The sequence below is a fragment of the Caulobacter sp. FV2ye17ST genome, from assembly GCF_058680955.1.
The window spans coordinates 2,180,431-2,292,738 of record NZ_CM178727.1 but is presented as its reverse complement, the minus strand read 5'-3'; the positions used below and the strand labels follow the sequence as shown (position 1 = coordinate 2,292,738).

Below are 112,308 nucleotides of genomic sequence, written 5' to 3'. Positions count from 1 at the left end.
CCGTGGATCGCCCGACCCCCAACGCCGTCGACAAGGCCGCGATGAGCGAGAAGGAATGTGCCGCGACCATGGCGTTCGGCATGGAGGCCCTGGCCAAGCAACCCGACCTGCTGGTCCCGGGCGTCATCGCCGCTGAAACCGACATGATCGCCTCTTGCATCGCCCTGGCCCTGTTCGGCGGCGAGGCGATCGACTGGACCGATGCGCCCGACCTGGTGGTGGCCGCCGTGGCGCGGGCCCGCGAGGAGGGCGGTCTCGACGATCCGCTGCAGGTGCTGCGTCAACTGGGTGGTCGCGAGACGGCGGCGGTCGCCGGCGCGATCCTGGCGGCGCGGGTGCAAAAGGTCCCGGTGCTGCTGGACGGCTATGCGGCCTGCGCCGCCGCCGCTGTGCTCCACAGGATCGATCCGGGCTTGCTGGATCACTGCATCGCCGCCCATGCCGGCGCCGCGAAGGGGCATGCGCGATTGCTGGAGGCTATCGACAAGCGCCCGCTTCTGGCGCTCGATATCGGCGACGAGGAGGGGGTGGGCGGCGCCAGCGCTCTCGCCATCGTCAAGCTGGCTTGCGAAGCGCGATAGGGTTGTAACTGAACGCGGATCATATTCGCTTCCGTTGACGCTAACGTCATCTTTCCAAACGCTCGTTCGACATCTATCGTGGCGCCCGACACAACAAATCGGCCCTCCTGAAAGAGGCCGGAACCGGGAGCCCGCCATGAATCTCGACTTCTCGCCCGAGGACGTCGCTTTCCGCGACGAAGTCCGCGCCTTCATCGCCGAGAACTACCCCGCCGGTCTTCGCGAGAAGCAGGAAGAGGGCGAGGAGATGGCCAAGGAAGACTTCCTGGCCTGGCACCGCACCCTGGCGAAAAAGGGCTGGGTTGCTCCGGCCTGGCCCGAGAAGTTCGGCGGCCCGGGCTGGACCTCGGTCCAGCGCTATATCTGGTCCGAAGAGACCGCCCGCGCCGACTGCGTGCCGATCCTGCCGTTCGGCATCAACATGGTCGGGCCGGTGATCTACACCTTCGCCACGCCCGAGCAGAAAGAGCGGTTCCTGCCGCAGACCCTGTCGGGCGACATCTGGTGGTGCCAGGGCTATTCCGAGCCGGGCGCGGGGTCCGACCTCGCCAGCCTGAAGACCAAGGCCGAACGCTTCACCGGCGATGACGGCAGGGAATATTACCTGGTCAATGGCCAGAAGACCTGGACCACACTTGCCCAGCACGCTGACTGGATCTTCTGCCTGGTCCGCACCGACCCGACCGCCAAGATCCAGGAAGGCATCTCGTTCCTGCTGATCGACATGAAGTCGCCGGGCGTCACCGTCCGCCCGATCATCACCCTGGGCGGCGAGCACGAAGTCAACGAAGTCTGGCTCGAGAACGTCAAGGTGCCGGTCGAGAACCGCATCTTCGACGAGAACAAGGGCTGGACCTGCGCCAAGTTCCTGCTGGCCCACGAGCGTTCCGGCATCGCCGGCGTCGCCCGCTCCAAGCGCGGCATCGAGCGCATCCGCGCCATCGCCTCGACCGAACTGTCGGATGACGGCGAGGCGCTGCTGCAGGACCCGGTGTTCAAGCGCAAGGTCGCCGAGCTTGAGATCGACCTGACGGCCCTGGAGTTCACCGAACTGCGCACCCTGGCCGGCGAAGCGTCCGGCAAGGGCCCGGGTCCGGAATCCAGCGTCCTGAAGATCAAGGGCACGGAAATCCAGCAGCGGATCACCGAGCTGGTTCTCGAGGCGGCCGGCCACTATGGCGCGCCTTATTTCCGCGGCTTCCCCAACGATGGCGACAACGCCCATCCGATCGGTCCGGACTTCAGCCATCGCGCGGCGCCGACCTATTTCAACGTCCGCAAGACGTCGATCTATGGCGGCTCGAACGAGATCCAGCGCAACATCATCGCCAAGATGGTGCTGGGGCTCTAGCCACCACGCCTGTCATCCCGGACGCGCCCGTGGCGCGATCCGGGACCGCCGCACATAGTGACCCATAAGATCCTGGCCCAAGGCCGGGACGACAGAAGAAACGGAAACCCTGGGATGGATTTCAACTTCACCGAAGAGCAGTCGATGGTCCGCGACACGGTCGCGAGCTTCCTGCAGGACAAGTACGACTTCGAGACCCGCCGCAAGATCGTCGCCTCTGACGCCGGCTGGCGCGCCGACTACTGGAAGGCCTTCGCCGAGGAGCTGGGCATCCTGGGCGCCTCGTTCAGCGAAGAGCTGGGCGGCCTGGGCGGCGGCGCCATCGACAACATGATCATCATGGAAGAGTTCGGCAAAGCGCTGGTCATCGAGCCCTATCTCGGCTCGGTGGTGATCGGCGGCGGCTTCATGAAGCACTCGGGCTACGGCCACGCAGCCTCGGTCATCGAGGGCATCGTCGGCGGCACGACCACCATCGCCTTCGCCTATGCCGAACCCCAGAGCCGCTACACCTGGCGTGACCTGAAGACGACCGCCAAGAAGGACGGCTCGGGCTATGTCCTGAACGGCCACAAGGCCGTCGTGGTCGGCGCGCCGTTCGCCAGCCACCTGATCGTCACGGCCCGCACGGGCGGCGCCCAGCGCGACGCCGGCGGCGTGTCGGTGTTCCTGGTCGACAAGAGCCTGCCGGGCATCGTCACCCGCGACTATCCCACCGTCGATGGCGGTCGCGCCTCGGAAGTCTATTTCGAGAACGTCTCGATCCCGGCCGACGCCCTGATCGGCGGCGAGGGCGAAGGCCTGCCGCTGGTCGACAAGGTGATCGATGAAGCCACGGCCGCCGTCGGCGCCGAGGCTGTCGGCGTGCTGCGCAAGCTGCACGAAAACACCCTGGACTACGCCAAGCAGCGCAAGCAGTTCGGCACCGCCATCGCCAACTTCCAGGTGCTGCAGCATCGCATGGTCGACATGTTCATCAATGTCGAACAGGCCGTCTCGATGACCTACATGGCCACCATCAAGATCGATGAAGACGCCGCGACCCGCGCCAAGGCCGTTTCGTCGATGAAGGTGCAGATCGGCCGGGCCTGCAAGTTCGTGGGCCAGAACGCCATCCAGATCCATGGCGGCATGGGCATGACCGACGAGCTGGCCATCGGCCACTATTTCAAGCGCGCCTCGATCATCGAAGGTCTGTTCGGCTCGGTGGATCACCACCTCAAGCGCTACGAATCCCTGTCGTTCGACGCCGCCGCCTAGCGCTTTGGGCGGTGACGCCCACGGAAGAACGACCTGAAACCCTGAAAGCCGCCTGCGTCACGCCGACGCGGGCGGCTTTTTTCTTGGTCCATCGCGGATACACCGCCCAAGCCCGCTCGGGCCCGCCGTTCAACCCTTCGACCACGCGATGGAGGCCAGCGGATGATGGGCGAGGACATGGGAAGCGAGCGGATCCTGACCGATGAAGCGGTCGCCTTGGTCGAGGCCAACGCCCGCCTGTTGATCGATCAGGTGCGCCAAGCCAAGCTGACCGCGTCGCAGCTTGAGGCGGCTCTCGCCCTGGTGGTGGGTGTCGTCGCCAACGATCCCGACCTGCAGGGAGGCGTTGTGCTGCAACGGATCGCGGGACAAGTGCGGCTTTGCGCCGACATGCCGGAATTGGCCGCCGAGACCATTGGATGCGACATCGAGCGGGTGAATCCGGCCATTCTGCGCGCCGCCGCCGGCGTACTCTGCGACGTTGAAGACGCCATCGAGGCTTTCGAAGCGCCGGGCGAACAGATCACTTTGCATTAGGTCTAAATGACAGTGTACGGAGTGAAATTCCACCGCGAGACGCGGGCCTGAAACAGCATCTTCCGTGCGCTGATATAGTCCTTATACGGAATAAAAATGTTTGCGAACCGCTAGGTTCGGCGCATGCTTTTCTTCGACGCGCTGACGACTAGGAGGGGACCGCCCCTGTAAGCCGCGCGCGTCTCCTGGTCCAACGGCCTGTCTGGGAGACGCCGCCATGAACGTATCGAAGATGAACCACGCGATGATGTCCTTCGCCCTGCTGGGCGGGATGCTGGTCGGTGGAAGGTCCAGTTCGACGCCCAAGCCGCCCAAGCCCGCCAAGGGCAAATAGGCTCAGGCGCAGCGTAGAGGGGGCGATCCGTACGCGCGGATCGCCCCTTCGCGCATCAGGGCTTGGCGGCCGTGTTGCAGTCGGTAATGCCGGCTTCGTCCAGCGCTTCGCCGCGATAGTTGAACGAGACGACCGCGCCCAGCTCGGCGACGACCTTGCGGCAGGTGCGGGCGATCGGCAGGGATTTCACTTGCGGCGCGGCGCAAACATCGCCGTTGCAGCGCCAGATGGCCCCGTCCTGGATCAGGCTGGGAACCTTGGCCGGAGCCTTGAGCTTCAGAACCGCACCTTCAGCGGCGAAAGCGCCGGTCGCAAGTGCGGACGCCGCGACAAGCGCGGAGAGAAAAATACGCATGATTGTTCCTTTATCCCCAAGGCCGACGGGGAGGTCGGCTTGTCTGAAAGTGCGTTGCGTTTTGAAACTAAGTCAAGAGCCGAACGCTTGTTTGAGGGCCGCTTTGATAGAATTCGGCGTCCCATGACAAGAGCGTCGGGGTCACATCCTGCGCCTTTTCGACCGAGCGCCATGTATCGGCCAGGGCGGGCGGGGTCAGGCCCTCGTCGATGGTGTGCTGCAGCAGGGCGAACAGCGGGTCCCAGAAGCCGCGCGGATTGTGGAAGACGATCGGCTTCTGATGCAGGTCCAGGCGACGCCAGGACAGCAACTCGATGATCTCTTCCAGCGTGCCGATGCCGCCGGGCAGGACGACGAAGGCGTCGGCCTGTTCGAACATCAGCATTTTCCGTTCGTGCATGTTGTTGACGACGATGGTCTCGACGTCGTCGAACGGCTGCTCGCGGCCGGTCAGGAACTTCGGGATGATCCCCAGCACGCGCCCGCCGGCGGCGTGGGCGCCGCGCGCCGTGGCGCCCATCAGGCCGACACCGCCCCCGCCATAGATCAGCTTCAGGCCCGCATCGGCGAAGCTGGCCCCGATCTGGCTGGCGGCCGCGATGAAGGCGGGATCGGCGTCATTGGAGGAACCGCAATAGACGCAGACGGAGTCCAGGCGCCTAGACTCATCGGGCATCGTCGTCCACTCCAGCAAAAGAAAGGGCGCGCCGCAGCGGCGCGCCACCTATGTAGAAGCCGGCGCGGTTCGTCGCGTCGACATGAGCCTTGCATGATCAGGATTCGCACCGCCCGTTTCAAGTCGATGCTCGCCCGAGGCGGCCTGATTGCGCTCCTCGCTGGTTCAGGCCTGGCGCTCGCGGCCTGCGATGGTGGTCGGCAGGACGAGTGGCGGCCCAAGGCCGCGCCAGCCTCCACCCAGGCCGACGCCTCCGAAGCCGGCTATGTCGCGCCGCCGCACGTCAAGCAGGCCGTGCGAGGATCCGCAGGTCTGGTGCTGAAGGGCCAGGGCGCGCCCGACGGCAGCGTTCGACTGGGCGCGCCGACCGGTGAAGTGTTACTGGGCCAGATCGACTCGCTGGGACAATGGAGCCTGACCGTCCCGCCCGGTGATCGCGTTCGCCTGTATGGCCTGTCGATGACCCGCGGGGGCCGCACGGTGCAGGCCGAGGGCTATGTCATGGTCGCGCCCGACGGCGAGGTCGCCCTGCTGAGAGCTGGTTCCGGCGCCTGGCGCCTGGCGCCCAGCGCGTCCTCACCCACCATCCTGGCCGTCGATGTTGATCCGGAGGGTGGGGCGGTGATCTCGGGCATGGCCACGCCGGGCGCGGGTCTTGGCGTGCGCGTCGACAGGACGCCGCGCGCCGTCGGCCAGGCCGCCGAGGACGGGCGCTTTTCTCTGTCCCTCAGCGAAACGCTCGGGATTGGCGCCCATGACATCCAGGTCAGCGGCGAGGGCGGCGAGCAAAGGATCAGGATCGTGGTCTCGCCCGCCGCGCCGCTTGTCGACGGACCTGTTCGCGCCCAGCGCGTCGACACCGGGTGGCGCATTGACTGGATGACGCCGGGCGGAGGCGTGCAGACCACCCTGATCATCCAGGCCTTGGGCTCATGAGAGGTTTCGGCTCGGCGCCGTCAGCACGCCAGGCGGTGACGGGCGCGATCGCGCCGCCCGCGGTCCGGGTTCGCTTCTGGAGCGCGATGGGCGATCTCTTCCGGCTGGTGCTGCGCTCGAACGCGCCGGGCCTGCGCTGGCGGGTGACCCTGGCCCTGGCCTTCACCCTGATAGGCAAGGCCCTGGGCGTGCTGGCGCCCCTGCTGCTGGGGGCAGCGGTCAATCGACTGGCGGCCGGGCAGGGCGTGGCGGCGACCGTCACCTGGACCTTCGCGGGCCTGGCGACCGGATGGGCCCTGGTGCGCTTCATCTCGGCGGCGGCGCCCCAGGCGCGGGACGCGGTGTTCACGCCGGTGGCCCAGGCGGCCCAGAATCGGGCGGCGGTCGAGACCTTCGCCCACGCCCTGTCGCTGTCGATCGACTTCCACCAGTCCAAGCGCACGGGGTCGCTCTCACGGGTCATAGACCGAGGCGCGCGGTCGATGGATTTCCTGCTGCGCAGCCTGGTCTTCAACCTGGGCCCGACCGCCATCGAGCTGCTGATGGCCGCTGCCGTGCTGGCCAAGGCCTATGACTGGCGTTTCGCCGCCATCGCCCTGCTGACCGTCGGCGTCTATGGCTACATCACCTTCGCCATCTCGGACTGGCGCATCGGCCATCGCCGCGCGCTGAACGAGGCCGACGCCGAGGCGGCGGGCCGGGCGGTGGACTCCCTGATCAACTACGAGACGGTCAAGTCCTTCGGCGGCGAGGACCGCGCGGTCGGCGGCTACAAGCGCGCGCTCGATGTCTATGGCGACGCCCAGGTCAGGGCGACCAACTCGCTGACCGTGCTCAACACCGTGCAGGCGGCGGTGATGAGCCTGGGTCTGGGCGCCATGGCCGTGCTGGCGGGCATGGAAGCCTCGGCGGGGCGCATGGGGCCGGGCGACGTCACGGCCGCCGTGCTGATCCTGATCAACCTCTATGCGCCGCTCAACATCCTGGGCTTTGCCTATCGCGAGATCCGCCAGTCCTTCATCGACATGGAGGCCATGCTCGATCTGCGCCGTCAGAGCCCCGACGTGGCCGATGCGCCCGACGCCATCGACCTGCCGCCCAGCGCCGATCATCGCGGCGGCGCCGTGGTGTTCGAGGCCGTATCGTTCCAGCATGGCGCGCGATCAGAGGGACTGAAGGACGTCAGCTTCTCGATCCCGCCGGGAACCACGGTGGCGATCGTCGGGCCGTCGGGCGCCGGCAAGACCACGCTGGTGCGTCTGGCGTTGCGGATGATTGATCCGCAGGCTGGACGGATCACCCTGGATGGCTGTGACCTGCGCGACCTGCGACAGGCCTCCCTGCGCCGCGCGATCGCCCTCGTGCCGCAAGATGTGGCCCTCTTCAACGACACGGTGCTCAGCAATATCGGCTTTGCGCGCCCGGAAGCGACCGAGGTCGAGATCTGGGCCGCCGCCGAGGCCGCCGAACTGGGCGAGTTCATCCGCAACCTGCCCGAGGGCATGGCCACCAAGGTCGGCGAGCGCGGTCTGAAGCTGTCCGGGGGCGAGCGCCAGCGGGTCGGCATCGCCCGGGCGCTGCTGGCCCAGCCGCGCGTGCTGATCCTGGACGAGGCCACCAGCGCCCTGGACAGCCGCACCGAGGCGGCCATCCAGGAGACCCTGCGCAAGGCCAGGGCGGGCCGCACCACGCTGGTGGTGGCCCATCGCCTCTCGACCATCGCCGACGCCGACGAGATCGTCGTCCTGCGCAGGGGCAGGATCGTCGAGCGCGGTCCTCATGCCGTTCTGCTGGAAGCCGGTGGCGAGTATGCCGCGCTCTGGCGACGTCAGACCCGGGAAAAGCCGGCGACCTGACCGCCCTTCGCGCGTTGGCGTCGAGGGGCTATATCCATCGCACACAGTTTGGGAGTTTCGCCTTGCGCTATCTGCACACCATGGTCCGCGTCCGCGATCTGGACGCTTCGCTGCGGTTCTATTGCGAAGGTCTGGGCCTGACCGAGATGTACCGGATGGAAAACGACAAGGGGCGTTTCACCCTGGTGTTTCTGGCCGCGCCGGACGATGTCGAACTGGCCAGGGAGCGCAACGCGCCGCTGGTCGAACTGACCTATAACTGGGATCCCGAAGACTATGACGGCGGCCGCAACTTCGGTCACCTGGCCTATCGGGTCGACGACATCTACGAGACCTGCCAGCGCCTGATGGACATGGGCGTGACCATCAACCGGCCGCCGCGCGACGGCCACATGGCGTTCGTGCGCTCGCCTGACAACATCTCTGTTGAATTGCTGCAGGATGGCAGCCTGCCGGCCGCCGAGCCCTGGGCGTCCATGCCCAATGTCGGCGCCTGGTAGGATCGATCAGGCGCGGGCCGAGGCCAGCTCTTCAAGCCGGCGGCGGGGGTGGTCGGCGATGGCCGCCCAGACCAGCTGTTCCAGGCGCAGGCGGTAGGCGGCGTCATAGCCTGCCGTGAAGGGCGACTGGCCGGCGCCAGGCGGATCGGCCGCGATGGCCCGCGCCAGCTGCTTTCGGGCCAGGACCGCTTCGCGATTGACGGGGATCTCCATGCGCTCTGCGGCGATCCGGTGATCCAGTTCGATCGTCGCCTTGACGGCGGTCTGGATCAGGGCGGGCAGGGAGTGGATGTCCTGGCGCACCTCGACCTGCATCGCCGGAACGATGGCCTTGGGATCGGCGACCTTGAAGTGAAGCGTGGCGACAACGCGTTGCAGGGTCGCGGGCCAATGGTCGTCGGCAGTGATCATGGTTAAGCCATAGCGCCGACGACGGCGTCGGAGAAGGGCCGCGTAGCGCTGTTCGCTCGGCCATGGAACCCGGCGGCGATCAAGCGTTCCGGCGGCGCCCTCAAAATGGGGAATTCGTCCGTCTGGACGCACACTGAGGCCTGCGCCAAACGCGCGAACCAAGGCTGAAGGGTCTGGAGAGAGAAAGCGCGACCTTCGCCGAAGCGAAGGTCGCAGCTCAAGCCGGAGGTGGCTCCGCGGGTAGGATTCGAACCTACGACCAGCCGGTTAACAGCCGGCTGCTCTACCACTGAGCTACCGCGGAACAGGTCGCCTCAGGAAGAGGCCGGGTGATAGCCGCCTCGTTGACTCGGCGCAAGCGCCTTCGAACAAAAAAACAGCCCGGCTTGTGGCCGGGCTGTGGAAAGTCAGTGATGGTGGGGTGTCTTCAATGAAGACAGCTGAAAACTGCGCTTTTATGGTTAATCGGATCTTAATTTCAGGGGCGGCCAAAAGGTCGCAACCCATCCTTCCGCGCCTTTGCAAGCGTTCGCATTGCCTTGAGGGGAGGGGCGGACCTATAAGCGGCTCGAACGCCAAGTCCGACCGAGGGATTCCATGAGCACCGATTTCGCCGCCGCGCGGCTGAACATGGTGGAAAGCCAGATCCGCACCGCCGACGTCACCGACCTGCCGCTGCAGGACGCGTTGCGCGTGGTGGCCCGCGAGGCCGTGGTCCCGGCCGGCAAGGCCTATCTGGCCTATGCCGACGCCGAGGTCGAATATGCGCCGGGCCGCTGGCTGCTGCGCCCCCGGGATGTGGGCAAGCTGCTGCAATATCTGAAGCCCCGCGCGGGCGAGAAGGCCCTGGCCATCGCAGCGCCCTATGCGGCGGCCGTGCTCGAGGCCATGGGCCTCTCGGTCACGCGCCTGGATGGCGACGATCTGAAAAGCCCGGACGGCTATGGGTATGACGTCATCATCTGCGAGGGCGCGGTTGGCGCGGCTCCCGCTGCCTGGACAAAGGCCCTGGCGATCGGCGGTCGCCTGGGCGTCGTCGAACGCGCGGGTCCCGTGGGCCAGGCGACGATCTATGTGCATGCCGAGGACGGCGTGGGCCGTCGGACGGTTTTCGACTCGACGCCGCCCGTGCTGGCGGGCTTCGCCGTCGAGCCTGGTTTCGCCTTCTAGGCCACCCGGACGAGGTCTTTTTCGTTGTGGAAACATGCGCGCAACGTGAGCGTGAAAAAAGCTTAACTGGCGGCCCGTGGCGCTCAGCCCTACACGCGATACTATATAAGTGCGGGCGCCAGCTTCGCGTGTCTTGGGGATAGAACTTGATGTCGAATAGCCGTCGGGCCGGATTGTTGGCCGCCGCTTGCAGCTTGGGCCTGATGGCCGGCTTCGTGTCCGCCGCCCAGGCCGAGACGCTGACCGACGCCATCGCCCTGGCGTACCAGACCAATCCCACGCTGCAGCAGCAGCGCGCCACCCAGCGCGCTACCGACGAAAGCGTCGTGCAGGCCAAGACCGCCTTCCGGCCGACGGCCAGCCTTTCTGCGGATGTGACCGAGTCACAGAGCGATCCGAACGGCGGCACGCGCGTCGAGACCTCGGGCAGCGGCGCGACCCTGTCGATCAGCCAGCCGCTCTATACCGGCGGCAAGGCCAGCGCCAACCTGACCGCCGCCGAGGCCGACGTGCTGGCGTCCCGCGAAGGTCTGCGCAATGTCGAGCAGAACGTCCTGATCAATGTGATCCAGGCCTATGTGGATGTTCGTCGGGACCAGGAGCGCCTGCGCATCTCGCAGGAGAACGTCGAGGTCCTGAACCGGCAGCTGGACGAATCCAACGCCCGCTTCGAAGTCGGCGAGATCACCCGCACGGACGTCGCTCAGTCACAGGCCCGCCGCGCCGCGGCCCAGGCCGCCCTGAGCTCGGCCCAGGCCCAGTTGTCCGTCAGCCGCGCCAGCTATGCCGCGATCGTGGGGCAGAACCCGACCGATCTGGTCGCCGAACCCTCGCTGGCCGCCCTGCTGCCGCCGACGGTGGAGCAGGCCTTCGACGCCGCCGAAAACAACAATCCGCAGGTCGCGGCCGCCCGTTTCAACGAACGCGCCGCGGCGGCTCGCGTGGCGTCGGCCCGCGCCTCGCGCCGTCCGACCGTGTCGGCCCGTGCGACGCTTGGCTATGACGCGTCCCAGGTCAATGGTCGTGGCGATCAGTTCGCCGACTATGACCGCCAGCTGACCGGCGCCGTCAGCGCCTCGATCCCGCTGTTCACGGGCGGTTTGGTCTCGTCCCAGGTCCGCGCCGCCGCCGAGCGCGAGAACGCGGCCCATATCGCCGTGGAAGGCGCCAAGCGCACCGCCCTGCAATCGGTCTCGAACGCCTGGAGCAATCTGCTGGCCTCGCGTTCGAACCTGGTTTCGAACGAGGAGCAGGTTCGCGCCGCCCGCATCGCCTTCGAAGGCGTGCGCCAGGAGCAGCAGGTCGGCCTGCGCACCACCCTGGACGTCCTCAACGCCCAGCAGGAACTGCGCTCCGCCGAACTGGCCCTGGTCTCGGCGCGACGCGACGAATACGTCGCCAGCGCCTCCGTGCTTCAGGCCATGGGCGCGCTCGACATCGCTTCGCTGGCCCCGGACGTCGCCCGCTACGACCCCAAGACCTCGTACAACCGCGTCAACCACGCTCTGGGCTGGGTGCCGTGGGAGCCGGTGGTGCAGGTGATCGACAAGGTCGGCGCGCCCTCCACAAAGCCGTCCTCGAAGTAAGTCTCACCGCGTCGATTTCGCCCACCTGCGATCCTTGCGCTTGCTTAAGCCGCGCAAGTCTGCACCATCCGGGGTAAGCGCCCCTTGGGTGCGCAAGGATTCGTACCTCTTTCCGACGGCCCCCGCACATGTCCGACCAGAGCTCTCAAGAACCGACAATGGAGGAGATCCTCGCCTCCATCCGGCGCATCATCTCCGAAGATGACGCACCGGCGGAGCCCGAGGCGGCCGCTGCGCCCGCTCCCGAGCCTGAGCCCGAGCCCGAGTATCAGGCCCCGGCGGAGGACCCGGCCGAGGACGACGTGCTGGAGCTCACCGATCCGATCGCGCCCGAGCCGGCCTATGAGCCCGAGCAGGAGCCGGTGGAGAGCGTCGGCGATCTCGACGTCTATTCACCGCCCGCGGCTGAGCCCGAGCCGGCCTACACGCCGCCGGCCTCATCGTTCAATCGCGACGAAGTGGCCGACAACCTGGTGGGCGATCACGCCGCCAGCCTGGCCGCCACCGCGTTTGGCAGCCTGAGCTCGGCCCTGCTGATGCCCAAGGACGGTCGCACGCTGGAAGACGTGGTGCGCGAGCTGCTGCGTCCGCTGCTCAAGGAATGGCTCGACCAGAACCTGCCGCGCATCGTCGAGGCCAAGGTCGAGGAAGAAGTCCACCGCATCGCCCGCGGCCGCGGCGTATAAGATCGGGTCTCGCCCTGGCCCCGGCCGGCGCGCGGACCTCGAAACCTGAAGAGGCGGTCGCTCAGGCGGCCGCCTTTTTCCGTTCAAATTCTTCCTGAATCCAGGTCGCCCGGTTTCGCGCGGCGGCCGCAGATGGCATACCCGCACCGCCATGCTTGACAAGACCTTCGATCCCAAAGCCGTCGAACCCCGCCTGTACGCCGCCTGGGAGGCCTCCGGGGCCTTCAAGCCGAGCGAGGATCCGAACGCCGAGCCGTTCGTGATCGTCATCCCGCCGCCGAACGTGACGGGCTCGCTGCACATCGGCCACGCGCTGAACAACACCCTGCAGGACGTGCTGACGCGCTTCCACCGCATGCGTGGCAAGGCCGCCCTGTGGCTGCCGGGCACCGACCATGCGGGCATCGCCACCCAGATGGTGGTCGAGCGTCAGCTGGCCGCCGCCGGCAATGTGGGTCGCCGCGACCTGGGCCGCGAGGCCTTCGTCGAGAAGATCTGGGAATGGAAGGCCGAGAGCGGCGGCACGATCGTCGAACAGCTGCGCCGCCTGGGCGCCAGCTGCGACTGGTCGCGCGAGCGCTTCACCCTGGACGAGGGCCTGTCGGCCGCTGTCCGCAAGGTGTTCGTCCAGCTCTACAAGCAGAACCTGCTCTATCGCGACAAGCGCCTGGTCAACTGGGACCCGCAGTTCCAGACCGCCATCTCCGACCTCGAGGTCGAGCAGAAGGAGGTCGACGGCGCCTATTGGCACTTCGCCTATCCGCTGGCCGACGGCGTCACCTACCAGCACCCGGTCGCCTTCGACGACGAGGGCAAGGCCACCGCGTTCGAGACCCGCGACTATATCGTCGTGGCCACCACGCGTCCGGAGACCATGCTGGGCGACACCGGCGTGGCCGTCCACCCGAAGGACGAGCGCTACAAGGATCTGGTCGGCAAGTTCGTCACCCTGCCGATCGTCGGCCGCCGCATCCCGATCGTCGCCGACGACTATGCCGACCCGACCAAGGGCTCGGGCGCGGTGAAGATCACCCCGGCCCATGATTTCAACGACTTCGGCGTCGGCAAGCGGGCAGGGCTGGAGGTCATCAATATCCTGACCGTCGAGGCCAAGCTCAATGACGCCGTCCCGGCCGACTATGTCGGCATGGACCGCTTCGCGGCGCGCAAGGCCATCGTCGCCCGCGCCGAGGAAGAGGGCTGGCTGAAGGAGATCGAGAAGACCCGGCACATGGTCCCGCACGGCGACCGCTCCGGCGTGGTCATCGAGCCCTTCCTGACCGACCAGTGGTACGTCGACGCCAAGACCCTGGCCCAGCCGGCCCTGAAGGCCGTCGAGAACGGCGACACCGTTTTCGAGCCCAGGCACTGGGAAAAGACCTACTTCGAATGGCTGCGGAATATCGAGCCCTGGTGCGTCTCGCGCCAGCTGTGGTGGGGTCACCGCATCCCGGCGTGGTTTGGCGAGGACGGCCACATCTTCGTTGAGGAGACGGAGGAGGAGGCCTATGCCGCCGCCATCCTGCACTATGGCGACGAAGCCCCGGTGCTGAAGCGCGACGAAGACGTCCTCGACACCTGGTTCAGCTCGGCCCTGTGGCCGTTCTCCACCCTGGGCTGGCCCGAAAAGACCGAGGATCTGGCCCGCTTCTACCCGACCAGCACCCTGGTCACCGGCTTTGACATCATCTTCTTCTGGGTCGCCCGGATGATGATGATGGGCATCCACTTCATGGGCGAAGTCCCGTTCAAGCAGGTGTTCATCAACGCCCTCGTCCGTGACGAGAAGGGCGCCAAGATGAGCAAGTCCAAGGGCAATGTCCTGGACCCGCTGGTCCTGATCGACGAGCTGGGCTGCGACGCGGTGCGCTTCACCATGACGGCGATGTCGGGTCAGGCGCGCGACATCAAGCTCTCCAAGCAACGCATCGAGGGCTATCGCAACTTCGGCACCAAGCTGTGGAACGCCTCGCGCTTCGCCCAGATGAACGAGTGCGTCCGCGTCGAGGGCTTCGATCCCGCGACCGTGCAGCAGCCGATCAACAAGTGGATCCGGGGCGAGACGGTCAAGACCGTCGCCGAGGTGACGCGCGCTCTGGAAGCGCCGTCGTTCGATGCCGCCGCCAGCGCGCTCTACAAGTTCATCTGGAACGTGTTCTGCGACTGGTATCTGGAACTGGCCAAGCCGATCCTCAACGGCGATGACGCCGCCGCCAAGGCCGAGACCCGCGCCACCGCCGCCTGGGCGCTGGATGTGATCCTGAAGCTGCTGCACCCGGTGATGCCGTTCATTACCGAGGAGCTGTGGGACAAGACCGCCGAGTTTGGTCCCAAGCGCGACGGCATGCTGATCTCGGCCCAGTGGCCGGAATTGCCGGAAAGCTGGATCGACGCCGACGCCGAGGCCGAGATCGGCTGGCTGGTCGACACCGTCAGCGAGATCCGCTCGGTCCGCGCCGAGATGAACGTGCCGCCGGGCGCCAAGCCACCGCTCACCCTGATCGGCGCCAGCGCCGAGACCAAGGCCCGTCTGGCTCGCCACCGCGACCTGCTGCTGACCCTGGCCCGCCTGGACAGCGCCCGCGAAGCCGATGCCCCGCCGACCGGCGCGGTGCCCTTCGTGCTCGGCGAGGCGACCGGCGCCCTGGCGATTGCCGAGTTCATCGATCTGGCGGCCGAAAAGGCCCGCCTGACCAAGGAGATCGCCGGCCACGCCGTCGACATCGACAAGGCCGCCAAGAAGCTGGGCAATCCAGACTTCCTGGCCCGCGCCAAGGAAGAGGCGATCACCGAAAACCGCGAGCGCCTGGCTGAAGCCGAAGCCGCCAAGGCCAAGCTGGAAGCGGCGCTCTCGCGCCTCGCGGCGGTGGGGTAGGGGTCTGTCAGACAGCCGCCCCGGTTCTATGGATTTGGGGCGGCTGTCAGGCCTCCGTGGGTGAACTCAGCCCGCCGGTCTGCGGTCGCCGGATAGCGGACGGTTACGACTTCCGAGAAGGGTGGTGAGCGGACGTCAGCTTTGGGGTACGCCGTCGTTCTGAGCCGCTAAATACCAGATGAAGCACATAGCTTTCTGGGGATCTCCGCCCCCAACCTCGTAAGTCTCAAGGTGTGTTCCGAAGGCTTTTCGCCCTTCAGCGATAAAGTCATATCGTTGCTTTAGCTCTTCGAACTGGTGACGTGCACTTGTTGCGGCGAATGCGACGCGGGCGTTCCAATCCAGCCCGGCGGGCTCGCCCTCTAGGGCTTCAACCGAGACCCAGTAACACTCGCATGTGCCCGCGGGGAGAAGGAACTGAAGCTGGCCGCCCAGGCTAATCAGATGCAGCTTCTCCGCTTCGTCGATCACTCGGGGAATTACGTGAAGAGGCCAGCCCCATTCGTTGCCGCTGCGCACAGCCAGGTCGCGTAGCTCGCTAGACAGACTGCCTTCTGGATCAAACGCCATAGCCGCAGTGTAGTTTGATCGCAAAGGTCGGCAATGGGTGGGACGCGGACCTAGGCGCTTGCTAGTTGCCGCAGCCAGAACTCGGCCTGCTTTGGCTCACCTGGGTCGTTCTGACCGGCTCTGCCGCGCGCGGCTTCGAACTCCTGATGGAGTTGGAATGGACCATCGCCGATCCGTTCGCGCAGCCGATCAATGGTTCGCGCCAGCGCCCGCAATTCATCAAGCTCTGGTGGCGGTGTCATTGAACCGGTGTGGTCGTTATGACCGAACAAGCCCCATCGCCCCGCTGCGCAGTCCGTGAGCGCCTTTCCAAGGCAAGAGCGATACTCGCACTCCAAACCCTCTAGTTGCTGCGCCAATCGTTCTGCTTTCGCCATGTGCAAATAGTATCGTGCTGCGGAAGGTCCGCAACGGGTGGAAAACAGCCGTTGAGCCCGCTTCTTTAGCTGGCCTATATGGACTGGCTTGTCGCTTCATCCTCGACCGAGGTCGTCCTGAATGATCGAAACCACATATAGCGTTATGCTGCGTTTCTGGTCTCCGCGACGATCTCCCGACGAAATATCGACGGCCTTGCAGATTGATCCTGAGCGGTGCTGGAACCAAGGGGCTTCTCGAAATACGCCGCAGGGGACGCCGCTGGCTGGTCGCCACAAAGAAAGTTATTGGATGGCGACACTTATTGAGCGCGCTCCGTATGAGCTAAGCTTGTCGAAAGCAGTCGAAAAGCAACTGAACTTGTTGGACGACAAACGGGACTTCCTCCGAGGCTTTGTAGAGGACGGGGGGCGATCTGAATTATACATCGGCTGGCACAACGAGCCCGGTGGTGGTGGTGGCGACGTTTTCGAATATGCGTTGCTTGCTAGAATAGCTGACCTTCGGCTCAATTTTGCCTTCGAGGTTTTCTCCCATCAGCGATTGTCTGACGCTCGCTAAGTCCGCTTAGGGTCGAGAGCGGTCCTTGGTTCATTGCCAACAAGCGGACGCCCCGCGTCCCGCTCATCCTTAAATCTCTTGGAGGCTGCAGCGTGCCGGTCTGTCCAGGTTGGTCAAGGACCGGTCTTCGACCGGCCGCTCCGCGGCGGCCCGCAGGGCCGTCCTTGAGCAACCTGGACAGACCGGCGATCGTCTCGCCGTGAGATTTAAGGATGGCTCCCTCTCGCGAGCGAGAAGACCTTCAAACTGCAATAATTCTTGTCATCCCGGCCGTAGCGCAGCGGAGCGCCGGGACCCAGGGGCAACCGCAGTGCGTCGGCCCCTGGGTCCCGGCTCGCGCCAAGGCGCGTCCGGGATGACAAGCGTTTTTGGGCGAGCATGGGGATAGACGGTGCTGTATCCCCATACTTTCCAGGGTAGAGCCCCACAAGATCAATCACTTGTAAAATAGTTGATCGCGCCAATCAGACGCGCCGAAACCTCCCGTATTCTTGGTGCTGTCCCCGTCGCAGGGGGAGGGCGCGTGGTACCGGCCCAAGGCGGCGATGGGGATGGAGCTGAGCGGGGCCGCGACGCCCTGGAAGGCGGGTCGAGGTGTGCGGGCTGTCTCAGAAGGACGGCGCAAACGCTGAGTGGCTTGTCGGCCGGGTGAACGCGGGTCGAAGAGGGCGAGGGATCGTAAACCCGCCTATCGCGCATCGTCGGCGTCGAGACGGTTAGCCGATCGACGGGATGCGCGCCCGTACGGGGGCTCTTGGGTATCAGAGCTGAAAGACGCTCGCTTGGCCCGATCCTCACGCAAGAACAGCTTCTGCGAAGCGGACAGGTCGAGCCGAAACGCACAAACAACATCACGGTCATCCGGGTTCGCCCCGGCCGCTTCGCGCCTCCCCACTAAACTCAGCGAGAAGTCGCGTGAGGCGCCGCCTCATGCCTGCCAAGGGGGCTTCAGGCGCCACGGACGCGGGCGCGTTCCCCAAGGGCAAGTCGCATAACTTATCAATGTTCCCCTAGGTTCGAACAGACGTTTGCATCGCGCTCTCGCCTGTGCTTTCTCGCAACCGAACGCGCTCATTGAATAAGGCGCGACCATACCGGGAGAGTAACGATGACCCAGGCCGCCCCAGCTTCCATTCCGTGGCCCGCCATGTCGGTGCAGCAGGCCTATGCCCTGATCACTCAGCCTGGGACGCCCGGCGAGATGGAAGAGGTCGAGATCCGCGGCGTGAAGACCCGGACGTGGAAGAACGCGCCGCCGACCCTGCGCGACACGCTGGTGATGGGCCGGGCTCATGGCGAAAAGACCTTCATGGTGCATGAGGACGAGCGGGTCAGCTTTGAAGCCTTCTATCGCGCGGTGACGGTGTTCGCCGCCGAGCTGACCGCCAAGGGCGTGCAGAAGGGCGACCGCGTCGCCATCGTCATGCGCAACCTGCCCGAATGGCCGGTGGCCTTCTACGGGGCCCTGTCGGTCGGCGCGATCGTCACGCCGCTGAACGCCTGGTGGACGGGCGCCGAGCTGGAATATGGCCTGCTGGATTCCGGCGCCAAGGTGCTGGTGGTCGATGTCGAGCGCTATGAGCGCCTGACCGAGCATCTGCACAACTGCCCCGAGCTGAAGACCGTCTATGTCAGCCGCTCGCCCGAGGAGATCAACCATCCCTATGTCACGCATCTTGAGGCGGTGACGGGCGCGCCGAACGACTGGGCGGGGTTGGCGGAGCAGCCGTTGTCGACCACGCCGATCGCGGCCGATGACGACGCGACGATCTTCTACACCTCGGGCACGACCGGGAAGCCCAAGGGCGCCATCGGCACCCATCGCAACATCAACAGCAACATCTTCGCCGCCGCCGCCGCCGGGGCCCGCAGCTTCCTGCGTCGCGGCGAGGCCCCGCCCGAGCCCGATCCCAGCCTGCCGCAGAAGGGCTCGCTGATCTCGGTGCCGTTCTTCCACGCCACGGGCTGTTTCGCGGTGCTGAACCCCTCGCTGTTTGGCGGCGCCAAGCTGGCCATGATCCGCAAGTGGGATCCCGACAAGGCCATGCAGCTGATCCAGGACGAGCGCCTGACCTCGATGGGCGGCGTGCCGACCATCGCCTGGCAGATCATCGAGCACCCCGGCCGCGAGAAGTATGACCTGTCCTCGATCGAGGCCGTGGCCTATGGCGGCGCGCCCTCGGCGCCCGAACTGGTGCGCAAGATCAAGGAAGTCTGGCCCAAGGCCTCGCCCGGCAACGGCTGGGGCATGACCGAGACCTCGGCCACCGCCACCAGCAATTCGGGCGAAGACTATGAGAACCGCCCCGACAGCTGCGGCCCCGCCGTGCCGGTCACCGACCTGAAGATCATGTCCGTCGAGGAGCCCCATCGCGAGCTGCCGATCGGCGAGGTGGGCGAGCTGTGGTGCCGCGGCCCGCAGGTCGTGCGCGGCTACTGGAACAAGCCGGAAGCCACCGCCCAGACCTTCATCGATGGCTGGGTCAAGACCGGCGACCTGGCGCGTCTCGACGCCGAGGGTTTCTGCTTCATCATCGACCGCGCCAAGGACATGCTGATCCGCGGCGGCGAGAACATCTACTGCATCGAGGTCGAGAACTGCCTCTACGACCACCCGGCGGTGATGGACGCGGCCCTGGTCGGCATCGAACACAAGACCCTGGGCGAAGAGCCGGCGGCCGTGGTCACCCTGAAGCCGGGCGCCCATGCCACCGAGGCCGAGCTGCGAGCCTTTGTCGCCGAACGCCTCGCGGCCTTCAAGGTGCCGGTCAAGGTGGTGTTCTGGCACGAGACCTTGCCCCGCAACGCTAATGGCAAGATCATGAAGAACGAACTCAAGAAGGTGTTCGTCGAGGGGTAGGGCCCTCTGCGGAGGCGACCATGGTCCAGTCGAAGGCGGCGAGCGTCGATGACTTCATGTCGGAGGTCGCGCCCGACCGCCGCCCGGCGCTGGACCGCCTTCGTTCGCTGTGTCGCGAGGCCTTCGGGGCCGACAGCGAGCTGATGGCGTTCGGCATGCCGGCCTATGGCGACGCCAAGGAGCCCTGGATCGCCTTCAACAGCCAGAAGCAGCATATCGCCCTCTATGCGGGGCAGGGGGCGATCGAGCGCTTCGGCGAACGCCTGGGCGCGGCCAGCTGCGGCAAGGGCTGCATTTGCTGGCGCCGGCCCGACAGGATGGACTTCGACGTCATCGCCGACATCCTGGCCGACGTGAAGGCCCGCAAGGCGAGCGGGGGCGCGTGACGGCCCCGCTCGCCCCCTCGACCTAGAGCGAGGTCGGCGGCTTGCGGTGGGCCCAGGGCTGGGCCGCTTCCAGCTGATAGGCCAGCTGGAACAGCATCTTCTCGGCGCCGATGCGCCCGGCGAACTGCACCCCGACCGGCAGGCCGTCGGCCGTCCAGTGCAGCGGAACGCTCATGGCCGGTGCGCCGGCGACGTTCTGCACCGGGGTGTAGCCGACATAGTCCAGCAGCCGCGCTTGCAGGGTTTCAAACGGCACCGCGCCGCTGACGAAGCCCAGTTCGACGGGCGGATGGCCCAGCACGGGCGACAGGATGACGTCGTACTGCGTCAGCCAGGCGTCATAGGCCCTGGACGCCGCCTGCAGACGACCGACGGCCGCCTCGATGTCGCCCGGCTTCAGGGCGCCGACCAGCTCGGCCATGCCCAGGCTGAACGGCTCCAGCACACTGGCGTCGGCCTTGCGGCCCAGCGCCTTGCTGACACCGGCCGCCAGCTCGGCCGCGCCGGTGGACCACAGGGCGGTGAAGTCGCGCCCAAACTGGGCGCCGTCCATCGGCCAGCCGGTCGGTTCGACGTGGTGGCCCAGGCTGGCCATCAGCTTTGCGGCCCCTTCGACGGCGGCGACCACCTCGGCGTCGGGCTTGCGGCCTGTGCCGGTCTCCAGCAGCAGGCCCACCTTCAGGCGCTTCTTCATGGGGGCGGTGACCACGCCGATGGCGGCGAAGGGCGAACCGGCGGCGGTGCGTTCGCTGGCGGCGAACAGGGCCGCCGAGTCGCGCACGCTGTGGCTGACGCAGTGGGCGACCGACAGGTCGATGCCCCGGCTGCTGGGCCGCCCCTCGATCATCCGTCCGCGCGAGGGCTTGAGGCCAAACAGCCCGCAGTTGGCGGCCGGGATGCGGATCGAGCCGCCGCCGTCGCTGGCGTGGGCGAAGGGCACGATACCCGAGGCGGTCGCGGCCGCCGCGCCACCGGACGAGCCGCCCGACGAATGCTTCAGGTTCCAGGGATTGCGCGTGGGCAAAAAGCCCATCGGCTCGGTCGTCGGCAGGAAACCATATTCCGGCGTCGTCGACTTGCCGATCACCACCAGGCCGGCGCGATCATAGGCGTCGATGAAGACCGTCTGGGCCTTTTCCGGCCGGGCGCCCAGGGTGGCGCGCGAGCCGTAGCGCGTCGGCAGGCCGGTATAGGGGTCCAGGTCCTTGATCAGGAACGGCACGCCGGCGAACGGGCCGGAAAGCTGGCCGCCCCTGGCCTTGTCCATCGCCCGGTCGAAATCGGAGGTGACCAGGGCCCCGACCTTTGGCTGCAGCGCCTCGGCCTTGCGGATGGCGTCCTCGACCACTTCGGCGACGCTGACCTCCTTGCGACGGATGCGGCCGGCGATCTCGGTGGCGTCGGGCGTCCAGGCGGGCTGGCCGGCGGCCTTCGGCTTGGCCTCGACGGAGGGCGCGGCGGCGATCGCGGCGGAGGCGGCCAGAAGGCCGCGGCGGCTGAAGTGCATGAAGATCCCTCCCAAGCGACCGGCGTCTTGGCGCGCCGGTGAACAGTGTTCAGTTGAACCTGAAGCGACCGAGACCGCAAGTCCGTGCTAGAGGCGGTCCATGACCCGTAGACGCGTAGATGTTCTGATGATGGAGCGCGGCCTGTTCGACAGCCGCGCCAAGGCCCGTGAGGCCATCGAGGCCGGGCTGGTGCGCGCCGATGGCGTGCTGGTGCTCAAGCCGTCGGAGATGGTGGAAGAGCACGTGTCGATTCGCGCGTCGCTGGCCCATCCCTGGGTTGGGCGTGGCGCGCTGAAGCTGGTTCACGCCCTGGACCTGTGGCCCATCGCGGTCGAGGGCAAGGTGGCCATCGACGTCGGCGCCTCGACCGGCGGCTTCACCGAGGTGCTGCTGTCGCGCGGCGCCGCCAAGGTCTACGCCGTCGATGTCGGGCGCGAGCAGTTGCATCACAGCCTGGTCAATGACGAACGGGTGGTCGACCTGTCCGGCACCGACGCCCGCATCCTCGACACCAGCTGGATCGAGGAAGATCCCGAACTGATCGTTAGCGATGTCAGCTTCATCTCGATGACCAAGGCGCTTCCGGCCGCCCTGGCGCTGGCGCCCTCGGGGACCGATCTCGTCACCCTGGTGAAGCCGCAGTTCGAGGCCGGGAAAGGCCATGTCGGCAAGAACGGACTGGTCAAGGATCCCCAGACGATCGCCCGGGTGCGCCGCGAGATCGTCGACTTCCTCGAAGAGGCGGGCTGGACCGTGATGGGCGAGGACGAAAGCCCGATCACCGGCGGCGACGGCCAGGTCGAGAGCCTGGTCTGGGCGCGCCGGCGATAGGAAACGGCCGCTCACGCGAGGCGAGCGGCCGTCTGATACGTAGTCAGTTCAAGAGCTGGCGAACCTAGTCGACAACCTGGAAGCGGCCCTGGGCGTCGGGGCAGACGCGCACGAAGCGTTTCTGGACGCGACCGTCGGGCAGGTAGATCGGGCTCTCGGCCAGGGTGCAGCCATTGATGTCGGCCGAGCGCTGATCGACCCGGTACGAATAGGAATCCCCACGATAGGCGTCGCGCTCGGCGTCCCGACGGGCGTTCTCGTAGCGGGAATCGTCATAGGGGCGGGCGTCGTAGCGGTCGTCATAGCTGTTATAGGCGGTCGGCGGGGGAGGCGGGGGCGGGGGCGCGCCCGGGCTGCAGGCCGCCGAGTTCCTGCCGATTTTGCTGCCGATCACCGCGCCCAGCAGGCCGCCCAGAACGGCGCCTTCGGTCTTGGCGCCATTGCCCGAGACGCTGCCGCCGATCGCCGCGCCGAGGCCTGCGCCGGCCAGACCGCCGCCGGTGCCGCGCTGCGTCGTGCTGCGGCGGCAGGGATCGTAATAGTAGCCATTGTTGTCATAGGCGCCGCCCCGATAGCTGGGTTGGCCATAGGCCTGGGCGCTGGCGAAGGTGGGGGCGAAAGCACCGGCGGAGACGGCCGCGATGGCGGCGCACAGAGCGATCTTCATGGTCGGCGTCCTGTTGGTCATGGCGACTCTCTCAAGCTCACTGATGGCATTTTTAGGTCAGCCGAAAGCACGCCTCGACCACCCGACGCTGCACCATGGTCGCGCGAACATGAACGGTCGTTGAGCGAAGTGTTCATCTTCGTCCATGCCAAGAGACCCTTTTGAGGGTATGGACACCCGCGAAGGGGCCATCAGGCCTCCGCGTCCGCGGCCGGCATGGCTCATGGACTTGAAAGGGCGGGACCCGTTGATGGTTCCCGCCGCGAGATTGGATACGGAATGCGTGAAGTGATCATCGACGCGGTCGGCGCCCAGGGCGACGGCATCGTCCGAGAAGGCCCGGTGTTTGTCCCCCTGACCCTGCCCGGCGAGCGGGTGCGGGTGAAGATGGACGGTTCGCGCGGCGAGCTGCTTGAGATCCTCGACGCCAGCCCCGACCGCGTGACGCCGCCGTGCAAACACTTCGGCGAATGCGGCGGCTGCACAAGTCAGCACTGGGCCCAGCAGCCCTATCTGGACTGGAAGTCCGAACTGGTTCGCGTCCAGCTCTCGCACGAGGGGCTGGAGACGGAGATCCTGCCGATCTTCGCGGCTCCGCCCGCGTCGCGTCGTCGCGTGGCGCTGCACGCCCGGGGCGGCAAGGGCGGCGTGCGCCTTGGGTTCAAGGAGCGGCGCTCCTGGAACCTGGTGAAGATCGAGGAATGCCCGGTCACCGACCCGCGTCTGGTCGCCGCCTTTCCGGCCCTGGCGCGCCTGGCCCAGCCGTTCCTGGAACATCCCAAGTCAGCGCCGACTCTGCACGTGACCCTGACGGCGACCGGCCTGGACATCGACATCACCGGCGTCGAGGCCAAGAGCGGCGGCCTGTCGGCTGACGCCCGGATGGTGGCCGCCATGGCGGCCAGCGAAGGTGACTTCGCGCGCGTCACCCTGGCCGGCGAGGTCGTCTACATGGCCCGCCAGCCGATGGTGAAGCTGGGTCCAGCTGTGGTGGCCCTGTCGCCTGGCAGCTTCCTGCAGGCCGTGCCGCAGGCCGAGAAGGCCATGGTCGCCTTCGCCCTCGAGGCCGCCCAGGGCGCGACCCGCATCGCCGACCTCTATTGCGGCGCCGGCACCTTCACGTTCCGCTTGGCCGAGATCGCCGCCGTCCACGCCGCCGATTCCGCCGCGCTGGCGGTTGCCGCCCTGAAGGCCGCGATCGGCGGCGCGCCGGGTCTCAAGCCGATCACCGCCGAGGCCCGTGACCTGGTTCGCCGCCCGGTGCTGACCATGGAGCTGGCCAAGACCGACGTGGTCGTGATCGACCCGCCGCGCGCCGGCGCCTACGAGCAGACCGTCGAGATCGCCAATTCCAAGGTGGCCAAGGTGGTCAGCGTTTCGTGCAATCCCGCGACCTTCGCCCGGGACGCCCGCATGCTGGTCGACGCCGGCTTCAAGCTGGAAAAGGTGCTGCCGGTGGACCAGTTCGTCTGGTCGCCCCATATTGAACTGGTCGGGGTCTTCTCGCGATGAGGCAGCCATGGACGATCAGGCCATCGAGCGACGTGAACGCAGCGCCTTCGCGCTAGACGCGGTCGGCCAGCGCGCCAAGGCCGCGGCCAAGGCCGCCTGGTGGGGCGCCGCCGGCGGACTGGCCCGCGCCATCACCCAGCCGACCCGGGGCGAGGCGGCGCGAAGCTTCCAGCCCGAAGGGCCACCGGTCTCGAAGGCGCGCCTGCGCCGGGTCTATCTCGAGGCGTTCGAGAAGGACGCCCGCGACGTCGCCGAGGGTCTCTACCCCGCCGTGGAAGACGCACCGAACCAGCCGGTGAAGGCGCTATTGCGCGCCCTGGACTTTCTGGTGGACGCCCGCGCTGTCGATCAGCGCCGTCGGCGTGGCGATGGCGTCGAGGTCAGATCAGAGGCTGAAACCGAAGCCTATCCAAACTATTATCGCCAGAACTTCCATTACCAGTCTGGCGGCTGGTTCACCGCCGAGAGCGCGCGGCGCTACGACGCTCAGGTCGAGGCGCTGTTTGCAGGAACGGCCGGAGCCATGCGTCGGCGCGGTCTGTCCCTGCTGGCCAAACACTGGCGTGGCCTGGATCATCGCGACCTGCGCATCGTTGATACGGCCTGCGGGGCCGGCGCCTTCCTGCGCGACCTCAAGGCGGCCTTTCCGCGCGCCGCCCTGGCGGGTCTGGATCTGTCATCGGCCTATCTGGCCCGGGCCCGGCGGCGCGCCGTCGTCGGCGTGGTGCAGGCCAATATCGAGACCCTGCCGTTCGCCGACGCGTCGCTGGATGCGGTCAGCTGCGTCTATCTGTTCCACGAACTGCCGCCGCGCGTGCGGCCGGTGGTGGCGGCGTCCATCGCCCGCGTGCTCAAGCCCGGCGGCGTTCTGGTCTTTGTCGACTCGGTGCAGCCGACCGACGAGCCCGACCTGGCGCGGCTGCTGGAGGCCTTTCCGGCTTATTTTCATGAGCCCTACTATTCGACCTACGCCCAGACCGATCTGGCGGCTCTGTTCAGCGGGGCCGGTCTTCGGCTGGTCAGCGAGGACCGGGCTTTCCTGACCAAGGCGATGTTGTTCGAGAAAGCCTGAGGCTGGACGGACGGCCCCGGGCGCGGCACTAAGCGGCCCTGTATCGGGGGCGAGCGCGTTGGGGCAATCGATCGACGGCGGGCGTCGCTATGAGGCCCTGGACGGCCTGCGCGGCGTCGCGGCGGTAGGGGTTCTGCTCTACCATCTGGGGGGCTGGACCTATCGCCCCTGGCTGATGGCGCATGGCTATCTGGCCGTGGACTTCTTCTTTTGCCTTAGCGGCTTTGTCCTGGCCCACGCCTATGGCGCGCGCGCCATGAGTTGGGGGGGCTTCATGCGGGCCCGACTGATCCGGGTCTGGCCGCTGATCGCGGTCTCGATGGTCGCCGGGGCGCTGGTGATGATCGGGCACCGCGACAACATCCTGATGTGCCTGCTGATGGGGCTTCTGGTTCTGCCCAGGATCTGGGTCGGCGACGAAGACAGCTTCTCACCGCTTTTCCCTTTGAATCCGCCGGCCTGGTCGCTGTTTCTGGAGTTGCTGGCCAGCGCGCTGTGGTTTCCCGCGCGCCGTCTGGCGACCTTGTGGCTGGTGCTGGTCATCGTTGTATCGGGGGCGGTGCTGATCGGCATCGCCTATGGCATGGGCGGGGTGCAGACGGGCTGGGATCGGGCCACCTACTGGATCGGCGTCATCCGCACCATCTTCCCGTTCGCCCTGGGCTGGGCCTGCTACCGGATCCAGGCCTATGTGCGGCTGTCGGCGCCGGCCTGGCTGCTGGCTCTGGTGCTGCTGGCGGTGCTGGCCGTGCCGCCGATGGACTATACCGCGACCTATGATCTCGTCTGCGTGGCCGTGGTCTTTCCGCTGATCGTGCTGCTGGGGGGGCGCGATCCCGAAGGTCGGGCCGGGACGATCTGCCGGTTCAGCGGCGAGGTCTCCTATCCGCTGTATGCGCTGCACTGGGTGCTTTGGGAGTTGCTGCTGCGCGCCTTCCGCGCGGCGGGCGGCAAGGGTTATCCCGGCGTCTTTCTGGCGGTCGCGGTCGTCTTGATCATCGCCGGCGCCTGGGGCGTTCTGAAAGTCTATGACCTTCCCGTGCGCCGCTGGCTGAAGGCCCGCTGGGCCAGGGCCTGAAATTTTTCACCCGCCCGGTGTCGGCGCGCGGCATGCTCGTCCGTCCTGGGATCAGACGAGGAAGCACCGTCCATGCTCTACGCCATCCTTTGCTATCACGACGAAGACACGGTTTGCGCTTGGTCGCAGGCGCACAATGACAAGGTCATGGCAGACCTCGGCGTCGTCGAGGAGAAGCTGGCCAGGGCCGGTCGCCTGGGTCCCGTGGCGCGCCTGATGCCGACCACGGCGGCCACCACCCTTCGCAAGGACCGCGAACCGCCGATCGTGCTGGACGGCCCGTTCGCCGAGACCAAGGAGCAGCTGCTGGGCTTTTTCGTCATCGAGTGCGCCGATCTGGACGAGGCCATCGAAACGGCCAAGGACCTGGGCCGCGCCAATCCCGGCGGGTCCTACGAAATCCGTCCGATGGCCCTGCTGCGCCCGGGCTCGCTGCCCGCATGACCGACCCGGCCTGGATCGACGCGACGCTGGCCGCCGCCCGCCCCCAGGCGACGGCCGCCCTGCTGCGCTATTTTCGCGACCTGGACGCCGCGCAGGAGGCCTTTCAGGACGCCTGCCTGCGCGCCCTGCAGAACTGGCCAAAGAACGGCCCGCCGCGCGATCCGACCGCCTGGCTGATCCTGGTCGGCCGCAACGCCGCCATCGACGCCAGTCGCAAGACCAGCCGCCAGCAGCCGCTGCCGCCGGAGGAGCTGCTGTCGGACCTGGAGGATGCCGAAGCGGCCCTGGTCGAGCGGCTGGACGGCTCGCACTATCGCGACGACGTTCTGCGCCTGCTGTTCATCTGCTGCCATCCGGACCTGCCCGCCACCCAGCAGATCGCCCTGGCCCTGCGGGTGATCTCAGGCCTGTCGGTCAAGCAGATCGCCAGGGCCTTCCTGGTCAGCGAGGCGGCCATGGAGCAGCGGATCACCCGCGCCAAGGCGCGCGTGGCCGGCGGCGACGCGCCGTTCGAGACGCCGGGACCGATCGAGCGCGCCGAGCGTCTCGCGGCCGTAGCGGCGATGATCTATCTCGTCTTCAACGAAGGCTATTCGGCCAGCGGCGCGGCGGTGGAGGCGAGGGGGCCGCTGTGCGACGAGGCGATCCGTCTGGCGCGCCTCCTGCTGCGCCTCTTCCCGTCCGAGCCGGAGATCATGGGCCTGACGGCGTTGATGTTACTGCAGCACGCACGCTCGGCGGCGCGGTTCGACGCCAGTGGCGCGGCCGTCCTGCTGGAGGATCAGGACCGCTCGCTCTGGCACAGGCGGATGATCGACGAGGGTCTGGCCCTGATCGACAAGGCCATGTGGCGGCGGCGGCCAGGGCCCTATCAGGTGCAGGCCGCCATAGCGGCCCTGCATGCCCGGGCCGCGCGGCCGGAAGACACGGACTGGGTCGAGATCGACCAGCTCTATGCGACGCTGGAGCGGCTGCAGCCGTCGCCCGTGGTGACGCTGAACCGCTCGGTCGCCGTGGCCAAGGTGCACGGCCCCGAGGCGGCGCTGGCGATGATCGAGCCGCTGGAGCCGCGGCTGGGCGGCTATTTCCACTTCCAAGGCGCGCGCGGAGCCTTCCTGCTGCAGGCCGGGCGGGCGGAGGAGGCGAGGACTGCCTTTGACCGCGCCATCGCCGTGGCCGGCACCGCCGCCGAGGCCGCGCATATCCGCCAGCATCTGGACCGCCTGACCCTGGACGCGAGATCGGCGATCTGAGTTGTTTTCTGCAACGTGCTGTAACTCATGGGCTTTGTGGCTAGGTTTTCGCTACTCGGAAGACGGGGCTTCGTCCGCCAGCAGCAGCTCGCCAAGCTGGTCCAAGCTTCGGCTCCAGCTTGAGCGGTGACCCGCGCTCCATTGCTCAAGCAGCGAGAATCCGGCCTCATCGATGGCGCAGGTTCGCACGCGTCCCACCTTTTGGGTGCGCACGAGCCGGCAGCGCTCCAGCACCTTCAAATGCTGCGCAACGGCGGTCAGGGTAATGCCCAGGGGCGCCGCCAGCCGGGATACCGACAGCGGGCCATGACGGAGCGCATCCAGCATCGCTCGCCGGGTAGGATCGCCGAGGGCCTGGAACAGGTCGTCGATGTCAGAGCTCATCATCCGCTAGAAGGCCACGGCGCCCGCCAGTTGCTCCAGCAGCACGCGCCAGCCTTCCTTGCGCATCGCCGGCCCGTCGGCGCCCTCGAAGAACGCGCCCTGGTGCGTGCAGATCAGGTCGGTCCCGGTCGCGGTGGGCAGGAGCTCGATCGTGACCAGGGAGGCTGAAAAGATTCGGCCATCCATGGCCATGGAATGGGCCAGCACGATGCAACGGTCGGGCGTGATCTCCAGATAGATCCCGTCGCTGCTCATGGAGACGCCTGGGAATGGGCTGTCAGGTTTGAAGCGGTAGCGCGCCTGCTCCGTCCCGCCGACGCGGAAATCCATCTCGAAGGACTCGACGTCATGACCGCTGCTCTCGGCGAACCAGAGTCGCTTTCGGGCTGTGTCAGCAAAGGCGGCGAATACGCGCTCGGGAGCGGTTGGATAGGCGCGTTCGAGAACGAAGGTGTCGTGGACGACGAGCTCAGGCATGGCTTGGCCTCATTAGTGAAGTGGTGGCTTCATTAATGAGGCGGTGGACTGAATAGTCAAGTCCAGAGTTCAGTATCTAGAAAAGGCTCAGCTGGTCGCCGGCCCTGGCCGGAACCCGAAACGCGCCGACGCCCATCCGCTGCACGGGCGTGTCGAGCCCGAACCGTCGCCGGGCGACATCAAAGCGCTGACTCATCACCTCGGCGACAGGCCCTTCGCCGGTCATGCGTGTTCCCCATTCCGAGGCATAGGCCGCGCCGCCGCGCATCTGGCGCACCAGAGACATCACCCGCTTGGCGCGGTCGGGATGGTCGGTCGCGAGCCACTGCTGGAATAGGTCGTTGATCTCCAGCGGCAGGCGCAAGGCGACATAGCCGGCCGATGTCGCCCCGGCCTCGGCGGCGCGCTGCAGGATCGCCTCCATTTCGTGGTCGTTCAGCGATGGGATCGAGGGGGCGAACATCACGGTCACCGGCACGCCGGCGGCGGCCAGCTGGCGAATGGCGTCGATCCGGCGCTCGGGCGTGGCGGCGCGCGGCTCCATGCTGCGGGCCAGTCTGCGATCCAGCGTGGTGACCGACACCGCCGCCCGCACAAGGCCCGCCTTGCCCATCGATCCCAGGATGTCGAGGTCGCGGGTGATCAGGGCCGACTTGGTGATGATCGTGAAGGGGTGGTTGAACCGCTGCAGGGTTTCGATCACCGCGCGGGTGACCCGCAGGGTCTTTTCCTGCGGCTGATAGGGGTCGGTGTCGCCGCCGATGTGGATGACCTGCGGCTTGTAGCTGGGTTTCGACAGCTCGCGCTCCAGCAGCCTGCCGGCCTCGGGCTTGAAGAACAGCTTGGATTCAAAGTCCAGGCCCGGCGACAGGCCCAGATAGGCGTGGGCCGGACGGGCATAGCAGTAGATGCAGCCGTGCTCGCAGCCCCGATAGGGATTGATCGAGCGGTTGAAGCTGATGTCGGGGCTGTCGTTCTTGGCGATGATGGTCTTGGACTTCATCGGCTGGATGGAGGTGGTCAGCGGCCGCGCCGCCTCGTCCTCCTCGGTCCAGCCATCCTCGAAGGCCTCGGAGCGAAAGCTCTCGAACCGGCTGGTCTCGTTCGACCGCGCGCCGCGGCCTCGAAGGGCGACGCGGTTCATGTGGGCTGGAGCGGGCATGGGCGAAGCGTAGCGCTGAATTGAGAACATAACAAGAACCAGACTTGACCGACGGCCCCGACGCCGTGAAGCAGGGGGCATGATCACCGTCGTCATCCCGACCCACGATAGCGCCCACCTGATCGGGCCGTGTCTCACCAGCCTTGTGACGGCGGCGGTGGACGGTCTGGTCCGCGAGGTGGTGCTGGCCGACGGCGGCTCGACCGACGGCACGCTCGACATCGCCGAGGACTGCGGCGCGCGGATCGCGGCCGTCGGCGACGATGTCGGGGCGCGTCTGGCGGCGGCCTGCGAGCGACCGCGCGGCGACTGGCTGATGCTGCTGGAGCCGGATGCGATCCTGCCAGAAGGCTGGCGCGCGGCGGCCGAAAAGCAGATCAATGCCGGCTGGGAGAGGGCGGTCAGCCTGCCGCGTCCGGGCCTGCCGTGGTTTCGCCGGCCGTTCGCGGCGCCGCAGGGGCTGCTGCTTTCGGTGCGGCGCTACGAAGCCACCGGCGGCTTTCGCGCCGGCGACAGGGATTTCGCCAGACTGATCGGTGCCGTCGGCGCCAAACGCCTGGTTTGGTGACCTACAGGTCCAGCCGGATGTCGATCTCGCGCGCGCCCAGGGCCACGGCGTCCAGGGTGCGGGTCTCCGCGCCCATCAGCCGGCGATAGGTCCAGTACGAGGCCACGACCTTCTCGACATAGTTGCGGGTCTCGACCGCCGGCAGGCTTTCGATCAGCAGCAGGCTGTCACAGTCGGTGCCCAACTGGGCCTGGGTCTTGAGCAGGGTGCCTGGGCCGCCGTTATAGGCCGCCACGGCGCGCAGCATGTCATTGCTCTGCAGGCCGCGATCCATCAGCCAGGTGAAATAGTCCTGGCCGACCCGCAGATTGAAGGCCGGATCGAACAGGGGGGTATTGTCCGCCAGCAGCTTGTCGTCGCCGGCGGCGCGGGCGGCGGCGATCGGCATCAGCTGCATCAGGCCCACCGCGCCAGCGCCTGAGACCGCCGTGGGGTCAAAACGGCTTTCCTGGCGCACCAGAGCGTAGACCATCGCCTTGTGGATCGTGAAGCCGCCCTTGGGCTCCAGCGGTGGCAGGGGGTATTCGTCCGAGCCGAGGCGGGCGACGGGGCGTCCGGCGTTCAGCGGCGCCTGGGCGTTCAGGGCCAGGGTCAGGCTTACCCAGTCGCCGCGCGCCTTGTCGGTCCCGGCCAGCGACAGGCCGGCGCGCAATTCCTGACCGGCCTCGGCCCAGCGGCCGATCTGAGCCAGGGCGGCGGCGCGGCGAGCGCGGTCGTCGGCGCTCAACAGGCGGTTCAGCGAGGTGATGTCCGGGCCGTCATAGCTGAAGCGGCTGATCAGGGCGGCGATCGGATCGTCGGGATCGTTGGGCAGGGCCACCCCGGCTAGGGTCAGCTGGCGGGCGGCGATCATGCCGTAGAAGGTGTTGGGCGAGCGGGCGGCCTCGATCAGCGCCTCGCGGGCGTCAACGCTGCGGCCGGCCGCGCTGGCGGCGCGAGCGGCCCAGAAGGCTCCAGCGGCGCGCAGCCAGTCATCCTGGCTTTCGTCGCGGGCCACCTCGTCGAAATAGTCCTGGGCCTGGGCGTGCTGGCCCAGGCGATAGGAAGCCAGACCCGCGATCCAGCGCTCGCCGCTGATCTGAGCCAGGGTCAGGGCCCTGGCGATGTCGCCGGAATAATAGGCCTCGCGGGCGCCACGCGCCTTGTCGGCGGGCGGCGGGCCCTTGTCGGAGGCGACGAACAGCGTCGGCGGGCGAGGGGCGGGGCCCTTGGCCGGCTTGCGCCTGAGCGCCAGGGTGTAGACCTTGTCGGCCCCCGCCTCGTCGCCATAGGCCTTCAGCCAGCTCGTCAGGTCTTCGTATTCGGCGGTATAGGCGCGTGGATGCATGACCTTGGCGTAGGCCAGGCGACCGGCCAGGCTCTTGTCGCGGGTATTGGCGAAAGCGGCTTCGGCGGCGTCGAAATCGCCGCGCTCGGAGGCCGAGAAGGCCGCGCGATAGTAGCGGACATCGTCCTTGGACAGCGGCTCGAGGCTGGAAGCGCGCGCGCCGACGGCGGCGCACAGACACAGGACAAGGGCCGAAAGCACGGCCAGAGGTCGAGCGATGAGCTGCAATGCGTATCGCGCTTCCCGAAGGCGGCGCGTCCCCGTTCCGACTGGTCGACGAGAGTCCTAGTGGGGTCGCTCCGGGCGATCAAGTCTTTCGGTCAGGATCAGCAGATCCTGCCAGGCCTTCTTCTTGGCCGCCGGCTGCCTGAGCAGGAAGGCCGGGTGCAGTGTCGGCAGGGCGGGCAGCTCCCTGGCGCCATCCGACGACGTCCACTCGAACCATCGCCCGCGCAGCGACAGAATGCCTTCCTCGCGCTTGAGCATGGCCTTGGCCGAGGCGCCGCCGATCAGCAGCAGCATTTTGGGGTTCACCAGGGCGATGGCGCGTTCCAGGAACGGCGCGCAGACCGCTTGTTCCTGCGGGGTGGGCGTACGGTTGCCTGGCGGCCGCCAGAAGACGGTGTTGGTGATGAAGGCGCGATCGGTCAGGCCCGCGGCCTTCAGCATGCGGTCGAGAAGCTGGCCGGCGCGGCCGACGAACGGCTGACCTTGTGCGTCCTCGTCAGGTCCGGGACCTTCGCCGATGATCATCAGCGGCGCATCGCCCGGACCGCGCGACACCACGGCCTGCCTGGCCCCCTGGGTCTTCAGCGGGCATCCGTCGAAGGCGGCGATGGCCGCGGCGAGGGCTTCCAGGTCCTGGCAGGCCGCGGCGGATGCGCGCGCCTGGGCGATGGCCGTCGAGACATCGGGCGATGCGTTGGAGACCAGTGTCGGCCGCGCTGCGGCCATGACGGCGGCCGGCTGGCTCTTGGCCCGCAGCAGGGCCGCGCCCTCGGCCAGACGGTCGATCGGCGCTTCGGCATAGGTCGCGTCGACGCCCGCATCCGCCCAGAAGGCGAGCAGGCTTTCGACGGCGCGCGGATCGACGGCGAGGCTCATCTGGTACCCTTAGCGCGATCTTCGCCGCCTCTCCACGCTGCGCCGCAACAAAAGTCAGCGCTTTATCCTTGACCGCCACTGCGTCACGTTCGGATAAGGTCAGATTCAAACAGTCATAAGACGGGCCCCATCCAAGCAAGCGATGGGCCCGGGGCGGGAGATCCCATGAGCGAAGTCCTCGAACGCGAGTCGATGGAATACGACGTCGTCATCGTTGGCGGCGGTCCCGCAGGCCTTTCGGCCGCCATTCGCCTCAAGCAGTTGGCCGCCAAGGCTGGAACCGAGATTTCGGTCGCCCTGCTGGAAAAGGGCTCGGAGGTCGGTGCGCACATCCTTTCCGGCGCCGTGATCGACCCCAAGGCCCTCAACGAGCTCTTCCCCAACTGGAAGGAAGAGGGCGCGCCGCTCGAAACGCCGGTCACCAAGGATCGCTTCCTGATCCTGGGTCCGCAGGGCGAGCTGTCGCTGCCGATGTTCGCCCTGCCGCCGTTCATGCACAACGAGGGCTGCTACATCGCCTCGCTGGGCAATCTGACGCGCTGGCTGGCGGGCAAGGCTGAGGAGCTGGGCGTCGAGATCTATCCGGGCTTCGCCGCCTCCGACATGGTCTGGAACGACGACGGCTCGCTGAAGGGCGTTGTGGTCGGCGTGGTGGGCATCGCCAAGGACGGCGAGCACAAGCCCGACTATCAGCCCGGCATGGAACTGCACGGCAAGTACGTGTTCATCGCCGAGGGCGTGCGCGGCTCGCTGGCCAAGCAGCTGATCGCCAAGTTCGACCTGCAGGCCGGCAAGTCGCCGCAGAAATACGGCATCGGCATCAAGGAACTGTGGCAGGTGCCGCCCGAGAAGCACCAGCCGGGCCTGGCCGAGCACACCACGGGCTGGCCGCTGGACGACAAGACCGGCGGCGGCAGCTTCATGTACCACTTCGGCGATAACTACGTGTCGATCGGCTATGTGGTGCACCTGAACTACAAGAACCCCTGGCTGTCGCCGTTCGACGAGTTCCAGCGCTTCAAGCACCACCCGACCGTCAAGCCGCACCTGGAAGGTGGTCGACGCATCTCCTACGGCGCGCGGGCCATCACCGAGGGCGGCTACCAGTCGATCCCCAAGCTGACCTTCCCAGGCGGCGCGCTGATCGGCTGTTCGGCCGGTTTCGTCAACGTGCCTCGCATCAAGGGCAGCCACAACGCCATGAAGACCGGCATGCTGGCCGCCGAGCAGGCCTTCAAGGCCCTTGGCGCCGGCCGCGCCAGCGACGAACTGGTCGAATACCAGGCCGCCTTCGAAAAGAGCTGGGTCGCCAAGGAACTCAAGGTCGTCCGCAACGCCAAGCCTCTGCTGGGCAAGCTGGGCACCTTCTTCGGCGGCGCCGCCGGCATGTTCGACATGTGGTGCACCCATCTGACGGGCGGCTTCTCGTTCTTCGGCACGATGAAGCACGACAAGACCGACGCCGCCTCGACCGGTCTGGCCAAGGACTACAAGCCCATCGTCTATCCCAAGCCAGACGGCGTGATCAGCTTCGACAAGCTGTCCTCGGTCTTCCTGTCGGCCACCAATCACGAGGAAGACCAGCCGGCGCACCTGAAGCTGAAGGATCCGTCGATCCCGATCTCGGTGAACCTGCCCAAGTACGGCGAACCGGCGCGGCTTTACTGCCCGGCCGGCGTCTATGAGGTGCTGTATAACGAGCAGGGGCAGGATCCGCGCTTCCAGATCAACGCCCAGAACTGCGTTCACTGCAAAACCTGCGACATCAAGGATCCGTCGCAGAACATCGTCTGGACCACGCCCGAAGGCGGCGGCGGGCCGAACTATCCGAACATGTGACGACAGGGCCTCCTGATCCAATCGATCGGGAGGCCTTTTTGTTGGCTTGCTCTGGGCCCACCAAGCGATTTTGCCGCGCGTCGCGGACTTGCGGCGCGCGTCGAAACCCAACAGGGTGCCAGCATGCGTTTCAAAGTCCTCCTCGCCGCCGCGTCCCTGCTCACCCTGTCAGCCTGCGCCTCGACTCCGGATGTCGCCCTGCGCGGTCCGGTATCGGCCGGTTATTCCCTGTTCGACGTGCGCAGTTCCTATGGCCAGTTTCTGGCCGGGCAGGCGGCGCTGCGCGATGGCCGCACGCGCGAGGCGGCTGACTATTTCGGCGTTGCGGGCGTACTGGCTGACGATCCCGGCGTGATCGGCGAGCGGACATTTACCGCCCTGCTGCTGTCGGGCGAGGTGACCCGCGCCGCCCAGATCGCCCCCCGGGGCGAGGACGCGGGCGAGGCGGTCAAGCGGCTGGCGACGCTCACCCGGATCGTGGAACTGCTGGCCTCGGGCAAGGGCAAGGACGCCCAGACCCTTCTGAAGGCCGAGCCCATCGCCTTCCCGCACCGCCCGGCAGCCGCCCTGCTGGGCCCGTGGGTGGCCGCCGCCGCGGGCGACGCCGAGGGCGCGACGGTCCAGCCCAGCCTGCAGAATGACCGGCTGGTGCAGTATTTCGGTCAGCTGGGTCAGGCGCGCCTGTTCGAACGGGCCCGTCGCTATGACGAGGCCGAGACCGACTACAAGGCGCTGACCTCGTCATCGAACACCGCCGGCATTTTCATGCTCGACTACGGCGCGTTCCTGGAACGTCGCAAGCGTCACGCCGACGCGATCGCGCTCTATGATCAGGCCCTGGCCGCCGATCCCTCGGACGCAGGACTGCTGAAGGCCCGCGCGCGCGCCGTGGCCAAGAGCGCGCCGCCGCCGATGCCGACGATCAGGCAGGGCGCGGCCCAGAACCTGGTGGCCTGCGCCGCCACCTTCGCCGGAGAGCGCCAGAGCCAGTTCGCCCTGGCCTATCTGCGGCTGGCGCTGCGACTGGATCCAGAGCGTGAGGAAGCCTGGCTCCTGGTTGGCGACCTGCTGAACCAGGCCGACGATCATCGCGGCGCCATCGACGCCTACGGCCACATTCCGCCAAGCTCGCCCCAGTACGCAACCGCCCAGGGCAAGCTGGCCTGGACCTATCAGCAGAGCGGCGACAAGCCCCGGGCGCTGGAAATCGCCCGCCAGTCGATGGACGCCGCGCCCGGCGACCGCGACGCCCAGATCGCCCTGGCCGACCTGTTGCGCGCCAACGAGCGCTGGGACGAGTCGGTCAAGGTTCTGGACCCCCTGATCGCCCGCGAGGCCGAACGGCCGGACTGGCGCGTGCTCTATCTGCGCGGCATCGCCCTGGAGCGCGCTGGCCGGTGGGCCGAGGCCGAGCGTGATCTTGGCGCGGCGCTGAAACTCAATCCGGACGAGCCGGAGCTGCTGAATTTCCTCGGCTATTCCTGGATTGACCGCAACGAGCGCCTGCCCGAAGCCCTGGCCATGGTCCAGAAGGCGGTCGACGCCCGTCCGCAGTCGGGCGCCATGCTCGACTCGCTGGGCTGGGCCCATTACCGGCTGGGCAACTACAAGGTCGCCGTCGAGAAGCTTGAGCAGGCCGTCGAGATGGAGCCGGGCGATCCGGACGTCAACGGCCATCTGGGCGACGCCTACTGGCGCGCGGGCCGGCTTATCGAGGCGCGGTTCCAGTGGAGCCGGGTGCTGAGCCTTGAGCCTGACGCCAAGCAGAAGGCCGAGGCCGAGGCCAAGCTGAAAGACGGTCTGGGCGCGGCCGGACCCGCGGCTTCATCGACCATCGCCCACAACTGAGTTATCGGACGGTCTTTCCTGTCCGCCCTGGGGGCTCGCCATGCGCCTTTCCGCCTTCGCCCCGGCCAAGGTCAACCTGTTCCTGCACGTCGGCGGACCCGACGCGGAGGGCTATCATCCGATCTCAAGCCTGATGGTCTTCGCCGACGTCGGCGACGAGGTTTCGGTGCAGGCCAGCGAGGCGCCCGGCTTCGAGACCACCGGGCCGTTCGGGGCCGGCATTCCTGCGGGCGACGACAATCTGGTCATGCGCGCGGCCCGGGCCTTCCATGCGGGCGCCGCCGCGCCCCTGCCGCCGTTCCGGCTGCTGCTCGACAAGCGCCTGCCGATCGCGGCGGGCCTGGGAGGCGGCTCCAGCGACGCTGGGGCGGCCCTGCGCCTGCTGCGCGACGCTTTGGCTCCGGGTCTCTCTGATGAGGCTCTGGAAGCCATGGCGTCCAGTCTGGGCGCCGATGGCGCGGCCTGCCTGTGGGGGCAGCCCGTGATGGCCGAGGGGCGGGGAGAGCGTCTGTCGCCGGCCCCTGGCCTGCCGCCGCTGAACGCCGTCCTGGTCAATCCGCTGGCGCCGTCGTCGACCGGGGCGGTCTATCGCGCCTATGACGCCGCCGTCGCGCCGGAAGGCGAGGCCAGGCCCTGGATGCCGGACGCCTTCGAAAGCGCCGAGGAAGTCGCCGCCTGGCTGGTCGCGGCCACCCGCAACGACCTGGAGGCGCCTGCTGTCGCGCTGGAGCCCCTGATCAGCGAGGTGCTGGACATCCTCCGCGACGAACCCGAGGCGCTGATGGCCCGGATGTCGGGCTCGGGCGCCACCTGCTTTGCGTTGTGCGCCAGCGACATCGAAGCCGAGGGCCTGGTCGAGCGGCTGGAGAGCATGCGACCCGACTGGTGGGTGCGGCGCTGCCGGCTGGACCGGGGGCTGGACTAGGCTTCGGCCGGCGGGGAGGAAGCTTCGCCGGAATTGCGCGACAGGCCTTCCAGAAGCGTCGCCCACTGCTCGGCGCGGCGATCCCAGTCGCAGGTGCTGCGGAACCACGCCATCTGCTGATCGATGAAATCCCGATAGGGCAAGGGATCGGCCCGCACGCGCTCGACTTCGCGAACCAGGGCGCGGGCATAGGCGCCGGACCAGCCGGCCCGGGTGTTGCCGCTGGCCAGCAGGCGCCCAAAGCGACCCGAGGTTTCGCGCAAGGCGCCGATCTCGGCGCCCACCAGCAGGCAGCCCGCCGCGCCGGCCTCCATCATGACGATGCAGGAGGTCTCGATAAAGGTGGTCGGATAGGCCCAGATGTCGGCCGCCAGCATTTCCTCGGTCAGTTTCGACTGGGACAGCCCGCCCACATAGTCGACGCCGGGCAGATTGCGGGCGACCTCGTAATAGACCGCGAAGTCGTCCTTTTCCGGCGGAACCTGGTACATCGCCTGATCGGAAAAGATCTTCAGGCGAGCATTGGGCAGCGCCTTGCGGATCGTCGGGAACGACATCAGCAGGAAGTCCAGCCCGCGCCCCGGGGCGCTGGCATAGATCAGCACGGGGTCCTCGTTGCGTTCGAGGAAGGTCGGCCGGGTTCTGAACGACCGCGCCATGGTCGGGTTGATGGCGTTGCCGATGACCGTGCCGGTCATGCCCCACTTGTTGGCGTAGCTGTCGCGCTGGTAGGCGCTGACGAACACCGTCGTCGTCCAGGCGGCGCGTTCGGTCTGTTCGGCGAAGGGGGCCGCGCCCTTGCTGTCCACGGCGTTGTGCTGCCAGTTGATCAGCGGGACCACCACGCCAGCCTGGCGTAGACGCGCGGCGACCGGTCGGGTCAGCACGACGACCGCATCCTGATCGTTCAGCCGCGCGGCGGCGGTTTCAAAGTCAAAGTCGGTGCAACGCACGCCCATGACCACTTCCTCGGTCGCGCCGGGCGACATGAGGCTGACGGCGTGCCCCTGGGCCGCGAGGGCGCTCGAGACGAAGCAGGCCGCCGACTGGGTGCCGCCGAGCGGCCGGGAGAATGGCGTTTCCGGCGTGTAGCGCAGGCCGGATGTATCAACGAATGCGATCTTCACGGCAGTCCCAATAGTCGTTCATCACACGGGTATCAGGTGCATGCGATATGGCTTTCCCGTTGGCAATCCACTTGCCAGCAAAAAGGAATGCTGCTCGGCTTCCTTGTCCCTGACCTACTGGAGCGCCCATGCATCGCCGCGATCTGCTCGCTGTCGCCCTGACCCTGGTCGCCGCGCCAGCCCTGGCCCAGACAGCCCCGACCCCGCTTCCAGCGCCTGCCGCGCTCAGGACCGTGCGGGTCAATGTCGAGACCGGGCAGGGGGTGATCGTCATCGAACTCTATGTCGACCAGGCGCCGATCACCACGGCCAACTTCCTGCGCTATGTCGACCAGAAGCGCTATGACGGCGCCACGTTCTTTCGCGCCTCGCGGTCGCCCGGACCGGTGGACTACGGCCTGATCCAGGGCGGGTTGCAGGGCGATCCGGCTAGGGTTCTGAAGCCCATCGCCCACGAGCCCACGACCCAGACAGGGATCAAGCACACCGACGGCGTGGTCTCGATCGCCCGCAACGCGCCGGGCACGGCGACCTCGGATTTCTTCATCTGCGTCGGTGACGCGCCCTATCTGGACGCGGACCCTGCAGCGCCGGGCGACAACGCCGGCTTCGCGGCCTTCGGCAAGGTGGTCGAGGGCATGGACGTGGTGCACCGGATTATCAACCTGCCGACGCCGGGCGTGGCGGTGAATCCGGTCATGAAGGGCCAGATCCTGGAGCCGCCGGTGCCGATCCTGAAAGCCCGCCGGGTCCCTGTGGCGCCCTAAACCGTCAGTCGCCCCGACAAAAAGAACCGCACAAAAAGAAAGGGCGCGGAGCCAAGCTCCGCGCCCTTCGCCTTTTCAGCTGAGCCGAGGCTTAGCTGTGGTAGGCGCGCTCGCCGTGTTCGGCGATGTCCAGACCTTCTTCCTCGGCGTCCGGCGAAGCGCGGAGACCGATGACCAGCTTGATCAGCAGGAAGACGATGATCGAAGCGACGGCCGACCAGACGATGGTCACGCCAACGGCCTTCAGTTGGGCCATGACCTGAACGCCCATGTCATAGACGGCGTTGTCGCAGGTCGAGATGTCCCCATCCGCGGCGCAGGTGGTGTAGTCGACGACGCCCGCGCCGCCCCAGGCCGGATTGACCAGGAAGCCGGTGCCGATGGCGCCGACGATGCCGCCGATGCCGTGGATGCCGAAGGCGTCCAGGCTGTCATCGTACTTCAGCGCGTTCTTCACGACCGAGCAGAAGATAATGCAGATCGGCGAGACGATCAGGCCGAGGATCACAGCGCCCATCGGGCCAGCGAAACCGGCGGCGGGGGTGACGGCGACCAGGCCGGCCACGACGCCCGACGCCAGGCCCAGGGCCGAAGGCTTCTTGCGGGTGACCCATTCCACCAGGATCCACGACAGACCGGCCGCGGCGGTGCAGACGAAGGTATTGATCATCGCCAGCGAGGCGTAGCCGTTGGCTTCCATGTTGGAGCCGGCGTTGAAGCCAAACCAACCCACCCACAGCAGACCGGCGCCCACGAGGGTCAGGGTCAGCGAGTGCGGCGGCATCGGCTCTTTGCCAAAGCCCTGGCGCTTGCCCAGGATGATGGCGCCGACCAGAGCGGCGATACCGGCATTGATGTGGACCACGGTGCCGCCGGCGAAGTCGAGGGCGCCGAAGCTCCAGAGAAGACCCGACTGGATCGGGGCGGTCGGGTTGGCGGCCACCGAGTCGGGACCCGCCCACCACCAGACCATGTGAGCCATCGGGTAATAGGAGAGCAGGGGCCACAGGACGGCGAAGGCCACAATGGCGGCGAACTTCATGCGTTCGACCAGCGAACCGACCACGAGGGCGGCGGTGATCGCGGCGAAGGTCGCCTGGAACGAGATGAAGGTGAACTCGGGAACAACGACCCCGGTCGAGAAGGTGCCAACGTTACTCGCCGGCGTCACGTCCTTCAGGAACAGACGGCCCAGGCCGCCGACATATTTGTCCCAGCTGCCGCCGTCGGTGAAGGCGAAGCTGTAGCCCCACAGCACCCAGGCGACGAAGCCGATGATGGCGACGGTCGAAACCTGCATCATCACCGACAGCATGTTCTTGGAGCGAACGAGGCCGCCGTAAAACAGGGCCAGGCCGGGGATGATCATCAACAGGACCAGAATGGCCGAGGTCATCATCCAGGCGTTGTCGCCCTTGTCCGGAACCGGCGCCGCAGCGGCGGGAGCGGCTTCGGCGGGCGCGGCTTCAGGAGCCGGAGCCGCTTCTGGCGCCGGCGCGGCCTCTGCGGGCGCGGCGGCGACGGCGGGCGCCGCTTCCTGGGCGAAGGCCACGGCCCCAAGCGGGGCTCCGGCCAGTGTCGCGGCGAGCATCAGCCCGGCCAGCGGTTTGAAGGTCAATTTCATCGTCGGTTATCCCCTGTTCCCGATGGCACTAAAGAGCGGCCGGGCCGGTTTCACCGGTCCGGATGCGTACGGCGTCTTCCACGTTCAGAACGAAGATCTTGCCGTCGCCGATCTTGCCCGTGGCCGCCGCGGCCTTCACGGCCTCGACCGCCTTGGCCGCGGACGCATCGTCCACGACCGCTTCCAGTTTCACCTTGGGAACGAAGTTCACTTGGTACTCCGCACCCCGGTAGATTTCGGTCTGGCCCTTCTGGCGGCCGTAACCCTTGACTTCCGACACCGTCAGACCCTCGACGCCAGCGGCGACGAGCGCCTCACGGACCTCGTCGAGCTTGAAGGGTTTGACGACCGCTATGATCAGTTTCATCCGCCTTGCTCCGGCCCGCCGATATCGCGGGCTCCCCTTGCTTGGTTGCCGAGCGCTTCGCGCCCGGGTGATCACCGCCGACGCCGCCACTACGCGCTGCATCGTTTTCCCCGGCGATGGTTACGCTATCGGGGGAGCTCGGCGAGGTGCGGTCGCGCGACAAGGATTTGGAAAGGAAATGGGCGGAGCGCCCAAAATCCAAGCATGAGGCGTGGCTGGTGCGGCAAAAAGCGGCAATATCGCGCGGTGGAGCGCTCTGAACGCGGCCGACAATCTTGTTGTCGCGCAGGGACGCAAGGCCGGCGCGCTGCTGTTCGGCCCGAAAGCAGACGCCAGGGTCACGAGCCCGTGATGGTCGGCAACCGGCGTTCGTCCCAGGCGTAGTTCAGGCCTGGAACACGAGGAGCTCCATCATGTCCATGTCGCGCCTGTTCGCCGTCGCCGCCGCCACCGCCCTGATGTCCGGCGCAGCCCTGGCCCAAACCACCACCACGACCACCACCGCGCCCGTCAATCCGGCAGCGCCGCCGGCGATGATGTCCGATCCCAGCATGATGAGCCCCAACCCGGCCACCACGCCCTCGGCCTCCACCCTGGGGCCCGACACCGCCGGCGTCATACCGATGTCGTCGCAGTCGCCCGAGGTTCAGGCCACGCTGAAGGCCGGTGATCCGAATGTAGTGTCCAACCCGCCCGTCGCCGACACGCCCGAAAATCGCGCCAAGTACGGCAAGCCGATGAGCAACGCCGGCAAGCGCACCGCCGCCAAGGGCAACTAGCCCCTTCGCGACCAAGCCAACATCGCTTGAAGCACCAGTCGGCGGGCCCTATGGTCCGCCGACTTTTTTCTGGCCCTGTTCGGACACTGATGTCGCGCCCCAAGCCCACCTCGTTTCAAGCCCTGATCCTGACGCTCCATAACTATTGGAGCGAACATGGCTGCGCGATCCTGCAGCCGCACGACATCGAGGTGGGGGCGGGGACCCTGCACCCGGCCACGGTGCTGCGGGCTCTCGGTCCCAAGCCGTGGAACGCCGCCTATGTGCAGCCCTCGCGCCGTCCGGGCGACGGCCGCTATGGCGAGAACCCCAACCGGCTGCAGCACTATTACCAGTACCAGGTGATCCTGAAGCCCAACCCGCCCAACATGCAGGACCTGTATCTGGGGTCGCTGGAGGCCATCGGCCTGGACCTGCGCCTGCACGACATCCGCTTTGTCGAGGACGACTGGGAAAACCCCACCGTCGGCGCCTGGGGCCTGGGCTGGGAAGTCTGGTGCGACGGCATGGAAGTCAGCCAGTACACCTACTTCCAGCAGGTGGGCGGCCTGGACGTCTCGCCGGTGGCCGGCGAGCTGACCTACGGCCTGGAACGCCTGGCGATGTACGTGTTCGGCGTCGACAACGTTTACGACCTGCCGTTCAACGACCCGGACTCGCCGCTGGGCGCGATGACCTATGGCGACGTGTTCCTGGAAAACGAGCGCCAGCACTCGGAAGCCAACTTCCACGGCTATGACGTGGCCGTGCTGAAGGGCCAGTTCGAAGACATGGAGCGCCAGGTCCCGCTGATGCTGGCCCGCGAATACCAGGGCAAGGCGCTTGTCCTGCCCGCCTACGACATGGTCCTCAAGGCCAGCCACCTTTTCAACCTGATGAACGCCCGCGGCGCGATCGCCGTCGCCGAGCGCGCCAGCTACATCGGACGCATCCGCGACCTTTGTAAGATGTGCGCCTCCGAGTGGGTGAAGCAGCAGGAAGCCGCGTAAGTCAGATGCCCCAACTTCTCCTCGAACTGTTCTCCGAAGAAATCCCCGCGCGCATGCAGGCCAATGCGGCCCGCGACCTGGAACGCATGGCGCGCGAGCATCTGGCCGCCGCCGGCTTCCTGCCCGAGGCGCTGAAGACCTTCGCCGGTCCGCGCCGCCTGACCCTGGTGGTCGAGGGCCTGCCCATCGCCCAGGCTGACCGCAAGGAAGAGCTGAAGGGCCCCCGCGTCGGCGCGCCGCCGCAGGCCATGGAAGGCTTCCTGCGCAAGGCGGGCCTGACCCAGGATCAGCTGGTCGAGCGCGACGGCGTCTATATGGCCTTCATCGAGAAGACCGGCCGCCCGACCACCGAGATCATCGCCGAGATGGTCGAGGCCATCGTGCGCGGCTTCGCCTGGCCCAAGTCGATGACCTGGGGAACCTGCAAGCTGCGCTGGGTGCGCCCGCTGAAGCGCATCCTGTGCGTGTTCGACCGCGAGGTCGTGCCGTTCAGCATCGAGGGCATCGAGAGCGGCGACATCTCCGAGGGCCACCGGTTCATGGGTGACGCCCAGCCGTTCCGGGTTCGCGACTTCGACGAATACGCCAAGGGCCTGAACGACCACTTCGTCGTGCTGGACGTCGAGGAGCGCAAGGCGCGCATTCTGGAGGGCTGCAAGACCCTGTGCTTCGCGCGCAATCTGGAACTGGTCGAAGACCTGGGCCTGCTGGAAGAAGTCGCGGGCCTGGCCGAATGGCCGACCCCGGTGCTGGGCGACATGGATCCGTCGTTCCTGGACCTGCCCGCCGAGGCGATCCGCACTTCGATGCGGACGCACCAGAAGTACTTCGCCGTCCGCGATCCGGCTCGCGAGGGTCTGGCCCCGCACTTCATCACCATCGCCAATATCGCCGCCGCCGACGGCGGCAAGGTGATCGCCGCCGGCAACGCCAAGGTGCTGTCGGCCCGCCTGTCCGACGCCCGCTTCTTCTGGGATGAAGACCGCAAGGCCGGCAACTTTGATGAGTGGCTGGAGAAGCTGAACGGCGTCACCTTCCACGCCAAGCTCGGCACGATGGCCGAGCGGGTGAAGCGCATCGAGGCCCTGGCCCGCGAGATCGCGCCGCTGGTCGGCGCCGACGTGGAAAAGGCCGGAACGGCCGCGCGCCTTGCCAAGGCTGATCTGAGCTCGCTGATGGTCGGCGAGTTCCCCGAACTCCAGGGCCTGATGGGCGGCTACTACGCCCGCGAAGCCAATATGGACCCCGAGATCGCCGACGCCATCCGCGATCACTATCGCCCGCAAGGGCCGGGAGACACGGTTCCGACCGCACCGATCTCGGTGGCCGTGGCGCTGGCCGATAAGCTGGATACGCTCGTTGGATTTTTCGTGATCGACGAAAAACCGACGGGCTCCAAAGATCCCTTCGCTCTTCGTCGCGCTGCTTTGGGGATTATTCGTACCGCGTTGGAAAATAAATCGCGCGTTTCTCTCGGAGCAATTCTTCCGACAATAGCCTTGCGCGCCGCACTAAGTATGTCGCGCGTACAGCTAATGCAGGGTGACAGCGCGACGCTCGGAGATGTCCGAGACAATCCTGATTACTTGAAAAAATTGAATAAACTTTCGGCAATCAGCAAGGAGGCCTTTGAGGCCTCTAAGATGCCTGTCGAGGCTGATCCGGCATGGAAATACGAAGATGAATACGGGTTGCTCGCCTTCTTCGCCGACCGCCTGAAAGTCACCCTCAAAGACCAGGGCAAGCGCCACGACCTCGTCGACGCGGTGTTCGCTCTGGGCGACGACGACCTCGTGCGCATCGTCACCCGGGTCGAGGCGCTGGACGCCTTCCTGAAGACCGACGACGGCAAGAACCTGCTGGCCGGCTACAAGCGCGCCTCCAACATCCTCAAGGCCGAGGAGAAGAAGGGCTGGAAGGCCCAAGGCGAACGCGGCCTGCTGGACGACGCCTCGGCGCCGGAAGCGGCCCTCTACGACGCCCTGCGCATGGTCGAGCCGGCTCTGGCCGCCGCTCTGGCCAAGGAAGACTTCACCGGCGCGATGCAGGAACTGGCCGGCCTGCGCGGCCCGGTCGACGCCTTCCTCGACGGGGTGTTCGTCAATTCCGAAGTGCCGGCGGAACGGGATAATCGGTTGAAGACCCTTGCGGCGGTGCGTGACGCCATGGGCCAGGTGGCCGACTTCTCGCTGGTTGCTGGTTAGGGTTTCCACCCTTTATATCCACCGTGATCCCGCGCGCACGTCGCGGGATCACGGTGTTGATTTGGGATAGTTCGGACGCGGAGAGAATCCGTACGGTCACGAAACCCGCGTGTTTCGTGAAATCCCAATCAAGACAACGTTGTCATTAGAAATATTTGCCGTTTTTCCGGTCTTTGTCGTGGAACGCAAAGCGCTGGTGGACGCGTTCTTGACCTAAGTGCTAGTGAACGCCCCGGATATTGCAGTGCGGGATCACCGTTCGACGCTTTGTCCCAAGGCAAGACGACCACACAGAAGGTCGCGGCCTGTTTCACTTATCGCAGGGTGAATTTCATTATGCCGGTTGAGACGCTGACCAAGTCCCGTTGGGTCTATTCGTTCGGAGGGGGCGGCGCCGATGGCGACGCCTCGATGAAGAATCTGCTGGGGGGCAAGGGCGCCAACCTGGCGGAGATGTCGTCGCTGGGCCTCCCCGTGCCGCCAGGTTTCACGGTGACCACCGAGGCCTGCGTCCACTATTACGCCAACGGCAAGCAGTACCCGGCCGAGCTGGCCCAGCAGGTCAATGACGGCCTGGCCACGGTCGAGACCATCACCGGCAAGAAATTCGGCGACGTGGCCAATCCGCTCCTGGTCTCGGTGCGCTCAGGCGCCCGGGCCTCGATGCCGGGGATGATGGACACCGTCCTGAACCTGGGCCTCAACGACGAGACCGTCGAGGGCCTGGCCAGGCTGTCGGGCGACCGTCGCTTTGCCTATGACAGCTATCGCCGCTTCATCCAGATGTACTCGAACGTCGTGCTCGATCTGGAGCACCACATGTTCGAGGAGATCCTCGACGACCACAAGGATCGCCTGGACGTTCATGTCGACACCGGCCTCACGGCCGACGACTGGGCCGGGGTGATCAGGGACTACAAGGCCGCCGTGCTGGAACAGCTGGGCAAGCCCTTCCCGCAGGACGCCCAGGAGCAGCTGTGGGGCGCCATCGGCGCGGTGTTCGCCAGCTGGATGAACGACCGGGCCAAGTTTTATCGCCGCATGCACGACATCCCCGAGGCCTGGGGAACCGCCGTCAACATCCAGTCGATGGTGTTCGGCAACATGGGCGAGACCTCGGCGACGGGCGTGGCCTTCACGCGCAATCCGTCCAATGGTGACAACCGCCTCTATGGTGAGTTCCTGATCAACGCCCAGGGCGAGGACGTGGTGGCCGGCATCCGCACGCCCCAATCCCTGACCAAGATCGCCCGCGAAGAGATGGGCGACAGCGTTCCGTCGATGGAAGAGGCGATGCCGGTGGTGTTCGCCCAGTTCAAGTCGGTCGTGGAGACCCTTGAGCGCCACTATCGCGACATGCAGGACATCGAGTTCACGGTGGAGCAGGGCACGCTCTACATGCTGCAGACCCGCAACGGCAAACGCACCGCCAAGGCGGCGCTGAAGATCGCCGTCGACATGGCGGCCGAGGGCGTGATCTCCAAGACCGAGGCCATCGGCCGGGTCGAGCCGGCCTCGCTGGACCAGTTGCTGCACCCGACCATCGATCCGTCGGCCCATCGCGACGTGATCGCCACCGGCCTGCCGGCCTCGCCTGGCGCGGCGACCGGCAAGATCGTCTTCGACAGCGACGCCGCCGAAAAGGCCGCCGCCGCCGGCGAGGCCGTGATCCTGGTGCGCGAAGAGACCTCGCCTGAGGACATCCACGGCATGCACGCGGCGCGGGGCATCATCACCGCGCGCGGCGGCATGACCAGCCACGCCGCTGTCGTGGCGCGGGGCATGGGCCGGGCCTGCGTCTCGGGCGCCGGCGAAGTCGGCATCTTCCCCAAGGAAGGCCTGTTCCGGGTTCGCGGTCGCGAGTTCAAGGCCGGCGAGATCATCACCATCGACGGCTCGACGGGGGAAATCCTCAGCGGTTCGCCCAAGATGATCGAGCCCGAGCTGACCGGCGACTTCGCCACCCTGATGGGCTGGGCCGACGAGGTCCGCCGCCTGAAGGTGCGGGCCAACGCCGAGACGCCGCTGGACGCCAAGACCGCGCGCGGTTTCGGCGCCGAGGGCATCGGCCTGTGCCGCACCGAGCACATGTTCTTCGACGACACCCGGATCGCCGCCGTGCGCGAAATGATCCTGGCTGACGACGAAAAGGGCCGTCGCGCCGCCCTTGCCAAGATCGCGCCCTTCCAGAAGGCCGACTTCGTCGAGCTGTTCACGATCATGGAAGGCCTGCCGGTCACGATCCGCCTGCTGGATCCGCCCCTGCACGAGTTCCTGCCGCACACCGAGGAAGACGTCGCCGCCGTGGCCCAGGCCACCGGTCTGGACGCCGACAAGCTGATGCGCCGGGCCAAGGAGCTGCACGAGACCAACCCCATGCTGGGCCATCGCGGCTGCCGCCTGGGTGTCTCGTATCCCGAGATCTACGAGATGCAGGTCCGGGCGATCATCGAGGCCGCCTGCGACATCGCCAAGTCGGGCAAGGCCGCGCCGATCCCCGAGATCATGCACCCGCTGGTCGCCAAGGGCGAAGAGATGAAGTACCTGCGCGACCTGACCGACCGCACCGCCAAGGCGGTGCTGGAAGAGCAGGGCATCGCGATCGAGTACACGGTCGGCACCATGATCGAGCTGCCGCGCGCCGCCCTGCGGGCCGGCGACCTGGCCGCCAATGCCGAGTTCTTCAGCTTCGGCACCAACGACCTGACCCAGACCACGTTCGGCATCAGCCGCGACGACGCCGGCAAGTTCCTGGGCGCCTATATCGACAAGGGCATCTTCGACAAGGACCCCTTCGTCAGCCTCGACCAGGAAGGCGTCGGCGACCTGATCCGCATCGCCGCCGAACGCGGCCGCGCGGCCCGTCCGGGGATCAAGATGGGCATCTGCGGCGAGCATGGCGGCGATCCCGCCTCGATCGCCTTCTGCGAAAGCGTGGGCCTGGACTATGTGTCCTGCTCGCCCTATCGCGTGCCGATCGCCCGTCTGGCGGCGGCTCAGGCGGCCTTGGCCAACAAATAGGCCAAGGCTGGGATGCGAAAATCAGGGGCGGTCGCCGATCCGGCGGCCGCCCCTTTTTCATTCAAGAACATTGTTATCGATTTGCCGCGCGGCATGGTTAAGCTCCCGCGTCCCCGCGAAGACGGGGGTTAAACACTTGGGAGAAACACATGCGGACCTTGATGATGGCGGCCGTTCTGGCCCTGGGGATCAGCGGCGCGGCCCTGGCCGATCCGATGGCCAGCGCCTATGGCAACACCGTTGCGATCACCTATCCCAATGGCGCGGTGGCGAAGATGCACATCGACGCCGACGGCACCTACATGACCAAGGCGCCCGACGGCGCGACCGCCAAGGGGTCGTGGAAGATCGACGGCGGCAATACCTGCTTCACCCAGACCGATCCGGCCCCGCCGGCCGGCATGGGCGCCAACTGCAGCCCGACGGCCGAGAAGAAGGTCGGTGACAGCTGGACCGCGCCCGGCCCCAACGGCTCGACCCTGACGGTCAGCATCGTCGCCGGTCGCTGACTCCGGAAGACACTCAAATGCAAACCGCCCCGAAGCTATGAGGCTTCGGGGCGGCTCTTCACCGTCCAGACCGGGGGAGGAACGCGGACGGCGGAACGCTTAGCCGTGCAGCTTGATCGCGGTCTCGGCGATCTTGCGGCCCTGATAGCGGGCGCCGACCAGTTCGTTCTCGCTGGGCTGACGCGAGCCGTCGCCGCCGGCGATGGTGGTGGCGCCATAGGGGCTGCCGCCGGTGACTTCATCGATCTTCATCTGGCCGGCATGACCATAGTCGAGGCCGACGATCACCATGCCAAAGTGCAGCAGGTTGGTGATGATCGAGAACAGCGTGGTTTCCTGACCGCCGTGCTGGGTCGCCGTCGAGGTGAAGGCGCCGCCGACCTTGCCGTTCAGCGCGCCGCGCGCCCACAGGCCGCCGGCCTGGTCGAGGAAGCTGGCCATCTGCGAGGTCATGCGGCCAAAGCGCGTGCCCGTGCCGATGATGATGGCGTCATAGTCGGCCAGTTCGGCGATGGTGGCGACCGGCGCGTCTTGATCAAGCTTGAAGTGGGCGTTCTTGGCCACGTCCAGCGGGGCGGTTTCCGGGACGCGCTTGATGTCCACCGTCGCGCCGGCTTCGCGAGCGCCTTCGGCCACGGCCTTGGCCATGGTTTCGATGTGGCCGTAGGACGAATAGTAGAGGACGAGAACCTTGGCCATGATGGCCTCCTTGGATGGGGGTGAGGGAATGGGGCGGGGGAAACCTGGGGTCTCGCCCCGCCCGGATCTTGAAAGAAACGGCCGCGCTTAGGCGGCGTCGACCAGCACCAGTTCGGCGTCTTCGAGGGCGGTGACCGTGATCACGTCCTCGCCGGTGATGGCCGCGCCGTCGCGGGCGTCGAGTTGAACGCCATTGACCGTGACCGAGCCGACCGCCGGCACCAGATAGGCGTGCCGGGTCTTGCCCAGGTCGTAGGTCGTGCTTTCGCCGGCCTTCAGGGTGGCGCCCAGGACGCGGGCGTCGGTGCGGATCGGCAGGACGTCGCCGTCATTGTCGAAGCCGCTGGCCAGGGGCACGAACTTGCCCGAGCGGTCGCCCTTGGGGAAAGGCTTGGCGCCCCAGGAGGGCGCGCCGCCGGTGCGGTTGGGCTCGATCCAGATCTGGAAGATCCGGGTGGCTTCGGGCTCCAGATTGTATTCCGAGTGCCGGATGCCGGTGCCGGCGCTCATCACCTGAACATCGCCCGCCTCGGTGCGGCCCGTATTGCCCAGGTTGTCCTGGTGGGTGATCGCGCCACTGCGGACATAGGTGATGATCTCCATGTCCGAGTGGGGGTGCGGCGGGAAGCCGGTATTGGGGGCGATCTCGTCGTCGTTCCACACCCGCAGGGCGCCCCAGTTCATGTTCTTGGGGTCGTAGTAGCTGGCGAAGGAAAAGTGATGCTTGGCCTTCAGCCAACCGTGGTCGGCGCCGCCAAGTGTGTCGAACTTCCTGCGATCGATCATGGCCTTAACTCCTGGAGCCCGGTCGCCGGGCTCGTTCTCGAAAAGCGCGCCGACATCGGCGCTGCTTGCTTGAGGAGAAGATAGCGATCAGGATCGATATCGAAATAGAAACTATCGAAACCTATTGTTTCCAAAATGAGCAAACTACCTGATCTCGAGGGCCTGGCGATCTTCGCCAAGGTGGTGGAGCTGCGGTCCTTCGCCGGGGCCGCCGAGGAGTTGGGCCTGTCCAAGGCGACGGTCTCCAAGGCCGTCACCCGGCTTGAAACGCGGCTGGGCGCCCGACTGTTCAATCGCACCTCACGACGCCTGGCCCTGACCGACGCCGGCCAGAGCCTGGTCGAGCCGGCCACGCGGGTTCTGGCCCAGGGCGAGGAGGCCGAGAACGCCGCCATGGCGCAGTCAGCCGCGCCGCGCGGCCTGGTGCGGCTGGCGGTCCCGATGTCGTTTGGCCTGTCCGACGTCGCGCCGATCTTGCCGGCGTTCCTGGCGGCCTATCCCGAGGTTTCCGTCGATCTGCATCTCAGCGATGCGACGGTGGATCTGGTCGGCATGGGCTTTGACGCCGCGCTGCGCATTGCCGCCCTGCCGGACTCCTCGCTGGTGGCGCGCCGCCTCCGGCCGGTGAAGCGCCATGTGGTCGGCGCGCCCAGCTATCTGGCCCGACGCGGCCGGCCTACCCATCCAGGCCACCTGGCCGAGCACTGCTGCCTTGGCTACGCCTATCTGCCGACACCCGACACCTGGCGGTTCGTCAATGCTGCGGGGGAGGAGGCTTCAGTCCGTCCGGCCGGGCCTCTGAGGGTCAACAACGCCGACGCCCTGATGCCGGCTCTGCTGGCGGGGCAGGGGCTGGCGGTGCTGCCGGATTTCATCGCCGGCGCGGCACTGGCCGATGGTCGGCTGGAAGCGGTGATGCCCGACTGGACCCCGCCGCCCATCGCCCTGCATCTGGTCATGCCGCCTGGCGGTCCCCGGCCGGCGCGAGTGGAGGCGCTGACGGCCTTCCTGACCTCGGCCCTGAGCGCCCGGGGGCGGGAGGCTACAGGCTATCCACCTGGGCTGGGGTGAAGGCGCCCACCTGCAGAGGGTTCATGGCGGCGATATTGGTCGTCGACAGCCAGTCCAGCTGGGTGACCGTCAGACCCGGGATCTGGGTGGGCGTCAGATAACCGATCTGGGTGGTGGATAGTCCGCCGATCACGGTGATCGACAGGGCCGAGACCTGGGTGGCGGTCAGGGCGCCGATCTGCGTGCCGTTCAGGCCGTTGAAGTCGTCCAGGGTCAGGCTTCGCACCTGATAGGCCGACAGGCCGCGCATCGCCGTCGCGCTGATCGAGCCGATCTGGGTGGCGTCCAGGGCCGCCAGATTGGTCACGGACAGGGATCCGATCTGCGACGCCGACAGGCCGCCGATCTGGGTGGCCGAGAACTCCCCGATATCGATCGTGCTCAAGCCGCCGAGCTGGGTGGAGGTCAGGCCGCCCAGCTGGGTCGTGGACAGGCCCCGCACCTGGGTGGCGTTGAAGCCGGAGATATTGCCCGTCGAGATGCCGCCGACCTGGCTGGCCGTCAGGTTGGCGATCTGGGTCATCGACAGTTCGGCGAAGTCGCCGGAACCCAGTCCCCCCAGCTGCGTCGCGGTCAGGCCCGCGAACTGGGTGGTGGTGAGCGCCCCGATCTGGGTGCTGGTCAGAGCGTTGAGATTGGTGGTCGACAGCGCGCCCAGCTGCGAGGCCGTCAGTCCGCCGACCTGGGTGGCCGACAGCTCGGCGAAGTCGGTGGCGCTGAGCGTGCCGATCTGGGTGGTTGTCAGGCCGGCGATCTGGCTGGCGCTGAAGCCGGCCACCTGGGTGGCGGTCAGGACCGAAAGGCCGGTGGCGCTCAGACCGCCGAGCTGGGTGGCGTTCAGGCCGCCGACCTGGGTGTCCGACAGGGTCGAGACCTGGGTTCCGCTCAGCCCGGAGATCTGGGCGGCGGTCATGCCGCCGATCTGGGTGGTCGCCAGCACTTCCAACTGGGGAGCGCTGAGGGCGCCGATCTGGCTGGCGGTCATGCCGCCGATCTGGGTGGTCGACAGGGCGGCCAGCTGCGCGGCGGCGAAGGCCGCGATGGCGGCGGCTTCCAGGGCGCCGATCTGGCTGGCGGCGAGACCGCCGATCTGGCTGGCGGCCAGTTCGCCGATATCGGTGGTGCTGAGGCCCGCCATCTGGCTGGCCGTCAGGCCGGTGAGCTGGGTGACGTCCAGCGACGCGATCTGGGTGGCGTTGAGGCCCGAGAAGCTGGTGGCCGACAGGGCGCCGACCTGGGTGGCGGTGAACACGTCCAGTTTCGCGGCGTCCAGGCTGGCCAGCTGGGTCGAGGTCATCGCCCCGACCAGTTCGCCGCTGAAGGCCGCCAACTGCTGGGCGTTGAACGCCACGCCCGCGCCGAAGCTGGGGATCTGGGTTGTCGACAGCCCCTTGACCTGGGTGGCCGAGAGGGCCTCCACCTGGGTGGCGTCGAGCACGGCCACCGCCGAGGCGCTGATCGCGCCGACCTGGGTGCTGCTGAGGGTGGCCAGCTTGGTCGTCGACAGATCGTCAATGATCGTCGTCGGGAGCGCTGCGATCTGCGCGGCCGAGAGATATGAGATCGGCAAAGGGCTCGTCCTGACCGAAGGTTTGTCACGGCCGTTGCTTCGGCTTGGGCCTCGTTATGAAAGGCTTAACCCTCAGGCTAAGTGGAAAGCGAGATTCGGTCCACGTGACAAAACAGACCAGGCCGCCCCTTGATTGGCGGCTGGTCTGCGACCTCAGGCGGCTGGTCTTGCGGTCGCTTGCATCGTCCAGAGGTCGAGGTCGGTTTCACGGCCGATCAGGGCCAGGCCTGAGGCGATCGACTCGAACTCGCCGCCGCTTTCGATCCGGTCGGCCGCGAACCGGCGCTGGAAGATGTCGCGCACCGCCGGCACGAACGAGCTGCCACCGGTCAGGAACACGCGGTCCACCTGGTCTGGGGCCAGGTTGGCGCGCGCCAGGGCCTGGTCGACCGCCGTCTCGATGGCCGTCAGCTCGGGTGCGATCCAGCCCTCGAAGGTCGAGCGCTCGACCTCCTGTTCGATCAGGATCGAGCCGGCCTCGAAGCGGAACGTGGCGCGTTCATGGGCCGACAGCGCCTCCTTCAGGGCCGACACCGACCGGTAGAGGGCATAGCCGTGATTGTCGTCCAGCACCTCGATCAGGCGGCTGATCTTCTCGGGCTCCATCGCCGTCTTTTCCAGCGAGCGGATATCGCGCATGTCGCGCGAGGCGCGCAGCAGGGCCAGCTGATCCCAGCGGGCGAAGGCGGTGTAGTAGCGCTGCGGGATCGGCAGGCGGTTGTCGAAGGCGCGGTACAGCGAGCCCTTGCCCAGAGCCGGCGAGACCAGCTGGTCGATGATCCGGTAGTCGAAGGCGTCGCCGGCCACGCCCACGCCCGAATGGCTGAGCGGGGTCGAGCGCAGCGTGCCGTCGGCCTCGCGCTCGAACCGGACGAGGGAAAAGTCGCTGGTACCGCCGCCGAAGTCGGCGACCAGCACGGTGGCGTCCTGCTTCAGCTGGCGGGCGAAGAAGAAGGCCGCGCCGACGGGCTCGTAGGCGTAGCGGATGTCGGAGAAGCCCAGGCGCGCGAAGGCCGCCTCATAGCGCTGCAGGGCCAGGGTCTCGTCGGGATTGCCGCCGGCGAAGGTGACCGGACGGCCGACGATCACGCGGGGCGGCAGCTTGGACATGGCCGGGCCGGCGTGCTCGCGCACCTTCAGCAGGAAGGCGGCCAGCAGATCCTCGAACAGGTAGCGCTTGTTGAGGATGCGGGTCTCGGTGAAGGCGACGCTGGCCGCGAAGCTCTTGAAAGACTGGATGAACCGCGTTTCCAGCGGATCCTCCAGATAGGCCTCGATCGCCCAGGGGCCGGCCTCGACCACCCGCTCATTGGCCTCGCCGCCGTGGCCCTGCAGGTTGTGGAAGCTGAGCGCCGAGCGGAAGGCGAACAGGTCGCCCTCGCTGGTCGGGAACCGCACCAGGCGCGCGGAGCCGTCGCCGTGCGTCATCGAGACGACGGTGTTGGTGGTGCCAAAATCGATGCCGATCGTCGGCGGGACGACGGACGTCATGGGTCAACCGGGCTCTGGGATGGGGGCGAGTTCGTAGCCGTTGGCGGAGGTGGGTTCAAGGGCTGGCGCGGCGTTTGATTGACTTCCTCGGGCGGCTCCTATGGAAGGACGCGATGGAACAGTTCGATGTCTTGGTGATCGGGGCCGGCGCCGCCGGCATGATGTGCGCGATCGAGGCGGGCAAACGCGGCCGCTCGGTGCTGGTGGTCGATCACGCCAAGGAGCCCGGCGAGAAGATCCGCATCAGCGGCGGCGGGCGCTGCAACTTCACCAACATCCACACCGCGCCGGCCAACTTCCTGTCGGCCAATCCCAAGTTCTGCGTTTCGGCCCTGCGTCGCTATACGCCGAAGGACTTCATCGCCCTGGTCCAGAAATACGCCATCGCCTTCCATGAGAAGACGCTGGGCCAACTGTTCTGCGACGGCTCGGCCAAGCAGATCGTCACCATGCTGCTGACCGAGATGGAGGCCGCCCGCTGCGAGCTTCGCCTGGAGACCGGCGTCGACCGCATCGCGAAGACCGACGAGGGTTTCGAGCTGGCCCTGTCCAGCGGGGCCAATGTCCGCTGCCAGTCGCTGGTGGTGGCCTGCGGCGGCAAGTCGATCCCGAAGATGGGCGCGACGGGCTTCGGCTACGAGATCGCCAAACAGTTCGGCGTGGGCGTCGTCGAGACCCGCCCGGCGCTGGTGCCCCTGACCTTCGAGGTCAAGACGCTGGAGCGCCTGGTTCCGCTGTCGGGCGTGGCGCTGGACGCCGTGGTCGCCCACGGCAAGACGAAGTTCCAGGAAGGCATGCTGTTCACCCACCGGGGGCTTTCCGGCCCCTCGATCCTGCAGATCTCGTCCTATTGGCGCGAAGGCGACGAGATCCGGGTCGACATGGCGCCCGGCGTCGACGCCCTGACGGCCCTGAAGGCGGCGCGCACCGCCACGCCGCGCCGGGCGGTCTCGACCGTGATGGCCACCCTGCTGCCGCAACGGGTGGCCCAGATCGTCTCCGACGACGAGGGCGCGCAGGGCAATATCGCTGACTGTTCGGACAAGGTGCTGGGTCGGCTGGCCGCGTCGGTCAATGCCTGGACCTTCAAGCCGGTCGGCTCGGAAGGCTATCGCACCGCGGAAGTGACGCTGGGCGGGATCGACACCAACGATCTGGACTCGCGCACCATGCAGGCCAAGTCGGTTCCCGGTCTCTATTTCATCGGCGAGGTCGTGGACGTCACCGGCTGGCTGGGCGGCTTCAATTTCCAGTGGGCCTGGGCCTCGGGCTGGAGCGCGGGCCAAGCCGCATAAGAAAAAAGGCCTCTCCGGTGGGAGAGGCCTTTTCCGTATCTACTTCTTCTTGAACGGCTTACCCGCCGGCTTGCCGCCGTCGAAGCCCTTGGCCTTGAAGGGCTTGGGGCCCTTGAATGGTTTGGCCGGACCGTCGCCGCGCGGCTTGGGCGAATAGGTCGTCTGCGGACCGGAAGCCTTGTCGCCGAACGCCTTGGGCGCGCCAAACGCCTTGGGCGCGGCGCCCGCGCGGGGCTTGAAGTCGCGCTTGGGGCCATCGTCGCGGCCTTCGGTGCGCGGCTTGTAGGCGCGCTTGGCGCCGCCTTCGCTGTCGGCCGGCGAGTAGGGACGCGGCGCGTCATCACGCGGCGGACGCGGCTTGAAATCGCGCGGGGCGTCGTCACGCTTGAACTCGGTGCGCGGCTTGAAGTCACGCGGCGCGGCGTTGTCGCGATCGCGAGGCGGGCGAGCCTTGTAGTCGCCCTTGGGCTCCTCGCCCTTGCCGTAAGGCTTGGCGTTGCTGAAGCCGTCGTCGCCATAGGTCGAGGGGCGCGGCGTGTGGTCGCGCGAGCCGGGGGCGTTGGCGCGCGGCGCACGCGGCGCGTCATCACGAGGCGGCCGGGGCTTGAACTCGCGGGGCGCGGCGTCATCACGCGGCGGACGCGGCGCGTATTCCTTGCGCGGACCGCTGTCGCGAGCGGCCGGAGCCGCCGTCGGGGTGATGGCGACGTCGTCACGGACGGTGGCCTGCACGGCCGCGCCGAACTTCACAGCCGCTTCGGCCGAGATCTCGAACTTGGTGTCGTAGTCGAAGATCCGGATCGAGCCGATGTCCTTCTTGGTCACGTGGCCCAGACGGCAGATCAGCGGGATCAGCCACTTGGGGTCGGCGTTGTTGCGACGGCCGGTGTTGAGGCGGAACCACTCGGCGCCGTTCATGTCGGCGCGCGGCTCGCGTTCGGGACGGTCACCAAAGTCACGGTCGTTGCCGAACTCGCGCGGCTCACGGCTGCGCGGGCCCGGATCGGCGCCGTGGCGCGGGTCGTCATAGATTTCTTCCGGCGCCGGCAGCTTGGCGCGACGGGTGCGGATCAGGGCCGAGGCCAGCTCCAGCGGCGTGCGCTTTTCCAGCATGATTTCCGCCAGGGCCGCGTCTTCCTCGGTCGAAACCTCGGCGAAGATCGGGTCGTCCAGCAGACGTTCGGTGTCCTTGGCGCGGATCTCGTCGGCGGTCGGGGCGCCGCCCCAGTTGCCTTCGACGCCGGCGGCCATCAGCAGCTGCTCGGCCTTGCGGCGACGGGTATAGGGCACGACCAGGGCCGAGACGCCCTTCTTGCCGGCCCGGCCGGTGCGGCCCGAACGGTGAAGCAGGGTGGCCTTGTTGACCGGCAGTTCGGCGTGGATGACCAGGCCCAGGTCGGGCAGGTCCAGACCGCGCGCGGCGACGTCGGTGGCGACGCAGACTCGGGCGTGGCCGTCGCGCAGGGCCTGCAGGGCGTCGGCGCGTTCGCGTTGCGACAGCTCGCCCGACAGGCCGACGACGGCGAAGCCGCGCTCGCGCAGCTTGCTGTGCATGGCGCGGACGCTTTCGCGGGTGTTGCAGAACACCAGGGCGCCGGGGCTTTCGAAATAGCGCAGCAGATTGACGATCGCATGCTCGATCTCGTTCGGAGCCACGCGGACGGCGCGATATTCGATGTCGCGGTGCGGCTCGTTGCGGCCGACGGTGTCGATGCGCAGGGCGTCGTTCTGATAGCTCTTGGCCAGCTGCACGATCTCGCGCGCCAGGGTGGCCGAGAACAGCAGGGTGCGGCGTTCCTTGGGGGCGGCGTCGAGGATGAATTCCAGGTCCTCGCGGAAGCCCATGTCGAGCATCTCGTCGGCCTCGTCGAGGACGGCGACCTTCAGCTCGGACAGGTCTAGGTGGCCACGCTCGATGTGGTCGCGCAGGCGGCCGGGGGTGCCGACGACGATGTGGGCGCCGAAGTTCAGGGCGCGCTGCTCGCGGCGGGCGTCCATGCCGCCGACGCAGTTGACGACCACGGCCTTGGCGTCGGCATACAGCCAGGCCAGCTCGCGATTGACCTGGATGGCCAGTTCGCGCGTGGGGGCGATGACCAGGCACATGGGCGCGCCGGCCTTGCCGAAGGTTTCGTTGTCGCCCAGCAGGGTGGTCGCGGCGGCCAGGCCGAAGGCGACGGTCTTGCCCGAGCCGGTCTGGGCGCTGACCAGCAGGTCGCGGCCTTCGGCTTCGGATTCCAGCACGGCGGCCTGGACGGGGGTGGGCTCGGCATAACCCTGAGCAGCAAGAGCCCGCTCAAGAGCGGGGTGGGAGGCGGGGAAGGGCATATAGGTCCAATTCGGTTCAAGCGGACGGCACACACACACGTGCGGCCCGCGCCACGACCAAATACGACCCCCAAATGGACCGTGTTCTTGGTCTTATCTCGTGAAATATAGACCCTTTTGGCCGCCTTGCCGATGAGGCGCGGGCGAAAACGGGTCTAAGGGCCGCTTTAGGAGGCTAAATTGGTCGGGATTGCAAGGGCAGCCCGGAAATTCCCACCAGGTGCGGCGGATTCGCCGCAGGGGGCGGAGTCGGGCGCAGGACCGGAACCGTGCGGCCCCGCGCCTTCTCGATAGCTATTCGGCGGCTGTGAAGGCGTGCGAGCGCGGCTTGGCCAGTTCGCGACAGACCACGGCCGAGAAGGTCGCCAGCAGGCCCAGGACCATCAGGAACAGCATTTCGGCGAACCCCGGCGCCAGCACCGTCAGGGACGGAACGACCGGGCTGTTGGCGATGCCCACGGCGCCGGCCAGCAGGGTGAACAGGGCGGCCGCGCCCGCCAGAAGCGGCGCGCCCTTGGCCAGGGCTGACAGGGCGGCCGGACGACGCAGGACCAGCAGGACGGGCGCAGCGACGATGGCGGCCGCCAGCAGCAGGATGATCAGTTGCACCGGCGCGGCGGCGTTGCCGAAGACGTCGCCCACCGTCAGGCGGTTGGCGGCGGGGGCCGCGAGTGCAGGCGTGGCGAGCAGGAGCGGCGCGGCGGCCGATAGAGCGATGAGGCGCATGGATGTCTCCGATGGATTACGATTGTAAGATCTTAGAAGAATTACGCCGGTAATTTATGGAGTCAACAGCGGAGCCTCGATCAGGGGCGCGGCGAATAATTCTGGTCCGACTGTCGGTCTGACGGCAACCTGTCCGTCCTAGCCGCAGGGACGGCGCGGACGGCCGGCCTGTTTCAGCCAGGAGTTCGACATGAACGACATGACCGCCGAACAGCGCGGCCCGACCACCGGCCTGGCCCCCTATATCTGCGTGGGCGGCGAGGGCGCGGCCGCCGCCATCGATTTCTACAAGGCGGCCTTCGGCGCCCAGGAAATGGGTCGCATTCCCGCCCAGGACGGCAAGCGGGTGTTGCACTGCGCCCTGAAGATCAATGGCGATTCCCTGATGTTGTCCGACGGCTTTCCCGAGTTTGGCCATCCGGCCCAGACGCCGGCGGCGCTGACCCTGCACCTTCAGGTCGATGACGCTGACGCCTGGTTCGATCGTGCCGTTGCGGCGGGTTGCGAGGTCACCAAGCCGGTCGAGGTGCAGTTCTGGGGCGACCGCTATGGTCTGCTGCGCGATCCGTTCGGGTTCACCTGGTCGATCGGGTCGACGCCGAAGGCGTGAGGTGAGGGTGGCCGACGGGGATTGGGATCGCGCCGTCCCCGGACAGGCGCGGGGATAAGTGACGCAAGTCCTCCCCCTGAAGGGGGAGCATCACGAGCCGCCCCATACAAACCACGTCATCCCGGGGCTCGTCCCCGGGACCCATCGTTCCGTTGCGCCGTAAGGGGTTTGTGATCCACCGACCGTGCGGCCGACCCATGGGTCCCGGGAACAAGTCCCGGGATGACGGGCGTTGTCGAGCGTCACGCTCCTGCCCATGCCCAGGGGCGTCCAGACAATCGACGCAGCCCCCCTTAAACCTCCCGTATTCTGTACCCACCTCGTCGCGAGGAAAGGGCGCAAGGCCAGCGACCATTGCGGCGGCGGGGGGTGATCGAGCGGGGCTGGGGTCGAGGGGGATACTCGACCGGTCCGGGGATCCCGGCGTTGCGGGACCCGCCCGCCGTTGGCGTGGATGAGGGCAGACGGGTGTGTTCATTAGTCATTAGATTGGCTCGCCCGCCTCGACCGCCGGCTTCTTGCGGAAACGCGAGGAGCTGGCTCCCGGTAAGGCCTGAACAGGGCCACCTGACGGGACGCTGACGGATAACGACCACGCGGAGCGGACGGCTTCGTCGAAACGGTATTTGCTACTCACTCATCCGGACGTCGTCCGGACGCTCCGCGACCCTTTCCATCAACTCGGCGGTTTCCGCGCGAGGTCGCGAAACTGTAGCTGCTCCCCCTCTGGGGGAGCTGTCGCGGAGCGACTGAGGGGGCTAATGCGGCGTTCGCCCAGTTGCCCCCCCCCGGCCCTCCGGGCCACCTCCCCCGGAGGGGAGGATCAGGATCAGACGTCCAGGTCCGCCGCCGCGAACTCGGCGTTTTCCTGGATGAAACGGAAGCGCAGCTCGGGCTTGCGGCCCATCAGGGTCTCGACCAGCGACTCCACCGCCTCCTCGGAACGCGGCAGGGTCACCCGCGCCAGGGTGCGGACGGCCGGGTCCATGGTGGTTTCCTTCAGCTGGGCGGCCATCATCTCGCCCAGGCCCTTGAAGCGGCCGATCTCGGGCTTCTTGTTCTTGAACTGCGTAGCCAGCAGTTCGTCCTTGTGGGCGTCGTCGCGGGCATAGGCGCTCTTGCCGCCGTGGCTGATCCGGTACAGCGGCGGCAGGGCCAGGAACAGGTGCCCGCCGCGGATCAGCTCGGGCATGGTGCGGTAGAAGAAGGTGATCAGCAGGGAGGCGATGTGGGCGCCGTCGACATCGGCGTCGGTCATGATGATGATCCGCTCATAGCGCAGATCTTCCTCGCGATACTTGTTGCCGGCCTGGACGCCCAGGGCCAGCATCAGGTCCGACAGCTCCTTGTTGGCGCTCATCTTTTCGCCGGTGGCGGAAGCGACGTTGAGGATCTTGCCGCGCAGGGGCAGGATCGCCTGGTTCTTGCGGTTGCGGGCCTGTTTGGCCGAGCCGCCGGCGCTGTCGCCTTCGACGATGAACAGTTCGGCGCCATCGACCGCGCCGCCGGCGCAGTCGGCCAGCTTGCCCGGCAGGCGCAGCTTGCGGGTCGCCGAGGCGCGGGAGACTTCCTTGTCCTTGCGGCGCTTGAGGCGTTCCTCGGCGCGCTCGACGACGAAGTCGAGCAGGGCCTGGGCGTTCTTGGGCGAGGCGGTCAGCCAGTGGTCGAACGGGTCGCGCAGCGCCGCTTCCACGAAGCGCTGGGCTTCGGAAGAAGAGAGCTTTTCCTTGGTCTGGCCCTGGAATTCCGGATTGCGGATGAAGACCGAGATCAGGGCCCCGGCCTGGGCGATGACGTCGTCGGCGGTGATGATCGCCGCCCGCTTCTCGCCCTTCAGCTCGGCGTAAGCCTTGAGACCCCGGGTCAAGGCGGCGCGCAGGCCGCTCTCATGGGTGCCGCCCTCGGGGGTGGGCACGGTGTTGCAGTACGACTGCATGAAGCCGTCGTGCTCGCCGAAACCGCGCGGGGTCCAGGCGATGGCCCATTCGACGGCGCCGGCCTCGCCCTGGCGCTCGATGCGGCCGGCGAAGCTTTCGGGGGTGACGGTTTCCAGGCCCTTGGTGCGCTCGGCCAGGAAGTCGGCCAGGCCGTTGGGGAAGTGGAAGACGGCCTCGGCGGGCGTCTGGTCCTGGATCCGTTCGGGGGCGCAGGACCATTTGATCTGCACGCCGCGGAACAGATAGGCCTTGGAGCGCGCCATGCGGTACAGGCGCGCCGGCTTGAAATTGGTCCCCTCGCCGAAGATCTCGTCGTCGGGCTTGAAGCGCACCATGGTGCCGCGCTTCTTGCTGGGGCCGATCTTCTCGACCGGGCCCAGGGGCTTGCCGCGCGAAAAGACCTGCAGGTGCTCGAACCCGTCGCGCCAGACGGTGACCTCGACCAGCTCCGACAGGGCGTTGACGACGCTGGCGCCGACGCCGTGCAGACCGCCGGAGGTCTCATAGGCCTTGCCGCTGAACTTACCGCCGGCGTGCAGGACGGTCATGATGACCTCCAGCGCCGACTTGCCCGGGTGCTTGGGGTGCGGGTCGACCGGCATGCCCCGGCCGTCGTCCTTGACCGACAGGAAGCCGTCGGCGTCGAGCTTGACCTCGATGGTCTTGGCGAAGCCGGCCACGGCCTCGTCCATCGAGTTGTCCAGCACTTCGGCGAACAGGTGGTGCAGGGCCCGCTCGTCGGTGCCGCCGATGTACATGCCGGGTCGCTTGCGGACCGGCTCCAGGCCTTCCAGCACCTCGATGTCGCTGGCGGTGTAACCGCCCGAGGACGGGGCGGCCGCAGGACTGGCCGAGGGCGGCGGCGGCGCGGCGGCGCGGGCCGGCGCTTCGACGTGAGGCTCGCGAGCCGGCAGCGGGGCGGCGGGCGTCGGCGCCAGGGCGTCGTCGCCAAAGAGCGAGAACAGGGAGTTGGGATCGTCTTTGGAGGACATTACGGGAACATGCGTCGATTCGGTGGGAAGCTCCGTATGGGCCTCCCGGACTCGCCTGAAAAGGGGCGTATCGCCGCGTTGATCGGGAAACCTGGGGAATGCCGCGACTTGCCCCCTCCGGCGGAGGGGGCAAGCGCGAGGACCCTAGCGGTAAGCCACCGGCATGCCATTGTCGGGCGCGGCGTAGCGGTCGCGCAGCTGGGTCTGGCGGCTGTCGCGGGGCTGCTCGACGCCGGCGATGAACACCTTGTCGGCCCAACTGGTGGTTTCCAGCGGATCGCCCGTCCACAGCACGACATCGGCCGTCTTGCCGACCTCCAGCGAACCGATCTTGCCGTCCATGCCCCAGATCTTCGCCGGGTTCAGGGTCACCGAGGCCAGACCCGCCGCGTAGGGCAGGCCGTTGGCCACGGCGAGGCCGGCGTTCAGACGTTCCTGGCGCAGGTTGTTGAAGTCCCGCGCCCCGTTGATCGCCACCATGACGCCGGCGGCGTTCAGCTTGGCGGCGTTGTCGAGGCGCGAGCCGAGGGTTTCGAAGCTGTCGGGCAGGTCAGCCTGGGTGTCGACGATGACGGGAACGCCGGCCCTGGCGATCTCGGCGGCCACGACCCAGCCTTCCTCGGCCCCTTCCAGGATGATCCGGATCTTCTCCTCGGCCGCCAGCTTCAGCGCCAGGCGGATATCGGAGGCGCGGTGCACGCGAACCAGCAGCGGGGTCTTGCCCTGCACGACCGGGATCAGGGCCTGGAGGTCCAGGCGCGAGAGACCAAAGTCGCGCGTGGCGCCCTGCTCGTAGGCCGCCCGGTTGCGGGCAAAGGCGCGGGCGTCTTCCAGGGCCGACTTGATCAGCACGATCGAGGCGCCGCGCGAACCGCCGGCCGCGCGGGCCCCGGATTCGCCCAGCGAAACCGTGACCGCCAGCTTCGAGGCCTCGACCAGATCGCTGTCACCGGCCTGCAGGCGGACGAACGCGGCCTGACCGCCGAACAGGGGCGGATCGCCCGAGCCGGAGGCGCCGGCCGTCATCTCCTCGACCACGCCGTCATCGGCATGCTCATGCGAGCCGCCGCCCACACCCGAAAGGACCGGGGTCACGGCCGAGGCGGTGACGCCGCCGTCGCGCGCCAGACCGATCATCGGCGAGGCCGGGTTGACGCTGTAGGCAATGTCGAAGGCGGCCGACAGCGCCGTGCCGGTGCCGTCGTCGCGGGTCTCGCGCACGCCGCTGATCTCGGACGCCGTCAGGTTGGACGATGGCGCGATCAGGCCGGGCGTGACGACCCCGCCCTTGGCGTCGATCACCGTCGCCCCGGCCGGAGCCGTGACCCCAGCGCCCAGGGCGACGATCTTGCCATCCCGCAGAACGATCGTGCCGGAGGCGATGGCCGGACCGCTCACCGGTTCGATCCGGGCGTTGGTGATGGCGATGGTCTGGGCCGCGGCCGGGGCGGCCAGGGCCGCGAAGGCTGCGCCTGCAAGAAGGAAGGACCGGATCATCAGTTGAACGCTCCCTGGCCGGTTTGGCCAAGCTCGAAGTCGGACTTGGGCTGGTAGCGCGGATCATGACGATCATAGGTCAGGGCGCCGTCGACATAGACCTTCTCGGCCTGGGCATAGACGCTGAACGGATCGCGGCTCCAGATCACCAGGTCGGCGGCCTTGCCGGGCGCGATGGCGCCGGTCTTGTCGCCAATGCCCATGGCCTTGGCCGGATTGGCGGTGATCCACTTGATCGCCTCGGCCCGGGTGATGCCATAGCCCAGCTTGTTGCCGGCCGTCATGGCGATGGCGGCTTCCTGGTTCAGGCGCTGCGTCATGATCGGGTCGTCGGAGTGGATGACGACGCAGGCGCCCGCCTTCCAGAGGATGGCGGCGTTGGAGTCGATGCCGTCCAGGCTTTCCATCTTGAAGCCGGTCCACGACGCCCAGGTGGCCGAGCAGATGTCTTCCTTGGCCAGCAGAGCGCCCACCTTGTAGGACTCGATGGCGTGGTGGAACATCGTGATCTTGTAGCCAAACTCCTTGGCGATATCGATCATCACGGCCATTTCGTCACCGCGATAGCAGTGGTTCTGGACCAGGATCTCGCCCTTCAGAACGCCGGCCAGGGTTTCCAGCTTGAGGTCGCGCTTGGGCGCATCGGCCTTCTCGCCCTTGTCCTTCTTGGTGCGATAGTCATCCCATTTGCGGGCGTAATCGGCCGCATCGATCCAGGCGGCGCGGAAGCCGGCGACATTGCCCATCGCCGTTGCAGGCGAGCGGCCCTTGCCGCCATAGACGCGCTTGGGGTTCTCACCGCAGGCCATCTTCAGGCCGTAAGGGGCGTTCGGAAACTTCATGCCCTGCATGGTGGTCGACGGCACGTTCTTCAGCGTCACCGAACGGCCGCCAAACAGGTTGGCCGAACCTGGCAGGATCTGCAGCGTGGTCACGCCGCCGGCCCGGGCCCGGTTGAAGCCAGGGTCCTGCGGCCACACCGAATGCTCGGACCAGACCTGAGAGGTATTGGGATCAGTGGCCTCGTTGCCGTCCGACTTGGCCTGGACGCCGGGCGAGGGATAGACGCCCAGGTGGCTGTGGGCGTCGATGATGCCGGGGGTCAGCCATTTGCCCTTGGCGTCGATGATAGCCACGTCCGCCGGGACGGGGGTATCGGGTCCGCCGACCGAGACGATCTTGCCGCCGGAGACGAACACGACGCCGTTTTCGATCTGCTGGCCGGTCGCCGTCAGCACCGTAGCGCCGACGATGGCCGTGGGCCGCGAGGGCAGGGGCATGTAGGTCGACGGAAAGCCCGAGGAGGTCGAGCCGTCCAGCCCCTTGGGCAGCGGCTTGTTCTCGACCTTTTCAGCGGGCTTGGCCGTCGTTGCGCCGGGCTTGGCGCCGGCTCCGCTAGTGGTCGCGCAGGCCGAAAGACCCAGCGCGAGCAGGCTTACGGCCGCGGCCGTGTGACGCCATCCCATCATGAAAAACCCCGACTCCCGAACAGGCGGGCAGGACAGACGAAAAATCACCCCCAAGCAAGAGAGGCGGCGCCCCGTATTGCCCGAACCGCGAAAATTGTCTGTCGTCTGGCGCGGGGCGCGGCATCATGCGTTGGGTTCGACGATCATGACGAATGGAGATCGACCGATGGCCTTGCGTTCCTGGATCCTGGCCTTGACCACGGTGCTGCTTCTGGCCTGCGAAAGCCCCGGCGCCAGCGCGCCGCCTTCGCCCCCGCCGATGTCCCGCACGCCCGTCGCCGAGGGCGGCATGTGCGGCGGGATTGCCGGTTTCCAGTGCGCGGAGGGCCTGTCCTGCCAAATGCAGGCGGAGCACTGCCGGGTGATCGCTGACGCCTCGGGCATTTGCCGCAAGCGGCCAACGATGTGCACGCGTGACTATCGACCTGTGTGTGGCTGCGATGGCAAGACCTATGGCAATGCCTGCACTGCCGCGGCGGCGGGCGTCAGCGTTTCCGCGGCCGGTGAGTGCAAGCCCTGAGGAGGCAGGTTTGAAGGATTCAGAGATCGATCGTCGAAGCGTTCTCGCGGTCGGGGTCGCTGTCGCGACAACCGGCGCGCCGCTTGTCGCCATGAGCAGGGAGCAAACATCGATGTATGGACTGATCGGTCAGATGATGGCCGCGCCCGGCAAGCGGGACGAGTTGATCGCCATTCTGGGCGAGGGCACGCAGGCCATGCCGGGATGTCTGAGCTATATCGTCGCCAAGGATGCGACCAATGTCGACGCGATCTGGATCACCGAGGTCTGGACGGATGCGGAGCATCACACGGCGTCTGTGAAGCTTCCGTCGGTGCAGGCGGCGATCACCAAGGCCCGACCGATCATCAGGGGTTTCGGTCAGCGCTTCGAGACCGTCCCGGTTGGCGGCGTCGGTCTTTCCAAGACCTGATATGAAAAAGGGCCGCGGATTGCTCCGCGGCCCTTCACCGGTCCCGATAGGGGGATCGATTACATCTTCACGTTCAGCGACACACCGATGACGCGCGGCTCGTTGACGAAGGCGGTCAGATTATTGAAGTCGATCGCGCCCTTGAGGTTGTCCTCGTCGGTGATGTTGCGGGCGAACAGCGCCGCTTCCCACGAACCGTCCAGCTTGGCGTAGCCCAGCTTCAGGCCGCCTTCAAAGTCGCCCTTGCTGTAGAACTCCTTGGACTCGTAGAGGAAGAAGTTCGTCATGCCCTGCACCTTCCAGTCGGTATAGGCGAACAGTTCGCCATCCGCGCCGAAGGGCACGGCGTAGCGGGCCGTGACGTCGAAGGTGTATTCAGGGGCGTTGGGGAACGGATTGCCGTCGATCCGGGCCTGACCGGCCGCGTTGAGCGGGTCGGTGACGGTGCACTGGGCGCAGACGGCCGTGGTCAGGGTGGAGTCCTTGATCTTGGTCTTGGCGTAGCTGTAGCCGGCCGTCAGGACCAGGTTCTCGGTGACCACGAACTCGCCGTCCAGTTCGATGCCGTAGGCTTCGGCCTTGTTGGCGTTGATCAGGCGGTTGGAGTTGGAGCCGCCGCCGACCGCGCTGAACTGGGGATCGTCGATGGTGTAGGTGAACACCGCGCCGTTCAGGCGAACGCGGCGGTCCATCAGTTCGCTCTTCAGGCCGATTTCATACGACATGATCGTTTCGGACTGGGCGACCGAGGCCGGCGAGAAGAAGGCGATGTCGCGGCCCTGGATCGACGGACCGCGGAAGCCGGAGGCGACCTTGCCGTAGACGCTGACATTTTCGGCGACGTCATAGAACGCGCTGAGGTCCCAACTAACCTTCTCGTCGGAGACCGACACCGGCGCGACCGGGTTCGGACCCGAGACGACGCGCAGGTCCTTGTCGTCGCTGGTGTAGCGCAGGCCGCCCGTCAGGGTGAGGGCCTCGGTCGCCTTGTACGACGCCTGGCCGAATACGGCCCAGGAGGTGTTTTCCTGTTCGAGCGTGGTGGCCGGCGCGAAGCCCGGGTCGGTGCGGATCTGATAGCTAGAGTCGAAGTAGTAGCCGCCGACCTGCCAGCTCAGCGGGCCATCGGTGTCACTGGCCAGGCGCAGTTCCTGGGTGACTTGGTCCAGTTGCTTGATGCCGTCGGTGCTTTCCGAAGGGAAGGGGATGAAGCCCGGGCCAGTGAGATTGCCACCATCGATATCGCCGCGGCTGGAGCCGTGGGTTTCTTCATACGCCGTGATCGAGGTCAGGGTCACGTCGCCGAAGTCGTAGCCGATGTTGGCCGAGGTGCCCCAGCCCTTGTACTTCTGCGGGTTGCCGGCGCCGGCGTCGAAATAGACCGTGTTGCGATCGTAGTTGGCGTTGAGCTTGTTGGAACCCTTGGTCAGGATATTGGCGCGAAACACGGCTGCGGTGCCGTCGAGGTCGCGACCATGGACGTTGAAGAGGGCGGTGAGCGCTTCGGTGGGCGTGAACAGCACCTGCAGGCGCGCGGCCTTTTCATCGAAGCCGCCGAGCGCGTCCTTCTTGCCGGTGAAGCCGTTGTCGATCCAGTTGTCGCGGTGCTGGACCAGCACCGAGGCGCGCGCAGCGACCTTGCCCGCGATCAGGGCGCCGCCGACGCCGCCGTCGAAGGTCAGGGTGTTGAAGCTGCCGTAGGACGCGGCGGCGCGAGCCTTGGTCTCTTCGCTGGGCTTAACCGAGCTGAACTTGACGATGCCGGCCGTGGTGTTGCGGCCAAACAGCGTGCCCTGCGGCCCGCGGAGCACTTCAACCTGATCGATGTCGAAGATCGGCGAGCTTTTCAGCACGACGTTTTCCAGAACCACATCGTCCTGGATGATCGACACCGGTTGCGAGGCGGCCAGGTCGAAGTCGCTGTTGCCCAGACCGCGGATGTAGAAGCGTGGCGCGGCGCGACCATTGGAGGACTCCGCGTAGAGGCCAGGAGCCTTGGCCGAGAGGGCCAGGATGTCGTCGCCTGCGGCGAAGGTCGATTGCAGGCGCTCGCCGGCAAGGGCGGTCACCGAAACCGGCACGTCCTGCAGGTTTTCACTGCGCTTCTGGGCGGTGACGATCACTTCGCCGACCTGGGTTTCCTGGGCCAGGACGGCCGGGGCCGTGGCGATGGCCATGCTCAGCGCGGCGAAACCGCAGGACAGGCGCAGAGCGCGACGAAGGGTGTGGCTGGAGGTGTGCATGGAGAAATCCTGTGCTGACCAAGCTTCGTGACGCCGACTCTGTCGGGGGCGTTCGCGTCGCTTCCGTTTGCGGTGCGTTAAGCCCAGTTGGCGCTTCAGCGATATCGTCGGCTACGGCATTTCCATCGCTTCGGGCGGATTGCGTCGGTTCTGTTGCGAAGTTGCGACAATTTTGTTCAGTTGGCGCCCCTAAGTAAGAAGTCATTCCCACTCCGCGACATGTCCGGCGTCTTCGAGCCCAAAAGAAAAGGGCCGGAGATTTCTCTCCGGCCCCCGATTCTCAGTCCTGAACGCAGTTCAGCCTAGCACTTGTAGTACATGTCGAATTCGACAGGGTGCGGGTGCAGCTGCAGACGCATCACTTCTTCCATCTTCAGCTCGATGTAGCTGTCGATGAAGTCGTCATCCATGACTCCGCCGGCCTTCAGGAAGGCGCGGTCCTTGTCGAGGTTCTCGAGAGCTTCGCGGAGCGAGCCGCAGACTTCCGGGATCTTCTTCTGCTCGCGCGGTGGCAAGTCGTAGAGGTTCTTGTCGGCGGGCGCGCCCGGATCGATCTTGTTGTTGATGCCGTCAAGGCCGGCCATCAGCAGCGCGACGAAGGTCAGATAGGGGTTGCCCATCGGGTCGGGGAAGCGGGCTTCCAGACGCTTGGCCTTCGGCGAGTCGACGTGCGGGATGCGGATCGAGGCCGAGCGGTTGCGGGCCGAATAGGCCAGTTTCACCGGGGCTTCATAGCCGGGCACCAGGCGCTTGTACGAGTTCGTCGTGGAGTTCGAGAACGCGTTGATCGCCTTGGCGTGCTTGATGATGCCCCCGATGTACCACAGGCACATATCCGACAGGCCGGCGTACTTGTCGCCGGCGAACAGCGGCTTGCCGTCCTGCCAGATCGACTGGTGAACGTGCATGCCCGAACCGTTGTCGCCGAACATCGGCTTGGCCATGAAGGTGGCCGTCTTGCCATAGGCGTGGGCCACGTTGTGGATCACGTACTTGTAGAGCTGGAGACGGTCGGCCATCACGACCATGGTGTCGAACTTCAGGCCGAGCTCGTGCTGGGCGGGCGCCACTTCGTGGTGGTGCTTTTCCGGCTTCATGCCCAGCTCGCCCATGACGGCCAGCATTTCGCCGCGCAGGTCTTGAGCCGAGTCGATCGGGTTGACCGGGAAGTAGCCGCCCTTGGGGCCCGGACGGTGACCCATATTGCCCTCGGCATAGGTCTTGGCCGAGTTGCCCGGCAGTTCGACGGAGTCGAACGAGTAGCCGGTGCTGTTGGGTTGGGTGTCCCACTTCACGTCGTCGAAGATGAAGAACTCGGCTTCCGGGCCGAAGAACACGGTGTCGCCGATACCGGCCGACTTCACATAGTTCAGGGCGGCCTTGGCGATCGAGCGCGGGTCGCGGTTGTAGGGGGTGCCCGTGTCGGGGTTCACCACGTCGCAGAACAGCGCCAGAGTCGTCTGCTGATAGAACGGGTCGATGATCGCGGTCGACAGGTCCGGACGCAGCTTCATGTCCGACTCGTTGATGGCCTTCCAGCCGGCGATCGACGAGCCGTCGAACATGGTGCCGTCGTTGAGGAAGTCGTCATCGACCAAGTCGATGTCGAACGTGACGTGCTGCATCTTGCCGCGAACGTCGGTGAAGCGGACGTCGACGTATTTGACGTCCTTTTCCTTGATCAGGTTCAGGATTTCCTTGGCGGTGCTCATTCCGTATCCCCTTCTTGAGCCTCGTAAGCGTTTGACCTTCCGCGCCTAGACGGCGGCGGGGCCGCTTTCTCCGGTTCGGATGCGGATGACTTCCGCGATCTCCGAGACGAAAATCTTGCCATCGCCGATGCGCCCGGTACGGGCGGCGCGCGTAATGGCCTCCAGCGCGGGTTCCAGCTGGCTGTCCTCGACGACGACCTCGACCTTTATCTTTGGGAGGAAGTCCACGACGTATTCGGCGCCGCGATAGAGCTCGGTATGGCCTTTTTGACGACCATAGCCTTTGGCTTCGAGCACGGTCATGCCCTGGACGCCCATCTCCTGGAGCGCCTCCTTCACCTCATCGAGCTTGAACGGCTTGATGATGGCTTCGATCTTCTTCATCGGTTCCACTTTCGGGCCCGCAGGCGCGCCGCGCCTTGGATGAGCGGCACCGATCACGCCCCCCGGGGGACTCGCAAGCTTTGGTCGGTCGGAAAAGGGATCGCCGATGTCGGTTGGTGGGCGATGATCAATATTTGCGCAGTTGGAGCGTGAAAAATGGTCAGCACGGGTTTGCCACCCAAATGGCCTTGCAGCGCGCCGTTTCGCCCCTAGGATCGGCCCCAACGATCGTTTGAATGGGGTGGAATATGCGCGACGACACGCCGGTTTTGATCGGCGCAGGCCAGTTCACCTATCGCGGCGAACTGGAAAATTCGCCTTCCCCGCTCGAACTGCTGAAGATTGCGGCGGAACGTGCTGTTGGAGATGCCGGTCTCTTGGGGTCGGTTCTTGCCGAACTCGACGCGTTGGCGGTGATCGCTTTCAGTATCGACGCGCCGGGGGGGCTTTCGAAGCTTCCCTTGCCGCGCCTTGCCAACCCGCCTGCGAGCCTGGCGAGGACGCTGGGCGCTCGGCCGGCATGGAGCGTCTATACCGAGACAGGCGGCAACAGCCCTCAGCAGGCCGTCAATGTGGTCTGTGAGCGGATCGCCAACGGTCAATCCGAGCTGGCTCTGGTGACGGGAGCCGAGTTTCTCGGCTCTCTGATGAAGCGTCTGAAGGGGGGGCTGGGGTTTGACGGCTGGGGTGATGACATCACCGAAGCGCCGGCTCGCATCGGTGATCCTCGTCCCGGCGTCACGCCGCAGGAGGCGGCACACGGTCTGGGCTATCCCGTCAACACCTATCCGTTGTTCGAGAATGCGCTGCGCGCCCGCGACGGTCGCTCTCTCGAAGACCATCAGGCTCGGTTGGGACGTCTGTTCTCGCCGTTCAGCAAGGTGGCCGCCGCCAATCCAAATGCCTGGTTCCCGGTCGAGCGATCGCCGGAGGAGTTGGTTACGGTTACGGATCGCAACCGGATGATCAGCTTTCCCTATCCCAAGTACCTGAACGCCATCATGGAGGTCGACCAGTCGGCCGCCGTGCTGATCTGTAGCGTGCGCAAGGCGCGGGAGCTGGGCGTGTCCGAAGACAAGTGGGTCTATCTGCACGGCTGCGCCGACGCCGCCGATCTCTGGTACCCGATGGACCGGCAGGATTTTCACTCGAGCCCGGCCATTCGGCTGACCGGAGAGCGCGCCTTCGCGATGGCGGGCATCGGTCTGTCTGACATCGACATCATCGACCTTTATTCCTGCTTCCCGTCTGCCGTAGAGGTGGCGGCCGAGGAGCTAGGACTGGCGCTGGATGATCCGCGCGGCCTGACCGTCACCGGCGGCCTGCCTTACTTCGGCGGGCCCGGAAACAACTACGCCCTGCATTCCATCGCCGAGATGATGGGGCGCCTAAGAGCTCGGCCCGGCGCCTATGGGCTCTGCACGGCCAACGGCTGGTTCCTGACCAAACAGTCGGTCGGCATCTACTCGACCAGACCTGTCGAGGGCGACTGGGTGCGCGAAGCCCCGTCCACGATCCAGGACCGGATCGACGCCCTGCCGCATCCCGAGATCATGGAACACCCAACAGGAGCGGCGGTCATCGAGACCTATACGGTCGTCCACGCTCGCGAAGGTGTTCGAATGGGCATCGTGATTGGCCGGGACGACAAGGGTCGACGCTTCGTGGCTCACACGCCAGAGGATCCCGCGACCCTGCTGGACCTGGAGGGGCGAGAAGGCGTTGGCAGAACGGGAACGGTCGGTCCGCACCCCGATGGCGTTCGCAACCTCTTTGTTCCGGATTGACCGTCATGACCCGCGTCCATGTCGTTCGCCACGGGCGTCCGGCCTCGACCTGGGGCGGGGCGGAGGATGATCCAGGTCTCGACGAGGTAGGGCGCCGCCAAGCCGTCGAGGCGATGGAAACGCTCATGGCTCTGCCGGAAGGAGAACGACCGCTGCGTGTCGTCTCATCACCCCTGCGTCGATGCCGTGAAACGGCCGCACCGATGGCGGCAGCACTGGGTGTCGAGCTTGTGATCGATCCGCGCGTGGGGGAGATCCCGACGCCTTCGGGAATGCCTGCCGAGGACCGCCCAGCCTGGTTGCGCGCCGCGTTCGGTGGCGAATGGGATCAAATCGTCGGCGATCTGAACTATGAGGCCTGGGCCAAAAGTGTTGCGGCAGCGGTGGCTGAATATACGGACGCGGCGGTGTTCAGTCACTTCGTGGCGCTTAACGCCGCTGTCGGCGTGGCCACAGGTGAGGCGAGGGTGGCGGCATTCCGACCGGATCACTGTTCGATCACGACGTTCGACATTCGCGATGGGCGCTTGATCCTCAATGAGAAAGGACGCGAAGCTCAGAGCCAGGTGCTCTGAAGGAGTCGTCGTGCCGCGTGAGATCATGACCGTCGCCGAGATGACCGCGGCGGATCGCGCCGCTGTCGCGCTCGGCGTTCCGATCAGCACGTTGATGGAGCGGGCCGGATTGGCGGTCGCCGAAGCGGTCAGGACGCGGTTCTCGCATAGGTCCGTCGTGATTTGGTGCGGCCCCGGTGATAACGGCGGCGACGGCTATGTCGCCGCGCGGCATCTGCGCCGCAAGGGTTGGTCGGTCCGCGTTGAAGCCTCGGCGCCGCCGGCAACAGACGCGGCCAGACGCGCCGCCGCGCGGTGGAAGGGGGAAACCGGCCCCCTGTCGCCAGAGCCAAGCCAAGCGGACATCTATATAGACGCGCTGTTCGGCGCGGGTCTTTCGCGGCCGCTCGAGGGCGATGTCGCCAGGCTGGCGCGCGCCAGCAACCTGCTGAACAAGCCCGTCATCGCGATCGATGTGCCCAGCGGTGTGTCTGGCGATACGGGTCGCGCCCTGGGCGAGGCTGCGTTCCGGGCGGATCTCACGGTGACTTTTCATCGACGCAAGCTGGCCCACTGTCTGATGGACGGGCGCGCTTATTGCGGAGAGGTGATCGTCGCCGATATCGGACTCGCCGCGGCTGAACGCGAGAGCGCCCTGCACGAAAATACACCCGAGCTTTGGGAAGCCCGCTTTCCGTGGCCGGCCCTGGACGCGCATAAGCATCGGCGTGGGCGGTTGAAGGTAATCAGCGGTGACGCCTGGAACACTGGCGCGGCGAGGCTGGCGGCGCGAGGCGGTCTGCGTGTCGGAGCCGGTGTCGTCAGTATATTGTCGCCGCTGAACGCGCTGGCGGTGAATGCTGCTCATCTTGAAGCGGTGATGCTGTCGCCCTTCGAAAGCGAGGCGGATCTGCAGACGGCTGGAGAAAGCGCGGACGCCGTGGTGATCGGCCCTGCTAGCGGCGTAGGCGATACGACCATGCGCAACCTCTTCGCCCTGGCCCGGACTGGCGCGGCGTTGGTGGTGGATGCAGACGCCTTGACCAGCTTTCGCCATGACCCAGGCGCGCTTTTCTCCGCGCTGGATCGCGATGACGTGCTGACGCCGCATCCGGGCGAGTTCGAGCGGGTCTTTCCGGGCCTTTTGAACGAGTCGGCGGAGCGGGTGGCGGCGACGCTTGAAGCCGCGCGCCGGGCCGGCGCCGTCGTATTGCTGAAGGGACCCGATACCGTGGTAGCCGCGCCGGACGGTCGGGCGGCGATTTCGCTCAACGGATCGCACTGGCTGGCGACGGCTGGATCCGGCGACGTTCTGGCGGGGTTTATTGGCGGACTGATCGCCCAGGGTATGGAGAGTTTTGAGGCGGCGTGCGCGGGAGCCTGGATCCACGCGGAATGCGGGAGTGCGCACGGGCCGGGACTGATCTCAGAGGACTTGCCGAATCTGGCTCCCGCCGTACTGGCCCGGCTCTTGGCGCGCCGCCCTGTCCTGGCGCGCGCCGGACTTGCATCCCCCCGGTGAAATCCGTAAGGCCTGCCCCCACGCGGATGTGGCGAAACTGGTAGACGCACCAGATTTAGGTTCTGGCGCCGAGAGGCGTGGAGGTTCGAGTCCTCTCATCCGCACCAGATCTACCAAGCGTTCCCGTCCGTTGGACGGTGGGCGTGACTTTTGCCGCTGGCGCTCTTGGATGGTTGCGCACGTCGTGACATAAGGGCGCTCTTTCGCCGCCCCGGCCTCGCGGGCGGCGTCGATGTTTTTGACCCCAGGGCGGACCCCCGACGCGCGCGTCGCAGGTCCGAGAATATGACAATGTCGATGCAGATCGTTGAAAAGTCGGGCGAAGGCCTCAGCCGCGTTTATGGAGTGACCGTGCCGGCCGCCGAGCTGGCCACGCGTCTCGAAGCGCGGATCGCCGAAGTCGCGCCGCAAATGAACGTCAAGGGCTTCCGCCCCGGCAAGGTGCCCGCGGCCCACGTTCGCCGCCTGTACGGCAAGGCCCTGATGGGGGAAGTCGTCGAGCAGGCGCTCAACGAAACGACCCAGAAGGTCCTGGACGACAACAAGCTGCGTCCCGCCGGTCAGCCCGAGCTGAAGCCGTCTTCGGACATGGAAAAGGTTGTCGCCGGTGGTGAGGACCTCGCGTTCGACGTGGCCATCGAGATCATGCCGGACTTCGAGCCGATCGATCCCGCCAGCATCGAACTGACCAAGCCGGTCTACAAGGTCGCCGACGCCGAAGTCGACGAGGCCCTGGCCGAACTGGCCAAGCAGGCCCGCACTTACGAGCCCCGCAAGGGCAAGAGCCTCAAGGCCAAGGACGGCGACCAACTGCTGATCGACTTCGTCGGCACCGTGGACGGCGTCGAATTCGCCGGCGGCAAGGCCGAGGGCGCCGAGCTGGTCCTGGGCTCGGGCCAGTTCATCCCGGGCTTTGAAGAGCAACTAGTCGGCGCCAAGCCGGACGACGCGATTACCGTGAAGGTCACCTTCCCGGAAGATTATCAGGCTAAGGATCTGGCCGGTAAGGCCGCCGAATTCGCCACGACCGTCAAGGAAGTGCGCGCTCCGGTCGACGCCGAAGCCGACGACGAACTGGCCAAGCGCCTGGGCCTTTCGGACCTGGCCGCTCTGAAAGAGCTTCTGAAGTCGAACCTGTCGGGCCGCTACGACAACTCGTCGCGCTTCAAGCTGAAGCGCGCCCTGCTGGACGTGCTGGACACCAAGCACGACTTCGACCTGCCGCCGCGCATGGTGGACGCCGAGTTCGGCGGCATCTGGCAACAGGTTCAGGCCGACAAGACCCAGGGCGGTCTCCCGCCCGAGGACGCCGACAAGACTGAAGACCAACTGAAGGACGAATACCGCAAGATCGCAGAGCGCCGCGTTCGCCTGGGTCTGGTTCTCGCCGAGATCGGTCGCAAGAACGACGTGGTCGTCACGGACCAGGAACTGACCGACGCCATCATGCGCGAAGCTCGCCAGTATGGCGCGCAGGCCCAGCAGGTGTTCGACATGTACCGCCAGCGCGCCGACCTGCAGGCCGCTCTGCGCGCCCCGATCTATGAGGACAAGGTCGTCGACCTGATCTTCGGCAAGGCCAAGATCGAGGAAAAGGAAGTCTCGAAGGAAGAGCTTCTGGAAGAAGACGATCTGCCGGAAGGCTACGGCGGCTAAGGCTTCCGTCATCCGACGAAACAGGGCGCGGCTCGCGAGGGCCGCGCCTTTTCTTTGGCTCAAGCTTTTCGTCCGCTCCTTGCAACCTGTTAAGCGCCACGCGATATGCGTTGGCGACGCCGCGCGAGGTCTGATTCGCGCGGCCCCAAAACGCGAAAAAGGGCGAACCCTATGTACGATCCGGTTGCAACGGCGATGAACCTCGTGCCGATGGTGGTCGAACAGACCAGCCGCGGCGAGCGCGCGTTCGACATCTTCTCGCGCCTGCTCAAGGAGCGGATCATCTTCCTGACCGGACCCGTCGAAGACGGCATGGCCAGCCTGATCTGCGCGCAGCTTCTCTTCCTGGAGTCCGAGAACCCCAAGAAGGAAATCGCCATGTACATCAACTCGCCGGGCGGCGTGGTGACGGCGGGCCTCGCGATCTATGACACCATGCAATACATCAAGAGCCCGGTTTCGACCGTGTGCATGGGTATGGCGGCCTCGATGGGCAGCCTGTTGCTCTGCGCCGGCGCCGCTGGCCAGCGCATCTCGCTGCCGAACTCGCGCATCATGGTGCACCAGCCCTCGGGCGGCTTCCGCGGTCAGGCCTCGGACATCGAGCGCCACGCCGAGGACATCATCAAGACCAAGCGTCGCCTGAACGAAATCTACGTCAAGCACTGCGGCCGGACCTATGAAGAGGTCGAACGCACGCTCGACCGTGACCACTTCATGAGCGCCGAGGAAGCCAAGGCCTGGGGTCTGATCGACCATATCAACGAGACACGCGACGAGACCGACGCGAAGGCCTAGGCCTCGCCCGATCGACACTGATCAAGCCGCCGGCCGCGAGGCCGGCGGCTTTTTTGATGCCAGTTTAGATCGGCTTGCCCCGGAACACGCGGTAGCCGCGCTCATCGGCGATGGCCAGCATCTCGATGTCGCCCGATGTGTCGCCATAGGCAGCGGTAAGGCGAACATCATCGCCGAAGGCTTCCTTGAGGCGGACGACCTTCTCCTTGGCGCGGCAGTTGGGGCCCGCCAGGACGCCCATGGCGCGGTCGTCGTGATCGAAGGCGAGGCGGGTGCCGATCAGCAGGTCCGCGCCCAGGCCGCGCGCGAACGGCGCGACAGTGATGTCGGGCGATGCCGTGACGATGACAAGCTTGGCGCCCTTGGCCCGCCATCGACGCCAGACGGCCAAGGCGTCTGGACGAAAGAGGGAAGGGGCGTGCAGTTCGGCGAACGCCCGAGCATCGGCCTCGATCTCCGCCTGGGTCGCGCCCTTCAGGAATTCGCGCACCGCAGCCGCCTTGAGCTTGCCGCGATTGCGGTTGAAGACATAGCCCACTAGGGCGGGAGAGAGCCGCAACACGCCCGCTGTCCAGCGCGCGGGACCCGCCCGCCATTTCAGGAAGGCGTTGAAGCTGTCGCGGACGGTCAGGGTGCCGTCGAAGTCAAAGGCCACGAGCGCCGGCGCATCGGTCATGTCGCCTGTCATCGGCATTGAGGCCGTCAGGCCCTTGGCCATTAATGAGCGCTTCGCCATTCTTCTCCGCGCGCATCGGGCGCGCCCTGTTAAACAAGCGGCTGTTCGATCACGATTCCCGCATGGGCTCTAAAGCCTTCCGCTTCTATGGAAGGGTCGAGGTACGGGAGCGGTTGCGCCGTTGGCCGTGGTCCCCATTTTAGACCGGAAGATCATTCCGCGGCACGGTGCATTCTCTGTCAGGCGCTCGAAAAAGGCGCCAAGGCTTGTGAACTGCGGCAGGATCGGGGAATGTCAAGGATTAGACAACTCCCGGCATGTAAGCTGTCCCTTCGGTGGCGGCATGTGAGCCAGGAGCGGGCGTCACGGCCGTAGCCGTCGCCGCCATAGCGTGAGAAGCGACCATGACGAAAGCCGCGAGCGGCGATACCAAGAGCACCCTGTACTGTTCTTTCTGCGGAAAGAGCCAGCATGAGGTGCGCAAGCTCATCGCGGGACCGACGGTGTTCATTTGTGATGAATGCGTCGAGCTCTGCATGGACATTATTCGCGAAGAGCACAAGATTGCTTTCGTGAAGTCGAAGGATGGCGTCCCGACGCCGCGCGAAATCTGTGAGGTCCTGGACGATTACGTAATCGGCCAAGGTCACGCCAAGAAGGTGCTCGCTGTCGCGGTGCACAATCACTATAAGCGCCTCAACCACGCGTCGAAGAACAACGACGTGGAACTGGCCAAATCCAACATCCTGCTGGTTGGCCCGACCGGCACCGGCAAGACGCTTCTGGCCCAGACCCTGGCCCGAATCATCGATGTGCCGTTCACGATGGCGGACGCCACGACCCTGACCGAAGCCGGTTATGTGGGTGAAGACGTCGAAAACATCGTTCTGAAGCTGCTTCAGGCCGCCGACTACAATGTCGAACGGGCGCAGCGGGGCATCGTCTATATCGACGAAATCGACAAGATCAGCCGCAAGTCCGACAATCCGTCCATCACCCGTGACGTCTCGGGCGAAGGCGTGCAGCAGGCCCTGCTGAAGATCATGGAAGGCACTGTGGCCTCCGTGCCGCCGCAGGGCGGGCGCAAGCATCCGCAGCAGGAATTCCTTCAGGTCGACACCACCAACATCCTGTTCATCTGCGGCGGGGCGTTTGCGGGTCTGGAGCGCATCATCTCGGCGCGCGGCCAGGGCAAGTCGATCGGCTTCGGCGCCAAGGTGGCGGATCCGGAAGAGCGTCGCACGGGCGAGATCCTGCGTAACGTCGAGCCGGATGACCTGCAGCGCTTCGGCCTGATCCCGGAATTCATCGGCCGTCTGCCGGTGGTCGCGACCCTGGAGGACCTTGACGAGGTTGCCTTGGTCAAGATCCTGACCGAGCCGAAGAACGCTTTCGTCAAGCAGTACCAGCGCCTGTTCGAGATGGAGAACATCGGCCTGACCTTCACGGAAGACGCTCTGCACGGCGTCGCCACGAAGGCCATCGCGCGCAAGACCGGCGCGCGCGGCCTGCGTTCGATCATGGAAGGCATCCTGCTGGAGACCATGTTCGAGCTGCCCAACTACGAAGGCGTCGAGGAGGTGGTGGTCAATGCCGAGGTCGTCGAAGGCCGGGCTCAGCCGCTGCTGATCTACGCGGAAAAGAAGGGCGGCGCGGCTTCGGCCTAGGCGCCATCCGATCCGACTGAACGAGGCGCGCTCTTCGGGGCGCGCCTTTTTCATGTCTGGATGCTGAGTTTTTGTCGCTTAGGATCTCAATGGTGCGGCGGCGCCACAGGGTGGTCAGGCTGGCTCGCATCGTTGGCGGGCTTGGCTTTGCAACGAAATTGCGTGAGTGGGGCGTTTGAGGGCATATCCCCTTCAGCTTGACTGCTTACACGCGACCTGTCGCCGCTATGAGGCGACTCTTCTTGAACGCTGTTGCGAAACGTCCACATAAATAGGGACCATTCCGTCCAGTCCCGGGCGGACGGGCCGATCGACCCAGGCGCATCGTCTGGTGTGACGGCGGCCCGCATGGCCGAGCGCGGGTTCCGCGCAGGCCGGGAGTAAAGAGCACTATGTCCGAACTTCGTACGCTTCCAGTCTTGCCGTTGCGGGATATCGTGGTGTTCCCGCACATGGTCGTGCCGCTTTTCGTCGGACGCGACAAATCCGTTCGCGCCCTCGAAGAGGTGATGCGCGGCGACAAGCAGATCCTGCTGGTGACCCAGAAGAACTCGGCCGACGATGATCCGTCGCCCGGCGACATCTATGATGTCGGCGTTCTGGCCACCGTTCTGCAATTGCTGAAGCTGCCCGACGGCACCGTAAAGGTGCTGGTCGAGGGCAAGGGCCGTGCGGCCGTGGTCAAGTTCACAGATCAGGAGTCCTTCTATGAGGCCCAGATCGGTGAAGTGAGTGAGGACGAGGGCGTTGGCCCCGAGGCCGAGGCGCTGTCGCGCGCCGTGGTCGAGCAGTTCGAGAACTACGTCAAACTGAACAAGAAGGTGCCGCCGGAAGCCCTGGCCTCGATCCCTCAGATCGCCGAGCCGGGCAAGCTGGCTGACAGCATCGCCGCGCACCTGTCGGTGAAGATCGGCGACAAGCAGCATCTGCTGGAAATCTTCGATATCGTGAAGCGCCTGGAGAAGGTCTTCGCGCTCATGGAAGGCGAGATCAGCGTCCTGCAGGTCGAGAAAAAGATCCGCTCGCGCGTGAAGCGCCAGATGGAGAAGACCCAGCGCGAATATTATCTCAACGAGCAGATGAAGGCGATCCAGCGCGAGCTGGGCGATCCCGACGACCAACGGGACGAACTCATCGACCTCGAAAAGCGCATCAAGAAGACCCGGCTCTCCAAGGAGGCCCGCACTAAGGCTGAGGGCGAGCTGAAGAAGCTACGCAACATGAGCCCGATGTCGGCCGAGAGCACCGTGGTTCGCAACTACCTGGACTGGATGCTGTCGATCCCCTGGGGCAAGGCCAAGACCAAGAAGATCGATCTCGGCGAAGCCGAAGCCATCCTCGATGAGGATCACTACGGCCTGGAGAAGGTCAAGGAGCGCATCCTGGAGTATCTGGCTGTCCAGGCGCGCACCAACTCGCTGAAGGGGCCGATCCTGTGCCTCGTTGGTCCTCCCGGCGTCGGCAAGACCTCGCTGGGCAAGTCTCTGGCCAAGGCCACAGGCCGTGAGTTCGTGCGCATGAGCCTCGGCGGCGTGCGCGACGAGGCCGAGATCCGTGGCCACCGCCGCACCTATATCGGCTCGATGCCCGGCAAGGTCATCCAGTCGATGAAGAAGGCCAAGACCACCAACGCCTTCGTCCTGCTGGACGAGATCGACAAGATGGGCAGCGACTACCGCGGCGATCCCGCCTCGGCTCTGCTTGAGGTGCTGGATCCCGCGCAGAACTCCGCCTTTGGCGACCATTATCTTGAGGTGGATTACGACCTTAGCCAGGTCATGTTCGTCACCACGGCCAACAGTCTCAACATGCCCCAGCCGCTGCTGGACCGCATGGAGATCATCCGCATCGCCGGTTACACCGAAGATGAGAAGCTGGAGATCGCCAAGCGCCACATCCTGCCGAAGCTGACCAAGGATCACGGTCTCAAGGACGCCGAGTTTGTCGTTCCGGAAAAGGCGATCCGCGACCTGATCCGCTACTACACCCGGGAAGCCGGGGTGCGGTCACTTGAGCGGGAACTGGGCGCTCTGGCGCGCAAGACCGTCCGAGATCTGTCGCGCGAGAAGGTTGTTTCGATCACGATCGATGACGAGCGGCTGGCCAAGTATGCGGGCGTCAAGAAGTACCGCTATGGCGAGACCGACGAAATCGACCAGGTCGGTATCGTCACGGGTCTGGCCTGGACCGAGTTCGGTGGCGATATCCTGACCATCGAAGCCGTGAAGATGCCGGGCAAGGGCCGCATGACGGTTACCGGCAACCTCAAGGACGTGATGAAGGAGTCGATCTCGGCTGCCCAGTCCTACGTCCGGTCGCGGGCCTTGCACTTCGGCGTCAAGCCGCCGGTCTTTGAAAAGACGGATGTGCACATCCATGTGCCGGACGGCGCCACGCCCAAGGACGGGCCGTCCGCCGGCGCCGCCATGGCTGTGGCCATGGTGTCGGTGCTGACCGGCATCCCGATCCGAAAGGAGATCGCCATGACCGGCGAGATCACCTTGCGTGGTCGCGTCACCGCCATCGGGGGTCTGAAGGAAAAGCTCCTGGCGGCCCTGCGTTCAGGCGTGAAGACGGTTCTGATCCCTCAGGAGAACGAGAAGGATCTGGTCGATGTGCCTCAGTCGGTGAAGGACGGTCTGGAGATCATTCCAGTCTCAACCGTTGATGAGGTGCTGAAGCATGCGCTGACGGGCCCGCTGACTCCTGTAGAGTGGAATGAGGCTGACGAGCCCATTGCTGCAACTGCGAAGGTTGATGAGGGCGATGGTGACGCGATATTAACCCACTGAGAGTAACTTATCGTTGATAAGTATGGCGGCGCGGGAGATTCCCGCGCCGCCTTCATTTGACGGGGCATTTTCCGCCGCCATAATCCCGGCCGAGCGAAGTGGCGTCGGCTTTTGCGAAGCGCCGCCGCTTTACAGGCTGGGAGAAAAACATGACCACAAAAGCCGAACTCGTCACGGCGATCGCCGAGAAGGCGGGCATCAATAAAAATCAGGCTAAGGACGCCCTGGAAGCCTTCATCGAATCCGTTACCGACTCGCTCAAGTCGGGCAACGACGTGCGCCTCGTGGGCTTCGGCACGTTCAAGGCCGTCGCGCGTGCAGCGGGCACCGCGCGCAATCCGCGCACTGGCGAGACCGTGAACCGCCCGGCCTCCAAGACCGCGCGTTTCCAGGTCGGCGAAGGTCTGAAGACCACGCTCAACGGCTGATCTGTTTTTGATATACAAGAGGGCGGAGCGCTTCGCGGCGCGCCGCCCTTTTTCTTATTCCCGCTTTGCAGGGACCGCGCTGACGGCTAGAAGGCCGGCTCGACTTTTGGGGCGGTTAGCTCAGCGGTAGAGCGTCTCGTTTACACCGAGAGGGTCGGGGGTTCGATCCCCTCACCGCCCACCAAAATTCATTCAGGCGACAGCAAGCCTTCCAGCAAGGTTGCGGCCGACCTGTCCTCAAAATCCGTTCGGATTGCCGCGCCCAGCGTCGCCGCGGCCTGACGATAGCGGACATCTTCGAGCAACCTAGTGATCGCTGCCATGATCGCTTCGACGCTTGCGTCTGGCGAAAGGCGCAGGCCGGCGTCGCGTGCGACCACCCTGGTGGTGTTGTCGTTCTGATCGCGTCCCATCGGCATGCACAGGAGCGGCACGCCGGCCATCAGGGGCCGAAGTGTGGAGCCATGGCCGGCATGGGTCACAAACACCGCTGTTTCGTCCAGGAGAGCTGCGTGTGGCGCGCTGCGGACCACGATCACGTTGCTGGGCGAGGAGAACTCTGTCGGGTCCAGCGTGGGCCCTGTCGTCACCAATCCGCGAACCGGCAGGCGGCCGAGCGCGGCTATGACGTTGGACAGCGCCGCCTCCTGCGCCTGATAGAGGCTGGAAAACGACACCAGCACCAGCGGAGCATCGCCAGCGGGTATGGCCGCTGGCTCGACCCAGGCGGGATCGGCCAGATACGGCCCCGCATAGGCGAACGGGGCGGGCAGTGGATCTGGCGCGAAATCGAACGCCCTGCTGGTGGCGATCAGGATCAGGCGGGCCGCATCGAGTTGGTCGAACAGATCGTTCAGCGGAGCTAGGCCGAGCGCGGTCCGCGCCATGTTCAGGGCCGGCAAACCGATCTGGAACAGCCCGCGACTCATCTGGGTGACCATAGCGTGCATGGTGCGCTCCTCGTCCGAGGTCGCCGGCGGCATACCCGCGCCGAAAGGCGGGGCGCCGGCCAAGGTCGGGAGCGACCAGATGTTGGCGGCGAACAAGGCCAACGGCAGATCGCTGGCTTCAGCAGCGAGCATGACCCCCAGCAGAAGTTCCTGACAGACGATCGCGTCAGGTTTGAAGGCGTCGATGACGGCGAGCGTATCCTGCGCATAGGCCAAGGCCGGACCCGCCATGATGCGGTCGATCAGGCGCTGGATCACCTCAAGGGGGTTGTCGGCTTCATGGTCCTTCAGGCGATCGTCCTCGCGGCGCTTGCCGGTTTGGCTCGGCGCTGTCGTCCAGAACTGGAAGGCCAGGCCCAGGGCGGCGGCGTCCGCGTCGTTGCAGGCGTCGCTGAGGATCAGAACCGCATGGCCGCGATCCTGCAGATCGCGCGCGGCCAGCAGGAGGGGCTGCACATGCCCGCCGCCTTCCCAGGTGGTGAAGAGGTAACGCGCCATTCGATCCCCGCTCTGCCAAGCCTTGGGCTTACGCGGTCCCGCTTCATCTTGCCAAGAGCGATCAAAGTGATATCACTTTAATAGCTAAATTGGAGAACGACGATGTCGGAAGTCCACACCATCAACCGGTCAGTCGAGCGTATCCGTGGCGGCGTTGGCGGTGGCTTGCCGCTTTTGGCGCTTCCGCTTCTGATCGGCGCAGGGATCTGGGCGTTTATTAACGCCGACGCCTACGGCGCTGGCTACAATGCGCTCGGCGCCTTGCTCGTCACCTTGGCCGCGCTGATCGGTTGTGGCTTCTACTCGATGCAGCCGAACGAGGCCTATGTCCTGACTGTATTCGGCGCCTATGTCGGCACGGATCGCACCACAGGGCTGCGCTGGGTATTGCCTTGGTACGGACGGAAGAAGATCAGCCTGCGGGTGCGCAACGTCACCAGCGAGATGCTGAAGGTCAACGACAAGCGCGGCAACCCGATCGAGATCGCGGCCAATATCGTCTGGCGCGTGGCGGATTCGGCCCAGGCGCTGTTCGATGTCGATGACTACGTGGCTTTCGTGAATATCCAGATCGAAACCGGACTGCGTGAGGTCGCCTCTCACTACGCCTACGATCACGCGGAGGAGGGCGAGCCGACCCTGCGCGCCGATGCAGAGGAGGTGGGCGCGAAACTCCAGGCCGATCTTCAGGCCCGCATCGCCGTCGCCGGCGTCGCCATCGATGAGGCGCATCTGATGCACCTGGCCTATGCTCCGGAGATCGCTGGTTCGATGCTGAAACGCCAGCAGGCTGAAGCGGTTCTGGCCGCCCGGCGCACGATCGTGGCGGGGGCCGTGGGCATGGTCGAGAACGCGCTGAACCAGCTCAGCGAACGCGGCGTCGTCACATTGGACGACGAGCGTAAGGCCGCGATGGTGTCGAACCTTCTGGTGGTGCTGTGCGCCGATCGTGAGGCCCAGCCCGTGGTCAATACCGGCACGCTGTACGGCTAGGTCGTGGCGAGCGATCCGAACGAGAACGGGAAGGGTGGACGACGCGCATTTCTGATGCGCGTGCGCCCCGAGGTATTGGCTGCCGTCGAGCGTTTGGCCGCCGCAGAACTTCGCAGCGTGAACGCCCAGATCGAAACTCTGCTGCGGGAAGCGCTGGCTCGCCGCGGCGTTGGTTTGAGGGCGCCTCGGAGCAACGAGGAACTCTAGTTGTCGCGAAACCTTTATCGTTCCGAGGCCGAATGGCATGGTCTGGATAGCGATGAGGATTCGGCGTGGCGGACCTGAGATCGGATCAACCGTTTGGCTTTCGTGGTCTCCTGGAGGGCGCCCCGGCGGCCGAGGCGACCGTGCGCCTGGTGGATACGACCATGCTCTATGCCCCGCGGAGCGGTGGCGTGCGCCGGTATCTAAACTCGAAGCGGGCCTGGCTGGCAGCCAATCGACCATCCGTGCACCACACTCTGGTCGTTCCCGGCGCGCGCGACGCCCATGACGGGCAGGGACGCGTATCGATCTATGCCGCCCCGTTGCCGTTTGGTGATGGATACCGCTGGCCAGTCGTCAAGCAGGCCTGGATGGAACGGCTGATCCGCCAGAGGCCCAACATCATCGAGGCGGGTGACCCCTATACCCCCGGCTTGGCGGCGCTGCGGGCCGGAGATGCGCTGGGCGTCCCTGTCGTGGGGTTCTGTCATACTGACCTAGGCGCGCTGGCGGCGCTGCATATCGGCGAATGGGCCGAGAAGCCGGTGCAAAAGCGCTGGGCGGCGATCTATGGCCAGTTCGATCAGGCCGTAGCGCCGAGCCGTTTCATCGCCGGACGATTGATCGAAGCTGGCGTCACCAACGCCATCGGCCTGCCCTTGGGCGTGGATGTGGATATCTTTCATCCGGGGCGCGGCGACCGGGAAGGGCTGCGTAGATCTCTGGGCTTGAGGCCGGACCACAGAATTCTGGTTTTTGCCGGGCGGCCCGCGCGGGAAAAGCGGCTGGACGTGCTGGTGGAGGCTGTCGAGCGGCTTGGCGATCCGTATGTGCTGCTGCTGATCGGCGCGGGCAGCGGCGCGCCCGCCAGCGACCGTGTTGTCTGCATGGACTATCAGCGTGATCCTCAGGTCCTGGCGGCTACACTGGCGGGATGCGACGCTTTCGTTCACGCCAATGACAATGAACCGTTCGGTCTGGTCGTTCTGGAGGCCATGGCCTGCGGACTGCCCGTCATAGGCGTCGCGTCAGGCGGGGTGGCCGAATCTGTCGACGCGTCTGTTGGCGAACTTGCCGTGGCGTCTGAGGCTCGCGCCATGGCCGAGGCTGTGGAATCTGTTTTCGCGCGGGGCGCCGAGGGGCTTGGCCAAGCCGCCCGCTGTCGCGCCGAAGAACGGCACGGTTGGGATTCGGTCTTCCGGGCTCTGTGCCAAATCTACGGCGGCCTGACAGGCGCGACCGGCTTCTCCGCCGTCGCCGCGCCCGCGCTCCGCCACTAGTAGATTCAGGCTGTGGGCCCGAGCCGACCGCGCACGCCGGCCAGGATTTCGTAACTGCGAACACGGTCGGCGTGATCATGGATCTGCGAGGCCGCCATCAGCTCGTCGGCGCCGGTCAGGGCCAGGACCGCTTCGATCTTGCTCAGCACCGTTTCGGGCGAGCCGACGGCCGAGTAGCGGAAAGTATGCTCGAGGCCCGCAAGCTCCGCCGGCGAAGCGATCTGGGTGATGTCGTCGACCGGAGGCGGCAACAGGCCGGGCCGGCCTCTGCGCAGCGCCAGAAACTGCTGTTGCGTGGAGGATGACAGCCGCCTGGCCTCTTCATCAGTCTCGGCCGCGCATACGCCGATGCAGATCAGGAGGTAGGGCGAGGCGAGGGCGGCGGACGGTTTGAAGTGACGGCGGTACAGGGTGACCGCGTCCATGAGCTGATCCGGCGCGAAGTGGGCGGCAAAGGCGAAGGGGAGGCCCAGGGCGGCCGCCAGCTGGGCGCTGTAGGTGCTGGAGCCCAGCAGCCAGAGTGGAACGTCCTGGCCCTCGCCCGGGACCGCGCGCACGGCCTGGTCCGGTGTGGCCGGTTGAAACCAGGTCTGCAGCTCCACGACGTCCTGGGCGAACGAATCAACAGCGCCCATGTAGCGACGTAGCGCTCTCATCGTGGCCTGATCTGTGCCCGGCGCGCGGCCCAGACCCAGATCGATGCGACCAGGATAGAGTGCGGCCAGGGTGCCGAACGCCTCCGCGACCATCAGGGGTGCGTGGTTTGGCAGCATGATTCCGCCCGAGCCGACCCGAATCGTAGAGGTGCCGGCCGCGACATGGCCAATCACCACGGCGGTCGCGGCGCTGGCGATTCCCGACATGTTGTGATGTTCGGCCAGCCAATAGCGGTGAAAGCCCAGCCGCTCGGTATGTCTGGCCAGATCGAGGCTGTTGCGGAGCGCATCTCCAACGGTTGAGCCCATCGGTACGGGCGCAAGGTCGAGAACGGAAAACACGGGAGCGGAAGCTTTGGACATCGATCCTACATCGTGTCGGACCGCGACAAGCTCAAGCCTTTGCGATCAGATGACCCAATATGGGGGACCGATTGGATCGAAAGCTTGAATTCTGGGGGAAAGCGCCGGACGGTGGCGCGAATGACGGGACTTGAACCCGCGACCTCCGGCGTGACAGGCCGGCGCTCTAACCAACTGAGCTACATCCGCGTCGTGCGCCAGGGCGCGACAGTCGTCCGTATTCGCCGTCTTAAGAGGGAAGCACTACCACCTTTGGAAGGTGGCGCGAATGACGGGACTTGAACCCGCGACCTCCGGCGTGACAGGCCGGCGCTCTAACCAACTGAGCTACATCCGCATTAGGCCTTCGCCGAAGCGAAAGTGCGACCCGCCCTTCGGCGAGGCGCGTCTGATATGTCGGGCGCGGACTCGTGTCAACGGCCATGTCGTCGAAGCTGTGGATGGGGACTAGTTGCGACCGTTTCTCAATGTGTCGCAGGCGTTTGAAGCGTCGGCAGGCATGGGCTACAACCCGCTCGATTCAAGCCAAGGGCTGTCATGAACGCCTTCCTTCTCCAGTATCTGCCGATCGTTATCTTTCTAGGGATCGCGACCGTTATCGGCGTCGCCTTCCTGGCCGCCGCCGCGGTGCTCGCGCCCCGAGCGCCTGACCCGGAAAAGCTGTCCGCTTACGAATGCGGCTTCAACGCTTTCGATGATGCGCGCATGAAGTTCGATGTTCGATTCTATCTCGTGTCGATCCTCTTCATCATCTTCGACCTGGAAGTGGCGTTCCTGTTCCCGTGGGCGGTCACGCTGATGAAGCTTCCGCATGAAGCGGCTGCCTTCGCTTTCTGGTCGATGATGGTGTTCCTGGGCATCCTGACTGTCGGCTTCATCTACGAATGGAAGAAGGGCGCCCTCGAATGGGAGTGATCGTTCCCGCCAATAGCTCGCCTCTCGTTCCTGCTGGCTCGGCCGGCCGGTCGACGGTGCAGGGCTATGATCCCAAGCTGCACGATCCGTTCTTCGACGGCATCTCGGGTCAATTGGCCGACAAGGGCTTCATCACGGCCGCCGCCGACGATCTCATCACCTGGGCCCGCACCGGTTCGTTGATGTGGATGACGTTCGGCCTGGCATGCTGCGCCGTGGAAATGATGCAGGCTTCGATGCCGCGTTATGACCTGGAGCGCTATGGCTTCGCGCCGCGCGCCAGCCCGCGTCAGAGCGACGTGATGATCGTCGCCGGCACCCTGACCAACAAGATGGCTCCGGCTCTGCGCAAGGTCTACGACCAGATGCCCGAGCCCCGCTACGTCATCTCGATGGGCAGCTGCGCCAATGGCGGCGGCTACTACTATTACAGCTACAGCGTCGTTCGCGGCTGCGATCGCGTGGTGCCGGTGGACATCTATGTCCCGGGTTGCCCGCCGACCGCCGAGGCCCTGGTTTACGGCGTGCTACAGCTGCAAAAGAAGATCCGTCGCACGGGGACGATCGAGCGATGAGCGAAGCCCTCGAACTCTTCGGTCAAGACATTGTCGCCCGTTGCCCGGGCGTGCTCGGTCATTCGGTAGCCTTCGGTGAGCTCACCATCGTGGCTCGCGCCGCGACGGTCTGCGACACGCTGGTCTTCCTGCGTGACGATGCTGCTTGCCGTTTCCACCAGCTGATCGACCTGGCCGGCGTCGACTATCCGGAACGCGCTGCGCGCTTCGACGTCGTCTACCACCTGCTGTCGCTGGTGAAGAACCATCGCATCCGTCTGAAGGTCTCGACCGACGAGGATACGCCGGTTCCGACCATCACCCCGGTGTTCGAAGTCGCAAACTGGTTCGAGCGCGAAGCGTTCGACATGTACGGCATCTTCTTCGACGGACATCCGGACCTGCGCCGGATTCTGACCGACTACGGCTTCCACGGCCATCCGCTGCGGAAGGACTTCCCGATGACGGGTTACGTGGAAGTTCGCTACGATGACGAGCTGAAACGCGTCGTCTACGAACCCGTCAAGATTACCGAGTTCCGTGCGTTCGATTTCCTCTCCCCCTGGGAAGGCGCGAAGTATGCCCTGCCCGGCGACGAGAAGGCCGAGAAGAGAGCAGGGGATGCTTGATCATGGGTCTGCGCAGGCCGACGTTCCGTTCCGCCACCGCGTTCTTTCTGGTGACATTTTCCACCGCGTTCCTGATGACCATCGGCATGCGGCTGACGGGCTGGTTTACGCGTGCGCCGCAAATCTCGACGGAGCAGAACAAGGGTCTGGGCATCGCGATCATGATCGCGGTCATGACTCTGGCGATCGGAGCCGGACTGCGGCGCATGGAAATCGCGGAGCTGCGCAGCGCGCTGCTGGGCGCGGCGTCTGTGCTGCTGGCCCTGCCTTTGTCGCAAGCAGCGATTTCCCAGTCGTGGGACGTCGCGACCACCATCATCACGCTGCTGGGCGCCGTCCTGCTGATCGCCGGACTGCTTGTTTCGCTCAGCATCGAGCAGCGTAAGGAAGGCCAGGAAGCATGACCGGCCAAGACACCCCCGCAGCGGTGACCGATCTCGTCCGCGACGAACCGACGGTTCCGGCCATCCCGGAAACGCCCGTCCGCAAGTTCAATATCAATTTCGGCCCGCAACACCCGGCCGCGCACGGCGTGCTGCGGCTGGTGTTGGAACTGGACGGCGAAGTCGTTGAACGCGTCGATCCGCACATCGGCCTGCTGCACCGCGGCACCGAGAAGCTGATGGAGGCGCGCACCTACCTCCAGAATATCCCGTACTTCGACCGCCTCGACTATGTGGCGCCGATGAACCAGGAGCATGCCTTCTGCCTGGCCATCGAGAAGCTGCTGGGCGTCGACGTTCCCCGCCGTGGCTCTCTGATCCGGGTGCTCTATTCGGAAATCGGCCGGGTGCTGAACCACCTGCTGAACGTGACGACCCAGGCCATGGACGTCGGCGCCCTGACGCCGCCGCTCTGGGGCTTCGAGGAGCGCGAGAAGCTGATGGTGTTCTACGAGCGCGCCTGCGGCGCTCGCCTGCACTCCAACTATTTCCGCCCGGGCGGCGTCCACCAGGACCTGCCGCCCCAGCTGATCGAAGACATCGACACCTGGGCCAAGGCCTTCCCGAAGATCTGCGACGATATCGAAGGCCTGATCACCGACAACCGCATCTTCAAGCAGCGCAACGTCGACATCGGCGTGGTGACTCGCGAGGAAGCCATAGAGTGGGGCTTCTCGGGCGTGATGGTGCGGGGTTCGGGCATCGCCTGGGACCTGCGCCGCAACCAGCCCTACGAGTGCTACAACGAGTTCGAGTTCGACATCCCGCTGGGCAAGAACGGCGACTGCTATGATCGCTATCTCTGCCGCATGCAGGAGATGCGCGAGTCGACGAAGATCATCCGTCAGGCCTGCGACATGCTGCGCAAGACGCCCGGCCCGGTGATGACCGAGGACAACAAGGTCAGCCCGCCGCGTCGCGCCGAAATGAAGCGCTCGATGGAAGCCCTGATCCATCACTTCAAGCTCTACACCGAAGGCTTCCGCACGCCGGCCGGCGAGGTCTATGCCTGCGTCGAGGCGCCCAAGGGTGAGTTCGGCGTGTTCGTGGTCTCCGACGGCACCAACAAGCCCTACCGCTGCAAGATCCGCGCGCCGGGCTTCCCGCACCTTGCGGCCATGGACTGGATGAACCGCGGCCACATGCTGGCCGACGTTTCGGCCATCCTCGGCTCGCTGGACATCGTGTTCGGGGAGATCGACCGTTGATCGAGGCCGCCGTTCAAGGCCAGCTGGACGCCTACAACGCCCAGGACGTCGATGCGCTGTGCCAGCACTTCGCCGACGACATGATGGTCGCCGATCTGAACGCCGAGCCCAACCTGCACGGCGTCGCGGCCTTCCGCGAGCGGCATGTCGGTCTGTTCGCCCAGTTTCCGCAGAACCGCGCCGAACTGCTGTCGCGCGTGGTGATCGGCAACAAGGTCATCGACCATGAGCGGGTCTTCCGTTCGCCCGACGCGACGCCTTTCGAGGTCGCCGCCATCTACACCTTCGCCGGCGACAAGATCGCCCGCGTCGATTTCGTGAAAGCCTGACGCATGTCCGTTCGTCGTCTCGCCAAGGAACAGCCCGCGAGCTTTGCGTTCTCCAAGGAGAGCCAGGCCAAGGCTGACTGGTGGAAAGCCAAGTACCCCGCCGAGCGCAAGCAGTCGGCGGTGATCCCGATGCTCTGGCTGGCCCAGAAGCAGGAGGGCTGGATCCCCGAGCCCGCGATCCAGGAGATCGCCAGGCAGCTCGAGATGCCGGTCATCCGGGTTCTGGAAGTCGCGACCTTCTACGTGATGTTCCAGCTGCAGCCGGTGGGGAAGGTCGCCTTCGTACAGCTTTGCGGCACCACGCCCTGCCAGTTGCGCGGCGCGCTGGACCTGCGCCAGGTGCTGAAGGACAAGATCGGCGAAGCCCATCACGTCTCGGCCGACGGCAAGTTCAGCTGGGAAGAGGTCGAGTGCCTGGGCGCGTGCTGCAACGCCCCGATGGCCGCTATCAACGACTACTATTACGAGGACCTGACGCCGGAGAGCCTGGCCCAGATCCTCGACGACTTCGCCGCCGGCAAGTCGCCGCAGCCCGGCAGCTATGAAGGCCGCAAGGCCTCGGAGCCCAAGGACTCGATCAAGACCCTGATCGATCCCAAGCTCTACGACGGCTCGCTGGCCAAGAAGATCAAGATCCCGAACCTGCCCGAAAAGCCCAAGAAGGCCCCGAAGACGGAGCCGGCCGCCTGATGAACGCTGACGCCGTCCTCCAGAAGAAGCGACTGACCGCGATGCTTGCCATCGACGTGGTCTGCTTCGTGCTGGCCGGCGCGGCGATCGTCGGTCACGTGGCCTTGGGAATCGGTTGGCTGCTGCCGGCCTTCCTGGTTCTGGTCGCCGCCGGCCTGGGCGCGCAGATCTGGTTCGTCATGGGCTGGATGCGCGCCGTGAAGCGGGAGGAGGGGACTTCGTCATGATCGACGACAGCGACTTCAACACCCGCAAGGCCGCCTATCTCGAGACGATTCGCGGCCTTGGTCGCCGCGAACGCGGCATCGGCTTCGTGGCCTGCCTACTGGGCGCCCTGCTTCTGATCTGGGGTCGGGTCATCGCGGGCGCGCCACAATGGGCCGTTGTTCTGGGTCTTGTGACGATTGCCGCCGGTTGGCTGCTTTTCGCCTATGTCATCCTTCGTCGGACGCGGTATGTGCGCGCCCATCCATTCGATCCGCAAAGCTGAGTCATGGTCGGTATCCTCGAAGACAAGGACCGCATTTTCACGAACCTTTACGGGCTCCATGATTGGGGCCTGGAAGGCGCGAAGAAGCGCGGCTGCTGGAATGGCACCAAGGACATCCTGGACGCCGGGCGCGACTGGATCATCGACAACATGAAGAACTCCGGCCTGCGCGGCCGGGGCGGGGCGGGCTTTGGCACCGGCCTGAAGTGGTCGTTCATGCCCAAGGAAGTGAAGGACGGTCGTCCGCACTATCTGGTGGTCAACGCTGACGAATCCGAGCCGGGCACCTGCAAGGACCGGGAGATCATGCGGCATGACCCGCACCTCCTGATCGAGGGCTGCCTGATCGCCTCGCGCGCCATGCTGGCCCATGCCTGCTACATCTATATTCGCGGCGAATATGTCCGTGAGCGCGAAGTGCTGGAAGCTGCTATCAAGCAGGCCTACGAGGCCAAGCTGGTGGGCAAGAACAACGTCCACGGTTGGGACTTTGACATCTACGTCCACCATGGCGCCGGCGCCTATATCTGCGGCGAAGAGACGGCCCTGCTGGAAAGCCTGGAAGGCAAGAAGGGTCAGCCGCGCCTGAAGCCGCCGTTCCCGGCCGGCGCGGGCCTCTACGGCATGCCCACGACCGTCAACAACGTCGAGAGCATCGCCGTCGCGGGCACCATCCTGCGTCGCGGCGCGGCCTGGTTCGCCGGCTTTGGTCGTCCCAATAACACCGGCACCAAGCTCTTCTGCGTCAGCGGGCACGTGAACACGCCCTGCAATGTCGAAGAGGCCATGAGCATCCCGTTCCGCCAGCTGATCGAGGATCACTGCGGCGGCATCCGGGGCGGCTGGGGTAATCTGAAGGCCGTGATCCCTGGCGGCTCGTCCGTGCCGATGATCCCCGCCGAGCAGTGCGAAGACCTGCCGATGGACTTCGACGCCCTGCGCGCCCTGCGCTCGGGCCTGGGCACTGCGGCTGTCATCGTCATGGACAAGGACACCGACCTCGTCCGCGCCATTGCCCGCCTGTCGTACTTCTACAAGCACGAGAGCTGCGGCCAGTGCACGCCCTGCCGTGAAGGCACCGGCTGGATGTGGCGGGTCATGGAACGCATGGTCACCGGCGAGGCCGATCCGAAAGAGATCGACACCCTGCTGGACGTCACGACCCAGGTTGAAGGTCACACCATCTGCGCCCTGGGCGACGCGGCCGCATGGCCGATCCAGGGCCTGTTCCGTCACTTCCGCCATGAGGTGGAGGACCGGATCGCATCCTATCGTAGCGGTCGCCTGCACGTGCAGGGCGCCAAGCTGATCGCGGCGGAGTAACAAGAATGGCTATCGCCAAGGTCAACGGCGTCGAGGTCGAGTTCGAGCCCGGCATGACGGTTCTGCAGGTCGCGGAACTGGCTGGGGAAGAGATCCCGCGCTTCTGCTATCACGAGCGTCTCAGCATCGCCGGCAACTGCCGGATGTGCCTGGTCGAGGTGAAGCCCGGTCCGCCGAAGCCGCAGGCGTCCTGCGCCCTGCCGGCCGCCGAGGGCCAGGAGATCTTCACCAAGACCCCGATGGTCAAGAAGGCCCGCGAAGGGGTGATGGAGTTTCTGCTCATCAACCACCCGCTGGATTGCCCGATCTGCGACCAGGGCGGCGAGTGCGATCTGCAGGACCAGGCCATGGGCTATGGTCGCGACGACAGCCGCTACGAAGAAAACAAGCGCGCGGTCGAAGAAAAGGCCATGGGCCCGCTCATCAAGACCGTGATGACGCGCTGCATCCAGTGCACGCGCTGCGTTCGCTTCATCACCGAAGTCGCCGGTTCGCCCGAGATCGGCCTGATCTCGCGCGGCGAAGACGTTGAAATCACGACCTATCTGGGCGCGGCGGTGACGTCGGAACTGAGCGCCAACGTGATCGACCTCTGCCCGGTCGGCGCCCTGACCTCCAAGCCCTACGCCTTTGAGGCGCGACCCTGGGAGCTGAAGAAGACCGAGAGCGTCGACGTCATGGACGCGCTGGGCTCGGCGATCCGCGTTGATAGCCGCGCCGCCGCGGTGCTTCGTGTGCTGCCGCGCGTCAACGAAGACGTCAATGAAGAGTGGATCTCCGACAAGACGCGCTACGCCGTCGATGGCCTGCAGCGTCAGCGTCTGGACCGTCCTTACGTCCGCGTCGGCGGCCGTCTACAGCCGGCGACTTGGGGCCAAGCCTTTGCGGCTGTGGCGGAAAAAATCAAAGCCGCCAAGCCGGAGCGCATTGGCGTCATCGCCGGCGACCTGCAGGACGCCGAGAGCCTGAAGGCCACCAAGGACCTCTTCACCGCGCTGGGCGTGAAGAACCTCGACGCCCGCCAGGACGGCGTGGCGCTGGGCGCTGGTCCGCGCGAAAGCTGGCTGTTCAACTCGACAATCGCTGGCATCGAGAACGCCGACGTCATCCTGCTGGTCGGCACGAACCCGCGCGTCGAAGCGCCGGTGCTCAACACCCGCCTGCGCAAGCAGTGGATCGCCGGCAAATTGCGTATTGGCGTCATCGGAGAGCAGGGCGACCTGACCTACGAGTACGACTATCTCGGTGCGGGCTCCAAGACGCTGTCTGGCCTGGCCAAGAGCAAGTCCGACTTCGCTGCAGCACTGAAGAATGCCCAGCGTCCCGCCATCATCATCGGCCAGGGCGCTCTGACCCGCGCCGATGGCGCTGCCGTCCTGAAGGCGGCCGCCGGCGTAGCCAAGGCGTTCAACGTCGTGAAGGCTGGCTGGAACGGCTGGAACGTGCTGCACACCGCCGCCTCGCGCGTCGCCGGCCTCGATCTAGGCTTCGTCCCGGCCGAGGGCGGCCTGACCGCGGGTCAGATGCTGAAGCCGGGCGCTCTGGACGTGCTGTTCCTGCTCGGCGCCGATGAGTGTGAGACGGCGGCTTCGGACGCCTTCAAGATCTATCTGGGCACCCACGGCGACAATGGCGCGCACAAGGCCGACGTCATCCTGCCGGGCGCGGCCTATACCGAGAAGAACGGCCTCTATGTGAACACCGAAGGCCGCGTCCAGATGGGCGAGCGGGCGGTGTTCCCGAAGGGCGAGGCCAAGGAAGACTGGTCGATTCTGCGAGCCCTGTCCGAGATCCTCGGTCACAAGCTACCCTATGACAGTCTGGACCAACTGCGCGCCAAGCTGTTCGCCGACCATCCGACCTTCGGCCAGATCGACTTCGCGCCGGGCTCGATCCCGGCCGCGTTCGACCTCGCAACCGTCGGCGGCGCCGGCGAACTGGCCGACACGCCGTTCGAGAACGCCATCAAGGCCTTCCACCTGACCAATCCCATCGCGCGCGCCAGCGTGACCATGGCCGAATGCGCGGCCGTCGTCTCCGGCGCCGCCAAGATCGCGGCGGAGTAGGCCGATGAGCGCTTTCTTCGCCAACCCGGCCGTGACCTGGACCCTGCTGACGACCGGCGGGATCCTGCTGGTCGTGATCTGGGTGCTGCTGAGCCTGGCCTTCCTGTTGTTGGCTGACCGAAAGATCTGGGCCGGCGTCCAGATGCGCAAGGGCCCCAACGTCGTGGGTCCGTTCGGCCTGCTGCAATCCTTCGCCGACTTCTTCAAGTTCGTGCTGAAAGAAATCATCATTCCGGCCGGCGCCGACAAGGTGGTCTTCATCCTGGCGCCGCTGCTGAGCCTGGTTCTGGCCTTCGTCGGCTGGGCGGCCATTCCGTTCGCGCCGGGCTGGGTCGTCTCCAACCTCAATGTCGGTATCCTCTACCTGCTAGCGATGAGCTCGCTGGGCGTCTACGGCATCATCATGGGCGGCTGGGCTTCGAACTCGAAGTACCCGTTCCTGGGCGCCCTTCGTTCGGCCGCGCAGATGGTTTCGTATGAGGTCTCGATCGGCCTGATCATCATCACGGTGATCCTGCTGGCGGGCTCGATGAACCTGTCGACCATCGTCGAGGCCCAGTCCGGCTGGTTCTGGAACTGGAACGTCTTTGGCGGCGGCCTGAAGAATATCGTCCTGCTGCCGGTCATGGTGATGGCCATGGGCATGTTCTACATCTCGGCCCTGGCCGAAACGAACCGCCCTCCGTTCGACCTTCCCGAAGCTGAATCCGAACTCGTGGCCGGCTACCAGGTCGAGTACAGCTCGACCCCGTACCTGCTGTTCATGGTCGCCGAATATTCGAACATCGTCCTGATGTGCGCGATGATCAGCGTCCTGTTCTTCGGCGGCTGGAACCCGGGCTTCCCGACCGAGTTCCTGGCGAGCTGGGGCTGGTGGGGTAACTTTTTCCTGGCCTTGGTGTTCTTCGCCAAGATCTGCTTCTGGTTCTTCATGATCGCCATGGCCAAGGCCATCGTGCCCCGCTACCGCTACGATCAACTGATGCGCCTGGGCTGGAAGGTCTTCCTGCCGACTTCGCTGGTGCTGGTCGTCCTGGTCGCTGGCTGGCGCGTGTTTGGTCCGGGCGCCTGATGAACCGCCAAACCGCCATAGCCCTGATGGGTCTGACCTTCGCCTCGCTCGCGGCCTGTTCGGCCACGATGGCGTCGGACAGGTCCTATTCGCTGGGACGCGGCGTTGTGAACTATGACGAACTCCGCCGGGCCGGCGACAAGTGCAAGGCCGATGGCGGGGTGCTGCAAGCCAAGCAGGACGGGGGAGATCCCGCCCAGCTTTCAAACTACACCTGCGTCATTCCGAAGGGTGATTGACGGCCATGATGCAACGCATTTCCCAGGCGATTAAGGGCGCGGCCCTTCTGGACTTCGCCAACGCCTTTGGCCTGGCCATGAAGTACATGGTCGCGCCCAAGAAGACCGTGATCTATCCGAACGAGCGCAACCCGCAGTCGCCGCGCTTCCGGGGTGAGCACGCCCTGCGTCGCTACCCCTCGGGCGAGGAGCGCTGCATCGCGTGCAAGCTGTGCGAGGCCATCTGCCCCGCCCAGGCGATCACGATCGAAGCCGAACCGCGCGAGGACGGCAGCCGCCGCACGACCCGCTACGACATCGACATGGTCAAATGCATCTACTGCGGCCTGTGCCAGGAGGCCTGCCCGGTGGACGCCATCGTGGAAGGTCCGAACACCGAGTTCGCGACCGAAACCCGCGAAGAACTTTATTACGACAAGGAACGTCTTCTCGATAACGGCGACCGTTGGGAACGCCTGATCGCGAAGAATCTGGAGTTGGACGCGCCCTACCGCTAAAGACGGGCGGCGAATCCGAAGGGGGCGGCGCGCCATTTGGCGTTGTCGTCATGGATGTAGTTTTCAGGGGAGCACCTGGGCCAATGGCCTTGCAGGCGATCGCTTTCTATTTGCTGGCTTTCACAACGCTGGCGGCGGGTCTTCTCGTCGTCTCGGCGCGAAATCCCGTGCACTCGGTGCTCTTCCTGATCACCGCCTTTTTCTCGGCCGCTGGCCTCTTCGTCCTGCTGGGCGCGGAGTTCCTCGCGATGCTGTTGATCGTCGTCTATGTGGGCGCGGTCGCGGTGCTGTTCCTGTTCGTCGTCATGATGCTCGACGTCGACTTCGAGGAACTGCGCAAGGGCTTCGCCCAGTACCTGCCGATCGGCGGGCTTGTGGCGGGCATACTGACGCTGGAGATGATCTTCGTCGCCGCCACGGTCGCAACCAACGGCGCCGCGGGCAAGAACGCCCAGCCCATGGCCTCGCCGGAAGGCGTCAGCAATACCGAGGCGATCGGACGTGTGCTCTACACTGACTACGCCTTCTTCTTCCAACTGGCGGGTCTGGTGCTGCTGGTGGCCATGATCGGCGCCATCGTCCTGACCCTGCGCCATAAGCCGGGCGTCAAGCGCCAGGATATCGGCAAGCAGGTGGCGCGTTCGCCCAAGACCGGTATGGAACTGGTTCAGATCAAGCCGGGTGAGGGGATCTCCGAATGATCGGCCTGTCGCACTATCTTGTCGTCGCTGCGATCCTCTTTACGATCGGCGTTTTCGGCATCTTCGTGAACCGCAAGAACATCATCGTCATCCTGATGTCGGTCGAGCTGATCCTGCTGGCGGTGAACATCAATCTGGTTTCGTTCTCGGTCTATCTGCACGACGTGGTCGGTCAGATCTTCGCGATGTTCGTGCTGACCGTCGCCGCCGCCGAGGCAGCCGTCGGCCTGGCCATTCTCGTCACCTTCTTCCGAAACCGCGGCGATATCGCGGTTGACGACGCCAGCATGATGAAGGGCTAAGCGACGTCATGCAGACGATAGTCACCCTTATTCTCTTCGCCCCGCTGGTCGCGGCGATCATCGCGGGCCTGTTTGGCCGGCGCATCGGCGACGTGGCCTCGCAGGCGATTACCACCGGTGGCCTGCTGCTGGCCTGCGGCCTGTCCTGGTACGTGTTCAGCCAGTGGACCTGGGGGCATCTGGAGGCCTTCACCGTCACCCTGCTGCCGTTCATCCACATCGGCGACTTCATCGCCAACTGGTCGATCCGCATCGATGCGCTCTCGGCGGTGATGCTGATCGTGGTGACGACGGTCTCGGCCCTCGTGCACATCTATTCCTGGGGCTACATGGCCGAGGACGACAGCAAGCCGCGCTTCTTCGCGTATCTGTCGCTGTTCACCTTCGCCATGCTGTCGCTGGTTACCGCCGCCGACTTCATGCAGCTGTTCTTTGGCTGGGAAGGCGTGGGCCTGGCCTCGTATCTGCTGATCGGCTTCTGGTTCAAGAAGCCCTCGGCCAGCGCCGCCGCCATCAAGGCTTTCGTGGTCAACCGCGTCGGCGACTTCGGTTTCGCCCTGGGCATCATGACGACCTACTGGGCGTTCGGTACGATCCAGTTCGCCGAGCTCTTCCCGCAGATCGCCGCCAACGCCGGTCGCAGCTGGGAGTTCGTCGGCCACAGTTGGCCGCTGATGGATATCGCCTGCTTCCTGCTGTTCATCGGCGCGATCGGCAAGTCGGCGCAGTTCTTCCTGCACACCTGGCTGCCGGACGCCATGGAAGGTCCGACCCCGGTCTCGGCCCTGATCCACGCAGCGACCATGGTCACCGCCGGCGTCTACATGCTGTGCCTGCTGTCGCCGATGTTCGAATACGCGCCTGTCGCCAAGAACATCGTTACGGTGATCGGCGCGATCACGGCCCTGTTCGCTGCGACGGTCGGCCTGACCCAGAACGACATCAAGCGGGTCATTGCCTATTCGACCTGTTCGCAGCTGGGCTACATGTTCTTCGCGGCCGGTATCGGCGCCTATCAGGCGGCCATGTTCCACCTGTTCACCCACGCCTTCTTCAAGGCGCTGCTGTTCCTGGGCGCCGGTTCGGTGATCCACGGCATGCACCACGAGCAGGACATGCGGAAGTACGGCGCCCTAGCCAAGCTGCTGCCTGTGACCTTCATCGCCATGACCATCGGCACCATCGCCATCACGGGCCTCGGCTTCCCGCCGCTGCACCTGGGCTTCGCCGGCTTCTACTCGAAGGACACCATCATCGAGGCGGCCTTTGCCGCTGGCGGCGAGAACGTCTTCGCGATGTTCGCCTGGGCGATTGGACTGCTGGTAGCTGGCCTCACGTCATTCTACTCTTGGCGCGTGGCGTTCTTCACCTTCAACGGCACGGCCCGCTGGGGCCATGACGAAAATCACGACGCGCACGCCGCCCATGCCCATGACGGCCACGCCTCGCACGAGACGCACGACGAACCCGTCGCGGACGACCACGCGCATGACGACCATGGTCACGGCCATGATCACAAGCCGCACGAGAGCCCGCTGATCATGCTGTTCCCGCTGGTCGTGTTGTCGCTCGGCGCGGTGTTCGCCGGCTTCGTGTTCGTCGACTACTTCGTGGGTCACCACCAGGAAGAGTTCTGGCGCGGCGCGATCTACAATGCTCCGACCAACCACGTTCTGCACGAAGCCCATGAAGTGGCCGAGTGGGTGAAGTGGAGCCCGTTGATCGCTTCGATCCTCGGCCTGCTGGTTGCGGCCTATGTCTATCTGATCAAGGGCAACGAGCGTCTGGGCGCCAAGCTCGCGGCGCGCAACGGCCCGCTGTACGTGTTCTTCTACAACAAGTGGTTCTTCGACGAACTTTACCAAGCCACCTTCGTGCGCGCGGCCAAGTTCCTGGGCGACCTGTTCTGGAAGGGCGGGGACCAGAAGATCATCGACGGCTTCGGGCCGGATGGCGTGAGCGCCGTCAGCTACGAGGTCGGTCGCCGGACGGGCAAGCTCCAGACCGGCTACGTCTATCACTATGCGTTTGTCATGCTGCTCGGCGTCGCCGGCCTGCTTGGCTTCGCCCTTTACGCATTCCGTTGAGGACGGATCGATGACCGGCCTTCTCAGCCTCACCACCTTCGCCCCGCTCGCCGGCGTGGCCGTCCTTCTGGCGGTTCGCGCGCTCAAGGGCGACAACGCGACCACCGACACCCTGGCCAAGTGGATCGCTCTGGCGACCACCCTGGTGACCTTCGCGCTGTCGATCCTTATGGTCGCGCAGTTCGACGCCAAGAACCCCGGCTTCCAGTTCGTGGAAGACGTGGCCTGGTTCGCGGGCCTGCACTACCGCATGGGTGTCGACGGGATTTCGATCCTGTTCGTCCTGCTGACGGCTTTCCTGCTGCCGATCTGTATCCTGGCCAGCTGGCGCTCCATCGAGAAGCGGCTCGTCGAGTACCTGATCTGCTTCCTGGTGCTGGAGACCCTGGTCATCGGCGTGTTCTGCGCGTTGGACCTGATCCTCTTCTACCTGTTCTTCGAAGGCGGCCTGGTGCCCATGTTTCTGATCATCGGGATCTGGGGCGGCAAGCGTCGCATCTACGCGGCCTACAAGTTTTTCCTCTACACGCTGCTCGGCTCGGTGCTGATGCTGGCCGCGATCCTGGCGATGATCACCATCTCGGGCACGTCTTCGATCCCCGAGCTGATGACCTTCAAGTTCGCGCCGTGGCTGCAGACCTGGCTGTGGCTGGCCTTCTTCGCCAGCTTCGCGGTCAAGATGCCGATGTGGCCAGTCCACACCTGGCTGCCCGACGCCCACGTCGAGGCGCCGACGGCTGGCTCGGTCATCCTGGCGGGGATCCTGCTGAAGATGGGCGGCTATGGCTTCATGCGCTTCAGCCTGCCGATGTTCCCCAACGCCTCGGAGATGTTCCAGCCGCTGGTCTTCACGATGTCGGCCATAGCCATCGTCTACACCTCGCTGGTCGCCTTCCGTCAGACAGACATCAAGAAGCTGATCGCCTATTCGTCTGTCGCCCACATGGGTTTCGTGACCATGGGCATCTTCTCGGGCAATGCAGCGGGCGAGCAGGGCGCGATCTTCCAGATGCTGAGCCACGGGGTGATCTCCGGCGCGCTCTTCCTCTGCGTCGGCGTCGTCTATGACCGCATGCACACTCGCGAGATCGCCTTCTATGGCGGCCTGACCAACCGCATGCCCTGGTACGCTGCCACGTTCATGCTGTTCACCATGGGCAATGTCGGCCTGCCGGGCACGTCGGGCTTTGTCGGCGAAATCCTGACCATGACCGGCGTCTACAAGGCCTCGACCTGGACGGCCCTGGTTGCGGCCAGCGGCGTGATCCTCTCGGCCATGTACGCCCTGACGCTGTATCGCCGGGTCATGTATGGCGAGATCGTCAATCCAGAACTCAAGACGATCACCGATCTCGACAAGCGAGAGATCCTGATCTTCGCCCCGCTGATCATCTCGACCCTGGTGCTCGGCATCTATCCGAATTTCGTATTTGACCTGACCGCGTCGTCCGTCGACGCGCTGGTCGGCGCCTGGCGCGCCGCCTTGGCCGGGTGAGGGACTGATGACGCTTTCAGCCAATCTTTCGCTGATCCTGCCCGAGGTCATCCTCGCGGTTTCGGCCCTTGTCCTGCTCGCCTGGGGCGCTTTCCAGGGCAAGACGAGCCCTGCCTTCACCCTGGCCTCCGTCGTGGCTCTGCTCGCTGCGGCTCTCGCCGCCGTTGTGGGTCCGCACGGCCACGCCTTCAATGGCGTCTATTCGGCGGACGCCGCGGCGACCTACGCGAAGGTTGCGATCTTCATCTCCAGCGCCATTGGCATCGTTCTGGGCGATCGCTGGCTGGCCCAGCGGGGTGATCAGAAGTTTGAATATGCCGTGCTGATCATCCTGGCGGCGTTGGGCATGGGCGTCACCGCCTCTGCCGGCGATCTGATCAGCCTCTATATCGGTGTCGAACTGCAGTCCCTGGCGCTATACGTCCTGGCGGCCTTCCGCCGCGACGACGCCAAGGCTTCGGAAGCGGGTCTGAAGTATTTCGTTCTGGGCGCCCTGTCGTCCGGTCTGCTGCTTTATGGTTCGTCGCTGATCTATGGCTTTGCCGGTTCGACCCGCTTTGCTGACATCGCCGCGGCGGCTGATAGCGCTCACGGCGTGGGCCTGTTGTTTGGCCTGGTGTTCCTGATCTGCGGTTTGGCGTTCAAGGTCTCGGCCGCGCCGTTCCACATGTGGACGCCCGACGTTTATGAAGGCGCTCCCACCCCGGTCGTTGGCTTCTTCGCAGCGGCCCCGAAGCTGGCCGCGATGATGATGTTCGCCCGCGTGCTGGGCGACGCCTTCCCGGACTCGGTCGCTCAGTGGCGTCAGGTTCTGGTGATCGCCGCGCTGATCTCGGTCTTCGTCGGCGCTTTCGCCGGCCTGGCCCAAACCAATCTCAAGCGCCTGTGGGCCTATAGCTCGATCGCCAATGTCGGCTATGCCCTGCTGGGCGTCGCCACCGGCGGTGAGACCGGCCTGCACGCCATGTTGGTCTTCATGATCCTGTACATGGTCGACGTCACGGGCTTCTTCGCCTGCCTCCAGGCCCTGAGCCGCGACGGCAAGCCGATGGAAACCATCGAGGACATGGCGGGCCTGATCAAGGAACGCCCGGGCATCGCCCTGGCCATGACCGCGTTCTCGCTGTCGGCCCTGGGCCTGCCGCCGTTCTCTGGCTTCTGGTCGAAGTTCTATGTCTTCAAGGCCGCGCTCGGCACGGGCGATGTGATGATGCAGTGGGCTGCCGTCCTGGGTCTGATCGGCAGCGTCGTTGGAGCCTTCTACTATCTGCGCCTGATCAAGAGCATGTGGTTCGACGCCTCCAAGGGCGTCGTGGATGCGCCGGCTCCCGCGGCTCGTGCGGTGGGTTTCGCCGCTGCCCTGTTCGCTTTCCCGGTGGTGCTGGTCGCGCTGATCTGGCTCGACCCTGCCGCCAAGGCCGCCGCTGCGGCCTTTGGCCACGCGTGACGTGACGGGCGTTCCCTCAGCTTCAGAAGGGCCGCCCGTCGTCGTTCTCGACGAGATCGACTCCACCAATGCCGAGGCCCGTCGCCGTGCGGAAGCGGGCGAAACGGGGCCTCTATGGCTTCTCGGCCTGCGCCAGACCGCGGGGCGCGGTCGCCGAGGGCGGGCCTGGGAAACCGGGGAGGGCAACCTCGCCGCCACCCTGCTGTTTTCCACCGACAAGCCGCCTGCCGAGGCCGCTCAGGTCTCGTTCGTGGCGGCCCTGGCAGTCGCCGACCTTCTAGCTGCCTATGTTCCGGCCCCTTTGATCAGTCTGAAATGGCCAAATGACCCGCTATTGGGCGGATTGAAGGTCAGCGGCATTCTGGTCGAGTCCGGAAGTCGTCTGGGCGGCGGGCTGTGGATCGCGGTTGGCGTCGGCGTCAACCTGGCGCGCAAGCCGATCGACAGCGAAAGACCCGCCACGGCCCTGACCACCCATCGCGCCGCGCCGCCGCCGTCACCCGTCGAGGCCATCGAAGTCCTGGCCGAGGCGTTCGAGCGTTGGTCGCGTGTCTGGCATACGCTGGGCTTCCCCGCCATCGCCGACGCTTGGACGGCGCGGGCCCATGGGCTGGGCGAGCCTTGCGTGGCGCGCCTTGGAACCGAAACCGTCGAGGGCGTCGCCGAAGGGCTCGATGGCGACGGCGCTCTCAGGCTTCGGTTGCCTGACGGCCGGTTGCGGCGCATCACGGCCGGCGATGTCTTCTTCGGCGAGGCCAACTGATGCTGCTGGCGATAGAGCAGGGCAACACCAACACGATGTTCGCCATCCATGATGGCCAGAGCTGGATCGCCCAATGGCGCTCGGCCACCGAGAGCACGCGGACGGCGGACGAATATGTCGTGTGGCTTTCGCAACTGCTGTCGATGCAGGGGCTGGGTTTCCGGGCCATCGACGCCTGCATCATTTCCAGCGTCGTGCCACAGTCGATCTTCAACCTGCGCAACCTCTCGCGCCGCTATTTCAATGTCGATCCCCTGGTGATCGGCGAGAACGCCAAGCTCGGCGTCGATGTTCGGATCGACAAGCCGTCAGAGGCCGGCGCCGACCGTCTGGTCAACGCCGTTGGCGCGCACATGGTCTATCCCGGTCCGCTGATCGTCATCGACAGCGGCACCGCCACCACCTTCGACATCGTCGCCGCCGACGGCGCCTTCGAGGGCGGCATTATCGCGCCGGGCATCAATCTTTCCATGCAGGCTCTGCACGAGGCGGCTGCTAAGCTGCCCCGCATCGCCATTCAACGCCCCGCCCGCAACCGCGTGGTTGGAACCGACACCGTCAGCGCCATGCAGTCGGGCGTGTTCTGGGGCTACATCTCTTTGATCGAAGGGCTGGTCGCGCGCATCAAGGTCGAGCGCGCAGAGCCTATGACCGTAGTCGCCACCGGCGGGGTCGCCTCGCTGTTCGAAGGCGCTACGGACTGCATCGATCACTTCGATTCGGATCTGACGATCCGCGGACTCCTCGAAATTCACCGTCGCAACACCACCCTAGAGACCTGATGAAAAAATCCTCCCAAGACGAACTCGTCTTCCTGCCGCTCGGTGGGTCGAACGAGATCGGCATGAACTTCAACCTGTATGGCTTTGGCCCGGCGCACGATCGCAAATGGATCGTGGTCGACCTGGGCGTGACCTTTGGCGATCAGACGACACCCGGCGTCGAGATCATCCTGCCAGACCCCGAATACATCGAGGCCTACGCCAAGGACATTCTCGGCATTGTCCTGACCCACGCCCATGAGGATCACTTGGGTGCGGTGCACTGGCTCTGGCCGCGGCTGAAGGCGCCCGTGTATGCGACGCCCTTCACCGCCTTCCTGCTGCGCGAAAAGCTGCGTGACGCCAGGCTCCTCGACGAGGTGCCGATCACCGAGGTGCCTCTGGGCGGCAAGTTCTCGATCGGCCCGTTCGATCTGGAAATGATCACCCTGACCCACTCGATCCCCGAGCCGAACGGCCTGGCGATCAAGACGCCTCTGGGCACAATCCTGCATACGGGCGACTGGAAGATCGATCCCGAACCGCAGCTGGGCGAAGCCACAGACATCGACGCCATCCGCAAGCTTGGCGACGAAGGCATCCTCGCCATGGTCTGCGACAGCACAAATGTGTTCGTCGATGGTGTCGCCGGCTCGGAAGCCGACGTGCGCGTGGCGATGAACAAGCTGATCGCCGGCCTGACGGGCAAGATCGCCGTGGCGTGCTTCGCCTCGAACGTGGCCCGTATGGACACCGTGATCCGCGCCGCCCAGGCGGCGGGCCGCAAGGTCTGTCTGGCGGGACGTTCGATGCACCGCATGAGCGCCGCGGCGCGGTCGGTCGGGCTGCTGGTGGGCATCGAGCCCTTCATCACCGACGACCAGGCCAAGTACCTGCCCGAGAATGAGGTCCTGTTCCTCTGCACCGGCAGCCAGGGCGAGGCGAGGGCGGCTCTGTCCCGCATCGCCGAGGGAACGCATCCGCACGTGAAGCTGTCGCAGGGCGATCATGTGGTCTTCAGTTCGCGCGTCATCCCGGGCAACGAGATCCCGATCCGCAATCTGCAGAACAAGCTGGCTGACCGTGGCGTGCGCTTGCACACGGAACGCGACACCCCCGGCATCCACGTCAGCGGCCACCCTTGCCGTGACGAACTGAAGCAGATGTACCAGTGGGCTCGCCCCGAGATCGCGGTGCCGACACATGGCGAACGTCGTCACCTGATCGAGCATGCGGCGTTCGCCCGTGATCTTCAGGTTCCGCAGCAGGTGACGCCGCGCAATGGCGATATGGTTCGCCTGGCTCCCGGCCGCGCCGAGATCATCGACGAGGTTCCGGCCGGTCGGCTCTATGTCGATGGCGGCGTGGTCACGGCCGAGAACGGTCAGGCCCTGCGCGAGCGTCGTCATGTCGCGTTCAACGGCATGCTGGCGGTGTCGATCGTTCTGGACGGCAAGAACCGTATCGTCTCAGGCCCGCAGGTGCGTGGCCTGGGTTTGGCGGGGGACAACGAGTATCCGCTGGGCGAAGCCATGGACGACCTCGCCGAGGAAGCCGAGACCGCGTTCAAGCGCCTGGGCGGCAATGACAAGGACATGGACGAAGCGATCGAGAACGCCATCTCGCGCGCGGTGAAGAAGGCGGCGTTCCGTATCTGGGAGCGCAAGCCCGTCGTTGAGACAACCGTCCTGCGGGTCTGACCTAACGTAAGCTGTTGCCCGCCGTGAAAACGACACGGCGGGCGGCTCTTTTCGCGCTGCAGCACAGGTGTTAGGCCTTCGCGCAAACAACAAAAGCGCGGGAGTAGGATCATGATCGGCAAACTCAACCATGTTGGCGTAGCGACGCCGTCGATCGACGAGTCGCTGAAGATGTATCGTGACCTGCTGGGCGCGACCTCGTTCACCGAGAAATGGGCGATGCCGGAACAGGGCGTCTGGGTCTGTTTCGTCAACCTGCCCAACAGCCAGATCGAATTGATCGAGCCCTATGGCGAGAAATCGCCGATCCATGGCTTTCTGGCCAAGAATCCCAAGGGCGGTCAGCACCACATCTGCTTCGAGGTCGAGAATATCTACAAAGCCCGTGACGCGCTTGTCGCCAAAGGCGCTACGGTGCTGGGCGAGCCGCGTATCGGCGCGCACGGCACCCTGATCATCTTCGTTCACCCCAAGGACATGGGCGGCCTGTTGGTCGAACTCATGGAGACGCCCAAGGAGGCGCACCACTGATGGGCCCGATTACCGGCATCGCGATCTTCCTGACCATATGGTGGACGGTTCTGTTCGTCGTGCTTCCGCTTGGGTCGCGCAGCTATCACGAGATGGGGATCAAGCCGCCGGGAGGCGGCGATCCTGGCGCGCCGGTGAACCCGAATCTGAAGCGCAAGTTCTTCACCACGACCTGGGTGTCGGTGGCGGTGTTCGCCGTGCTGTGGCTGATCATCCGCTTTCACCTGATCAGCCTGCCGCCGCTGCCGGCCACCTACTAGCCGTCAGGGCGCCCAAGGCTTGGGCGTCATGCGATCTCTATCCCTGCAATCGCACAAGGCTTGGGCTAAACGCCCTAATGCGCGCTCTCCGCCGCAAGCGCTTGCCCCAACATCTGTTCGGCGGGCTAAGGTGACCTCACGAGATCAGCTGTTCCTGATCTCACTCTGTGGCGTCTTCCCCGACGATGAACTTGCAAGGCCGCGCGAGGATCGCGCGGCCTTCTTTTCGTTCGGAATAGGTCGCGTGGTCATCTTTTCGCCGCGCGCGTTGCCAAGCTGAGGGCCAAGAGGCTATCTCAGGCCCTCGCATTTCCTCGGAGACGTCTTTCTGATGCGCCTGTCGCGCTATTTCCTGCCCGTGCTGAAAGAAGCTCCCTCCGACGCCCAGATCGTGTCGCACCAATTGATGCTGCGCGCGGGCATGATCCGCCAGGAAGCGGCGGGCATCTATGCTTGGCTGCCGCTGGGCCTGCGGGTGCTGAATCGCATCGAACAGATCGTCCGCGAGGAAATGGATCGCGCCGGCGCCATCGAGCTGTTGATGCCGACCCTGCAGTTGGCCGATCTCTGGCGCGAGTCGGGTCGTTACGACGCCTATGGCCCGGAGATGCTGCGCATCGTCGATCGCCATGAGCGCGAGCTGCTGTACGGTCCGACCAACGAGGAAATGATCACCGAGATCTTTCGCGGATCGGTGAAGAGCTACAAGGACCTGCCCAAGAACCTCTATCACGTGCAATGGAAGTTCCGTGATGAGACCCGTCCGCGCTTTGGCGTGATGCGCGGCCGCGAGTTCCTGATGAAGGACGCCTACAGCTTCGACCTCGATATCGAGGGCGCGCGCAAGTCCTACAACCGCATGTTCGTAGCCTATCTGAACCTGTTCGACCGCATGGGCCTGAAGGCCGTGCCGATGCGCGCCGACACTGGTCCGATCGGTGGCGATCTCAGCCATGAGTTCATTGTCCTGGCCGACACCGGCGAAAGCGCCGTGTTCTGCCACAAGGATCTGGTCGAGATGGGCGCGCCCGGTCCCGATGTTGACTGGTATGGCGACCTGCAGCCGTTGGTCGACAAACGCACCGCGCTCTACGCGGCGACCGAGGAAATGCACGACGAAGCCGCCTTCGCCCAGGTTCCCGAGGGCGACCGCGTGTCGGCGCGCGGCATCGAGGTCGGGCACATCTTCTCGTTCGGGACCAAGTATTCCGAGCCGATGCGCGCCCTGGTCACGGGTTCGGATGGCAAGGACGTCCCGGTGCAGATGGGCTCCTACGGGGTCGGCGTTTCGCGTCTGCTGGGCGCGATCATCGAGGCCAGCCACGACGCCGCCGGCATCATCTGGCCCGAGTCCGTCGCGCCTTTCGATGTGGGCATCATCAACATGCGCCAGGGCGACGCGGCTTGCGACGCGGCCTGCGACACCGCCTACAAGGCGCTGACCGCCGCCGGCAAGACTGTGCTCTATGACGACACCGACGCCCGTGGCGGCGCCAAGTTCGCGACCATGGATCTGATCGGTCTGCCCTGGCAGATGATCATCGGCCCCAAAGGGATCGCCGAAGGCGTGGTTGAGATCAAGAACCGCGCGTCAGGTGAACGCTCCACTGCGTCGCTGGAGTCTGTCCTGGCAGGTCTCACTCAAAGCAAGGCTGGCTAATGAGCGATCTCAGGGCGGCCGGACCGTTCAGCCGCTGGGAGCGGTCCGTCGCGCGGCGGTACCTGTTCGCCAAGCGCAAGAATGGCGGCGTCGCCCTGATTTCGGTCATCTCGTTCAGCGCTGTGATGCTGGCGGTGTTCGCCCTGATCACCGTCATGAGCGTCATGAACGGTTTTCGGGCCGAACTGCTGGGCCGGATCTTGGGCTTCAATGGTCACCTCTACGCCCAGTCGCCGTTGATCAATGGTCCCGACCGAGATGGGGTCATCAGCCGCATCCGCGCCGTCCCTGGTGTGATCCAGGCTGTGCCTATGGTTGAAGCCCAGGCCATGGTCATTGGCCCCAGCCAGGTGACGGGCGCTATCGTGCGCGGCGTGACGCCGAGCGATCTGCGCGGCCTGAAGATCATCGCCGACAACATCAAGAAGGGCTCGATGACCGGCTTTGGTCAGGGCGAATTCGGCGGCGATATCGTGCTGATCGGCGACCGCATGGCGATCAACCTCGGGGTCTCCCCCGGCGACGCCATCACCCTGATCTCACCCTCCGGCCCGGCCACAGCGTTCGGCGCCTCGACCCGCGAAAAGGACTACATCGTCGGAGGTATCTTCAGCGTCGGCATGAGCCAGTTTGACGAGGCCTATGTCTACATGCCGCTCGAGCAGTCACAGCTGTTCTTCGGGCGTGACACCTCGGTCGACTATGTCGAGATCAAGGTTGATGACCCCGATGACGCCAAGGCGCTGAAGCCCGCGGTCGAGGCAGCCAGTGGTCCGGGCGCGCTAGTCGCTGACTGGATGGACAAGAACCACAGCTATTTTACGGCGCTGCAGGTCGAGCGGAAGGTTATGCGGTTGATCCTCTTCTGCATCGTCGCCATCGCCACGCTGAACATCATTTCCAGCCTGGTGATGCTGGTGAAGAACAAGGGCAAGGACATCGCCATTCTTCGCACCATGGGGGCGGGGCAGGGATCGATCCTGCGCATCTTCGTCATGGCCGGCGCTTCGATCGGCGTGGCGGGCACCCTGACAGGCTTGCTGCTGGGCGTTCTGTTCTGCGCCTACATCACGCCGATCCAGAACTTCGTGGAGTGGGTCACCGGCACGGCCGTATTCAGCGCCGACGTCTACATGCTCTCGCACATCCCCGCGAAGATCGATTGGTCGGAGGTGGGCGGAATCGTTGGCCTCTCGGCCCTTATGAGCATCGCGGCAACCCTGCCGCCGGCTTGGCGCGCCTCACGTATCGATCCGGTTGAGGCGCTGCGCTATGAGTGATCCCGTCCTGTCGCTGCGCGGCGTTGAACGCGTCTACAAGACCGAAGCCGGCGATCTTCCCGTCCTGCGCGGCGTCGACATCGACGTTTACCCAGGCGAGGTGGTTGGTCTGATCGGACCCTCGGGATCGGGCAAATCGTCGCTGCTGCATTCGGCCGGTTTGCTGGAACGTCCCGACGCGGGCCTGGTGGCTCTGGGCGGTCGCGACTGCTCGAAGCTTTCCGAACGGATACGCACGCGGATCCGTCTGGGGACGGTGGGTTTCGTCTACCAGTTTCACCACCTGCTGCCCGAGTTCAGCGCGCTTGAGAACGTGGCCATGCCTGGCCTGATCGCTGGACGCAGCCGCAGCGAAGCCGAGGCTAGAGCGCTTGAGCTACTGACGGAGCTAGGCCTGAGCGCCCGGGTGAACCATCAGCCGGCCCAGATGTCGGGCGGTGAGCAACAGCGTGTGGCGATCGCCCGCGCCTTGGCCAACAAGCCACAACTTCTGCTGGCCGACGAGCCGACGGGCAATCTCGATCCGGCGACCTCGGCGGCGGTGTTTCAGTCGCTATACAGCCTGGCCCGTGGCCAGGGTGTGGCCGCGCTGATCGCGACGCACAACATGGATCTGGCGCGCTATATGGATCGGGTGTTCGCGCTCAGGGACGGGCATCTCGAGCCGCAGACCTTCTAGGTCAGAACTGGCGGCGCCAGGCTGTCTGAAGGACCGTTTGACGCTGATGTGCCGACAGGCCAAACCGGGTTCTATCCGGTCGGCGGCTGTCGATGGCCAGGACTTCAAATACGAGTTGGGTGCTGGGCTTCACATCCCAGCGATAGGCGGCCAAAGCCGACCAGCCGCGCTCGGCGTTGTTGTCGACCGCCTTGTTTGTCCGATCGCTGACCGAGAACTGGTCCAGACGCACGGTCAGGCCGCCCGAGCCCAAAGCCCGGGTCAATGAGACGTAGCCAGCTTCGAACCCGGCGTCGACCCAAACGCCATTGCCATTGGAGTAACCCATCAGGGTTTCGCCGCGCATGATCTGAGCCCTGGCCTCAA

At 65.8% G+C, this 112,308-nt stretch carries 102 protein-coding genes, 5 tRNA genes and 2 pseudogenes (2 of these 109 cut by a window edge); 77 read left to right on the top strand and 32 right to left on the bottom strand.

All coding sequences use genetic code 11. The annotated features are described in order from the left end of the window. The 5 genes from ACW17V_RS11040 to ACW17V_RS11020 form a co-directional block, all read left to right on the top strand. Positions 1–581: the 3' portion of a nicotinate-nucleotide--dimethylbenzimidazole phosphoribosyltransferase gene (locus ACW17V_RS11040; protein WP_492105179.1), read on the top strand. The gene continues 301 nt to the left of window position 1, outside the view; 581 of the gene's 882 nt are visible here — the last part of the coding sequence; its start codon lies beyond the left edge, outside the window; its stop codon occupies positions 579–581. Between the two features lie 136 nt (positions 582–717). Then, entirely contained in the window at positions 718–1,932 is a 1,215-nt protein-coding gene (locus ACW17V_RS11035) for an acyl-CoA dehydrogenase family protein (RefSeq protein WP_492105178.1), read from the top strand. A gap of 114 nt (positions 1,933–2,046) precedes the next feature. Then, a complete protein-coding gene (locus tag ACW17V_RS11030; RefSeq protein WP_492105177.1) occupies positions 2,047–3,192 on the top strand; it encodes an acyl-CoA dehydrogenase family protein in 1,146 nt (381 codons plus the stop codon). A gap of 162 nt (positions 3,193–3,354) precedes the next feature. Beyond that, positions 3,355–3,729, top strand: a complete 375-nt coding sequence (locus tag ACW17V_RS11025) for a hypothetical protein (protein WP_492105176.1) — start codon at positions 3,355–3,357, stop codon at positions 3,727–3,729. Between the two features lie 202 nt (positions 3,730–3,931). Beyond that, a complete protein-coding gene (locus tag ACW17V_RS11020; protein ID WP_419255846.1) occupies positions 3,932–4,063 on the top strand; it encodes a hypothetical protein in 132 nt (43 codons plus the stop codon). A 55-nt stretch (positions 4,064–4,118) separates the two neighbouring features. Here the strand turns inward: ACW17V_RS11020 and ACW17V_RS11015 are convergent, their stop codons facing one another. Further along, a complete protein-coding gene (locus tag ACW17V_RS11015) occupies positions 4,119–4,418 on the bottom strand; it encodes a DUF8200 family protein (RefSeq protein WP_492105175.1) in 300 nt (99 codons plus the stop codon). A 67-nt stretch (positions 4,419–4,485) separates the two neighbouring features. Next, positions 4,486–5,094 (bottom strand): LOG family protein, encoded by a 609-nt coding sequence (locus ACW17V_RS11010; protein WP_492105174.1) that lies wholly within the window; start codon positions 5,092–5,094, stop codon positions 4,486–4,488. Between the two features lie 93 nt (positions 5,095–5,187). On the opposite strand from ACW17V_RS11010, the gene ACW17V_RS11005 reads away from it, so the two are divergent. The 3 genes from ACW17V_RS11005 (at position 5,188) to ACW17V_RS10995 (ending at position 8,386) form a co-directional block, all read left to right on the top strand. Continuing rightward, entirely contained in the window at positions 5,188–6,030 is an 843-nt protein-coding gene (locus ACW17V_RS11005) for an Ig-like domain-containing protein (RefSeq protein WP_492105173.1), read from the top strand. Continuing rightward, a complete protein-coding gene (locus ACW17V_RS11000) occupies positions 6,027–7,886 on the top strand; it encodes an ABCB family ABC transporter ATP-binding protein/permease (RefSeq protein ID WP_492105172.1) in 1,860 nt (619 codons plus the stop codon). Before ACW17V_RS11005 ends, ACW17V_RS11000 begins: the two co-directional genes overlap by 4 nt. Before the next feature lie 62 nt (positions 7,887–7,948). Then, a complete protein-coding gene (locus ACW17V_RS10995) occupies positions 7,949–8,386 on the top strand; it encodes a VOC family protein (protein ID WP_492105171.1) in 438 nt (145 codons plus the stop codon). A gap of 6 nt (positions 8,387–8,392) precedes the next feature. On the opposite strand, the gene ACW17V_RS10990 is transcribed toward ACW17V_RS10995, so the two are convergent. Together ACW17V_RS10990 and ACW17V_RS10985 are read right to left on the bottom strand one after the other, a co-directional pair. Then, the gene (locus ACW17V_RS10990) at positions 8,393–8,797 is read right to left on the bottom strand and encodes a hypothetical protein (protein ID WP_492105170.1); all 405 of its coding nucleotides are present in this window, start codon (positions 8,795–8,797) and stop codon (positions 8,393–8,395) included. 229 nt (positions 8,798–9,026) lie between these two features. After that, positions 9,027–9,101 (bottom strand) — tRNA-Asn (locus tag ACW17V_RS10985). 293 nt (positions 9,102–9,394) lie between these two features. On the opposite strand from ACW17V_RS10985, the gene ACW17V_RS10980 reads away from it, so the two are divergent. The 9 genes and pseudogenes from ACW17V_RS10980 to ACW17V_RS10940 all read left to right on the top strand — a co-directional run bounded on the left by ACW17V_RS10980 (position 9,395) and on the right by ACW17V_RS10940 (position 19,869). Further along, complete coding sequence (locus ACW17V_RS10980) at positions 9,395–9,967, top strand: protein-L-isoaspartate O-methyltransferase family protein (protein ID WP_492105169.1); 573 nt, start codon at positions 9,395–9,397, stop codon at positions 9,965–9,967. 149 nt (positions 9,968–10,116) lie between these two features. After that, positions 10,117–11,553: a TolC family outer membrane protein gene (locus ACW17V_RS10975; protein WP_492105168.1), complete on the top strand. Its 1,437-nt coding sequence runs from the start codon at positions 10,117–10,119 to the stop codon at positions 11,551–11,553. A gap of 128 nt (positions 11,554–11,681) precedes the next feature. Then, entirely contained in the window at positions 11,682–12,239 is a 558-nt protein-coding gene (gene popZ / locus ACW17V_RS10970) for a pole-organizing protein PopZ (protein WP_492105167.1), read from the top strand. 151 nt (positions 12,240–12,390) lie between these two features. Next, positions 12,391–15,114, top strand: coding sequence for a valine--tRNA ligase (locus ACW17V_RS10965; RefSeq protein WP_492105166.1), 2,724 nt, complete (start codon positions 12,391–12,393; stop codon positions 15,112–15,114). Between the two features lie 635 nt (positions 15,115–15,749). Then, complete coding sequence (locus ACW17V_RS10960; protein WP_492105165.1) at positions 15,750–15,929, top strand: hypothetical protein; 180 nt, start codon at positions 15,750–15,752, stop codon at positions 15,927–15,929. Positions 15,930–16,182: 253 nt separating this feature from the next. Beyond that, a complete protein-coding gene (locus tag ACW17V_RS10955) occupies positions 16,183–16,623 on the top strand; it encodes a DUF4279 domain-containing protein (RefSeq protein ID WP_492105164.1) in 441 nt (146 codons plus the stop codon). A 253-nt stretch (positions 16,624–16,876) separates the two neighbouring features. Continuing rightward, a pseudogene (locus ACW17V_RS10950) lies at positions 16,877–16,998 on the top strand (hypothetical protein); the annotation flags it as partial. Positions 16,999–17,731: 733 nt separating this feature from the next. After that, the gene (locus tag ACW17V_RS10945) at positions 17,732–19,483 is read left to right on the top strand and encodes a class I adenylate-forming enzyme family protein (RefSeq protein WP_492105163.1); all 1,752 of its coding nucleotides are present in this window, start codon (positions 17,732–17,734) and stop codon (positions 19,481–19,483) included. Positions 19,484–19,503: 20 nt separating this feature from the next. After that, entirely contained in the window at positions 19,504–19,869 is a 366-nt protein-coding gene (locus ACW17V_RS10940; RefSeq protein WP_492105162.1) for an iron chaperone, read from the top strand. A 22-nt stretch (positions 19,870–19,891) separates the two neighbouring features. Here the strand turns inward: ACW17V_RS10940 and ACW17V_RS10935 are convergent, their stop codons facing one another. Next, complete coding sequence (locus tag ACW17V_RS10935) at positions 19,892–21,376, bottom strand: amidase (protein WP_492105161.1); 1,485 nt, start codon at positions 21,374–21,376, stop codon at positions 19,892–19,894. Positions 21,377–21,476: 100 nt separating this feature from the next. Here ACW17V_RS10935 and ACW17V_RS10930 point away from each other — a divergent pair, with 100 nt between their 5' ends. Then, positions 21,477–22,208 carry a TlyA family RNA methyltransferase gene (locus tag ACW17V_RS10930; protein WP_492105160.1) on the top strand — a complete coding sequence of 244 codons (732 nt, stop codon included), beginning with the start codon at positions 21,477–21,479 and terminating at the stop codon, positions 22,206–22,208. Positions 22,209–22,272: 64 nt separating this feature from the next. Here ACW17V_RS10930 and ACW17V_RS10925 read toward each other — a convergent pair whose 3' ends face one another. Then, a complete protein-coding gene (locus tag ACW17V_RS10925; RefSeq protein WP_492105159.1) occupies positions 22,273–22,896 on the bottom strand; it encodes a YMGG-like glycine zipper-containing protein in 624 nt (207 codons plus the stop codon). A gap of 258 nt (positions 22,897–23,154) precedes the next feature. Here ACW17V_RS10925 and ACW17V_RS10920 point away from each other — a divergent pair, with 258 nt between their 5' ends. The 5 genes from ACW17V_RS10920 (at position 23,155) to ACW17V_RS10900 (ending at position 28,234) form a co-directional block, all read left to right on the top strand. Continuing rightward, the gene (locus ACW17V_RS10920) at positions 23,155–24,387 is read left to right on the top strand and encodes a class I SAM-dependent RNA methyltransferase (RefSeq protein ID WP_492105158.1); all 1,233 of its coding nucleotides are present in this window, start codon (positions 23,155–23,157) and stop codon (positions 24,385–24,387) included. Positions 24,388–24,394: 7 nt separating this feature from the next. Beyond that, positions 24,395–25,459: a class I SAM-dependent methyltransferase gene (locus ACW17V_RS10915; protein WP_492105157.1), complete on the top strand. Its 1,065-nt coding sequence runs from the start codon at positions 24,395–24,397 to the stop codon at positions 25,457–25,459. Positions 25,460–25,517: 58 nt separating this feature from the next. Beyond that, positions 25,518–26,537, top strand: a complete 1,020-nt coding sequence (locus ACW17V_RS10910) for an acyltransferase family protein (protein WP_492105156.1) — start codon at positions 25,518–25,520, stop codon at positions 26,535–26,537. 72 nt (positions 26,538–26,609) lie between these two features. After that, entirely contained in the window at positions 26,610–26,981 is a 372-nt protein-coding gene (locus tag ACW17V_RS10905) for a YciI family protein (protein WP_492105155.1), read from the top strand. Further along, positions 26,978–28,234 carry an RNA polymerase sigma factor gene (locus ACW17V_RS10900; protein ID WP_492105154.1) on the top strand — a complete coding sequence of 419 codons (1,257 nt, stop codon included), beginning with the start codon at positions 26,978–26,980 and terminating at the stop codon, positions 28,232–28,234. Before ACW17V_RS10905 ends, ACW17V_RS10900 begins: the two co-directional genes overlap by 4 nt. 51 nt (positions 28,235–28,285) lie before the next feature. Here the strand turns inward: ACW17V_RS10900 and ACW17V_RS10895 are convergent, their stop codons facing one another. The 3 genes from ACW17V_RS10895 to ACW17V_RS10885 form a co-directional block, all read right to left on the bottom strand. Next, positions 28,286–28,618 (bottom strand): ArsR/SmtB family transcription factor, encoded by a 333-nt coding sequence (locus tag ACW17V_RS10895; RefSeq protein ID WP_492105153.1) that lies wholly within the window; start codon positions 28,616–28,618, stop codon positions 28,286–28,288. Between the two features lie 6 nt (positions 28,619–28,624). Further along, entirely contained in the window at positions 28,625–29,095 is a 471-nt protein-coding gene (locus ACW17V_RS10890) for an SRPBCC family protein (RefSeq protein ID WP_492105152.1), read from the bottom strand. Between the two features lie 76 nt (positions 29,096–29,171). After that, positions 29,172–30,257 carry a PA0069 family radical SAM protein gene (locus tag ACW17V_RS10885; protein ID WP_492105151.1) on the bottom strand — a complete coding sequence of 362 codons (1,086 nt, stop codon included), beginning with the start codon at positions 30,255–30,257 and terminating at the stop codon, positions 29,172–29,174. Between the two features lie 79 nt (positions 30,258–30,336). On the opposite strand from ACW17V_RS10885, the gene ACW17V_RS10880 reads away from it, so the two are divergent. Then, positions 30,337–30,825: a glycosyltransferase gene (locus ACW17V_RS10880; RefSeq protein ID WP_492105150.1), complete on the top strand. Its 489-nt coding sequence runs from the start codon at positions 30,337–30,339 to the stop codon at positions 30,823–30,825. A gap of 1 nt (position 30,826) precedes the next feature. On the opposite strand, the gene ACW17V_RS10875 is transcribed toward ACW17V_RS10880, so the two are convergent. Continuing rightward, entirely contained in the window at positions 30,827–32,380 is a 1,554-nt protein-coding gene (locus ACW17V_RS10875) for a lytic transglycosylase domain-containing protein (RefSeq protein ID WP_492105149.1), read from the bottom strand. Between the two features lie 57 nt (positions 32,381–32,437). Next, on the bottom strand, positions 32,438–33,256 hold the full coding sequence (locus ACW17V_RS10870) for a uracil-DNA glycosylase (protein ID WP_492105148.1): 819 nt from the start codon (positions 33,254–33,256) through the stop codon (positions 32,438–32,440). A gap of 165 nt (positions 33,257–33,421) precedes the next feature. Here ACW17V_RS10870 and ACW17V_RS10865 point away from each other — a divergent pair, with 165 nt between their 5' ends. The 3 genes from ACW17V_RS10865 to ACW17V_RS10855 all read left to right on the top strand — a co-directional run bounded on the left by ACW17V_RS10865 (position 33,422) and on the right by ACW17V_RS10855 (position 37,868). Then, the gene (locus tag ACW17V_RS10865) at positions 33,422–35,095 is read left to right on the top strand and encodes an electron transfer flavoprotein-ubiquinone oxidoreductase (protein WP_492105147.1); all 1,674 of its coding nucleotides are present in this window, start codon (positions 33,422–33,424) and stop codon (positions 35,093–35,095) included. Positions 35,096–35,218: 123 nt separating this feature from the next. Then, entirely contained in the window at positions 35,219–36,943 is a 1,725-nt protein-coding gene (locus tag ACW17V_RS10860; protein WP_492105146.1) for a tetratricopeptide repeat protein, read from the top strand. Between the two features lie 40 nt (positions 36,944–36,983). After that, complete coding sequence (locus ACW17V_RS10855) at positions 36,984–37,868, top strand: 4-(cytidine 5'-diphospho)-2-C-methyl-D-erythritol kinase (RefSeq protein ID WP_492105145.1); 885 nt, start codon at positions 36,984–36,986, stop codon at positions 37,866–37,868. Here the strand turns inward: ACW17V_RS10855 and ACW17V_RS10850 are convergent. After that, on the bottom strand, positions 37,865–38,995 hold the full coding sequence (locus tag ACW17V_RS10850) for a glycosyltransferase family 4 protein (protein ID WP_492105144.1): 1,131 nt from the start codon (positions 38,993–38,995) through the stop codon (positions 37,865–37,867). The genes ACW17V_RS10855 and ACW17V_RS10850 overlap by 4 nt on opposite strands. A gap of 128 nt (positions 38,996–39,123) precedes the next feature. Between ACW17V_RS10850 and ACW17V_RS10845 the strand changes: the two genes are divergently transcribed. Beyond that, a complete protein-coding gene (locus tag ACW17V_RS10845; RefSeq protein ID WP_492105143.1) occupies positions 39,124–39,762 on the top strand; it encodes a peptidylprolyl isomerase in 639 nt (212 codons plus the stop codon). Between the two features lie 91 nt (positions 39,763–39,853). On the opposite strand, the gene ACW17V_RS10840 is transcribed toward ACW17V_RS10845, so the two are convergent. Continuing rightward, on the bottom strand, positions 39,854–41,386 hold the full coding sequence (locus tag ACW17V_RS10840) for an ammonium transporter (protein WP_492105142.1): 1,533 nt from the start codon (positions 41,384–41,386) through the stop codon (positions 39,854–39,856). Positions 41,387–41,414: 28 nt separating this feature from the next. Then, positions 41,415–41,753 (bottom strand): P-II family nitrogen regulator, encoded by a 339-nt coding sequence (locus tag ACW17V_RS10835; RefSeq protein WP_062146628.1) that lies wholly within the window; start codon positions 41,751–41,753, stop codon positions 41,415–41,417. A 413-nt stretch (positions 41,754–42,166) separates the two neighbouring features. Between ACW17V_RS10835 and ACW17V_RS10830 the strand changes: the two genes are divergently transcribed. From ACW17V_RS10830 to ACW17V_RS10810, 5 genes and pseudogenes are all read left to right on the top strand, one after another. Then, positions 42,167–42,532: a hypothetical protein gene (locus ACW17V_RS10830; protein WP_492105141.1), complete on the top strand. Its 366-nt coding sequence runs from the start codon at positions 42,167–42,169 to the stop codon at positions 42,530–42,532. Between the two features lie 89 nt (positions 42,533–42,621). Beyond that, entirely contained in the window at positions 42,622–43,521 is a 900-nt protein-coding gene (locus tag ACW17V_RS10825; protein ID WP_062146607.1) for a glycine--tRNA ligase subunit alpha, read from the top strand. A gap of 5 nt (positions 43,522–43,526) precedes the next feature. Continuing rightward, a complete protein-coding gene (gene glyS, locus ACW17V_RS10820; RefSeq protein WP_492105140.1) occupies positions 43,527–45,725 on the top strand; it encodes a glycine--tRNA ligase subunit beta in 2,199 nt (732 codons plus the stop codon). A 336-nt stretch (positions 45,726–46,061) separates the two neighbouring features. Beyond that, positions 46,062–48,746 (top strand): pyruvate, phosphate dikinase, encoded by a 2,685-nt coding sequence (gene ppdK / locus ACW17V_RS10815; protein WP_492105139.1) that lies wholly within the window; start codon positions 46,062–46,064, stop codon positions 48,744–48,746. 164 nt (positions 48,747–48,910) lie between these two features. Continuing rightward, a pseudogene (locus ACW17V_RS10810) lies at positions 48,911–49,252 on the top strand (hypothetical protein); the annotation flags it as partial. Between the two features lie 102 nt (positions 49,253–49,354). Here the strand turns inward: ACW17V_RS10810 and wrbA are convergent. Together wrbA and ACW17V_RS10800 are read right to left on the bottom strand one after the other, a co-directional pair. Further along, positions 49,355–49,954, bottom strand: a complete 600-nt coding sequence (gene wrbA, locus ACW17V_RS10805; protein ID WP_492105138.1) for an NAD(P)H:quinone oxidoreductase — start codon at positions 49,952–49,954, stop codon at positions 49,355–49,357. A gap of 87 nt (positions 49,955–50,041) precedes the next feature. Beyond that, positions 50,042–50,740, bottom strand: coding sequence for a pirin family protein (locus ACW17V_RS10800; RefSeq protein WP_492105137.1), 699 nt, complete (start codon positions 50,738–50,740; stop codon positions 50,042–50,044). 135 nt (positions 50,741–50,875) lie between these two features. Here ACW17V_RS10800 and ACW17V_RS10795 point away from each other — a divergent pair, with 135 nt between their 5' ends. After that, positions 50,876–51,811 carry a LysR family transcriptional regulator gene (locus ACW17V_RS10795; protein WP_492105136.1) on the top strand — a complete coding sequence of 312 codons (936 nt, stop codon included), beginning with the start codon at positions 50,876–50,878 and terminating at the stop codon, positions 51,809–51,811. On the opposite strand, the gene ACW17V_RS10790 is transcribed toward ACW17V_RS10795, so the two are convergent. Beyond that, a complete protein-coding gene (locus ACW17V_RS10790) occupies positions 51,783–53,381 on the bottom strand; it encodes a beta strand repeat-containing protein (protein ID WP_492105135.1) in 1,599 nt (532 codons plus the stop codon). The two genes, ACW17V_RS10795 and ACW17V_RS10790, sit on opposite strands and share 29 nt — an antisense overlap. A 153-nt stretch (positions 53,382–53,534) precedes the next feature. Next, positions 53,535–54,872 (bottom strand): Hsp70 family protein, encoded by a 1,338-nt coding sequence (locus ACW17V_RS10785; protein ID WP_492105134.1) that lies wholly within the window; start codon positions 54,870–54,872, stop codon positions 53,535–53,537. Between the two features lie 113 nt (positions 54,873–54,985). Between ACW17V_RS10785 and ACW17V_RS10780 the strand changes: the two genes are divergently transcribed. Next, the gene (locus ACW17V_RS10780) at positions 54,986–56,167 is read left to right on the top strand and encodes a BaiN/RdsA family NAD(P)/FAD-dependent oxidoreductase (RefSeq protein ID WP_492105133.1); all 1,182 of its coding nucleotides are present in this window, start codon (positions 54,986–54,988) and stop codon (positions 56,165–56,167) included. A 39-nt stretch (positions 56,168–56,206) separates the two neighbouring features. On the opposite strand, the gene ACW17V_RS10775 is transcribed toward ACW17V_RS10780, so the two are convergent. Continuing rightward, positions 56,207–58,495, bottom strand: coding sequence for a DEAD/DEAH box helicase (locus ACW17V_RS10775; RefSeq protein ID WP_492105132.1), 2,289 nt, complete (start codon positions 58,493–58,495; stop codon positions 56,207–56,209). Positions 58,496–58,789: 294 nt separating this feature from the next. Next, positions 58,790–59,221 (bottom strand): hypothetical protein, encoded by a 432-nt coding sequence (locus tag ACW17V_RS10770; protein WP_492105131.1) that lies wholly within the window; start codon positions 59,219–59,221, stop codon positions 58,790–58,792. 190 nt (positions 59,222–59,411) lie between these two features. Here ACW17V_RS10770 and ACW17V_RS10765 point away from each other — a divergent pair, with 190 nt between their 5' ends. Further along, positions 59,412–59,831: a VOC family protein gene (locus ACW17V_RS10765; protein WP_492105130.1), complete on the top strand. Its 420-nt coding sequence runs from the start codon at positions 59,412–59,414 to the stop codon at positions 59,829–59,831. Positions 59,832–60,660: 829 nt separating this feature from the next. Here ACW17V_RS10765 and parE read toward each other — a convergent pair. The 3 genes from parE to ACW17V_RS10750 form a co-directional block, all read right to left on the bottom strand. Next, positions 60,661–62,760, bottom strand: coding sequence for a DNA topoisomerase IV subunit B (gene parE / locus ACW17V_RS10760; RefSeq protein WP_492105129.1), 2,100 nt, complete (start codon positions 62,758–62,760; stop codon positions 60,661–60,663). 144 nt (positions 62,761–62,904) lie between these two features. Beyond that, positions 62,905–64,257 (bottom strand): amidohydrolase family protein, encoded by a 1,353-nt coding sequence (locus ACW17V_RS10755; protein WP_492105128.1) that lies wholly within the window; start codon positions 64,255–64,257, stop codon positions 62,905–62,907. Then, positions 64,257–65,726, bottom strand: a complete 1,470-nt coding sequence (locus ACW17V_RS10750) for an amidohydrolase (protein ID WP_492105127.1) — start codon at positions 65,724–65,726, stop codon at positions 64,257–64,259. Before ACW17V_RS10750 ends, ACW17V_RS10755 begins: the two co-directional genes overlap by 1 nt. Positions 65,727–65,892: 166 nt before the next feature. Between ACW17V_RS10750 and ACW17V_RS10745 the strand changes: the two genes are divergently transcribed. Together ACW17V_RS10745 and ACW17V_RS10740 are read left to right on the top strand one after the other, a co-directional pair. Beyond that, the gene (locus ACW17V_RS10745; RefSeq protein WP_492105126.1) at positions 65,893–66,246 is read left to right on the top strand and encodes a Kazal-type serine protease inhibitor family protein; all 354 of its coding nucleotides are present in this window, start codon (positions 65,893–65,895) and stop codon (positions 66,244–66,246) included. A 112-nt stretch (positions 66,247–66,358) separates the two neighbouring features. Further along, positions 66,359–66,658 carry a putative quinol monooxygenase gene (locus tag ACW17V_RS10740; protein ID WP_492105125.1) on the top strand — a complete coding sequence of 100 codons (300 nt, stop codon included), beginning with the start codon at positions 66,359–66,361 and terminating at the stop codon, positions 66,656–66,658. Positions 66,659–66,717: 59 nt separating this feature from the next. On the opposite strand, the gene ACW17V_RS10735 is transcribed toward ACW17V_RS10740, so the two are convergent. The 3 genes from ACW17V_RS10735 to ACW17V_RS10725 all read right to left on the bottom strand — a co-directional run bounded on the left by ACW17V_RS10735 (position 66,718) and on the right by ACW17V_RS10725 (position 70,997). Continuing rightward, complete coding sequence (locus ACW17V_RS10735) at positions 66,718–68,901, bottom strand: TonB-dependent receptor (RefSeq protein ID WP_492105124.1); 2,184 nt, start codon at positions 68,899–68,901, stop codon at positions 66,718–66,720. A gap of 302 nt (positions 68,902–69,203) precedes the next feature. Then, entirely contained in the window at positions 69,204–70,613 is a 1,410-nt protein-coding gene (gene glnA / locus ACW17V_RS10730) for a type I glutamate--ammonia ligase (RefSeq protein ID WP_492105123.1), read from the bottom strand. A 45-nt stretch (positions 70,614–70,658) separates the two neighbouring features. Next, positions 70,659–70,997, bottom strand: coding sequence for a P-II family nitrogen regulator (locus ACW17V_RS10725; protein WP_035046431.1), 339 nt, complete (start codon positions 70,995–70,997; stop codon positions 70,659–70,661). A gap of 236 nt (positions 70,998–71,233) precedes the next feature. Here ACW17V_RS10725 and ACW17V_RS10720 point away from each other — a divergent pair, with 236 nt between their 5' ends. From ACW17V_RS10720 to ACW17V_RS10695, 6 genes are all read left to right on the top strand, one after another. Next, positions 71,234–72,784, top strand: coding sequence for an acetyl-CoA acetyltransferase (locus ACW17V_RS10720; protein WP_492105122.1), 1,551 nt, complete (start codon positions 71,234–71,236; stop codon positions 72,782–72,784). Positions 72,785–72,789: 5 nt separating this feature from the next. Next, a complete protein-coding gene (locus ACW17V_RS10715) occupies positions 72,790–73,359 on the top strand; it encodes a histidine phosphatase family protein (protein WP_492105121.1) in 570 nt (189 codons plus the stop codon). Positions 73,360–73,369: 10 nt separating this feature from the next. Next, on the top strand, positions 73,370–74,860 hold the full coding sequence (locus tag ACW17V_RS10710) for an NAD(P)H-hydrate dehydratase (RefSeq protein ID WP_492105120.1): 1,491 nt from the start codon (positions 73,370–73,372) through the stop codon (positions 74,858–74,860). 22 nt (positions 74,861–74,882) lie between these two features. Continuing rightward, positions 74,883–74,967 (top strand) — tRNA-Leu (locus ACW17V_RS10705). Positions 74,968–75,157: 190 nt separating this feature from the next. Next, a complete protein-coding gene (gene tig, locus ACW17V_RS10700) occupies positions 75,158–76,516 on the top strand; it encodes a trigger factor (RefSeq protein WP_492108786.1) in 1,359 nt (452 codons plus the stop codon). A gap of 171 nt (positions 76,517–76,687) precedes the next feature. Then, complete coding sequence (locus ACW17V_RS10695; protein WP_062146317.1) at positions 76,688–77,314, top strand: ATP-dependent Clp protease proteolytic subunit; 627 nt, start codon at positions 76,688–76,690, stop codon at positions 77,312–77,314. A gap of 64 nt (positions 77,315–77,378) precedes the next feature. Here the strand turns inward: ACW17V_RS10695 and ACW17V_RS10690 are convergent, their stop codons facing one another. Further along, positions 77,379–78,050 (bottom strand): HAD-IB family hydrolase, encoded by a 672-nt coding sequence (locus ACW17V_RS10690; protein WP_492105119.1) that lies wholly within the window; start codon positions 78,048–78,050, stop codon positions 77,379–77,381. A gap of 344 nt (positions 78,051–78,394) precedes the next feature. Here ACW17V_RS10690 and clpX point away from each other — a divergent pair, with 344 nt between their 5' ends. The 4 genes from clpX to ACW17V_RS10670 all read left to right on the top strand — a co-directional run bounded on the left by clpX (position 78,395) and on the right by ACW17V_RS10670 (position 83,061). After that, positions 78,395–79,657, top strand: coding sequence for an ATP-dependent Clp protease ATP-binding subunit ClpX (gene clpX / locus ACW17V_RS10685; protein WP_492105118.1), 1,263 nt, complete (start codon positions 78,395–78,397; stop codon positions 79,655–79,657). A gap of 392 nt (positions 79,658–80,049) precedes the next feature. After that, complete coding sequence (gene lon / locus ACW17V_RS10680; RefSeq protein WP_492105117.1) at positions 80,050–82,449, top strand: endopeptidase La; 2,400 nt, start codon at positions 80,050–80,052, stop codon at positions 82,447–82,449. A gap of 149 nt (positions 82,450–82,598) precedes the next feature. After that, positions 82,599–82,877, top strand: a complete 279-nt coding sequence (locus ACW17V_RS10675) for an HU family DNA-binding protein (RefSeq protein ID WP_425996098.1) — start codon at positions 82,599–82,601, stop codon at positions 82,875–82,877. A gap of 109 nt (positions 82,878–82,986) precedes the next feature. Beyond that, positions 82,987–83,061 (top strand) — tRNA-Val (locus ACW17V_RS10670). A gap of 4 nt (positions 83,062–83,065) precedes the next feature. On the opposite strand, the gene ACW17V_RS10665 is transcribed toward ACW17V_RS10670, so the two are convergent. Next, complete coding sequence (locus tag ACW17V_RS10665; protein ID WP_492105116.1) at positions 83,066–84,325, bottom strand: glycosyltransferase; 1,260 nt, start codon at positions 84,323–84,325, stop codon at positions 83,066–83,068. A 102-nt stretch (positions 84,326–84,427) separates the two neighbouring features. Between ACW17V_RS10665 and ACW17V_RS10660 the strand changes: the two genes are divergently transcribed. Further along, positions 84,428–85,318: an SPFH domain-containing protein gene (locus ACW17V_RS10660; protein ID WP_492105115.1), complete on the top strand. Its 891-nt coding sequence runs from the start codon at positions 84,428–84,430 to the stop codon at positions 85,316–85,318. 317 nt (positions 85,319–85,635) lie between these two features. After that, positions 85,636–86,802 carry a glycosyltransferase family 4 protein gene (locus ACW17V_RS10655; RefSeq protein WP_492108785.1) on the top strand — a complete coding sequence of 389 codons (1,167 nt, stop codon included), beginning with the start codon at positions 85,636–85,638 and terminating at the stop codon, positions 86,800–86,802. 5 nt (positions 86,803–86,807) lie between these two features. On the opposite strand, the gene ACW17V_RS10650 is transcribed toward ACW17V_RS10655, so the two are convergent. The 3 genes from ACW17V_RS10650 to ACW17V_RS10640 all read right to left on the bottom strand — a co-directional run bounded on the left by ACW17V_RS10650 (position 86,808) and on the right by ACW17V_RS10640 (position 88,158). Further along, a complete protein-coding gene (locus ACW17V_RS10650) occupies positions 86,808–87,821 on the bottom strand; it encodes an LLM class flavin-dependent oxidoreductase (RefSeq protein WP_492105114.1) in 1,014 nt (337 codons plus the stop codon). Between the two features lie 112 nt (positions 87,822–87,933). Continuing rightward, a tRNA-Asp gene (locus tag ACW17V_RS10645) sits at positions 87,934–88,010 on the bottom strand. Positions 88,011–88,081: 71 nt separating this feature from the next. Further along, a tRNA-Asp gene (locus ACW17V_RS10640) sits at positions 88,082–88,158 on the bottom strand. A 200-nt stretch (positions 88,159–88,358) separates the two neighbouring features. Here ACW17V_RS10640 and ACW17V_RS10635 point away from each other — a divergent pair. From ACW17V_RS10635 to ACW17V_RS10505, 27 genes are all read left to right on the top strand, one after another. Next, positions 88,359–88,736, top strand: a complete 378-nt coding sequence (locus tag ACW17V_RS10635; protein WP_492105113.1) for an NADH-quinone oxidoreductase subunit A — start codon at positions 88,359–88,361, stop codon at positions 88,734–88,736. Then, positions 88,706–89,311 (top strand): NuoB/complex I 20 kDa subunit family protein, encoded by a 606-nt coding sequence (locus ACW17V_RS10630; RefSeq protein WP_492105112.1) that lies wholly within the window; start codon positions 88,706–88,708, stop codon positions 89,309–89,311. Before ACW17V_RS10635 ends, ACW17V_RS10630 begins: the two co-directional genes overlap by 31 nt. Then, entirely contained in the window at positions 89,308–89,919 is a 612-nt protein-coding gene (locus tag ACW17V_RS10625; protein ID WP_492105111.1) for an NADH-quinone oxidoreductase subunit C, read from the top strand. The genes ACW17V_RS10630 and ACW17V_RS10625 overlap by 4 nt, the downstream gene beginning before the upstream one ends. A 2-nt stretch (positions 89,920–89,921) precedes the next feature. Beyond that, positions 89,922–90,323 carry a hypothetical protein gene (locus ACW17V_RS10620; RefSeq protein ID WP_492108784.1) on the top strand — a complete coding sequence of 134 codons (402 nt, stop codon included), beginning with the start codon at positions 89,922–89,924 and terminating at the stop codon, positions 90,321–90,323. Beyond that, positions 90,320–91,570: an NADH-quinone oxidoreductase subunit D gene (locus tag ACW17V_RS10615; RefSeq protein ID WP_492105110.1), complete on the top strand. Its 1,251-nt coding sequence runs from the start codon at positions 90,320–90,322 to the stop codon at positions 91,568–91,570. The genes ACW17V_RS10620 and ACW17V_RS10615 overlap by 4 nt, the downstream gene beginning before the upstream one ends. Beyond that, positions 91,567–91,899 carry a nuclear transport factor 2 family protein gene (locus ACW17V_RS10610; RefSeq protein ID WP_492105109.1) on the top strand — a complete coding sequence of 111 codons (333 nt, stop codon included), beginning with the start codon at positions 91,567–91,569 and terminating at the stop codon, positions 91,897–91,899. The genes ACW17V_RS10615 and ACW17V_RS10610 overlap by 4 nt, the downstream gene beginning before the upstream one ends. 3 nt (positions 91,900–91,902) lie before the next feature. Then, positions 91,903–92,589, top strand: a complete 687-nt coding sequence (nuoE, locus tag ACW17V_RS10605) for an NADH-quinone oxidoreductase subunit NuoE (RefSeq protein ID WP_492105108.1) — start codon at positions 91,903–91,905, stop codon at positions 92,587–92,589. Further along, entirely contained in the window at positions 92,589–92,816 is a 228-nt protein-coding gene (locus tag ACW17V_RS10600; protein WP_492105107.1) for a hypothetical protein, read from the top strand. The genes nuoE and ACW17V_RS10600 overlap by 1 nt, the downstream gene beginning before the upstream one ends. Next, positions 92,813–93,079 (top strand): hypothetical protein, encoded by a 267-nt coding sequence (locus ACW17V_RS10595; protein WP_492105106.1) that lies wholly within the window; start codon positions 92,813–92,815, stop codon positions 93,077–93,079. The genes ACW17V_RS10600 and ACW17V_RS10595 overlap by 4 nt, the downstream gene beginning before the upstream one ends. 3 nt (positions 93,080–93,082) lie before the next feature. Then, on the top strand, positions 93,083–94,402 hold the full coding sequence (gene nuoF / locus ACW17V_RS10590) for an NADH-quinone oxidoreductase subunit NuoF (protein ID WP_492105105.1): 1,320 nt from the start codon (positions 93,083–93,085) through the stop codon (positions 94,400–94,402). A 5-nt stretch (positions 94,403–94,407) separates the two neighbouring features. Continuing rightward, positions 94,408–96,468, top strand: a complete 2,061-nt coding sequence (gene nuoG / locus ACW17V_RS10585) for an NADH-quinone oxidoreductase subunit NuoG (RefSeq protein ID WP_492105104.1) — start codon at positions 94,408–94,410, stop codon at positions 96,466–96,468. A 4-nt stretch (positions 96,469–96,472) separates the two neighbouring features. Next, a complete protein-coding gene (nuoH, locus tag ACW17V_RS10580) occupies positions 96,473–97,540 on the top strand; it encodes an NADH-quinone oxidoreductase subunit NuoH (RefSeq protein ID WP_492105103.1) in 1,068 nt (355 codons plus the stop codon). Next, positions 97,540–97,779, top strand: coding sequence for a hypothetical protein (locus ACW17V_RS10575; RefSeq protein ID WP_492105102.1), 240 nt, complete (start codon positions 97,540–97,542; stop codon positions 97,777–97,779). The genes nuoH and ACW17V_RS10575 overlap by 1 nt, the downstream gene beginning before the upstream one ends. 5 nt (positions 97,780–97,784) lie before the next feature. Next, a complete protein-coding gene (nuoI, locus tag ACW17V_RS10570; RefSeq protein WP_421737889.1) occupies positions 97,785–98,276 on the top strand; it encodes an NADH-quinone oxidoreductase subunit NuoI in 492 nt (163 codons plus the stop codon). 83 nt (positions 98,277–98,359) lie between these two features. Then, complete coding sequence (locus ACW17V_RS10565; protein ID WP_492105101.1) at positions 98,360–98,977, top strand: NADH-quinone oxidoreductase subunit J; 618 nt, start codon at positions 98,360–98,362, stop codon at positions 98,975–98,977. Beyond that, on the top strand, positions 98,974–99,279 hold the full coding sequence (gene nuoK / locus ACW17V_RS10560; RefSeq protein WP_492105100.1) for an NADH-quinone oxidoreductase subunit NuoK: 306 nt from the start codon (positions 98,974–98,976) through the stop codon (positions 99,277–99,279). The genes ACW17V_RS10565 and nuoK overlap by 4 nt, the downstream gene beginning before the upstream one ends. Positions 99,280–99,287: 8 nt before the next feature. Continuing rightward, positions 99,288–101,366, top strand: a complete 2,079-nt coding sequence (gene nuoL / locus ACW17V_RS10555) for an NADH-quinone oxidoreductase subunit L (RefSeq protein WP_492105099.1) — start codon at positions 99,288–99,290, stop codon at positions 101,364–101,366. A 10-nt stretch (positions 101,367–101,376) separates the two neighbouring features. Further along, entirely contained in the window at positions 101,377–102,861 is a 1,485-nt protein-coding gene (locus tag ACW17V_RS10550; RefSeq protein ID WP_492105098.1) for an NADH-quinone oxidoreductase subunit M, read from the top strand. Positions 102,862–102,868: 7 nt separating this feature from the next. Beyond that, positions 102,869–104,308 carry an NADH-quinone oxidoreductase subunit NuoN gene (gene nuoN / locus ACW17V_RS10545; protein ID WP_492105097.1) on the top strand — a complete coding sequence of 480 codons (1,440 nt, stop codon included), beginning with the start codon at positions 102,869–102,871 and terminating at the stop codon, positions 104,306–104,308. Between the two features lies 1 nt (position 104,309). Then, positions 104,310–105,071 (top strand): biotin--[acetyl-CoA-carboxylase] ligase, encoded by a 762-nt coding sequence (locus ACW17V_RS10540; RefSeq protein WP_492105096.1) that lies wholly within the window; start codon positions 104,310–104,312, stop codon positions 105,069–105,071. Then, complete coding sequence (locus ACW17V_RS10535) at positions 105,068–105,853, top strand: type III pantothenate kinase (protein WP_492108783.1); 786 nt, start codon at positions 105,068–105,070, stop codon at positions 105,851–105,853. The genes ACW17V_RS10540 and ACW17V_RS10535 overlap by 4 nt, the downstream gene beginning before the upstream one ends. Then, positions 105,853–107,532 carry a ribonuclease J gene (locus tag ACW17V_RS10530; RefSeq protein WP_492105095.1) on the top strand — a complete coding sequence of 560 codons (1,680 nt, stop codon included), beginning with the start codon at positions 105,853–105,855 and terminating at the stop codon, positions 107,530–107,532. Before ACW17V_RS10535 ends, ACW17V_RS10530 begins: the two co-directional genes overlap by 1 nt. Positions 107,533–107,643: 111 nt before the next feature. Beyond that, positions 107,644–108,063: a methylmalonyl-CoA epimerase gene (gene mce, locus ACW17V_RS10525; RefSeq protein ID WP_492105094.1), complete on the top strand. Its 420-nt coding sequence runs from the start codon at positions 107,644–107,646 to the stop codon at positions 108,061–108,063. Further along, entirely contained in the window at positions 108,063–108,323 is a 261-nt protein-coding gene (locus tag ACW17V_RS10520) for a DUF1467 family protein (RefSeq protein ID WP_492105093.1), read from the top strand. Before mce ends, ACW17V_RS10520 begins: the two co-directional genes overlap by 1 nt. 331 nt (positions 108,324–108,654) lie before the next feature. Next, positions 108,655–109,983 (top strand): proline--tRNA ligase, encoded by a 1,329-nt coding sequence (gene proS / locus ACW17V_RS10515; protein ID WP_492105092.1) that lies wholly within the window; start codon positions 108,655–108,657, stop codon positions 109,981–109,983. Then, positions 109,983–111,263: a lipoprotein-releasing ABC transporter permease subunit gene (locus tag ACW17V_RS10510; RefSeq protein WP_492105091.1), complete on the top strand. Its 1,281-nt coding sequence runs from the start codon at positions 109,983–109,985 to the stop codon at positions 111,261–111,263. Before proS ends, ACW17V_RS10510 begins: the two co-directional genes overlap by 1 nt. Continuing rightward, positions 111,256–111,942, top strand: a complete 687-nt coding sequence (locus tag ACW17V_RS10505; RefSeq protein ID WP_492105090.1) for an ABC transporter ATP-binding protein — start codon at positions 111,256–111,258, stop codon at positions 111,940–111,942. The genes ACW17V_RS10510 and ACW17V_RS10505 overlap by 8 nt, the downstream gene beginning before the upstream one ends. Position 111,943: 1 nt before the next feature. Here ACW17V_RS10505 and ACW17V_RS10500 read toward each other — a convergent pair whose 3' ends face one another. Next, a protein-coding gene (locus ACW17V_RS10500; RefSeq protein ID WP_492105089.1) for a hypothetical protein crosses the window boundary here: on the bottom strand, positions 111,944–112,308 show its final stretch. It continues 853 nt past the right edge of the window; 365 of the gene's 1,218 nt are visible here — the last part of the coding sequence; the start codon falls outside the window, past its right edge; its stop codon occupies positions 111,944–111,946.

Bases quoted from the DNA above. Each gene is read 5' to 3' on its own strand.
- ACW17V_RS11005 (WP_492105173.1), top strand. From the start codon at position 5,188: ATGATCAGGATTCGCACCGCCCGTTTCAAGTCGATGCTCGCCCGAGGC.
- parE (WP_492105129.1), bottom strand. From the start codon at position 62,760: ATGTCCTCCAAAGACGATCCCAACTCCCTGTTCTCGCTCTTTGGCGAC.
- ACW17V_RS10660 (WP_492105115.1), top strand. From the start codon at position 84,428: ATGTCGGAAGTCCACACCATCAACCGGTCAGTCGAGCGTATCCGTGGC.
- ACW17V_RS10965 (WP_492105166.1), top strand. From the start codon at position 12,391: ATGCTTGACAAGACCTTCGATCCCAAAGCCGTCGAACCCCGCCTGTAC.
- ACW17V_RS10615 (WP_492105110.1), top strand. From the start codon at position 90,320: ATGACCGGCCAAGACACCCCCGCAGCGGTGACCGATCTCGTCCGCGAC.
- ACW17V_RS10895 (WP_492105153.1), bottom strand. From the start codon at position 28,618: ATGAGCTCTGACATCGACGACCTGTTCCAGGCCCTCGGCGATCCTACC.
- ACW17V_RS10795 (WP_492105136.1), top strand. From the start codon at position 50,876: ATGAGCAAACTACCTGATCTCGAGGGCCTGGCGATCTTCGCCAAGGTG.
- ACW17V_RS10880 (WP_492105150.1), top strand. From the start codon at position 30,337: ATGATCACCGTCGTCATCCCGACCCACGATAGCGCCCACCTGATCGGG.
- ACW17V_RS10630 (WP_492105112.1), top strand. From the start codon at position 88,706: ATGGAAGAAGGGCGCCCTCGAATGGGAGTGATCGTTCCCGCCAATAGC.
- ACW17V_RS10620 (WP_492108784.1), top strand. From the start codon at position 89,922: ATGGGTCTGCGCAGGCCGACGTTCCGTTCCGCCACCGCGTTCTTTCTG.
- ACW17V_RS10725 (WP_035046431.1), bottom strand. From the start codon at position 70,997: ATGAAGAAGATCGAAGCCATCATCAAGCCGTTCAAGCTCGATGAGGTG.
- ppdK (WP_492105139.1), top strand. From the start codon at position 46,062: ATGCCGGTTGAGACGCTGACCAAGTCCCGTTGGGTCTATTCGTTCGGA.
- ACW17V_RS10755 (WP_492105128.1), bottom strand. From the start codon at position 64,257: ATGATCCGGTCCTTCCTTCTTGCAGGCGCAGCCTTCGCGGCCCTGGCC.
- glnA (WP_492105123.1), bottom strand. From the start codon at position 70,613: ATGAGCACCGCCAAGGAAATCCTGAACCTGATCAAGGAAAAGGACGTC.
- nuoH (WP_492105103.1), top strand. From the start codon at position 96,473: ATGAGCGCTTTCTTCGCCAACCCGGCCGTGACCTGGACCCTGCTGACG.
- nuoL (WP_492105099.1), top strand. From the start codon at position 99,288: ATGCAGACGATAGTCACCCTTATTCTCTTCGCCCCGCTGGTCGCGGCG.
- ACW17V_RS10925 (WP_492105159.1), bottom strand. From the start codon at position 22,896: ATGACCAACAGGACGCCGACCATGAAGATCGCTCTGTGCGCCGCCATC.
- ACW17V_RS10920 (WP_492105158.1), top strand. From the start codon at position 23,155: ATGCGTGAAGTGATCATCGACGCGGTCGGCGCCCAGGGCGACGGCATC.
- ACW17V_RS10575 (WP_492105102.1), top strand. From the start codon at position 97,540: ATGAACCGCCAAACCGCCATAGCCCTGATGGGTCTGACCTTCGCCTCG.
- ACW17V_RS10900 (WP_492105154.1), top strand. From the start codon at position 26,978: ATGACCGACCCGGCCTGGATCGACGCGACGCTGGCCGCCGCCCGCCCC.
- ACW17V_RS11010 (WP_492105174.1), bottom strand. From the start codon at position 5,094: ATGCCCGATGAGTCTAGGCGCCTGGACTCCGTCTGCGTCTATTGCGGT.
- ACW17V_RS10785 (WP_492105134.1), bottom strand. From the start codon at position 54,872: ATGACGTCCGTCGTCCCGCCGACGATCGGCATCGATTTTGGCACCACC.
- ACW17V_RS10935 (WP_492105161.1), bottom strand. From the start codon at position 21,376: ATGCACTTCAGCCGCCGCGGCCTTCTGGCCGCCTCCGCCGCGATCGCC.
- ACW17V_RS10565 (WP_492105101.1), top strand. From the start codon at position 98,360: ATGGCCTTGCAGGCGATCGCTTTCTATTTGCTGGCTTTCACAACGCTG.
- ACW17V_RS10830 (WP_492105141.1), top strand. From the start codon at position 42,167: ATGTCCATGTCGCGCCTGTTCGCCGTCGCCGCCGCCACCGCCCTGATG.
- ACW17V_RS10720 (WP_492105122.1), top strand. From the start codon at position 71,234: ATGGGGTGGAATATGCGCGACGACACGCCGGTTTTGATCGGCGCAGGC.
- ACW17V_RS10595 (WP_492105106.1), top strand. From the start codon at position 92,813: ATGATCGACGACAGCGACTTCAACACCCGCAAGGCCGCCTATCTCGAG.
- ACW17V_RS10665 (WP_492105116.1), bottom strand. From the start codon at position 84,325: ATGGCGCGTTACCTCTTCACCACCTGGGAAGGCGGCGGGCATGTGCAG.
- ACW17V_RS10750 (WP_492105127.1), bottom strand. From the start codon at position 65,726: ATGATGGGATGGCGTCACACGGCCGCGGCCGTAAGCCTGCTCGCGCTG.
- ACW17V_RS10840 (WP_492105142.1), bottom strand. From the start codon at position 41,386: ATGAAATTGACCTTCAAACCGCTGGCCGGGCTGATGCTCGCCGCGACA.
- proS (WP_492105092.1), top strand. From the start codon at position 108,655: ATGCGCCTGTCGCGCTATTTCCTGCCCGTGCTGAAAGAAGCTCCCTCC.
- ACW17V_RS10695 (WP_062146317.1), top strand. From the start codon at position 76,688: ATGTACGATCCGGTTGCAACGGCGATGAACCTCGTGCCGATGGTGGTC.
- ACW17V_RS10625 (WP_492105111.1), top strand. From the start codon at position 89,308: ATGAGCGAAGCCCTCGAACTCTTCGGTCAAGACATTGTCGCCCGTTGC.
- ACW17V_RS10945 (WP_492105163.1), top strand. From the start codon at position 17,732: ATGACCCAGGCCGCCCCAGCTTCCATTCCGTGGCCCGCCATGTCGGTG.
- ACW17V_RS11030 (WP_492105177.1), top strand. From the start codon at position 2,047: ATGGATTTCAACTTCACCGAAGAGCAGTCGATGGTCCGCGACACGGTC.
- ACW17V_RS10915 (WP_492105157.1), top strand. From the start codon at position 24,395: ATGGACGATCAGGCCATCGAGCGACGTGAACGCAGCGCCTTCGCGCTA.
- ACW17V_RS10860 (WP_492105146.1), top strand. From the start codon at position 35,219: ATGCGTTTCAAAGTCCTCCTCGCCGCCGCGTCCCTGCTCACCCTGTCA.
- ACW17V_RS11000 (WP_492105172.1), top strand. From the start codon at position 6,027: ATGAGAGGTTTCGGCTCGGCGCCGTCAGCACGCCAGGCGGTGACGGGC.
- ACW17V_RS10885 (WP_492105151.1), bottom strand. From the start codon at position 30,257: ATGCCCGCTCCAGCCCACATGAACCGCGTCGCCCTTCGAGGCCGCGGC.
- ACW17V_RS10600 (WP_492105107.1), top strand. From the start codon at position 92,589: ATGAACGCTGACGCCGTCCTCCAGAAGAAGCGACTGACCGCGATGCTT.
- ACW17V_RS10510 (WP_492105091.1), top strand. From the start codon at position 109,983: ATGAGCGATCTCAGGGCGGCCGGACCGTTCAGCCGCTGGGAGCGGTCC.
- ACW17V_RS10505 (WP_492105090.1), top strand. From the start codon at position 111,256: ATGAGTGATCCCGTCCTGTCGCTGCGCGGCGTTGAACGCGTCTACAAG.
- nuoI (WP_421737889.1), top strand. From the start codon at position 97,785: ATGATGCAACGCATTTCCCAGGCGATTAAGGGCGCGGCCCTTCTGGAC.
- ACW17V_RS10980 (WP_492105169.1), top strand. From the start codon at position 9,395: ATGAGCACCGATTTCGCCGCCGCGCGGCTGAACATGGTGGAAAGCCAG.
- nuoK (WP_492105100.1), top strand. From the start codon at position 98,974: ATGATCGGCCTGTCGCACTATCTTGTCGTCGCTGCGATCCTCTTTACG.
- ACW17V_RS10675 (WP_425996098.1), top strand. From the start codon at position 82,599: ATGACCACAAAAGCCGAACTCGTCACGGCGATCGCCGAGAAGGCGGGC.
- ACW17V_RS10855 (WP_492105145.1), top strand. From the start codon at position 36,984: ATGCGCCTTTCCGCCTTCGCCCCGGCCAAGGTCAACCTGTTCCTGCAC.
- ACW17V_RS10800 (WP_492105137.1), bottom strand. From the start codon at position 50,740: ATGATCGATCGCAGGAAGTTCGACACACTTGGCGGCGCCGACCACGGT.
- popZ (WP_492105167.1), top strand. From the start codon at position 11,682: ATGTCCGACCAGAGCTCTCAAGAACCGACAATGGAGGAGATCCTCGCC.
- ACW17V_RS10905 (WP_492105155.1), top strand. From the start codon at position 26,610: ATGCTCTACGCCATCCTTTGCTATCACGACGAAGACACGGTTTGCGCT.
- ACW17V_RS11035 (WP_492105178.1), top strand. From the start codon at position 718: ATGAATCTCGACTTCTCGCCCGAGGACGTCGCTTTCCGCGACGAAGTC.
- ACW17V_RS10775 (WP_492105132.1), bottom strand. From the start codon at position 58,495: ATGCCCTTCCCCGCCTCCCACCCCGCTCTTGAGCGGGCTCTTGCTGCT.
- ACW17V_RS10530 (WP_492105095.1), top strand. From the start codon at position 105,853: ATGAAAAAATCCTCCCAAGACGAACTCGTCTTCCTGCCGCTCGGTGGG.
- ACW17V_RS11015 (WP_492105175.1), bottom strand. From the start codon at position 4,418: ATGCGTATTTTTCTCTCCGCGCTTGTCGCGGCGTCCGCACTTGCGACC.
- nuoN (WP_492105097.1), top strand. From the start codon at position 102,869: ATGACGCTTTCAGCCAATCTTTCGCTGATCCTGCCCGAGGTCATCCTC.
- ACW17V_RS10865 (WP_492105147.1), top strand. From the start codon at position 33,422: ATGAGCGAAGTCCTCGAACGCGAGTCGATGGAATACGACGTCGTCATC.
- nuoE (WP_492105108.1), top strand. From the start codon at position 91,903: ATGTCCGTTCGTCGTCTCGCCAAGGAACAGCCCGCGAGCTTTGCGTTC.
- ACW17V_RS10930 (WP_492105160.1), top strand. From the start codon at position 21,477: ATGACCCGTAGACGCGTAGATGTTCTGATGATGGAGCGCGGCCTGTTC.
- ACW17V_RS10765 (WP_492105130.1), top strand. From the start codon at position 59,412: ATGAACGACATGACCGCCGAACAGCGCGGCCCGACCACCGGCCTGGCC.
- ACW17V_RS10955 (WP_492105164.1), top strand. From the start codon at position 16,183: ATGATCGAAACCACATATAGCGTTATGCTGCGTTTCTGGTCTCCGCGA.
- ACW17V_RS10745 (WP_492105126.1), top strand. From the start codon at position 65,893: ATGGCCTTGCGTTCCTGGATCCTGGCCTTGACCACGGTGCTGCTTCTG.
- ACW17V_RS10870 (WP_492105148.1), bottom strand. From the start codon at position 33,256: ATGAGCCTCGCCGTCGATCCGCGCGCCGTCGAAAGCCTGCTCGCCTTC.
- lon (WP_492105117.1), top strand. From the start codon at position 80,050: ATGTCCGAACTTCGTACGCTTCCAGTCTTGCCGTTGCGGGATATCGTG.
- tig (WP_492108786.1), top strand. From the start codon at position 75,158: ATGCAGATCGTTGAAAAGTCGGGCGAAGGCCTCAGCCGCGTTTATGGA.
- ACW17V_RS10735 (WP_492105124.1), bottom strand. From the start codon at position 68,901: ATGCACACCTCCAGCCACACCCTTCGTCGCGCTCTGCGCCTGTCCTGC.
- glyS (WP_492105140.1), top strand. From the start codon at position 43,527: ATGCCCCAACTTCTCCTCGAACTGTTCTCCGAAGAAATCCCCGCGCGC.
- ACW17V_RS10845 (WP_492105143.1), top strand. From the start codon at position 39,124: ATGCATCGCCGCGATCTGCTCGCTGTCGCCCTGACCCTGGTCGCCGCG.
- ACW17V_RS10940 (WP_492105162.1), top strand. From the start codon at position 19,504: ATGGTCCAGTCGAAGGCGGCGAGCGTCGATGACTTCATGTCGGAGGTC.
- ACW17V_RS10635 (WP_492105113.1), top strand. From the start codon at position 88,359: ATGAACGCCTTCCTTCTCCAGTATCTGCCGATCGTTATCTTTCTAGGG.
- ACW17V_RS10550 (WP_492105098.1), top strand. From the start codon at position 101,377: ATGACCGGCCTTCTCAGCCTCACCACCTTCGCCCCGCTCGCCGGCGTG.
- ACW17V_RS11025 (WP_492105176.1), top strand. From the start codon at position 3,355: ATGATGGGCGAGGACATGGGAAGCGAGCGGATCCTGACCGATGAAGCG.
- ACW17V_RS10690 (WP_492105119.1), bottom strand. From the start codon at position 78,050: ATGGCGAAGCGCTCATTAATGGCCAAGGGCCTGACGGCCTCAATGCCG.
- nuoF (WP_492105105.1), top strand. From the start codon at position 93,083: ATGGTCGGTATCCTCGAAGACAAGGACCGCATTTTCACGAACCTTTAC.
- ACW17V_RS10890 (WP_492105152.1), bottom strand. From the start codon at position 29,095: ATGCCTGAGCTCGTCGTCCACGACACCTTCGTTCTCGAACGCGCCTAT.
- ACW17V_RS10780 (WP_492105133.1), top strand. From the start codon at position 54,986: ATGGAACAGTTCGATGTCTTGGTGATCGGGGCCGGCGCCGCCGGCATG.
- nuoG (WP_492105104.1), top strand. From the start codon at position 94,408: ATGGCTATCGCCAAGGTCAACGGCGTCGAGGTCGAGTTCGAGCCCGGC.
- ACW17V_RS10740 (WP_492105125.1), top strand. From the start codon at position 66,359: ATGTATGGACTGATCGGTCAGATGATGGCCGCGCCCGGCAAGCGGGAC.
- ACW17V_RS10770 (WP_492105131.1), bottom strand. From the start codon at position 59,221: ATGCGCCTCATCGCTCTATCGGCCGCCGCGCCGCTCCTGCTCGCCACG.
- ACW17V_RS10825 (WP_062146607.1), top strand. From the start codon at position 42,622: ATGTCGCGCCCCAAGCCCACCTCGTTTCAAGCCCTGATCCTGACGCTC.
- mce (WP_492105094.1), top strand. From the start codon at position 107,644: ATGATCGGCAAACTCAACCATGTTGGCGTAGCGACGCCGTCGATCGAC.
- ACW17V_RS10715 (WP_492105121.1), top strand. From the start codon at position 72,790: ATGACCCGCGTCCATGTCGTTCGCCACGGGCGTCCGGCCTCGACCTGG.
- wrbA (WP_492105138.1), bottom strand. From the start codon at position 49,954: ATGGCCAAGGTTCTCGTCCTCTACTATTCGTCCTACGGCCACATCGAA.
- ACW17V_RS10990 (WP_492105170.1), bottom strand. From the start codon at position 8,797: ATGATCACTGCCGACGACCATTGGCCCGCGACCCTGCAACGCGTTGTC.
- clpX (WP_492105118.1), top strand. From the start codon at position 78,395: ATGACGAAAGCCGCGAGCGGCGATACCAAGAGCACCCTGTACTGTTCT.
- ACW17V_RS10975 (WP_492105168.1), top strand. From the start codon at position 10,117: ATGTCGAATAGCCGTCGGGCCGGATTGTTGGCCGCCGCTTGCAGCTTG.
- ACW17V_RS10835 (WP_062146628.1), bottom strand. From the start codon at position 41,753: ATGAAACTGATCATAGCGGTCGTCAAACCCTTCAAGCTCGACGAGGTC.
- ACW17V_RS10650 (WP_492105114.1), bottom strand. From the start codon at position 87,821: ATGTCCAAAGCTTCCGCTCCCGTGTTTTCCGTTCTCGACCTTGCGCCC.
- ACW17V_RS10520 (WP_492105093.1), top strand. From the start codon at position 108,063: ATGGGCCCGATTACCGGCATCGCGATCTTCCTGACCATATGGTGGACG.